The organism is Escherichia sp. MAL-1, assembly GCF_052948035.1.
Window position 1 is genome coordinate 2127360 of the sequence record NZ_CM129609.1, and the last position, 114891, is coordinate 2242250.

114 protein-coding genes, 1 other RNA gene, 5 pseudogenes and 1 other annotated feature (2 of these 121 running past the window's edge) are annotated in these 114891 nt (G+C 49.5%); of the genes and pseudogenes, 63 read left to right on the top strand and 57 right to left on the bottom strand.

Annotated features, from left to right (window positions below):
* On the bottom strand, positions 1-97 hold the start of the coding sequence (gene dmlA / locus ACU8XX_RS10335) for a multifunctional D-malate/3-isopropylmalate/tartarate dehydrogenase (protein ID WP_032174071.1). It extends 989 nt beyond the left edge of the window; the window shows 97 of its 1086 coding nt (coding positions 1-97); it begins with the start codon at positions 95-97; the stop codon falls past the left edge of the window.
* Positions 98-199: 102 nt separating this feature from the next.
* Here dmlA and dmlR point away from each other — a divergent pair, with 102 nt between their 5' ends.
* The 5 genes from dmlR (at position 200) to ACU8XX_RS10360 (ending at position 3002) form a co-directional block, all read left to right on the top strand.
* Entirely contained in the window at positions 200-1123 is a 924-nt protein-coding gene (dmlR, locus tag ACU8XX_RS10340) for a DNA-binding transcriptional regulator DmlR (protein ID WP_001300522.1), read from the top strand.
* Between the two features lie 126 nt (positions 1124-1249).
* Positions 1250-1888, top strand: a complete 639-nt coding sequence (leuE, locus tag ACU8XX_RS10345; protein ID WP_000457206.1) for a leucine efflux protein LeuE — start codon at positions 1250-1252, stop codon at positions 1886-1888.
* 172 nt (positions 1889-2060) lie between these two features.
* Complete coding sequence (gene yeaR, locus ACU8XX_RS10350; protein ID WP_000939317.1) at positions 2061-2420, top strand: DUF1971 domain-containing protein YeaR; 360 nt, start codon at positions 2061-2063, stop codon at positions 2418-2420.
* 3 nt (positions 2421-2423) lie between these two features.
* Positions 2424-2606 (top strand): DUF1869 domain-containing protein, encoded by a 183-nt coding sequence (locus tag ACU8XX_RS10355; RefSeq protein WP_000513737.1) that lies wholly within the window; start codon positions 2424-2426, stop codon positions 2604-2606.
* 147 nt (positions 2607-2753) lie between these two features.
* The gene (locus ACU8XX_RS10360) at positions 2754-3002 is read left to right on the top strand and encodes a GlsB/YeaQ/YmgE family stress response membrane protein (protein ID WP_000512153.1); all 249 of its coding nucleotides are present in this window, start codon (positions 2754-2756) and stop codon (positions 3000-3002) included.
* A gap of 58 nt (positions 3003-3060) precedes the next feature.
* Here ACU8XX_RS10360 and yoaJ read toward each other — a convergent pair whose 3' ends face one another.
* Genes yoaJ through dgcP form a run of 3 tightly spaced genes read right to left on the bottom strand, consistent with a single transcriptional unit; the run spans position 3061 to position 4294 of the window.
* Complete coding sequence (gene yoaJ, locus ACU8XX_RS10365; protein WP_001386836.1) at positions 3061-3135, bottom strand: protein YoaJ; 75 nt, start codon at positions 3133-3135, stop codon at positions 3061-3063.
* A gap of 2 nt (positions 3136-3137) precedes the next feature.
* Positions 3138-3236: a YoaK family small membrane protein gene (locus ACU8XX_RS10370; RefSeq protein ID WP_001219350.1), complete on the bottom strand. Its 99-nt coding sequence runs from the start codon at positions 3234-3236 to the stop codon at positions 3138-3140.
* A gap of 32 nt (positions 3237-3268) precedes the next feature.
* A complete protein-coding gene (gene dgcP / locus ACU8XX_RS10375; RefSeq protein WP_001306169.1) occupies positions 3269-4294 on the bottom strand; it encodes a diguanylate cyclase DgcP in 1026 nt (341 codons plus the stop codon).
* 182 nt (positions 4295-4476) lie between these two features.
* On the opposite strand from dgcP, the gene yoaF reads away from it, so the two are divergent.
* Complete coding sequence (gene yoaF, locus ACU8XX_RS10380; RefSeq protein ID WP_000691930.1) at positions 4477-4731, top strand: DUF333 domain-containing lipoprotein YoaF; 255 nt, start codon at positions 4477-4479, stop codon at positions 4729-4731.
* A gap of 21 nt (positions 4732-4752) precedes the next feature.
* Here yoaF and ACU8XX_RS10385 read toward each other — a convergent pair whose 3' ends face one another.
* Positions 4753-5100 carry a DUF488 domain-containing protein gene (locus ACU8XX_RS10385; protein WP_001338156.1) on the bottom strand — a complete coding sequence of 116 codons (348 nt, stop codon included), beginning with the start codon at positions 5098-5100 and terminating at the stop codon, positions 4753-4755.
* A 54-nt stretch (positions 5101-5154) separates the two neighbouring features.
* Positions 5155-6336 (bottom strand): 2-nitroimidazole transporter, encoded by a 1182-nt coding sequence (gene nimT / locus ACU8XX_RS10390; protein WP_240765487.1) that lies wholly within the window; start codon positions 6334-6336, stop codon positions 5155-5157.
* 96 nt (positions 6337-6432) lie between these two features.
* On the opposite strand from nimT, the gene nimR reads away from it, so the two are divergent.
* On the top strand, positions 6433-7254 hold the full coding sequence (gene nimR, locus ACU8XX_RS10395; protein ID WP_000972265.1) for a DNA-binding transcriptional regulator NimR: 822 nt from the start codon (positions 6433-6435) through the stop codon (positions 7252-7254).
* On the opposite strand, the gene ACU8XX_RS10400 is transcribed toward nimR, so the two are convergent.
* Complete coding sequence (locus ACU8XX_RS10400) at positions 7211-7657, bottom strand: DUF441 domain-containing protein (protein ID WP_000460691.1); 447 nt, start codon at positions 7655-7657, stop codon at positions 7211-7213. The two genes, nimR and ACU8XX_RS10400, sit on opposite strands and share 44 nt — an antisense overlap.
* A 169-nt stretch (positions 7658-7826) precedes the next feature.
* On the opposite strand from ACU8XX_RS10400, the gene yoaI reads away from it, so the two are divergent.
* Positions 7827-7931 carry a small membrane protein YoaI gene (gene yoaI, locus ACU8XX_RS10405; protein WP_000999630.1) on the top strand — a complete coding sequence of 35 codons (105 nt, stop codon included), beginning with the start codon at positions 7827-7829 and terminating at the stop codon, positions 7929-7931.
* Here yoaI and yeaK read toward each other — a convergent pair whose 3' ends face one another.
* The 5 genes from yeaK to yeaG form a co-directional block, all read right to left on the bottom strand.
* A complete protein-coding gene (gene yeaK, locus ACU8XX_RS10410; RefSeq protein WP_000138052.1) occupies positions 7932-8435 on the bottom strand; it encodes a mischarged aminoacyl-tRNA deacylase in 504 nt (167 codons plus the stop codon).
* A gap of 42 nt (positions 8436-8477) precedes the next feature.
* Entirely contained in the window at positions 8478-9968 is a 1491-nt protein-coding gene (gene dgcJ, locus ACU8XX_RS10415) for a diguanylate cyclase DgcJ (RefSeq protein WP_001295489.1), read from the bottom strand.
* A 180-nt stretch (positions 9969-10148) separates the two neighbouring features.
* Positions 10149-11624: a sensor domain-containing diguanylate cyclase gene (locus tag ACU8XX_RS10420; protein WP_001543827.1), complete on the bottom strand. Its 1476-nt coding sequence runs from the start codon at positions 11622-11624 to the stop codon at positions 10149-10151.
* 146 nt (positions 11625-11770) lie between these two features.
* A complete protein-coding gene (locus ACU8XX_RS10425) occupies positions 11771-13054 on the bottom strand; it encodes a YeaH/YhbH family protein (RefSeq protein WP_000219687.1) in 1284 nt (427 codons plus the stop codon).
* A gap of 112 nt (positions 13055-13166) precedes the next feature.
* Positions 13167-15101, bottom strand: coding sequence for a protein kinase YeaG (yeaG, locus tag ACU8XX_RS10430; protein ID WP_016242185.1), 1935 nt, complete (start codon positions 15099-15101; stop codon positions 13167-13169).
* 435 nt (positions 15102-15536) lie between these two features.
* Here yeaG and mipA point away from each other — a divergent pair, with 435 nt between their 5' ends.
* Together mipA and yeaE are read left to right on the top strand one after the other, a co-directional pair.
* Positions 15537-16283, top strand: a complete 747-nt coding sequence (mipA, locus tag ACU8XX_RS10435) for a scaffolding protein MipA (protein ID WP_000163771.1) — start codon at positions 15537-15539, stop codon at positions 16281-16283.
* Between the two features lie 89 nt (positions 16284-16372).
* Positions 16373-17227: a methylglyoxal reductase YeaE gene (gene yeaE, locus ACU8XX_RS10440; RefSeq protein ID WP_001186371.1), complete on the top strand. Its 855-nt coding sequence runs from the start codon at positions 16373-16375 to the stop codon at positions 17225-17227.
* A 47-nt stretch (positions 17228-17274) separates the two neighbouring features.
* Here the strand turns inward: yeaE and ACU8XX_RS10445 are convergent, their stop codons facing one another.
* A complete protein-coding gene (locus ACU8XX_RS10445; protein ID WP_001335909.1) occupies positions 17275-18159 on the bottom strand; it encodes a D-hexose-6-phosphate mutarotase in 885 nt (294 codons plus the stop codon).
* Positions 18160-18242: 83 nt separating this feature from the next.
* A complete protein-coding gene (gapA, locus tag ACU8XX_RS10450) occupies positions 18243-19238 on the bottom strand; it encodes a glyceraldehyde-3-phosphate dehydrogenase (protein WP_000153502.1) in 996 nt (331 codons plus the stop codon).
* A gap of 341 nt (positions 19239-19579) precedes the next feature.
* Here gapA and msrB point away from each other — a divergent pair, with 341 nt between their 5' ends.
* The 10 genes from msrB to ACU8XX_RS10500 all read left to right on the top strand — a co-directional run bounded on the left by msrB (position 19580) and on the right by ACU8XX_RS10500 (position 29389).
* Entirely contained in the window at positions 19580-19993 is a 414-nt protein-coding gene (msrB, locus tag ACU8XX_RS10455; protein WP_001284613.1) for a peptide-methionine (R)-S-oxide reductase MsrB, read from the top strand.
* A gap of 41 nt (positions 19994-20034) precedes the next feature.
* The gene (locus ACU8XX_RS10460) at positions 20035-20307 is read left to right on the top strand and encodes a YeaC family protein (protein WP_001046790.1); all 273 of its coding nucleotides are present in this window, start codon (positions 20035-20037) and stop codon (positions 20305-20307) included.
* A gap of 369 nt (positions 20308-20676) precedes the next feature.
* Positions 20677-21753, top strand: a complete 1077-nt coding sequence (locus ACU8XX_RS10465) for a zinc-binding dehydrogenase (RefSeq protein ID WP_000645203.1) — start codon at positions 20677-20679, stop codon at positions 21751-21753.
* A 26-nt stretch (positions 21754-21779) separates the two neighbouring features.
* Positions 21780-23159, top strand: coding sequence for an MFS transporter (locus tag ACU8XX_RS10470; protein WP_000435295.1), 1380 nt, complete (start codon positions 21780-21782; stop codon positions 23157-23159).
* Positions 23160-23175: 16 nt separating this feature from the next.
* Entirely contained in the window at positions 23176-24219 is a 1044-nt protein-coding gene (locus ACU8XX_RS10475) for an NAD(P)-dependent alcohol dehydrogenase (protein WP_000798113.1), read from the top strand.
* A gap of 20 nt (positions 24220-24239) precedes the next feature.
* Complete coding sequence (locus tag ACU8XX_RS10480; protein ID WP_000878893.1) at positions 24240-25076, top strand: ketose-bisphosphate aldolase; 837 nt, start codon at positions 24240-24242, stop codon at positions 25074-25076.
* A 4-nt stretch (positions 25077-25080) separates the two neighbouring features.
* Entirely contained in the window at positions 25081-26028 is a 948-nt protein-coding gene (locus ACU8XX_RS10485) for a sugar kinase (RefSeq protein WP_001338146.1), read from the top strand.
* A 9-nt stretch (positions 26029-26037) separates the two neighbouring features.
* Positions 26038-27018 (top strand): NADH-dependent methylglyoxal reductase, encoded by a 981-nt coding sequence (gene ydjG / locus ACU8XX_RS10490; RefSeq protein WP_000723723.1) that lies wholly within the window; start codon positions 26038-26040, stop codon positions 27016-27018.
* 136 nt (positions 27019-27154) lie between these two features.
* The gene (locus ACU8XX_RS10495; RefSeq protein ID WP_240765489.1) at positions 27155-27913 is read left to right on the top strand and encodes a DeoR/GlpR family DNA-binding transcription regulator; all 759 of its coding nucleotides are present in this window, start codon (positions 27155-27157) and stop codon (positions 27911-27913) included.
* Between the two features lie 117 nt (positions 27914-28030).
* Complete coding sequence (locus ACU8XX_RS10500) at positions 28031-29389, top strand: MFS transporter (protein ID WP_016242184.1); 1359 nt, start codon at positions 28031-28033, stop codon at positions 29387-29389.
* Between the two features lie 92 nt (positions 29390-29481).
* On the opposite strand, the gene pncA is transcribed toward ACU8XX_RS10500, so the two are convergent.
* The 3 genes from pncA to sppA form a co-directional block, all read right to left on the bottom strand.
* Entirely contained in the window at positions 29482-30123 is a 642-nt protein-coding gene (gene pncA / locus ACU8XX_RS10505; RefSeq protein WP_001135075.1) for a bifunctional nicotinamidase/pyrazinamidase, read from the bottom strand.
* A 10-nt stretch (positions 30124-30133) separates the two neighbouring features.
* Positions 30134-31150: an asparaginase gene (gene ansA, locus ACU8XX_RS10510; protein WP_001170162.1), complete on the bottom strand. Its 1017-nt coding sequence runs from the start codon at positions 31148-31150 to the stop codon at positions 30134-30136.
* 166 nt (positions 31151-31316) lie between these two features.
* Positions 31317-33173, bottom strand: a complete 1857-nt coding sequence (gene sppA / locus ACU8XX_RS10515) for a signal peptide peptidase SppA (protein WP_001259811.1) — start codon at positions 33171-33173, stop codon at positions 31317-31319.
* A gap of 160 nt (positions 33174-33333) precedes the next feature.
* On the opposite strand from sppA, the gene ACU8XX_RS10520 reads away from it, so the two are divergent.
* From ACU8XX_RS10520 to ACU8XX_RS10545, 6 genes and pseudogenes are all read left to right on the top strand, one after another.
* Entirely contained in the window at positions 33334-33885 is a 552-nt protein-coding gene (locus tag ACU8XX_RS10520) for an NAD(P)H nitroreductase (RefSeq protein WP_000339283.1), read from the top strand.
* A 116-nt stretch (positions 33886-34001) separates the two neighbouring features.
* Positions 34002-35045 carry a selenide, water dikinase SelD gene (gene selD / locus ACU8XX_RS10525; RefSeq protein WP_001295485.1) on the top strand — a complete coding sequence of 348 codons (1044 nt, stop codon included), beginning with the start codon at positions 34002-34004 and terminating at the stop codon, positions 35043-35045.
* 4 nt (positions 35046-35049) lie between these two features.
* On the top strand, positions 35050-37011 hold the full coding sequence (topB, locus tag ACU8XX_RS10530; protein ID WP_001235800.1) for a DNA topoisomerase III: 1962 nt from the start codon (positions 35050-35052) through the stop codon (positions 37009-37011).
* A gap of 127 nt (positions 37012-37138) precedes the next feature.
* A pseudogene (locus ACU8XX_RS10535) lies at positions 37139-37369 on the top strand (DUF1266 domain-containing protein); the annotation flags it as partial.
* A gap of 55 nt (positions 37370-37424) precedes the next feature.
* A protein-coding gene (locus ACU8XX_RS10540; RefSeq protein WP_103215986.1) for an IS1-like element IS1A family transposase occupies positions 37425-38122 on the top strand; the annotation gives its coding sequence in 2 pieces (ribosomal slippage) (positions 37425-37674 and positions 37674-38122; 699 coding nt in all).
* Positions 38123-38139: 17 nt separating this feature from the next.
* Positions 38140-38955 (top strand): annotated as a pseudogene (locus ACU8XX_RS10545) (DUF1266 domain-containing protein); the annotation flags it as partial.
* A gap of 116 nt (positions 38956-39071) precedes the next feature.
* Here ACU8XX_RS10545 and gdhA read toward each other — a convergent pair.
* Positions 39072-40415 carry an NADP-specific glutamate dehydrogenase gene (gdhA, locus tag ACU8XX_RS10550; RefSeq protein WP_000373043.1) on the bottom strand — a complete coding sequence of 448 codons (1344 nt, stop codon included), beginning with the start codon at positions 40413-40415 and terminating at the stop codon, positions 39072-39074.
* Positions 40416-40650: 235 nt separating this feature from the next.
* On the opposite strand from gdhA, the gene ACU8XX_RS10555 reads away from it, so the two are divergent.
* Positions 40651-40923 (top strand): YnjH family protein, encoded by a 273-nt coding sequence (locus ACU8XX_RS10555; RefSeq protein ID WP_000085233.1) that lies wholly within the window; start codon positions 40651-40653, stop codon positions 40921-40923.
* Here the strand turns inward: ACU8XX_RS10555 and nudG are convergent.
* The gene (gene nudG, locus ACU8XX_RS10560) at positions 40889-41296 is read right to left on the bottom strand and encodes a CTP pyrophosphohydrolase (protein WP_000781868.1); all 408 of its coding nucleotides are present in this window, start codon (positions 41294-41296) and stop codon (positions 40889-40891) included. The two genes, ACU8XX_RS10555 and nudG, sit on opposite strands and share 35 nt — an antisense overlap.
* A gap of 86 nt (positions 41297-41382) precedes the next feature.
* Between nudG and ACU8XX_RS10565 the strand changes: the two genes are divergently transcribed.
* A complete protein-coding gene (locus ACU8XX_RS10565) occupies positions 41383-42003 on the top strand; it encodes a CDP-alcohol phosphatidyltransferase family protein (RefSeq protein ID WP_001300428.1) in 621 nt (206 codons plus the stop codon).
* 8 nt (positions 42004-42011) lie between these two features.
* Here the strand turns inward: ACU8XX_RS10565 and ynjE are convergent, their stop codons facing one another.
* From ynjE to xthA, 9 genes are all read right to left on the bottom strand, one after another.
* Positions 42012-43319, bottom strand: coding sequence for a thiosulfate sulfurtransferase YnjE (gene ynjE, locus ACU8XX_RS10570; protein ID WP_001300586.1), 1308 nt, complete (start codon positions 43317-43319; stop codon positions 42012-42014).
* A gap of 66 nt (positions 43320-43385) precedes the next feature.
* Positions 43386-44039 (bottom strand): ATP-binding cassette domain-containing protein, encoded by a 654-nt coding sequence (locus ACU8XX_RS10575; RefSeq protein ID WP_001300558.1) that lies wholly within the window; start codon positions 44037-44039, stop codon positions 43386-43388.
* On the bottom strand, positions 44039-45574 hold the full coding sequence (locus ACU8XX_RS10580; RefSeq protein WP_000224959.1) for an ABC transporter permease subunit: 1536 nt from the start codon (positions 45572-45574) through the stop codon (positions 44039-44041). Before ACU8XX_RS10580 ends, ACU8XX_RS10575 begins: the two co-directional genes overlap by 1 nt.
* Entirely contained in the window at positions 45547-46713 is a 1167-nt protein-coding gene (locus tag ACU8XX_RS10585; RefSeq protein WP_001215339.1) for an ABC transporter substrate-binding protein, read from the bottom strand. Before ACU8XX_RS10585 ends, ACU8XX_RS10580 begins: the two co-directional genes overlap by 28 nt.
* A 9-nt stretch (positions 46714-46722) precedes the next feature.
* The gene (locus tag ACU8XX_RS10590) at positions 46723-47271 is read right to left on the bottom strand and encodes a carboxymuconolactone decarboxylase family protein (protein WP_000524097.1); all 549 of its coding nucleotides are present in this window, start codon (positions 47269-47271) and stop codon (positions 46723-46725) included.
* Positions 47271-47978 carry a TVP38/TMEM64 family protein gene (locus ACU8XX_RS10595; protein WP_000980098.1) on the bottom strand — a complete coding sequence of 236 codons (708 nt, stop codon included), beginning with the start codon at positions 47976-47978 and terminating at the stop codon, positions 47271-47273. The genes ACU8XX_RS10590 and ACU8XX_RS10595 overlap by 1 nt, the downstream gene beginning before the upstream one ends.
* A 14-nt stretch (positions 47979-47992) precedes the next feature.
* On the bottom strand, positions 47993-48670 hold the full coding sequence (gene ydjY / locus ACU8XX_RS10600) for a lipoprotein YdjY (RefSeq protein WP_000939212.1): 678 nt from the start codon (positions 48668-48670) through the stop codon (positions 47993-47995).
* A 4-nt stretch (positions 48671-48674) separates the two neighbouring features.
* On the bottom strand, positions 48675-49385 hold the full coding sequence (locus ACU8XX_RS10605) for a TVP38/TMEM64 family protein (protein ID WP_001300395.1): 711 nt from the start codon (positions 49383-49385) through the stop codon (positions 48675-48677).
* 166 nt (positions 49386-49551) lie between these two features.
* Positions 49552-50358 carry an exodeoxyribonuclease III gene (xthA, locus tag ACU8XX_RS10610; RefSeq protein WP_000673918.1) on the bottom strand — a complete coding sequence of 269 codons (807 nt, stop codon included), beginning with the start codon at positions 50356-50358 and terminating at the stop codon, positions 49552-49554.
* A 445-nt stretch (positions 50359-50803) separates the two neighbouring features.
* On the opposite strand from xthA, the gene astC reads away from it, so the two are divergent.
* The 7 genes from astC (at position 50804) to ves (ending at position 58424) form a co-directional block, all read left to right on the top strand.
* Complete coding sequence (gene astC / locus ACU8XX_RS10615; RefSeq protein WP_240765491.1) at positions 50804-52024, top strand: succinylornithine/acetylornithine transaminase; 1221 nt, start codon at positions 50804-50806, stop codon at positions 52022-52024.
* Positions 52021-53055 (top strand): arginine N-succinyltransferase, encoded by a 1035-nt coding sequence (gene astA / locus ACU8XX_RS10620; protein WP_000989419.1) that lies wholly within the window; start codon positions 52021-52023, stop codon positions 53053-53055. Before astC ends, astA begins: the two co-directional genes overlap by 4 nt.
* A complete protein-coding gene (astD, locus tag ACU8XX_RS10625; protein ID WP_097466633.1) occupies positions 53052-54530 on the top strand; it encodes a succinylglutamate-semialdehyde dehydrogenase in 1479 nt (492 codons plus the stop codon). Before astA ends, astD begins: the two co-directional genes overlap by 4 nt.
* A complete protein-coding gene (astB, locus tag ACU8XX_RS10630; protein ID WP_000995016.1) occupies positions 54527-55870 on the top strand; it encodes an N-succinylarginine dihydrolase in 1344 nt (447 codons plus the stop codon). Before astD ends, astB begins: the two co-directional genes overlap by 4 nt.
* On the top strand, positions 55863-56831 hold the full coding sequence (gene astE, locus ACU8XX_RS10635) for a succinylglutamate desuccinylase (RefSeq protein ID WP_000368506.1): 969 nt from the start codon (positions 55863-55865) through the stop codon (positions 56829-56831). The genes astB and astE overlap by 8 nt, the downstream gene beginning before the upstream one ends.
* Positions 56832-57160: 329 nt before the next feature.
* Positions 57161-57646 carry an ATP-independent periplasmic protein-refolding chaperone Spy gene (gene spy, locus ACU8XX_RS10640; RefSeq protein WP_001228984.1) on the top strand — a complete coding sequence of 162 codons (486 nt, stop codon included), beginning with the start codon at positions 57161-57163 and terminating at the stop codon, positions 57644-57646.
* A gap of 202 nt (positions 57647-57848) precedes the next feature.
* Entirely contained in the window at positions 57849-58424 is a 576-nt protein-coding gene (ves, locus tag ACU8XX_RS10645) for an environmental stress-induced protein Ves (protein WP_240765493.1), read from the top strand.
* On the opposite strand, the gene cho is transcribed toward ves, so the two are convergent.
* The gene (gene cho, locus ACU8XX_RS10650) at positions 58384-59271 is read right to left on the bottom strand and encodes an excinuclease Cho (RefSeq protein ID WP_000252397.1); all 888 of its coding nucleotides are present in this window, start codon (positions 59269-59271) and stop codon (positions 58384-58386) included. The genes ves and cho overlap by 41 nt on opposite strands.
* A gap of 229 nt (positions 59272-59500) precedes the next feature.
* Positions 59501-60328 carry an ammonia-dependent NAD(+) synthetase gene (gene nadE / locus ACU8XX_RS10655; protein WP_000175026.1) on the bottom strand — a complete coding sequence of 276 codons (828 nt, stop codon included), beginning with the start codon at positions 60326-60328 and terminating at the stop codon, positions 59501-59503.
* A gap of 201 nt (positions 60329-60529) precedes the next feature.
* Between nadE and osmE the strand changes: the two genes are divergently transcribed.
* The 7 genes from osmE to chbG all read left to right on the top strand — a co-directional run bounded on the left by osmE (position 60530) and on the right by chbG (position 66400).
* Positions 60530-60868 (top strand): osmotically-inducible lipoprotein OsmE, encoded by a 339-nt coding sequence (gene osmE / locus ACU8XX_RS10660; RefSeq protein WP_001039044.1) that lies wholly within the window; start codon positions 60530-60532, stop codon positions 60866-60868.
* Between the two features lie 298 nt (positions 60869-61166).
* The gene (gene chbB, locus ACU8XX_RS10665; protein WP_000412169.1) at positions 61167-61487 is read left to right on the top strand and encodes a PTS N,N'-diacetylchitobiose transporter subunit IIB; all 321 of its coding nucleotides are present in this window, start codon (positions 61167-61169) and stop codon (positions 61485-61487) included.
* 84 nt (positions 61488-61571) lie between these two features.
* Positions 61572-62930, top strand: coding sequence for a PTS N,N'-diacetylchitobiose transporter subunit IIC (chbC, locus tag ACU8XX_RS10670; protein ID WP_000073041.1), 1359 nt, complete (start codon positions 61572-61574; stop codon positions 62928-62930).
* A gap of 50 nt (positions 62931-62980) precedes the next feature.
* Positions 62981-63331 (top strand): PTS N,N'-diacetylchitobiose transporter subunit IIA, encoded by a 351-nt coding sequence (chbA, locus tag ACU8XX_RS10675; protein WP_000968919.1) that lies wholly within the window; start codon positions 62981-62983, stop codon positions 63329-63331.
* A 7-nt stretch (positions 63332-63338) separates the two neighbouring features.
* Positions 63339-64181 carry a transcriptional regulator ChbR gene (chbR, locus tag ACU8XX_RS10680; RefSeq protein ID WP_000983653.1) on the top strand — a complete coding sequence of 281 codons (843 nt, stop codon included), beginning with the start codon at positions 63339-63341 and terminating at the stop codon, positions 64179-64181.
* Positions 64182-64285: 104 nt separating this feature from the next.
* Entirely contained in the window at positions 64286-65638 is a 1353-nt protein-coding gene (gene celF, locus ACU8XX_RS10685; RefSeq protein ID WP_000078754.1) for a 6-phospho-beta-glucosidase, read from the top strand.
* Between the two features lie 12 nt (positions 65639-65650).
* Positions 65651-66400, top strand: a complete 750-nt coding sequence (gene chbG, locus ACU8XX_RS10690; RefSeq protein ID WP_000440458.1) for a chitin disaccharide deacetylase — start codon at positions 65651-65653, stop codon at positions 66398-66400.
* Between the two features lie 257 nt (positions 66401-66657).
* Here the strand turns inward: chbG and katE are convergent, their stop codons facing one another.
* Positions 66658-68919: a catalase HPII gene (gene katE / locus ACU8XX_RS10695; RefSeq protein WP_000082738.1), complete on the bottom strand. Its 2262-nt coding sequence runs from the start codon at positions 68917-68919 to the stop codon at positions 66658-66660.
* A 182-nt stretch (positions 68920-69101) separates the two neighbouring features.
* Here katE and cedA point away from each other — a divergent pair, with 182 nt between their 5' ends.
* Positions 69102-69365 carry a cell division activator CedA gene (cedA, locus tag ACU8XX_RS10700; protein WP_001241561.1) on the top strand — a complete coding sequence of 88 codons (264 nt, stop codon included), beginning with the start codon at positions 69102-69104 and terminating at the stop codon, positions 69363-69365.
* Between the two features lie 288 nt (positions 69366-69653).
* Positions 69654-70436, top strand: coding sequence for a protein YdjO (gene ydjO / locus ACU8XX_RS10705; RefSeq protein WP_016242180.1), 783 nt, complete (start codon positions 69654-69656; stop codon positions 70434-70436).
* Between the two features lie 24 nt (positions 70437-70460).
* Here the strand turns inward: ydjO and tcyP are convergent, their stop codons facing one another.
* From tcyP to hxpB, 3 genes are all read right to left on the bottom strand, one after another.
* Positions 70461-71852 (bottom strand): cystine/sulfocysteine:cation symporter, encoded by a 1392-nt coding sequence (gene tcyP, locus ACU8XX_RS10710; RefSeq protein ID WP_001010696.1) that lies wholly within the window; start codon positions 71850-71852, stop codon positions 70461-70463.
* Positions 71853-71984: 132 nt separating this feature from the next.
* Complete coding sequence (locus tag ACU8XX_RS10715) at positions 71985-72575, bottom strand: metal-dependent hydrolase (protein WP_001297653.1); 591 nt, start codon at positions 72573-72575, stop codon at positions 71985-71987.
* 162 nt (positions 72576-72737) lie between these two features.
* Positions 72738-73406 carry a hexitol phosphatase HxpB gene (gene hxpB, locus ACU8XX_RS10720; protein WP_240765495.1) on the bottom strand — a complete coding sequence of 223 codons (669 nt, stop codon included), beginning with the start codon at positions 73404-73406 and terminating at the stop codon, positions 72738-72740.
* A gap of 146 nt (positions 73407-73552) precedes the next feature.
* On the opposite strand from hxpB, the gene ACU8XX_RS10725 reads away from it, so the two are divergent.
* Positions 73553-74089, top strand: coding sequence for a YniB family protein (locus ACU8XX_RS10725; protein WP_000222172.1), 537 nt, complete (start codon positions 73553-73555; stop codon positions 74087-74089).
* A 40-nt stretch (positions 74090-74129) separates the two neighbouring features.
* On the opposite strand, the gene ACU8XX_RS10730 is transcribed toward ACU8XX_RS10725, so the two are convergent.
* The 3 genes from ACU8XX_RS10730 to pfkB form a co-directional block, all read right to left on the bottom strand.
* Entirely contained in the window at positions 74130-74990 is an 861-nt protein-coding gene (locus ACU8XX_RS10730) for a fructosamine kinase family protein (RefSeq protein ID WP_240765497.1), read from the bottom strand.
* Positions 74991-75095: 105 nt separating this feature from the next.
* On the bottom strand, positions 75096-75386 hold the full coding sequence (gene ghoS, locus ACU8XX_RS10735) for a type V toxin-antitoxin system endoribonuclease antitoxin GhoS (RefSeq protein WP_000146159.1): 291 nt from the start codon (positions 75384-75386) through the stop codon (positions 75096-75098).
* Between the two features lie 100 nt (positions 75387-75486).
* Positions 75487-76416, bottom strand: coding sequence for a 6-phosphofructokinase II (gene pfkB / locus ACU8XX_RS10740; RefSeq protein WP_000251723.1), 930 nt, complete (start codon positions 76414-76416; stop codon positions 75487-75489).
* Positions 76417-76702: 286 nt separating this feature from the next.
* Between pfkB and ACU8XX_RS10745 the strand changes: the two genes are divergently transcribed.
* Positions 76703-77461 carry a DUF481 domain-containing protein gene (locus ACU8XX_RS10745; protein WP_000771396.1) on the top strand — a complete coding sequence of 253 codons (759 nt, stop codon included), beginning with the start codon at positions 76703-76705 and terminating at the stop codon, positions 77459-77461.
* A gap of 52 nt (positions 77462-77513) precedes the next feature.
* Here the strand turns inward: ACU8XX_RS10745 and yniD are convergent, their stop codons facing one another.
* Together yniD and espL1 are read right to left on the bottom strand one after the other, a co-directional pair.
* On the bottom strand, positions 77514-77621 hold the full coding sequence (gene yniD / locus ACU8XX_RS10750; protein ID WP_001142445.1) for a small membrane protein YniD: 108 nt from the start codon (positions 77619-77621) through the stop codon (positions 77514-77516).
* A 170-nt stretch (positions 77622-77791) separates the two neighbouring features.
* Positions 77792-79692: pseudogene (espL1, locus tag ACU8XX_RS10755) on the bottom strand (type III secretion system effector EspL1).
* Positions 79693-80215: 523 nt separating this feature from the next.
* On the opposite strand from espL1, the gene thrS reads away from it, so the two are divergent.
* The 14 genes from thrS (at position 80216) to selO (ending at position 92978) form a co-directional block, all read left to right on the top strand.
* Positions 80216-82144 (top strand): threonine--tRNA ligase, encoded by a 1929-nt coding sequence (gene thrS / locus ACU8XX_RS10760; RefSeq protein WP_001144190.1) that lies wholly within the window; start codon positions 80216-80218, stop codon positions 82142-82144.
* A 3-nt stretch (positions 82145-82147) separates the two neighbouring features.
* On the top strand, positions 82148-82690 hold the full coding sequence (gene infC / locus ACU8XX_RS10765) for a translation initiation factor IF-3 (protein ID WP_001700733.1): 543 nt from the start codon (positions 82148-82150) through the stop codon (positions 82688-82690).
* A gap of 96 nt (positions 82691-82786) precedes the next feature.
* The gene (gene rpmI, locus ACU8XX_RS10770) at positions 82787-82984 is read left to right on the top strand and encodes a 50S ribosomal protein L35 (protein WP_001124225.1); all 198 of its coding nucleotides are present in this window, start codon (positions 82787-82789) and stop codon (positions 82982-82984) included.
* A gap of 52 nt (positions 82985-83036) precedes the next feature.
* The gene (gene rplT / locus ACU8XX_RS10775) at positions 83037-83393 is read left to right on the top strand and encodes a 50S ribosomal protein L20 (RefSeq protein WP_000124850.1); all 357 of its coding nucleotides are present in this window, start codon (positions 83037-83039) and stop codon (positions 83391-83393) included.
* 116 nt (positions 83394-83509) lie between these two features.
* Positions 83510-83634: a sequence feature (Phe leader region), on the top strand.
* Positions 83516-83560: a pheST operon leader peptide PheM gene (pheM, locus tag ACU8XX_RS10780; protein ID WP_001386830.1), complete on the top strand. Its 45-nt coding sequence runs from the start codon at positions 83516-83518 to the stop codon at positions 83558-83560. (Overlaps the previous feature by 45 nt.)
* A gap of 209 nt (positions 83635-83843) precedes the next feature.
* Positions 83844-84827, top strand: a complete 984-nt coding sequence (pheS, locus tag ACU8XX_RS10785; RefSeq protein ID WP_000018596.1) for a phenylalanine--tRNA ligase subunit alpha — start codon at positions 83844-83846, stop codon at positions 84825-84827.
* A gap of 14 nt (positions 84828-84841) precedes the next feature.
* Positions 84842-87229, top strand: coding sequence for a phenylalanine--tRNA ligase subunit beta (gene pheT / locus ACU8XX_RS10790; RefSeq protein ID WP_000672380.1), 2388 nt, complete (start codon positions 84842-84844; stop codon positions 87227-87229).
* Between the two features lie 4 nt (positions 87230-87233).
* Positions 87234-87533: an integration host factor subunit alpha gene (gene ihfA / locus ACU8XX_RS10795; protein WP_001229265.1), complete on the top strand. Its 300-nt coding sequence runs from the start codon at positions 87234-87236 to the stop codon at positions 87531-87533.
* Positions 87534-87633: 100 nt separating this feature from the next.
* Entirely contained in the window at positions 87634-88614 is a 981-nt protein-coding gene (btuC, locus tag ACU8XX_RS10800; protein ID WP_000956529.1) for a vitamin B12 ABC transporter permease BtuC, read from the top strand.
* A 62-nt stretch (positions 88615-88676) separates the two neighbouring features.
* A complete protein-coding gene (gene btuE / locus ACU8XX_RS10805; RefSeq protein WP_001154183.1) occupies positions 88677-89228 on the top strand; it encodes a bifunctional thioredoxin/glutathione peroxidase in 552 nt (183 codons plus the stop codon).
* Entirely contained in the window at positions 89228-89977 is a 750-nt protein-coding gene (gene btuD, locus ACU8XX_RS10810; protein ID WP_000029466.1) for a vitamin B12 ABC transporter ATP-binding protein BtuD, read from the top strand. Before btuE ends, btuD begins: the two co-directional genes overlap by 1 nt.
* Before the next feature lie 77 nt (positions 89978-90054).
* Complete coding sequence (locus ACU8XX_RS10815) at positions 90055-90519, top strand: C40 family peptidase (RefSeq protein WP_001209795.1); 465 nt, start codon at positions 90055-90057, stop codon at positions 90517-90519.
* 246 nt (positions 90520-90765) lie between these two features.
* The gene (gene ydiV, locus ACU8XX_RS10820; RefSeq protein WP_016242177.1) at positions 90766-91479 is read left to right on the top strand and encodes an anti-FlhDC factor; all 714 of its coding nucleotides are present in this window, start codon (positions 90766-90768) and stop codon (positions 91477-91479) included.
* Positions 91480-91541: 62 nt separating this feature from the next.
* Positions 91542-92978, top strand: a complete 1437-nt coding sequence (gene selO / locus ACU8XX_RS10825) for a protein adenylyltransferase SelO (RefSeq protein WP_000175708.1) — start codon at positions 91542-91544, stop codon at positions 92976-92978.
* 3 nt (positions 92979-92981) lie between these two features.
* Here selO and hemP read toward each other — a convergent pair whose 3' ends face one another.
* The 3 genes from hemP to ppsR all read right to left on the bottom strand — a co-directional run bounded on the left by hemP (position 92982) and on the right by ppsR (position 95341).
* Entirely contained in the window at positions 92982-93173 is a 192-nt protein-coding gene (hemP, locus tag ACU8XX_RS10830) for a hemin uptake protein HemP (RefSeq protein WP_001270810.1), read from the bottom strand.
* Positions 93174-93304: 131 nt separating this feature from the next.
* Entirely contained in the window at positions 93305-94351 is a 1047-nt protein-coding gene (gene aroH, locus ACU8XX_RS10835; RefSeq protein WP_001082226.1) for a 3-deoxy-7-phosphoheptulonate synthase AroH, read from the bottom strand.
* Between the two features lie 156 nt (positions 94352-94507).
* The gene (gene ppsR, locus ACU8XX_RS10840) at positions 94508-95341 is read right to left on the bottom strand and encodes a posphoenolpyruvate synthetase regulatory kinase/phosphorylase PpsR (RefSeq protein WP_000368046.1); all 834 of its coding nucleotides are present in this window, start codon (positions 95339-95341) and stop codon (positions 94508-94510) included.
* A gap of 332 nt (positions 95342-95673) precedes the next feature.
* On the opposite strand from ppsR, the gene ppsA reads away from it, so the two are divergent.
* Positions 95674-98052: a phosphoenolpyruvate synthase gene (gene ppsA / locus ACU8XX_RS10845; protein ID WP_000069369.1), complete on the top strand. Its 2379-nt coding sequence runs from the start codon at positions 95674-95676 to the stop codon at positions 98050-98052.
* Between the two features lie 56 nt (positions 98053-98108).
* On the opposite strand, the gene fadK is transcribed toward ppsA, so the two are convergent.
* The 12 genes and pseudogenes from fadK to ACU8XX_RS10905 all read right to left on the bottom strand — a co-directional run.
* Positions 98109-99755: a medium-chain fatty-acid--CoA ligase gene (gene fadK / locus ACU8XX_RS10850; RefSeq protein WP_240765499.1), complete on the bottom strand. Its 1647-nt coding sequence runs from the start codon at positions 99753-99755 to the stop codon at positions 98109-98111.
* Between the two features lie 56 nt (positions 99756-99811).
* Positions 99812-100105 carry a ferredoxin family protein gene (locus ACU8XX_RS10855; protein ID WP_000081081.1) on the bottom strand — a complete coding sequence of 98 codons (294 nt, stop codon included), beginning with the start codon at positions 100103-100105 and terminating at the stop codon, positions 99812-99814.
* Positions 100102-101391: an FAD-dependent oxidoreductase gene (locus ACU8XX_RS10860; protein ID WP_001278525.1), complete on the bottom strand. Its 1290-nt coding sequence runs from the start codon at positions 101389-101391 to the stop codon at positions 100102-100104. Before ACU8XX_RS10860 ends, ACU8XX_RS10855 begins: the two co-directional genes overlap by 4 nt.
* 55 nt (positions 101392-101446) lie before the next feature.
* Positions 101447-102385: an electron transfer flavoprotein subunit alpha gene (locus ACU8XX_RS10865; RefSeq protein WP_112034051.1), complete on the bottom strand. Its 939-nt coding sequence runs from the start codon at positions 102383-102385 to the stop codon at positions 101447-101449.
* A gap of 19 nt (positions 102386-102404) precedes the next feature.
* Positions 102405-103124 (bottom strand): electron transfer flavoprotein, encoded by a 720-nt coding sequence (locus ACU8XX_RS10870; protein ID WP_225389212.1) that lies wholly within the window; start codon positions 103122-103124, stop codon positions 102405-102407.
* Between the two features lie 391 nt (positions 103125-103515).
* A protein-coding gene (locus ACU8XX_RS10875; RefSeq protein WP_103215986.1) for an IS1-like element IS1A family transposase occupies positions 103516-104213 on the bottom strand; the annotation gives its coding sequence in 2 pieces (ribosomal slippage) (positions 103516-103964 and positions 103964-104213; 699 coding nt in all).
* Positions 104214-104267: 54 nt separating this feature from the next.
* A pseudogene (locus ACU8XX_RS10880) lies at positions 104268-104678 on the bottom strand (acyl-CoA dehydrogenase family protein); the annotation flags it as partial.
* A 13-nt stretch (positions 104679-104691) separates the two neighbouring features.
* The gene (locus tag ACU8XX_RS10885) at positions 104692-106287 is read right to left on the bottom strand and encodes an acyl CoA:acetate/3-ketoacid CoA transferase (protein WP_000805691.1); all 1596 of its coding nucleotides are present in this window, start codon (positions 106285-106287) and stop codon (positions 104692-104694) included.
* A 142-nt stretch (positions 106288-106429) separates the two neighbouring features.
* A complete protein-coding gene (gene aroD / locus ACU8XX_RS10890) occupies positions 106430-107188 on the bottom strand; it encodes a type I 3-dehydroquinate dehydratase (RefSeq protein WP_016242173.1) in 759 nt (252 codons plus the stop codon).
* A 30-nt stretch (positions 107189-107218) separates the two neighbouring features.
* A complete protein-coding gene (gene ydiB / locus ACU8XX_RS10895) occupies positions 107219-108085 on the bottom strand; it encodes a quinate/shikimate dehydrogenase (protein ID WP_000383474.1) in 867 nt (288 codons plus the stop codon).
* 11 nt (positions 108086-108096) lie between these two features.
* A complete protein-coding gene (locus ACU8XX_RS10900; protein WP_001297389.1) occupies positions 108097-109362 on the bottom strand; it encodes an MFS transporter in 1266 nt (421 codons plus the stop codon).
* Positions 109363-109588: 226 nt separating this feature from the next.
* Positions 109589-109816: pseudogene (locus ACU8XX_RS10905) on the bottom strand (MFS transporter); the annotation flags it as partial.
* Positions 109817-109870: 54 nt separating this feature from the next.
* Between ACU8XX_RS10905 and ACU8XX_RS10910 the strand changes: the two are divergent.
* A protein-coding gene (locus ACU8XX_RS10910) for an IS1-like element IS1A family transposase (RefSeq protein ID WP_103215986.1) occupies positions 109871-110568 on the top strand; the annotation gives its coding sequence in 2 pieces (ribosomal slippage) (positions 109871-110120 and positions 110120-110568; 699 coding nt in all).
* A gap of 90 nt (positions 110569-110658) precedes the next feature.
* Here the strand turns inward: ACU8XX_RS10910 and ACU8XX_RS10915 are convergent.
* From ACU8XX_RS10915 to ydiK, 3 genes are all read right to left on the bottom strand, one after another.
* Positions 110659-111015 (bottom strand): YdiL family protein, encoded by a 357-nt coding sequence (locus ACU8XX_RS10915; RefSeq protein WP_016242171.1) that lies wholly within the window; start codon positions 111013-111015, stop codon positions 110659-110661.
* 135 nt (positions 111016-111150) lie between these two features.
* An RNA gene (gene rprA / locus ACU8XX_RS10920) (antisense sRNA RprA) lies at positions 111151-111258 on the bottom strand.
* A 185-nt stretch (positions 111259-111443) separates the two neighbouring features.
* Entirely contained in the window at positions 111444-112556 is a 1113-nt protein-coding gene (gene ydiK, locus ACU8XX_RS10925; protein ID WP_000248636.1) for an AI-2E family transporter YdiK, read from the bottom strand.
* A 213-nt stretch (positions 112557-112769) separates the two neighbouring features.
* Between ydiK and ydiJ the strand changes: the two genes are divergently transcribed.
* Positions 112770-114891 carry the 5' portion of a D-2-hydroxyglutarate dehydrogenase YdiJ gene (ydiJ, locus tag ACU8XX_RS10930; protein ID WP_001543807.1) on the top strand. 935 nt of this gene lie beyond the right edge of the window, so only the first 2122 of its 3057 coding nucleotides appear in the window; it begins with the start codon at positions 112770-112772; its stop codon lies off the right edge, out of view.

Sequence of the window (114891 nt, forward strand, 5' to 3'; positions counted from 1 at the left end):
GCTCAGCGGCAGCCTGTAACACGCGAATCCCTTCAGGAAGGACTTCTTTGCCAATCCCGTCTCCCGGGATCGCAGCAATACGCATCGTTTTCATCATTGGGTTCTCACTTCCTGACCATCAAAATTGACAACATCACCATCCTATAATTGACTGAAAAGGAATTAATCCCCGTAACTAGTGAAACATAAAACACGAATCATGAATAATTTACCGCTGCTGAATGATTTGCGCGTCTTTATGCTGGTGGCTCGCCGGGCTGGTTTTGCCGCCGTGGCGGAAGAACTGGGCGTTTCACCGGCGTTCGTCAGCAAGCGCATCGCCTTGCTGGAGCAAACGCTAAACGTGGTGTTGTTACACCGCACCACCCGCCGCGTCACCATTACCGAAGAAGGAGAGCGGATTTATGAATGGGCGCAGCGGATTTTGCAGGATGTCGGTCAGATGATGGACGAACTTTCTGACGTGCGTCAGGTGCCGCAGGGGATGCTGCGTATTATCAGCAGCTTTGGTTTTGGACGACAGGTGGTGGCTCCGGCGTTATCAGCGCTGGCGAAGGCGTATCCGCAACTGGAATTACGTTTTGATGTGGAAGACCGACTGGTCGATTTGGTCAATGAAGGTGTCGATCTCGATATTCGCATTGGCGATGACATCGCCCCTAATTTAATCGCCCGCAAACTGGCGACCAATTACCGTATTCTCTGCGCGTCGCCGGAATTTATTGCGCAACATGGCGCGCCGAAACATTTAACCGATCTTTCTGCATTGCCGTGCCTGGTCATTAAAGAGCGCGATCATCCTTTTGGTGTCTGGCAATTACGCAATAAAGAAGGCCCCCATGCGATTAAAGTCACCGGCCCACTGTCGTCTAATCATGGAGAAATTGTCCATCAGTGGTGTCTCGATGGGCAGGGGATTGCTCTGCGTTCCTGGTGGGATGTTAGCGAAAACATTGCCAGTGGTCATTTAGTGCAAGTGCTACCGGAATATTACCAGCCAGCGAACGTCTGGGCCGTTTATGTTTCAAGGCTGGCGACGTCAGCGAAAGTGCGGATAACGGTAGAATTTTTACGCCAGTATTTTGCCGAGCACTACCCGAATTTTTCACTGGAGCATGCCTGATTAATGATTCAATTATCGGGTTGATATCAGGTTAAAACCTGATTTTCTCCTTTCTAAGCCGCTACAGATTGGTTAGCATATTCACCTTTAATCGCGCATGATCGAAAGATAATTAAAGAGGTTAATGTGTTCGCTGAATACGGGGTTCTGAATTACTGGACCTATCTGGTTGGGGCCATTTTTATTGTGTTGGTGCCAGGGCCAAATACCCTGTTTGTACTCAAAAATAGCGTCAGTAGCGGTATGAAAGGCGGTTATCTTGCGGCCTGCGGTGTATTTATTGGCGATGCGGTATTGATGTTTCTGGCATGGGCTGGAGTGGCGACATTAATTAAGACCACCCCGATATTATTCAACATTGTACGTTATCTTGGTGCGTTTTATTTGCTCTATCTGGGGAGTAAAATTCTTTACGCGACCCTGAAGGGTAAAAATAGCGAGGCCAAATCCGATGAGCCCCAATACGGTGCTATTTTTAAACGCGCGTTAATTTTGAGCCTGACTAATCCGAAAGCCATTTTGTTCTATGTGTCGTTTTTCGTACAGTTTATCGATGTTAATGCCCCACATACGGGAATTTCATTCTTTATTCTGGCGGCGACGCTGGAACTGGTGAGTTTCTGCTATTTGAGCTTCCTGATTATATCTGGTGCTTTTGTCACGCAGTACATACGTACCAAAAAGAAACTGGCTAAAGTTGGCAACTCACTGATTGGTTTGATGTTCGTGGGTTTCGCTGCCCGACTGGCGACGCTGCAATCCTGATGCTTTCAGCCCGCGTTGTCGCGGGCTTCCCATCTATAATCCTCCCTGATTCTTCGCTGATATGGTGCTAAAAAGTAACCAATAAATGGTATTTAAAATGCAAATTATCAGGCGTACCCTGAAACGGCTGGAATAAACCGTTTTCAGCGCATTCACCGAAGGAGGGAAAAGGATGCTTCAAATCCCACAGAATTATATTCATACGCGCTCAACGCCTTTCTGGAATAAACAAACTGCACCTGCCGGAATATTCGAACGTCATCTTGATAAAGGAACGCGCCCGGGGGTTTACCCACGCCTTTCCGTTATGCATGGGGCGGTCAAATATCTCGGCTACGCTGATGAACACAGTGCAGAGCCTGATCAGGTGATCCTTATCGAAGCGGGGCAGTTTGCGGTGTTCCCTCCAGAAAAGTGGCACAACATTGAAGCCATGACTGACGATACTTATTTCAACATTGACTTCTTCGTGGCTCCTGAAGTCCTGATGGAAGGTGCGCAACAACGGAAAGTCATTCATAACGGGAAATGAATCATGGGCAAAGCAACGTATACCGTGACCGTCACCAATAACAGCAATGGCGTTTCTGTCGATTATGAAACAGAGACGCCGATGACTTTGCTGGTGCCAGAAGTGGCGGCTGAAGTGATAAAAGATCTGGTGAATACCGTACGTTCTTATGACACGGAAAACGAACATGATGTTTGTGGTTGGTAATTATCACTGATCGTTGATGGCGCAATTTCTGCGCCATCGCAAAAAAAACCTCCGTGATGCTCGTCACAAATCTTGCCCTCCCGATGTTGTGCTATGCTTTTTATCAGCGACTAACCCGCTAATGCAAAACAGATAAGTGAGGAAACAATGGGCATTCTGTCATGGATTATTTTTGGGCTTATTGCCGGTATTCTGGCGAAGTGGATCATGCCAGGTAAAGATGGAGGTGGATTCTTTATGACTATCCTGCTGGGGATAGTCGGTGCCGTAGTCGGCGGATGGATCAGCACGCTGTTTGGCTTTGGTAAAGTCGATGGCTTCAATTTTGGCAGCTTCGTGGTTGCCGTTATTGGTGCGATTGTCGTGCTATTTATCTACAGGAAGATTAAAAGTTAACGCTTAAATTGCACAAAGGCTGCACACAGGCAGCCTTTGCTATTTTTTAGAGGTGACGTTACCACCATCCCAGCTCAGTGCCGAGTACGACAATAATCGCCACACCCATCATAATAATCGTTGTTTTTTTCATCTTTATGCTCCCGGGGCAGCATAGCCGCCAATAAAAAACCATGCTAAAAATACGACCGCTGTAATGAAGATTACAACCGGAAAAATAATACCGATTCGCATGTTATCACCAATCAAAAGGATGTGAATACGCCTCAGGAATGTAGCGCTGGATGCGCGACAAAAGGTGTTTTCTGTTTGTGTTTTTTCTCCTGATACATCGCAATATCGGCAGCATGCAGGGCACTGTCTGCATCGGTTGTTTCAGGATCGACTTCTACTATGCCAAGACTGGCACCGGGATAATACAAATCAACATCACCTAAGTGATATTCTCCACGTATTTGCTGCTGAATGCGTTCTCGCAGCGACGAAATATCCGCATTCTCGTTGTTTAGTGAAACAACTAAAAACTCATCACCGCCGAGACGACCAATAACTTCGCCATTTTGCTGGAGCGTATTAAGGCGCTCGCCAACCTGAATGAGAAACAGATCGCCACTATTATGACCAAAACGATCATTGATTAATTTGAAGTTATCCAGATCGATAAACGCGATCATTATCTTATGGTTAAGATGCCGGGCGAGGGAAAACAGTGTCGTCAGATTTTCAAAAATCGCCCGCCGATTCGGTAGCCCGGTTAACGAGTCGGTATACGATTGCGCAATCAGCGCAGCATTGGCTTCGCGCAGCTGTTCAACCAGTGCCTCTTTTTGAATATATTGTGCAATCAGTCCGGCGAATAACTGTAAAACCTGTTCCGCGCGTTCACTCCACTGGCGCTTCTCACTGCTGGCGGCGCAAAGCGTGCCATAGAATGATCCATCCGGTAAGTGAATTGGCGTGCTCAGAAATGTGGTGATGCCAAGATTGCGTGCCGCAATACAGTCACCCCAACGGTCGGGGACTTCATCGCTGAAAAAGCAGTTTTCATCAATGGCGCGTTTGCATAACGAGTAATCCCACGAGACGGTAAAATTCTCCGGGATGTGCATTTTCTGGCTGTTACGGGCAAACATAATATGCTGCAGGCGCGCTTCGACATCCACTTTGGTCAGGTAGGTTGATTCCATATCAGTGACCATTTCCAGCATCTCCAGAAGCTGTCGGACCAGACTTTCCAGTGACTGTTCTTTGGCAAGGGATTGCGAGACGCGGGCGATAATCTGATCTGACACGGAACAACTCCAGGATACGGCGGGTAAATGCTGATTATTTAATCTTTGCAGGCATGATAAAACATCATCAACAAAGATGAAACAAGACGTAATATGTTTTGAGTGAATGTAATAAAAATAGTGCTGCAAAACAAAACGATACCGCGATACTCTAATCTTGGATAAATATGTGAGATCAATAAATGAAAATTATCAGTTTTGTTCTGCCTTGCTTGCTGGTCCTGGCTGGTTGTTCAACCCCTTCTCAGCCAGAAGCACCTAAACCGCCGCAGATTGGTATGGCAAATCCGGCGTCGGTCTATTGCCAGCAGAAGGGCGGGACGCTCATTCCAGTGCAGACAGCGCAAGGGGTCAGCAACAATTGCAAATTACCGGGCGGTGAAACGATTGATGAATGGGCATTGTGGCGGCGTGACCATCCGGCTGGTGAAAAATAACCGCCGGATGCTGTACTAAAATCACAAGCTACGTAGCCAGTCGGCCAGCACCAGCGCATGGTTCTGCGTGGTGTTTTTTGCTGAGTAGAGCAGGGTCAGCGGCTGTTTTTTGGCGATGTCCGCCAGCCGCTTTCCTTCTTGCTCGTGTTGCGCCAGTTCTGCAAGATATTGCTCGCGAAAGGTTGCAAAATCGACGACTTCGCCGTGAAAGGCTTTGCGCAGTTCCGTTGACGGCGTGATTTCTTTATCCCACTCATCAAGGGCTAAATCGGTTTTTTTGATACCGCGCGGCCAGAGGCGGTCGACCAGTATGCGATAACCATCGCTCTGTTCAGCCGGATCATAAACGCGTTTGCACTGAATATTCATCGTGTTTGTTCTCCCTTTCACGCATGATTTGTTACGTCACTATAGCACCGGATATTAGCGAATTTCTTTGTCTCTCCCGGCGCAAAGTCCGAAAATCGCCATCAGTAGTGAAAGTATGGCAACACCCATAAGTGGTACAGACCAGTTACCGTTAGCATCGTGTATTTTACCCATCAGCGGCGGCCCACAGGCTGCCAACAAATACCCGACGGATTGTGCCATCCCCGAGAGTGCCGCCGCCTGATGCGCAGAACTTGCCCGAAGACCAATGAACGTCAACCCCAGTATCATTGTTGCGCCGGAACCAAAACCGAAAAGCAGAGTCCAGGTGATCGCGTGCGCTGGCATAAAGCAGAGCCCAACAGCGCCCACTGCGCACATCAAGGCAACGAACGCTGCAATACCACGCTGATCTTTCACATGATGTAAGAAAAGAGGGATCAGCAAACCGGGAGCTGCTGTGGCTAGTTGCAGCAAACCATGCAGTGAACCCGCCTGTGCTTCGCTATAGCCGTGACTGATGAGGATCGCCGGAAGCCAGCCAATAATCACGTAATAGACCAGTGAGTTGATCCCAAGAAACAATGTGACCTGCCAGGCAAGCGGCGAACGCCAGATACCCCGAGTATGTAAGGCGCGCGAGGTACTCAAATTTGCATGTTGTTGGCTTCGCCACTGTGGCAGCCATAAAGAAAGAGCCAGCAGAGGAAAACACATCAGCATGAGCAACGCGCCTTGCCAGCCAAAACCGTTCAAAGCCAGCGGCACGACCATAGCCGATCCAAGTGCCGCCGCAGCTCCCATTGTCAGGGAATATGCGCCGGTAAGTCTGGCGACGGAATGAGGGAAATCGCGTTTAATTAATCCTGGCAGTAAGACATTGCCTAATGCAATCCCACCGCCAATGACCGCTGTACCGCCAAATAATAAGTAAGGCGAAGGGAGAGAGCGAATTGCGATACCAGCACAGATCAAAAGTAACGCGGCAAACAGGCTACGTTCCATACCAAAACGTCGCGCTACCGGGGCGGCCAAAGGTGAGATTAGCGCAAAGGCCAATAATGGCAGGGTGGTCAATAAGCCGGTTTGCGCTGTCGTCAGCGAGTAAGCGGAACGAATCGTATCGAGTAACGGTGCTGCGCCGGTGAAGGTGACGCGTAATGTTGTGGCAATCATCAGAATGCCAGCGATAAGGACAATCCTGTTTTTGCCGCTTAATGAAGTTGAACAGGTCATATGCTTCTCATTGTTACAAACGAGGCTGTACCTTACCGTTTTTATTGTTATGTTGAATCAAGCTAAAATGACAAATTATCGCTAAATTCGGACAAAATGATGCACAGGTTGAATCTCAATGGCTATGAACCCGACCGACACCATGAAGCCGCGGTCGCATTTTGTATTCACGCCGGAACGGATGAGTTAACCAGTCCTGTACATCAGCACCGCAAAGGACAGCTGATACTGGCGCTACATGGTGCAATTACCTGTACGGTGGAAAATGCTTTGTGGATGGTGCCGCCACAATATGCGGTTTGGATACCGGGCGGGGTGAAGCATAGCAATCAAGTGACAGCTAACGCTGAACTCTGTTTTCTGTTTATCGAACCCAGCGCAGTGACAATGCCGACAACATGTTGCACATTGAAAATATCGCCCTTATGCCGGGAATTGATTTTAACCCTGGCAAACAGGACGACGACTCAGCGTGCTGAGCCGATGACCCGCAGATTAATTCAGGTCCTGTTTGATGAACTCCCTCAGCAGCCACAACAACAGCTGCACCTGCCCGTTTCTTCTCATCCTAAAATCCGCACGATGGTGGAGATGATGGCGAAAGGGCCCGTCGAGTGGGGGTCATTGGGGCAATGGGCTGGCTTTTTTGCGATGAGTGAACGCAATCTTGCCCGACTGATAGTAAAAGAGACGGGGTTGAGTTTTCGCCAGTGGCGTCAGCAGTTACAGCTGATTATGGCGCTTCAGGGATTAGTGAAAGGCGATACTGTACAGAAAGTTGCTCATACGCTGGGGTATGATTCAACAACGGCCTTTATTACTATGTTTAAGAAAGGCCTGGGGCAAACGCCAGGCCGATATATTGCGGGATTAACTACTGTTTCCCCACAATCAGCGAAACCAGACCCGCGGCAATAAGCGGGCCAACCGGTACGCCGCGAAACAGCGCCACGCCTAAAACAGTGCCTACCAGCAGTCCGGCGACCAGTTGCGGCTGGCTGCCCATTAACGTCACGCCGCGCCCACCCAGCCAGGAGACAATAACGCCTACTGCAATTGCCACCAGTGATTTCCAGTTCAGAAACGAGTGAATCAGGGTTGAGGGCGGTAGCGTCCCGCTGGCGATGGGGGCCATAACGCCAATCGTCAGAATGATTATCCCGATACTTAGCCCCTGTTTTTCAATCCACGGGAAAAAAGTGCTTAACGGTGTGACGCGGACAATGATTAACACCAGAATTGAAACGGCGACAGTGTTGTTATGACTGATAAAGCCCAGCGCAGCTAACCCGAGCAGGATCAGCAAAGTGACATCAAACATCGTGGTTTCCTTGCCAAAAAATAATAAGCCTGCTTACTTTACGCTTGCTGCAGGAAGGAAGTAGAAAATCTTTACGTTTTTTGCATAAAAAATCAGGCGAACTGTCATCAAACTGCCATTTGTGCACGCTAACAATAACGTGAAAACAGCTATCTCCCGGGGGCATGCTATGAACGATCAAATGTTCGTCGAGACACTGATTATCACGTCATCGTTTTTTGCCATTGCTGTTGTGCTGGTTTTGTCCGTTCTGCTTATTGAACGGACAGGCTAGTTACGCAGTGCGGCGGAAATTGAGCAGTTCTGGTTGCGCAATGCGCAAATAATCCGTGGTTTTCAAAATAACGGATTTATCCAGCATCCCTGCATTGAAGGCGATTTCATCAAATCGTTCGAAGAGTAGAGGGTCGGCAACCAGTTTGAGTTTTGGATGGAAGCTGAAAGGGGGGATCGCGCCGAAGACACAGCCTGTGAGTTCATCGACTTCAGCAGGGCTGGCTAACGAAGCGCGTAATCCGCCTATATGGCTGGCAAGTTGGCTCAGATCGGCCTGTTGATCGGCAGCGAGGATCGCCAGAACATGTTGATTTACGCCATTGCCTTTGACTTTACATACCAGTGCCTTAGCTCCCTGGCCTAAAGCGGTGCCACGAATTTCTGACACCGCTTCACATTTACCTACCGCTTCATGGGTAACGACGCGGAAGTTAGCACCTTCTTGTGATAATAAAGCGATTAACCGCTGATGCGTCACGCTTCCTTTAGCCATTTCAGTCATTTCACGCTCCTGAGATTACAAGCAAACAACCACAGAAGGTTATCATGAACGGCTGTTTTTGTTCTGCTTATTGACATATAAACGCTCATCGGAAGCTTTATACGCATCATGTAACGTATCGTTTTCTTTCATCGCGTAAATACCGGAAGAGAAGCCGATCTCTTTCTGCGGCGCGATATGTTGCAGACGTTTTTCGATACGTTCAGGCAGTTGTGCTGCAATTTGCGGCGTCGAATCGACAAGAATGATGCAGAATTCATCGCCACCGAGTCGGATGGCATAATCACTTTTACGAATCGATTGTTTAATCGCCTGAGCTAACAACGTAATCGCTAAATCCCCTTCCTGATGACCGAGGGTGTCATTTATTAGCTTTAACTTGTCCATGTCAATTGCAATAAACATCACCGAAGAACCGGATTGCACCAGTTTCTGCAACCGCTGCTCCAGTTCAGGGGTTAAAATTTTGCGATTATACAGTCCAGTCATCGCATCACTAATATTTTCTCGCGACACATTTTGGTATAAGCGGAAGTGCATCCGCACCATATTCAGCAAAATTAACGCCGTCAAAATCCAGAACAGAACGCTTTTCCACGAAGACGTGATAAAGTAAAGAATATCAATGGATAACGAGACACGAATGCCGCCCGGTAAGTCATGGACGTAACTGACATACTGGAACAGATTATCTTCGCTCTGGTTGATGATAATGTCGCGCCCCGAATCGGTATCGGTTAGCGTGACATTGAGAAAACGCCAGAGGAGAGGGCGGTCATGAGTGTAAAAGATATTCCGCAAATTGTTTTTGTTAATATCCAGCAGCACAATCCCTTTTAGCTGCCCTGCGACATATACCGGCGTCAGCAAACTCATCACGTTCTGTTTAGTACGCTGATCCTGGTAAATGCTCGACAATACGGTACGCCCGGTAAATACCTTTTCAATATCTTTGCGATCGATGCCAATACTTCCTGACTGCAGGAAGGACCAGTTATTCATCGCAAAGTATTCAACATTAACCGGCTCATAAAAATAGACATAGCGGTCATTGAGATCGAGATAATAGTGAAATTTCTCTTCGGCCATCCCAAGACCTGAACCGTAATCATCCTGGTGGCGGTTGCCTTCCACTGCCTGATCAAAAGCGGGTAATAGTGCTGCAGCTTCCACAATTGTGTCGCAGTCAGTGGATGCGGTTTGTAGTGTGCCGCGTAAGCCCGGGTATTTATGGGCAGTCAGGTTTAAGCCATGGGTATTATTGGCAGACTCAAAAGCCTCGCAGATGGCGCGCCGCTGTTCTGGCGACACTTCCGACTGCTCAGCAGCGAGAGCGCGCATCACATGCGCGGCAATACTCTGATTCTGATACTTATCATAAAGAAAGGAGGAGTCTGCTTTCTGCACGATATAGCGCAGATAGGCACTCATTGCTCTGTCGCTGGCGACAAGTTCAAAAATAAGGAAGGAAGATGTCAGCACAATGACACTTGCGGCGATAAAATGCCGGAGCATTCTATGGTGCAATTTCATGATAAATGGCACTCCTTCGGTTAGTGAAACGAGAAAACCAGATAAAGTTCGATTGCGGCCTGGCACAGGGGCGCTAATTATACTCATCTCTGCGCCGCTGGGGAGGGGAAATTTAGGGGTAATAGTAATAAATTGTATGCAAAAGCCACGCAAAAAGCATGGCTCTGAATATTTTTGCACTTAAATATGATGAATAATCACTTTGTTGCCCCCCTCGCTTTTCGCTTCGCGTAAGGCTTTATCTGCTTCCGTCATGACAAGCGAGATATTACGCGTGTCACCCGTTGAAAAAACCGTGCCAATACTGATGGTCATTTGTTCAGGAACATCATATCTGTTACTAAAGCCGGTCAGGAGTTCGACATTTTTACGCATACGTTCCGCAATGATTTTTGCCTGGGCACTATTGAGTTCGGTAAATAGCATGCCAAACACCTCACCCTCCAGTCGCGCTAAAATATCATCGGGGCGGATGCTTTGCTGGATAATATCGACAATTGAAACCAGCACTTTATCACCCACACGATGTCCCCATTGGGCATTGATGCGTTTGAACTGATTAATATCAACCAGCATGACACAGAAGTCCTTAACAACAGGTCGCGACAATAATGACTCTACGCTGTTGAAAAAGTAGCGCCGATTATAAATATTGGTCAGCACATCATGAACTGCCAGTTTGCTGGAGAGTTGCAGTTCCTGAAAAATGTTATAAATCAGAAAAGACACAACAAACAGTTTACTGGAGACTTCAATCCCGCGACTGATGTACCAGATGGTGTAATTATACTCATCCAGAGTCAGTAGAAGTAAGTTGCAGCATAGCGATGCCAGACATAATAATGCTATTAATGGCCATAGTTCGCTGGCTAATCGTGTACGCATGATAATAAAGAACAGTAAAAATGCCCACAGACAAACCAATATTTTTGTATAGTTGATTCCCCAGGTCGCAGTATGGTTGTCAGGACAGTAGTCGACGACATACAAAGAATAGTCAGCGTTATAACTGCTCAGATTGTGTGCCAGAAGGGGAAAAACTAAAAAAGGAATCAGCGCCAGCAACAGGATTCCCGTTTTTTTCTTATTGTTGTCAAGGATGTTGTCTTTTCCATAACAAAAGAGTGCCAGCGAGGTTAAACAAATAAAACTGAGTTGGCGGAAAATATAGAAAATAGAAACATCATTCGACTTTGTCTGGATCAGTGTACTGCCGTTAATTGGTTTATGGATAATTACAATGGTTTCAACTAAATAGATAAGGCCACTTAAAAATGCAAGGCTTAAAATGAGTGTTGGTAAAATTTGTTTGTTAGTGAAATATTTCATTAACATGAAAAGAAAAATGACGGCGTTAAGGAAAAACAAAGCCACAACAACCATCAGGTAATTCATCTGTGGGATGAGTTTTACATTTGTGTTTTCGTTATATAAGGTAGTAATGCAAAATAAAATTAACGTCAGCAATAAACTGAAAATAAAAAAGCTTTGAGCTTTTAATTTTTGTGTACCCATAGAAACCATAAAAAGGAGAGCAATGTGAGTGCTGGATTTTATTGATGGCAGAGATATATAGTTTTGACCAGGATCAATTTTCGTTAACGATAAAAAATATTTAAAGAATAACCCCATGGAAATACGTGTTGACTGAATCATTTTTCCGAATGATTGTTTTCTGGAACTAAATTATGTAAAGGTTATGCTGTCATATTTAAAGCGATTGTAAGCTAATGTATGTAATAAATGAGATAATTTACAGTAAGCTAAAAATCAGCCAGGCGATAATGACCTGGCTGATAGTTTTAGCCTTTAGCTGTTGCATTTTGTTTATGAAACAGTTCACGGAACACCGGATAAATATCATCCTGGTCGCGGATGTGCTGCATCGCAAAGTTGTCGAAAGTAGATTGCAGATGCTCATATTCTCGCCACAATGTCTGATGTGCACGACGGGTAATTTCGATATAGCTGTAATAACGAACAACAGGTAATAATTTTTTCGCCAGGATTTCATGGCAAAGCGGAGAGTCATCGGCCCAGTTATCGCCGTCCGATGCTTGTGCAGCGTAAATATTCCACTGTGCCGGGTTATAACGCTCTTTCACTACCTCATCCATCAGTTTCAGGGCGCTGGAAACAATGGTGCCGCCTGTTTCCTGCGAGTAGAAAAACTCATGTTCATCGACTTCTTTCGCCTGGGTATGATGGCGGATGTATACGACTTCCACGTTCTTATACGTTCTGCTGAGGAACAGATACAGCAGAATATAAAAACGCTTAGCCATATCTTTAGTGGATTGATCCATTGAACCGGAAACGTCCATCAGGCAAAACATCACTGCCTGGCTGGAGGGATCGGGCCGCTTCTCGTAGTTCTTGTAACGTAAATCGAAGGTGTCAATAAAAGGGACGCGTTCAATTTTGGCACGTAATTCTGCAATTTCTTTGCGCAGACGTTCCTCTTCCAGCAGTTGCGCAGGTTCACTGTTGCTGATGATGGCCAAATTCTCTTCCAGTGCATGAAGTTCCCGCCGCTTGCCTGCCGTCATGGCTGTGCGTCGCGCCAGTGAGTTCTGCAATGAACGCACAACGCTGATATTGGCCGGAACGCCGTTAGCGGTATAACCCGCCCGATGCGTTTTATATTCGGTCAGCTGGCGTTGTTGGTTTTGTTTCAGATTCGGTAAGGCCAAATCTTCAAAGAGCAGATCAAGATACTCATCTTTCGAAATCTGAAAGACAAATTCATCCTGACCTTCACCATCCTGGCTGGCCTGGCCCTGACCACTGCCGGAACCTCCGCCGCCACCCTGGGGACGTTCAATTCGGTCGTTCTGGACGAAATGGTCATTGCCCGGATGCACGCGGTGGCGCAGACCGCCACGCCCCTGATGAAACATCGGTTCGCTAATATCTTCCGTGGGAATGGATACGGATTCGCCGCTGTCGACGTCAGTCACCGAACGCTTATTAATGGCCTCGGAGATCGACTGTTTAATTTGCGCTTTATAACGGCGTAAAAAACGCTGGCGATTCACCATGCTTTTGTTTTTGCCGTTCAGACGCCGGTCAATAAACCAGGTCATATGCCCCCCGTACTACATTTGCCAACTGTATGCTACGCCTGTGTTGCCGCTTCTCAGGCCCACGGTTCGCTGTCGTTGTAGGCCCGGTAACATGTGTACCGGGCCAGGGTTGTTAAGACGATTTACGTACGCGCAAATACCATTCGCACAGTAAACGCACCTGTTTACGGGTGTAGCCTTTTTCCATCATACGGTCGACAAAGTCGTCGTGTTTCTTCTGCTCGTCGGTTGACGTTTTGGCGTTAAACGAGATAACCGGCAACAGCTCCTCGGTATTGGAGAACATTTTCTTCTCGATGACCGTGCGCAGTTTTTCATAGCTGGTCCAGTTCGGATTGCGTCCGCTGTTATTCGCTCTGGCGCGCAGTACGAAGTTAACAATCTCGTTGCGGAAATCTTTTGGATTACTGATCCCCGCCGGTTTCTCGATTTTCTCCAGCTCGGCGTTAAGAGACTCGCGGTCAAACAGCTGCCCGGTATCCGGATCGCGATACTCCTGATCCTGAATCCAGAAATCCGCGTAGGTAACATAACGGTCGAAAATGTTTTGCCCATATTCGGAATAGGATTCAAGGTAGGCCGTCTGGATCTCTTTGCCGATAAACTCGGCATATTTCGGGATCAGATAACCTTTCAGGAACTCCAGATAGCGTTCTGCCTGCTCTTGTGGGAACTGCTCGCGCTCAATCTGCTGTTCCAGGACGTAGAACAGATGGACCGGGTTTGCTGCCACTTCTACATGATCGAAGTTGAACACGCGGGAGAGGATCTTAAACGCAAAACGCGTCGACAGACCGTTCATCCCTTCATCGACACCGGCGTAGTCACGATATTCCTGATACGACTTGGCTTTGGGATCGGTGTCTTTCAGACTTTCGCCATCATAAACCCGCATCTTTGAATAAATGCTGGAGTTTTCTGGCTCTTTCAGGCGCGAAAGAATGGAAAAACGTGACAGTGTTTCGAGCGTGCCAGGGGCGCATGGGGCGTGAGTCAATTCACTGTGATTAAGCAATTTCTCGTAGATTTTGATCTCTTCGGAAATGCGCAAGCAATACGGCACCTTCACGATGTAAACACGATCGAGGAAGGCTTCGTTGTTTTTGTTATTACGGAAAGTGACCCATTCGGACTCGTTCGAGTGTGCGAGAATAATCCCGTTGAACGGCAGGGCGGAGATACCTTCCGTCCCGTTGTAGTTACCTTCCTGAGTGGCGGTTAACAAGGGATGCAGCACTTTAATCGGTGCTTTAAACATCTCAACGAATTCCATGATCCCCTGATTGGCGCGGCACAGCGCACCGGAATAGCCGTAGGCGTCCGGGTCATTCTGCGCGTAGTGTTCGAGTTTACGAATATCGACTTTCCCAACCAGCGCGGAGATGTCCTGGTTGTTCTCATCGCCGGGTTCCGTTTTGGCGATAGCAATTTGTTGCAGAATTGACGGCCAGACCTTCACTACCCGGAACTTAGTGATATCGCCACCAAATTCATGCAGGCGTTTTGCCGCCCACGGCGACATGATGGTGCCGAGATAACGGCGAGGAATGCCATACTCTTTTTCCAGAATCCGCGCATCTTCCTGCGGATTGAAAAGACAGAACGGATGATCGTTGACCGGGCTACGCTCACCGTTCGCGCTCAATACATAAATCGGTACGAGCTGCATTAATGATTTCAGTCGCTCAGCAAGCGATGATTTACCCCCACCCACAGGCCCCAGCAGATACAGGATTTGTTTCTTCTCTTCCAGCCCCTGAGCCGCGTGTTTCAGATAAGAGACAATCTGTTCAATCGCGTCTTCCATGCCGTAAAACTCTTCAAACGCCGGATAACGTGCAATGACCCGGTTAGAAAAGAGTCGAGAAAGTCTGGGTTCCTGGGCTGTATCGACCATGACAGGCTCACCGATAGCCATCAATAGCCGCTCAGCCGCGTTGGCATAAGCACTGCGATCTTGCCGACAAGTGGTAAGAAACTCCTGCAGTGTGAACTCTTCGTCCTTGGCAGCTTCATATCGCTGGCGATAGTGATCGAATATATTCATGGTATGCCGTCCTTTCGTTTTTTAGCACAGGTTAAGAGCCGTTCATATGAATAGTAGAGGCTCCCGGAAGAGGTAAACTGAACGACGTCTCTTGCTAAAACACAGCAACTCTCATGCCATTTTATCGACGATGAGAACAACGTGCCCGGTGATACACCTTCAAAATTAAGCGTAGATGGCAAATGGAAAACTTGCCTGCACGGCTTTCTTAATTTCAATGGCATATCAACAACTCATCCATAAATTTTGCATAATTAATGTAAAGACCAGGCTCGCCAGTAACGCTAAATTCATTTGGCTGTAAGCGCGGTGTCATCCGCGTCAGGAAAATTAAACAGTTACTTTAAAAAATGAAAACGTAAAAAGGTTGGGTTTCGATGTATTGACGGGTAAACTTTGTCGCCCGCTAAACATTTGTTTAAGGAATGATTAATTGTGACCAAACTCAAACTTCTGGCACTTGGAGTGCTTATCGCAACGTCTGCAGGCGTAGCGCACGCTGAAGGTAAATTTTCCCTGGGCGCAGGCGTAGGTGTCGTTGAACACCCATATAAAGATTACGATACCGATGTTTACCCAGTACCGGTAATCAACTATGAAGGCGATAACTTCTGGTTCCGTGGCTTAGGTGGTGGTTACTACCTGTGGAATGACGCAACGGATAAACTTTCAATTACCGCTTACTGGTCGCCGCTTTACTTCAAAGCGAAAGACAGTGGCGATCACCAAATGCGTCACCTGGATGACCGTAAGAGCACCATGATGGCTGGTCTGTCTTATGCTCACTTTACCCAGTACGGTTACCTGCGTACCACCCTGGCTGGCGATACCCTGGATAACAGCAACGGCATCGTCTGGGATATGGCCTGGTTGTATCGTTACACCAACGGTGGCCTGACCGTGACTCCGGGTATTGGTGTGCAGTGGAACAGCGAAAACCAGAACGAATACTATTATGGCGTATCGCGCAAAGAGTCCGCTCGCAGCGGTCTGCGTGGCTATAACCCGAACGACAGCTGGAGCCCTTACCTGGAGCTGAGCGCCAGCTACAACTTCCTCGGCGACTGGAGTGTTTACGGTACCGCACGCTACACCCGTCTGTCTGATGAAGTTACTGACAGCCCGATGGTGGATAAATCCTGGACTGGCCTGATTTCTACCGGGATCACCTACAAATTCTGATAATGCATCTTTCCAGGGCATTTTGTGCATAAAAACAGGGCGTCACGCCCTGTTTTGCATTACGGTGGTGCAATACCTGGGAGGAAACAATGCAACAAAAAATGATTCAATTTAGTGGCGATGTCTCACTGCCAGCCGTAGGGCAGGGAACATGGTATATGGGCGAAGATGCCAGTCAGCGCAAAACAGAAGTTGCTGCACTACGCGCGGGCATTGAACTCGGTTTAACCCTCATTGATACCGCCGAAATGTATGCCGATGGCGGTGCCGAAAAGGTGGTTGGGGAAGCATTAACCGGTCTGCGAGAGAAGGTCTTTCTCGTCTCTAAAGTCTATCCGTGGAATGCTGGCGGGCAAAAAGCGATAAATGCATGCGAAGCCAGTTTACGCCGTCTCAATACTGATTATCTCGATCTTTACTTATTACACTGGTCTGGCAGTTTCGCTTTTGAAGAGACTGTCGCAGCGATGGAAAAATTGATCGCCCAGGGAAAAATCCGCCGCTGGGGCGTTTCTAACCTTGATTATGCTGATATGCAGGAACTCTGGCAGCTGCCGGGGGGAAATCAGTGTGCCACTAATCAGGTGCTTTACCATCTCGGTTCACGAGGAATTGAGTACGATCTACTCCCCTGGTGCCAGCAACAGCAGATGCCGGTGATGGCTTACAGTCCGTTAGCCCAGGCCGGGCGGTTGCGCAATGGACTGTTAAAAAACGCGGTAGTCAACGAAATTGCACATGCTCACAATATCAGCGCGGCACAAGTATTGTTGGCGTGGGTGATCAGTCATCAGGGTGTGATGGCGATTCCAAAAGCGGCCACGATTGCCCATGTCCAACAAAATGCGGCTGTGCTTGAGGTCGAACTTTCTTCAGCGGAATTAGCTATGCTGGATAAGGCATATCCGGCACCAAAAGGAAAAACTGCGCTGGATATGGTGTGATGTTGTGTGCCGGATGCATCGCACCCGGCACACAACATTAACGTAAATTAACGTTTCGCAACGCGAATGGATTGCGCCAGATGTGCAGGTTTCTCTTTGGTCACTTTTTGCGTTTCTGAAGCGTAAGCCGTTTCTACACAAACAAATGTTTTGTAGCCATCATCCGGCATATCGCCCATGCTAATTGAAAGCGCCGGTCCCGGGTTCCAGCCGACAACGTTCAGATGATGCTGGTGGCCTACGGCGATAATACGATTCAGCGCTTCATCATTAATCACGCTGCAATCTTGTGGATTCAGATACACGCGATCGGTACGGTCAGGGAAGGTCTGAATACCATCGGTCAGTACATTTTCTTTCGCGTCATTCACTTTATCAATGAAGCGATCGCCCAGCCCACTGACGCTTACCTTAGCGATATCACCCACGTTAAAGTAGGTATGCAGGGCAGAGGTGGTTTCAAATTCGCCATGTGATTCAAGATCGATTTCACAAGTTTTACCCACGCGGAAATGTGCTAACAGCGTAAAGTCGTGCGGCCAGAATTTTTTCGTCTCTTCGCTTTGCGTCAATTCAAAAGTCAGCGCTACGCCATCAGCATCTTCATGATGTGATTTCAGCGTCCACGGCAGGTTGCGGGCAAAACCGTGCGCAGGCAGACCTTGTTGTGCCGCCGGACCAAACCACGGCCAGCAAACCGGTACGCCACCGCGAATAGCGACGCCATTTTTGAACGGTGTGTTGTTGCTCAACCACAGAACTTCTTCTTCACCCGCAGGTTTCCACGAGAGAAGGTGTGCGCCCTGTAATGCAAAAGAGGCTTTTACCTGGGGATGATCGACCACAATGAGGTCCAGTTCATCCAGTTTACGACGGGAGAGGACAGGGGAGATTTGTTCGATGACCGGAAGGGCAAAAATTTTCTTAATCATGACGCAGTCCTTTAACTTCATTTTATCAGGTAAAAAAAAGAGCGACCGAAGTCGCTCTTTTTAGATCACAGTGTCATCTCAACTTATTTGGAGATGTGAGCGATCAGGTCCAGAACTTTGTTGGAGTAACCGGTTTCGTTGTCGTACCAGGATACCAGTTTCACGAAGTTGTCGTTCAGAGCGATACCAGCTTTAGCATCGAACACGGAAGTGCAAACTTCGCCGTTGAAATCGGTAGATACTACGTCATCTTCGGTGTAGCCCAGAACGCCTTTCATTTCGCCTTCAGCAGCAGCTTTAACGGCAGCTTTGATCTGCTCGTAAGTTGCAGCTTTTTCCAGACGAACGGTCAGGTCAACTACGGATACGTTCGGGGTCGGAACGCGGAACGCCATACCAGTCAGTTTGCCATTCAGTTCTGGCAGTACTTTACCTACAGCTTTAGCAGCACCGGTAGAGGACGGGATGATGTTCTGGGAAGCGCCGCGGCCGCCGCGCCAGTCTTTGTGAGACGGGCCATCAACGGTTTTCTGAGTAGCGGTAGTAGCGTGAACGGTGGTCATCAGACCTTCGATGATGCCGAAGTTATCGTTGATAACTTTAGCCAGCGGAGCCAGGCAGTTGGTGGTGCAGGAAGCGTTGGAAACGATGTCCTGGCCAGCATATTTGTCGAAGTTAGCGCCTTTAACGAACATCGGAGTGTTGTCTTTAGACGGACCAGTCATAACCACTTTCTTCGCACCAGCGGTGATGTGTTTACGAGCAGTTTCGTCAGTCAGGAACAGACCAGTTGCTTCAGCGACAACGTCAACACCAACTTCGTCCCATTTCAGGTTAGCCGGATCACGTTCAGCGGTAACACGGATTTTTTTACCGTTAACGATCAGATGACCGTCTTTCACTTCAACGGTACCGTCGAAACGGCCGTGAGTGGAGTCATATTTCAGCATGTATGCCATGTAATCAGCGTCTAACAGGTCGTTGATTGCAACGATCTCGATGTCAGAACGTTTCTGAGCAGCACGGAAAACAATGCGACCGATACGGCCAAAACCGTTGATACCTACTTTGATAGTCATATATTCCACCAGCTATTTGTTAGTGAATAAAAGGTTGCCTGTAAAATTACAAAAACCTTACGCAGCGTCAAGCGGAATCGTGTCAATCATTGCGACAAATCAATCCTGTGCCTAAGCATTACGCGACTGACTCGCCTCACTCTTCCTTTGGGCTTGAGACCACATGGGGTCGGCGCCCCGAATTTTAAAGGGCAATTACGATAAAAATGTGATTTTCATCACGATTTAGGTGCAGCCATTTCGTCGAGATCAAGTTTAGGACAAAATTTTGCCAGTTGGTGTTAATGTTTTGTTAGAATCAGTCACGTAATGTGAGCACGATTAAAGTGAGATGTGAGCAAATGGCTAATAAACCTTCGGCAGAAGAACTGAAAAAAAATTTGTCCGAGATGCAGTTTTACGTGACGCAGAATCATGGGACAGAACCGCCATTTACGGGTCGTTTACTGCATAACAAGCGTGACGGCGTATATCACTGTTTGATCTGCGATGCCCCGCTATTTCATTCCGAAACCAAGTATGATTCCGGCTGTGGCTGGCCCAGTTTCTACGAACCGGTGAGTGAAGAATCCATTCGTTATATCAAAGACTTGTCACATGGAATGCAGCGCATAGAAATTCGTTGCGGTAACTGTGATGCTCATCTGGGGCATGTCTTTCCCGACGGGCCGCAACCAACAGGCGAACGTTATTGTGTTAACTCTGCTTCTTTACGCTTCACTGATGGCGAAAACGGCGAAGAAATCAACGGTTGAAAAAACGATTCAGCAACTTATTCCACAGGAGCGGAAAAATTATGAATCTTGATGACATTATCAACAGCATGACGCCTGAGGTATACCAGCGTTTGTCGACCGCCGTTGAACTGGGGAAATGGCCTGATGGCGTTGCGTTGACCGAGGAACAAAAAGAGAATTGCCTGCAACTGGTGATGCTGTGGCAAGCCCGCCATAATACCGAAGCACAGCATATGACAATTGACACAAATGGTCAGATGGTCATGAAGAGCAAACAGCAGTTAAAAGAAGATTTTGGTATCTCAGCAAAGCCTATTGCTATGTTTAAGTAAGTGGTTTATCCCCTTTTTGCCGCGGCTATGAAGGGGATAGCCAACAATGACCCCACGACTCGTCTCAATTATCTCGCCCCGACCTGGCTAAGTCCCAGTCCGATCTCTTGCCGTCGCGTTCACGCCTGAATGACTTCTCCTGAACTTAAGTCTCAGACCTATTTGGCCGGTAATCCCTCTCGAATTTGCTCTTTTTGCGTCCCGCCTTCCATCAACCTGTAACAGACCGAGCCATTTTCTGCGTAATTGTGATCTAAGTTGTAAAACGCAGATCATTATCTGTGTTTTACAGATTTAATGTTGACCTCAAAAATCATGTGGGTAAGTATGATGGCCATCTAAGCAAAACAAAACACAGAGGATGACGCAATGAAAGCACTGGCTCGGTTTGGCAAGGCCTTTGGCGGCTACAAGATGATTGATGTCCCACAACCCATTTGTGGCCCGGAAGACGTAGTGATTGAAATTAAAGCCGCGGCAATCTGCGGCGCAGACATGAAGCACTACAATGTCGATAGCGGTTCTGATGAGTTTAACTCTATCCGCGGCCATGAGTTCGCAGGTTGTATTGCGCAGGTTGGTGAAAAAGTCAAAGACTGGAAAGTGGGGCAACGCGTCGTGTCGGATAACAGCGGTCACGTTTGCGGCGTTTGTCCGGCCTGTGAACAGGGTGATTTTCTGTGTTGTACAGAAAAGGTAAACCTTGGTCTGGATAACAATACCTGGGGCGGTGGTTTTTCCAAATATTGTCTGGTTCCTGGTGAAATTCTCAAAATTCATCGTCATGCGTTGTGGGAAATCCCTGATGGTGTTGATTATGAGGACGCAGCCGTACTTGACCCTATCTGTAATGCCTATAAATCCATCGCGCAGCAATCGAAATTCCTTCCTGGTCAGGATGTTGTCGTCATCGGCACTGGCCCACTCGGGCTGTTTTCCGTACAAATGGCGCGGATTATGGGGGCGGTAAATATCGTCGTCGTTGGTCTGCAAGAAGATGTGGCGGTCCGCTTCCCGGTTGCAAAAGAACTGGGGGCGACGGCAGTAGTAAATGGTTCTACCGAAGATGTGGTGGCGCGCTGCCAGCAAATTTGTGGCAAAGATAATCTGGGACTGGTGATTGAATGCTCCGGTGCCAATATCGCACTGAAACAAGCCATCGAAATGCTCCGCCCGAATGGGGAAGTGGTACGCGTTGGAATGGGCTTCAAACCTCTTGATTTCTCGATTAATGACATTACCGCCTGGAATAAAAGCATCATTGGGCATATGGCCTATGACTCCACCTCATGGCGTAACGCTATCAGGCTATTAGCCAGCGGCGCTATCAAAGTCAAACCGATGATCACGCATCGTATCGGCCTGTCGCAATGGCGCGAAGGGTTTGATGCGATGGTCGATAAAACCGCAATCAAAGTGATCATGACTTACGACTTTGATGAATAACCACTCTCCTGAAGGAACGTTATCGCATGGAACAGATAACAAAACCGCATTGTGGTGCACGGCTGGATCGCTTACCTGATTGCCGCTGGCATTCGTCAATGTTTGCCATCGTCGCGTTTGGCTTGCTTGTCTGCTGGAGTAATGCCGTTGGTGGCTTGATCCTCGCGCAGCTGAAAGCGTTGGGCTGGACAGATAATTCCACCACAGCCACATTCTCAGCAATCACGACCGCCGGAATGTTTCTCGGTGCGCTGGTGGGCGGCATCATTGGCGACAAAACCGGTCGTAGAAATGCGTTCATCCTCTATGAGGCCATTCATATTGCCTCGATGGTTGTCGGTGCTTTCTCACCGAATATGGATTTTCTTATTGCCTGCCGTTTTGTGATGGGCGTTGGGCTGGGAGCTTTACTGGTTACGCTGTTTGCTGGTTTCACCGAATATATGCCCGGTAGAAATCGCGGAACGTGGTCCAGTCGGGTTTCCTTTATTGGCAACTGGTCATATCCGCTCTGTTCATTGATTGCGATGGGACTCACGCCGCTGATTAGTGCTGAGTGGAACTGGCGGGTACAACTGCTTATCCCTGCAATATTGTCGCTTATCGCTACGGCGCTGGCCTGGCGCTACTTTCCTGAATCCCCGCGCTGGCTGGAATCGCGCGGACGGTATCAGGAAGCCGAGAAAGTCATGCGGAGTATAGAAGAAGGCGTCATACGCCAGACGGGTAAACCTTTGCCGCCTGTGGTTATTGCTGATGACGGTAAAGCGCCACAAGCGGTGCCGTATTCAGCCTTACTGACAGGAGTATTACTGAAACGCGTGATATTAGGCTCTTGTGTGCTGATTGCCATGAACGTTGTGCAGTACACACTAATTAACTGGTTGCCAACAATATTCATGACCCAGGGGATTAATTTAAAAGACTCGATTGTTTTAAATACCATGAGTATGTTTGGCGCGCCATTTGGTATTTTTATTGCCATGCTGGTGATGGATAAAATTCCGCGTAAAACAATGGGTGTGGGGCTATTAATCCTGATTGCGGTGCTCGGATATATCTATTCACTGCAAACCAGTATGTTGCTCATAACGTTGATTGGTTTCTTCCTGATTACTTTCGTCTATATGTACGTTTGCTATGCCTCGGCAGTGTATGTCCCTGAAATCTGGCCGACAGAGGCCAAACTCCGTGGCTCCGGTCTGGCGAATGCGGTAGGGCGAATCAGTGGTATTGCCGCACCTTATGCCGTTGCAGTGCTGCTCAGTAGTTATGGCGTAACGGGAGTCTTTATTCTTCTGGGGGCTGTTTCAATTGTTGTCGCAATTGCTATCGCCACCATTGGAATTGAAACCAAAGGTGTCTCCGTTGAAAGTTTAAGTATTGATGCAGTAGCCAATAAATGATACGGGTGGATTCAAAATGAAAAATTCAAAAGCAATATTGCAGGTGCCGGGCACAATGAAAATTATTTCAGCAGAAATACCAGTGCCTAAAGAAGATGAAGTTTTGATTAAAGTAGAATATGTCGGTATTTGTGGTTCAGATGTACATGGTTTTGAATCAGGCCCGTTTATTCCGCCTAAAGACCCAAATCAAGAAATTGGCCTGGGTCATGAATGCGCCGGGACGGTTGTGGCTGTGGGAAGCCGCGTGCGCAAATTTAAACCGGGGGATCGGGTAAATATCGAACCTGGCGTTCCTTGCGGTCACTGTCGTTACTGTCTGGAAGGCAAATATAACATCTGCCCGGACGTTGATTTTATGGCGACACAACCCAACTACCGCGGCGCATTAACGCACTATCTGTGTCATCCGGAGAGCTTTACTTACAAACTGCCAGACAATATGGACACGATGGAAGGGGCGCTGGTGGAGCCTGCCGCAGTCGGGATGCATGCCGCGATGCTGGCAGATGTTAAACCGGGTAAGAAGATAATTATTCTGGGAGCAGGTTGTATTGGTTTGATGACGTTGCAAGCGTGCAAATGCCTGGGAGCAACGGAAATTGCCGTCGTTGATGTGCTGGAAAAACGTCTGATAATGGCGGAACAACTTGGTGCGACAGTGGTTATTAACGGCGCAAAAGAAGACACTATTGCACGCTGTCAGCAATTTACCGAAGACATGGGCGCAGATATTGTTTTCGAAACAGCGGGTTCTGCGGTCACCGTTAAACAGGCACCTTATCTGGTAATGCGCGGCGGTAAAATTATGATTGTTGGTACTGTACCGGGCGATTCGGCAATCAATTTCCTCAAAATCAATCGCGAAGTCACTATCCAGACGGTATTCCGCTATGCCAATCGTTATCCGGTCACGATTGAAGCTATTTCTTCAGGGCGATTCGATGTGAAATCGATGGTGACGCATATTTACGATTATCGGGATGTACAACAGGCATTTGAAGAGTCAGTTAACAACAAACGCGACATTATTAAAGGCGTTATTAAAATTAGCGATTAATTAATACGGGAGAACAGAATATGCTCGCAGATATCAGATATTGGGAAAACGATGCCACAAATAAACATTATGCAATTGCCCATTTTAACGTATGGAATGCAGAAATGTTGATGGGCGTTATCGACGCAGCCGAAGAAGCGAAATCACCGGTTATTATTTCTTTTGGTACAGGTTTTGTCGGTAACACCTCATTTGAAGATTTCTCTCACATGATGGTATCAATGGCACAAAAAGCAACGGTGCCGGTAATAACTCATTGGGATCATGGTCGGAGTATGGAGATTATTCATAACGCCTGGACTCATGGTATGAATTCATTAATGCGTGATGCTTCTGCATTTGATTTCGAAGAAAATATTCGTTTAACCAAAGAGGCTGTCGATTTCTTCCATCCGCTGGGTATTCCGGTAGAGGCGGAATTAGGGCATGTCGGTAATGAAACCGTTTATGAGGAAGCGCTGGCGGGCTATCACTATACCGATCCTGACCAGGCGGCTGAATTTGTTGAACGTACGGGCTGTGACTCATTGGCTGTCGCCATCGGCAACCAGCATGGGGTTTATACGTCAGAGCCGCAATTGAACTTTGAGGTCGTCAAACGCGTACGCGATGCTGTTTCTGTTCCGCTGGTTTTGCATGGCGCATCGGGGATCAGTGATGCCGACATTAAAACTGCAATTTCGTTGGGTATTGCGAAAATCAACATTCATACGGAGCTCTGTCAGGCCGCAATGGTAGCAGTGAAAGAAAACCAGGATCAGCCTTTCCTGCATTTAGAACGTGAAGTACGTAAAGCTGTAAAAGAACGGGCATTGGAAAAAATTAAACTGTTCGGTTCTGATGGCAAAGCGGAATAATGATATGGATAATCTCGACGTTATTTGTATAGGTGCCGCTATTGTTGATATTCCATTGCAACCGGTCAGTAAAAATATCTTTGATGTGGACTCTTATCCTCTTGAAAGAATCGCAATGACCACCGGGGGTGATGCAATAAATGAAGCAACAATTATTTCTCGTCTGGGCCATCGCACAGCATTAATGAGTCGTGTAGGTAAAGATGCCGCAGGGCAGTTTATTCTCGACCATTGCCGCAAAGAGAATATTGATATTCAAAGCGTGAAGCAGGACGTCAGCATAGATACCTCTATTAACGTTGGACTGGTGACGGAGGATGGCGAGCGGACGTTTGTCACAAACCGTAATGGCAGTCTGTGGAAATTGAATATTGACGATGTTGATTTTGCGCGGTTTTCTCAGGCGAAATTATTATCACTGGCCAGTATTTTCAACAGTCCACTATTGGATGGTAAAGCGCTAACAGAAATTTTTACGCAAGCTAAAGCCCGGCAGATGATTATCTGTGCCGATATGATCAAACCGCGGTTGAATGAAACGCTGGATGATATTTGCGAAGCATTGAGTTATGTCGATTATCTGTTTCCTAATTATGCCGAGGCAAAATTACTCACCGGGAAAGAGACACTGGATGAAATTGCTGACTGCTTTCTTGCGTGCGGCGTAAAAACGGTGGTGATTAAAACGGGTAAAGACGGCTGCTTTATCAAGCGTGGTGACATGACGATGAAGGTGCCGGCGGTCGCAGGAATAACCGCCATCGACACCATTGGCGCGGGCGATAACTTTGCTTCAGGTTTTATTGCGGCACTGTTAGAAGGCAAAAATCTGCGTGAATGCGCACGCTTTGCCAATGCAACGGCGGCTATCTCGGTTCTAAGCGTCGGTGCCACCACCGGCGTAAAAAACAGAAAGCTGGTCGAACAATTGCTGGAAGAATACGAAGGATAATGAAGGCAAATGAAAAAGATACCTTTAGGCACAACGGATATTACGCTTTCGCGAATGGGGTTGGGGACATGGGCCATTGGCGGCGGTCCTGCATGGAATGGCGATCTCGATCGGCAAATATGTATTGATACGATTCTTGAAGCCCATCGTTGTGGCATTAATCTGATTGATACTGCGCCAGGATATAACTTTGGCAATAGTGAAGTTATCGTCGGTCAGGCGTTAAAAAAACTGCCCCGTGAACAGGTTGTAGTAGAAACCAAATGCGGCATTGTCTGGGAACGAAAAGGAAGTTTATTCAACAAAGTTGGCGATCGGCAGTTGTATAAAAACCTTTCCCCGGAATCTATCCGCGAAGAGGTAGAAGCCAGCTTGCAACGTCTGGGTATTGATTACATCGATATCTACATGACGCACTGGCAGTCGGTGCCGCCATTTTTTACGCCGATAGCTGAAACTGTCGCAGTGCTTAATGAGTTAAAAGCCGAAGGGAAAATTCGCGCGATAGGCGCTGCTAACGTCGATGCTGACCATATCCGCGAGTATCTGCAATATGGTGAACTGGATATTATTCAGGCGAAATACAGTATCCTCGACCGGGCAATGGAAAACGAACTGCTGCCGCTATGTCGTGATAATGGCATTGTGGTTCAGGTTTATTCCCCGCTAGAGCAGGGATTGTTGACCGGCACCATCACTCGTGATTACGTTCCGGGCGGCGCTCGGGCAAATAAAGTCTGGTTCCAGCGTGAAAACATGCTGAAAGTGATTGATATGCTTGAACAGTGGCAGCCACTTTGTGCTCGTTATCAGTGCACAATTCCCACTCTGGCACTGGCGTGGATATTAAAACAGAGTGATTTAATCTCCATTCTTAGTGGGGCTACTGCACCGGAACAGGTACGCGAAAATGTCGCGGCACTGATTATCAACTTATCGGATGCAGACGCAACATTGATGAGGGAAATGGCAGAGGCCCTGGAGCGTTAAATACTCAACACGATTCACCTCTGTTTCTGTGAAAACTGTGATGAAAATCTGTGATTCAAACAGGTTATTTTGAAAGTAAACATCGGTTATGCGATAATCGCGCTAATGTGATGTAAAAAGATACAGGGGTGTAATCGTGGCGGCAAAAGACAGGATTCAGGCAATTAAGCAAATGGTTGCCAACGATAAAAAGGTGACAGTCTCAAATTTGAGTGGGATTTTTCAGGTAACCGAAGAAACCATTCGCCGCGATCTTGAGAAGCTGGAAGATGAAGGCTTTTTGACCAGAACCTATGGTGGTGCTGTTTTAAATACAGCGATGTTGACGGAGAATATCCATTTTTATAAGCGCGCTTCATCGTTTTATGAAGAGAAGCAGCTTATTGCACGCAAGGCACTACCCTTTATCGACAATAAAACCACCATGGCAGCCGATTCCAGTAGTACCGTAATGGAATTGCTCAAATTGTTACAGGAGCGTAGTGACCTGACGTTGCTAACCAACTCGGCGGAAGCGATTCATGTTCTGGCTCAGTCAGAAATTAAAGTCGTTTCAACGGGTGGGGAACTAAACAAAAATACACTTTCCCTGCAAGGAAGAATTACTAAAGAGATCATCAGCCGCTACCATGTCGATATCATGGTAATGAGTTGTAAAGGTCTTGATATTAACAGCGGCGCGCTGGACTCTAATGAAGCGGAAGCTGAAATCAAAAAGACAATGATCCGTCAGGCGACAGAAGTTGTGTTATTGGTTGATCACTCTAAGTTTGATCGTAAAGCTTTTGTCCAGTTAGCTGACTTTAGTCATATTAATTACATAATAACTGATAAATCACCGGGTGCAGAGTGGATAGCATTTTGCAAAGACAATAATATCCAGCTGGTGTGGTAATTTAAGCACACGTTGTCAATATTATTTGTTCCTGCGCCTGGAAATAAAATGATGATAAAGATGCGGCAAGTGAATTTGCCGCAATTGCTACCTTTTTTAGCAAATCCGAGGCACCCAATGGAACAATATGATCAAATTGGCGCAAGACTGGACCGCTTGCCTTTGGCCCGGTTTCATTATCGTATATTTGGTATAATAAGCTTTAGTCTGTTATTAACGGGGTTTTTGAGTTACTCAGGTAATGTCGTCTTAGCAAAGCTGGTAAGCAATGGATGGTCAAATAATTTCCTCAATGCCGCCTTTACCTCGGCATTAATGTTTGGTTATTTCATCGGCTCACTTACTGGTGGGTTTATTGGTGACTACTTTGGGCGGCGCAGGGCGTTTCGCATAAATCTTCTCATCGTCGGAATTGCTGCAACAGGGGCCGCTTTTGTCCCTGATATGTACTGGCTCATTTTCTTTCGCTTCCTCATGGGAACAGGAATGGGGGCGCTGATTATGGTTGGCTATGCCTCATTTACGGAGTTTATCCCCGCGACGGTGCGTGGAAAATGGTCCGCGCGGCTCTCATTTGTTGGTAACTGGTCGCCCATGCTATCTGCGGCGATAGGCGTGGTGGTTATCGCTTTTTTTAGTTGGCGGATAATGTTTCTGTTGGGGGGTATTGGCATACTGTTAGCCTGGCTTCTCTCAGGTAAATACTTTATTGAGTCGCCACGATGGCTGGCAGGGAAAGGGCAAATCGCCGGTGCAGAAAGCCAACTTCGTGAAGTAGAGCAGCAAATTGAAAGAGAGAAGAGTATTCGTTTACCCCAGCTTACTTTGAACCAGAGCAACAGCAAGGTTAAGGTAATCAAGGGTACCTTCTGGCTCCTGTTTAAAGGGGAAATGTTACGACGTACATTAGTCGCGATTACTGTTTTAATTGCAATGAACATTTCGCTTTATACCATCACCGTATGGATACCGACTATATTTGTTAACTCCGGCATTGATGTCGATAAATCAATATTAATGACCGCTGTTATTATGATTGGCGCTCCGGTAGGAATATTTATTGCGGCATTAATTATTGATCATTTTCCTCGTCGATTATTTGGCTCCGCCTTACTTATTATTATTGCCGTGTTAGGCTATATCTATTCAATTCAGACTACAGAGTGGGCGATTTTAATCTATGGTCTGGTGATGATCTTCTTTTTATACATGTATGTTTGCTTCGCGTCGGCGGTTTATATCCCGGAGCTTTGGCCAACGCATTTACGCCTGCGCGGTTCGGGTTTCGTTAATGCCGTCGGACGGGTCGTCGCAGTTTTCACGCCCTATGGCGTTGCGGCATTATTAACACATTATGGGTCGATCACGGTGTTTATGGTGCTTGGTGTCATGTTATTGCTCTGTGCGCTGGTTCTCTCCATTTTTGGCATCGAAACGCGGAAGGTGTCGTTGGAAGAGATTTCTGAGGTGAATTAAATCTTTCGTTGATGGCATCAATTGCCAGATGTACCACTGACGTGTTTTATTTGGCCTACAATGCCAGTACAGAATTGTAGGCCAGCGTAAAATTACCCCTGCGTCTCTTCCCAGTCTGCCAGCGTATATAGCGTTGCCCCAGCTGCTGACATCTCCATAAACGCGTGCGCACTGTCCTGGGGCTGGATATTCACGCCACGACAACCATCGGTAATCACGTTCACCTTATAACCTAACTGTAACGCGTCCAGCACGGTAAACTTCACGCAATAGTCAGTAGCCAGGCCCATAACGATCAATTCATCGATTTCATGATCGCGCAACCAGTCATCGAGCGAGGTTTTCTGCCGACGGCCGTTATCAAAAAAGGCACTGTAACTGTCAACTAAAGGATTTTCGCCTTTATGGAACACCGCTGCGATCGCTTTTTGGTTCAGTAACGGATGTAATTGTGCGCCTTCACTGTTCTGCACACAGTGATCTGGCCAGAAGGTTTGTGGCAAACCGTCGAGTTGGCCTGGCGTATAAGGCTCGACACCGTGCTGACTGGCAAAACTGCCGTGATTCGCCGGGTGCCAGTCCTGACTGGCGATAACCGCTTCACCGCGCGACTGGCACCAGTCAATCAGGCGGTTAGCGACATCCACCGTACTGTCACCTTCCGGCACGGCGAGCGCGCCACCAGCACAGAAATCATTTTGTAAATCGACCAGTAACAGGGCGCGAGGGGGCATTGCAGTCTCCTTAATCATCCGGCGTCAGTTCGCCGCGCAGGTTTTGGCTCATGGCCTTGCGAATGGTTTCAGTATCCAGTTCCTGGCTCAGCAGGTAATGCAGTTTGGTTAGCGTGGCTTCTACAGTCATATCTGCACCGCCAATAACGCCGGCATGGGCGAGGGCGTTACCGGTGGCATAACCACCCATGTTCACTTTACCGGACATACATTGTGTCAGGTTGACCACCACAATACCGCGATCGCTGGCTTCTTGTAATTCCTGCAGGAAGGCTTTGTTTTGTGGCGCATTACCCACGCCATATGAGCGCAGAATCAATGCTTTCACCGGTTGGCGCAGAAAATTGCGCACGACGTCAGCAGAAATCCCCGGATAAATCGTCACTACGCCAATTGGTTGTGGCGTGATTGGATGAACGATCAATTCCCCTTCACCGTGCGGGGCGGGTGGCGTATTCAAACGACGTATATGGATACCTGCTTCCAGTAACGGAGGAAGGTTTGGAGAGGCAAACGCATCAAAACCATCGGCATGGGCTTTGGTGGTGCGGTTGCCGCGATACAGTCGATTATTAAAAAAGAGCGTTACTTCGTTGATCGGATAATTCGCCGCAACGTACAACGCATTCAGCAGATTAATTTGTCCGTCAGAGCGTAACTCAGCCAGCGGGATTTGTGACCCTGTCACAATGACCGGTTTACCGAGATTTTCGAGCATGAACGACAGCGCAGAGGCGGTATACGCCATCGTGTCGGTGCCGTGCAGAATGACAAAACCATCATAGTCGTCATAGTGCGCTTTAATATCTTCAGCAATATGCTGCCAGTCTTCTGGCGTCATATCAGAAGAATCCATCAGCGGCGTATATTCATGAATGGTGAAATCTGGCATCTCCGGGCGATGGAATTCCGGCATCAGCGCCAGTTGGCGTTGTAGATGACCTGACACCGGTATATAACCCTGCTCGGAACGCTGCATCCCGATGGTCCCGCCCGTGTAGGCAACGTAAATTGATTTCTTTTGCATGATATTGATATGAATGATATCGAAAGAGCAAAAGTATATACGTGAGGCAGGAGGAGCGCACCTGATACTATGCGGATAAGGAAATATGGGGCGAGACAGCGGGAAGAGGATTCGTCGAGGTAAAAAATAATGTGGCCGACGATCTGTCGGCCACTCAGTACAAGACTTAACGCACGTTGGCGCAGGTCAGGCAAAACGCATAACGGTTTTGTGGGTCGTTAAACGCGGCCAGCTTGTCGCTTTCACTTTTAACGGTAGAGGCTACCGAGGCAAGCGGTGCAGGTAACATGGCCTGGAACGCATCTGGCAACATTGCCCGGACAGAACCAGACATGTTGTCCATCACTTTGTCGAAGAAGGTCGGTTCATCAACGTAGTATTCCAGATGCCACTGTTTCACTTTTGCGAGCTCTGCTGCTTTGGCAACCGCATCATCGAAATCCCCGAGACTATCGACCAGCCCGTTAGCTTTTGCATCCTGACCGGTCCAGACGTGGCCCTGGGCGATTTTATCAATTTGCTCCGGCGTCGAATGACGCGCATCAGCAACCAGCGTGATAAAGCGTTTATAGCCATTCTCAATGCTTAATTGCATCATCTGCTGCGCTTCCGGCGGCAGTGCCCTGGTGATAGAAACATCCGCCAGCGGTGAAGTTGAGACACCATCAGTATGAACACCAATCGAATCCAGACTATTTTCTACGGTGGTGATCACGCCGAAGATACCGATAGAACCGGTCAGGGTGCTGGGGTTAGCCACAATGTAATTAGCTGGCGTGGAAATCCAGTAACCACCAGATGCCGCCATGCCGCCCATCGATACAACCACAGGCTTACCCGCTGCCCGGGCTGCTGCCAGTTCAGCGCGAATCACTTCAGACGCGGTAACGCTGCCGCCTGGGCTATTAACACGCAGGACAATCGCTTTCACTTTCGGGTCAAGGCGAGCGTCGCGGATTTGTGCCGCAGTGGTATCACCGCCAACATTCCCCTGAGTTTCCTCGCCATCCATAATTGCGCCATTAGCAAAGACGACACCGATGCTGTCACCGGTATCTGCCGGCGTTTTCAATGCGTAATCGTAATAACTGATGGCGCGATAATTTTTATCAGTCTTACTCCAGCCGAATTCTTTGGTCAGTGCTTTTTCGATTTCCGCACTCGATGCCAGTGCATCGACCAGCTTGTTTTCCAGTGCATATTTCGCGGTATCGCCACCGGTTTTGGTTAAACCCTCAAGCAACCCTTGCGCGCCAGGGAATACCTGCTCAGCAGGGATCTGCCGGTTAGCGGCAACAGTATTCAGATAGTTTTGCCACAGCTCACCAATCCAGCGGCTGTCAGCTTCGCGGGCTGCCGGTGACATATCATCACGAATAAACGGTTCAACGGCAGATTTATACGTACCCACGCGGAACACATGGGTGGAAACTTTCAGCTTATCCAGCAACGATTTGTAGTACAGACCGTTGGTGGCAAAGCCGTGCAGATCAACCACGCCTTGCGGAGACAGCCAAATTTTATTGGCGAAACTGGCGAGATAATATTGCCCCTGGCTGTAGTTCTCGCCAACGGCATAAACCGGTTTCCCGCTGTCACGAAACTCTTTCAGAGCTTTGCCGATGTACTGCATAGACGGTTGGTCGCCGCCTGCGAAGTTTTTCAGATCCATCACAATACCGGTGATATTGCGGTCGTCCTTCGCCTGGCGAATAGTGTTGACGATATCAAACAGTGAGTTTTCCTGCAGACGATCGGAACTGGCACCAAGCAGCTGGCGGCTTAATTTACTAAACCGCTGAGAACTGTCGGGTTTATCGACGATCACACCAGAAATGTCCAGCAGCAGTGCGCCACGACTGGCCGTTTCTTTCGAATCACCACCACTGACCTGCATCCAAATCCCCACACCAACCAGTACGAGGAAAATAAAGAACAGGTTAAGTACCATTTCACGGACGAAATTCAGCAGACGCCACGTCCATTTAAAAAATCCGGCAATAAATCGCCAAAGGGTTCGCATGTATTCTCCCAACTTAAGGTCACACCTGTCACAGGCGCAATAGATGTGGTTATCGTAATGACCCAACCGGTACTTGTCAGCAGGAATTGCGGACTGTGCTGTAACAAAATCCACTCTCGTGTTAATTTTGTGAATAAATATCACGACAGGAGTTAATCAAATGGATGCACTCGAACTATTGATCAATCGCCGTAGCGCCTCCCGCTTGGCTGAACCCGCGCCAACGGGTGAACAACTGCAAAACATCCTGCGTGCGGGTATGCGTGCGCCGGACCATAAGTCCATGCAACCGTGGCATTTTTTTGTGATTGAAGGGGAAGGGCGCGAGCGTTTCAGCGCCGTACTGGAACAGGGGGCGATTGCTGCCGGTAGTGATGACAAAGCTATCGACAAAGCCCGTAATGCGCCGTTCCGCGCACCGCTCATCATCACGGTGGTGGCGAAATGCGAAGAGAATCATAAAGTCCCGCGCTGGGAACAGGAAATGTCTGCCGGATGCGCGGTCATGGCGATGCAAATGGCAGCAGTTGCCCAGGGGTTTGGCGGCATCTGGCGCAGTGGCGCATTAACTGAAAGTCCGGTAGTGCGTGAAGCATTCGGTTGCCGTGAGCAGGATAAAATTGTCGGTTTTCTCTACCTCGGTACGCCGCAGCTGAAAGCATCTACGTCGATTAACGTCCCGGACCCGACGCCGTTTGTAACTTATTTCTGATAATTGTCGCGAAACTGTCTGGATTGTGAGCAAAGGCGCAGGAATTCAGACACTCTCACTTATCACTTCACGGAATGAGGGTTACCATACCCGGATTGCATTGACAGGAGATGTCCATGAGCGAGAACTCGATTCGTTTGACCCAATACAGCCACGGAGCTGGTTGCGGCTGTAAAATTTCCCCAAAAGTGTTGGAAACCATCCTGCACAGTGAGCAGGCGAAGTTTGTTGATCCGAATTTGCTTGTGGGTAATGAAACCCGCGACGATGCGGCGGTGTACGATCTGGGCAATGGCACCAGCGTTATCAGTACCACCGACTTCTTTATGCCGATCGTTGATAATCCTTTCGATTTTGGCCGCATTGCGGCGACTAACGCCATCAGCGATATCTTCGCGATGGGGGGCAAACCGATTATGGCGATTGCGATCCTCGGCTGGCCGATTAACAAACTTTCCCCGGAAATTGCCCGCGAAGTGACCGAAGGTGGACGCTATGCATGTCGTCAGGCGGGTATTGCGCTGGCTGGCGGTCACTCCATCGATGCGCCGGAGCCGATTTTTGGTCTGGCGGTAACGGGGATCGTACCGACCGAGCGGGTGAAGAAAAACAGTACCGCACAAGCCGGATGCAAACTGTTCCTGACGAAACCGCTGGGGATCGGCGTTCTTACCACGGCTGAGAAAAAATCACTGTTGAAACCAGAACATCAGGGACTGGCGACGGAAGTGATGTGCCGGATGAACATCGCAGGCGCGTCCTTTGCCAACATCGAAGGCGTAAAAGCGATGACCGACGTTACGGGCTTTGGTCTGCTGGGCCACTTGAGCGAAATGTGTCAGGGGGCTGGTGTGCAGGCACGCGTCGACTATGAAGCGATCCCGAAACTCCCCGGTGTTGAAGAGTACATTAAGTTGGGCGCAGTACCTGGCGGCACTGAACGTAACTTTGCCAGCTACGGTCATCTGATGGGTGAAATGCCGCGTGAAGTGCGCGATCTGCTGTGCGATCCGCAAACTTCTGGCGGTTTGCTGCTGGCGGTCATGCCGGAAGCAGAAAATGAGGTCAAAGCTACAGCCGCCGAGTTTGGCATTGAACTGACGGCAATTGGCGAACTGGTGCCAGCGCGCGGCGGTCGTGCCATGGTTGAGATTCGTTAATTCAATGCGGTTGTTTATTGCCGAAAAACCGAGTCTGGCGCGCGCCATTGCTGATGTCCTGCCCAAACCGCACCGGAAAGGCGATGGCTTTATCGAGTGCGGTAATGGTCAGGTGGTGACCTGGTGTATCGGTCACCTGCTTGAGCAGGCGCAGCCAGACGCCTACGACAGCCGCTATGCGCGCTGGAATCTTGCGGATTTGCCGATTGTCCCGGAAAAGTGGCAATTACAGCCCCGACCCTCCGTGACCAAACAACTTAACGTCATCAAACGCTTCCTGCATGAAGCCAGCGAAATCGTTCACGCCGGGGACCCGGATCGTGAAGGGCAATTGCTGGTGGATGAAGTGCTGGACTATCTGCAACTGGCACCGGAAAAGCGCCAGCAGGTGCAGCGTTGCTTGATAAACGACCTGAACCCGCAGGCGGTTGAGCGGGCGATCGACCGTCTTCGTTCCAACAGTGAGTTTGTACCGCTGTGCGTTTCTGCGCTGGCGCGAGCGCGTGCCGACTGGCTGTACGGCATCAATATGACCCGTGCTTACACCATTCTCGGTCGCAATGCTGGTTATCAGGGCGTGCTTTCCGTGGGGCGCGTGCAGACACCCGTGCTCGGGCTGGTGGTGCGCCGCGATGAAGAGATTGAAAACTTCGTGGCGAAAGACTTCTTTGAAGTCAAAGCGCATATCGTGACACCTGCCGATGAGCGGTTTACCGCTATCTGGCAACCGAGCGAAGCGTGTGAACCGTACCAGGATGAAGAAGGGCGCTTGTTACATCGTCCACTGGCGGAGCATGTGGTTAACCGCATTAGTGGTCAACCGGCTATTGTCACCAGCTATAACGATAAACGGGAATCAGAATCCGCGCCGCTGCCGTTTTCGCTTTCGGCGTTGCAGATTGAAGCGGCAAAACGCTTTGGTCTGAGCGCGCAGAACGTGCTTGATATCTGCCAGAAACTGTACGAAACGCACAAGCTAATCACTTATCCGCGTTCTGATTGTCGCTATTTGCCAGAAGAACATTTTGCCGGACGCCACGCGGTGATGAATGCCATCAGTGTTCATGCACCGGATCTGTTGCCGCAGCCAGTGGTAGATCCAGATATACGCAACCGCTGTTGGGATGACAAAAAGGTCGATGCGCACCACGCCATCATTCCGACCGCACGGAGTTCTGCGATCAACCTGACGGAGAACGAAGCGAAGGTCTATAACCTGATTGCCCGTCAGTATCTGATGCAATTCTGCCCGGATGCGGTGTTCCGCAAGTGTGTTATCGAACTGGACATTGCCAAAGGCAAATTTGTCGCTAAAGCGCGTTTTCTTGCTGAAGCAGGCTGGCGCACGCTGTTAGGCAGCAAAGAGCGCGATGAAGAAAACGACGGCACGCCACTGCCTGTGGTGGCGAAAGGCGATGAGTTGCTGTGTGAAAAAGGTGAAGTGGTAGAGCGGCAAACCCAGCCGCCGCGCCATTTTACCGATGCAACACTGCTTTCGGCGATGACCGGGATCGCGCGCTTTGTGCAGGATAAAGATCTGAAAAAGATCCTCCGTGCGACCGATGGTCTGGGGACAGAGGCAACGCGTGCCGGGATTATTGAACTGTTGTTCAAGCGTGGTTTCCTGACCAAAAAAGGGCGCTATATCCACTCCACCGACGCCGGAAAAGCGCTATTCCATTCGCTGCCGGAGATGGCGACGCGACCGGACATGACCGCGCACTGGGAATCGGTGCTGACGCAAATCAGCGAAAAGCAGTGTCGCTATCAGGACTTTATGCAGCCGCTGGTGGGGACGCTATATCAGCTTATTGATCAAGCCAAACGTACGCCGGTGCGGCAGTTTCGCGGCATTGTGGCTCCGGGCAGTGGTGGCAGTGCTGATAAGAAAAAGGCTGCACCGCGTAAACGTAGTGCGAAAAAAAGTCCGCCAGCAGATGAAGTCGGAAGCGGGGCGATAGCGTAAGCGAGTGAATCTTTCGTGCTATTCGAGTCATATTCTGAAATATCCAGCGGATCAAGAAAATTCGTTGGATATTTTTTTTGCATGGATAAAATTATCGCCTCTAAAGTATGTAATAACAGGGAATGTGATGAAAAAAGTTTTATTACAAAACCATCCTGGGAGCGAGAAGTATTCTTTTAATGGCTGGGAAATATTTAATAGTAATTTTGAACGGATGATTAAAGAAAATAAGGCCATGCTGCTTTGTAAGTGGGGGTTTTATTTAACATGTGTTGTCGCTGTAATGTTTGTGTTCGCAGCGATAACATCCAACGGTTTGAATGAAAGAGGCCTGATTACCGCGGGATGCTCTTTTCTTGGTGATGCTGCCAACTTACTGATTTAGTGTATGATGGTGTTTTTGAGGTGCTCCAGTGGCTTCTGTTTCTATCAGCTGTCCCTCCTGTTCAGCTACTGACGGGGTGGTGCGTAACGGCAAAAGCACCGCCGGACATCAGCGCTATCTCTGCTCTCACTGCCGTAAAACATGGCAACTGCAGTTCACTTACACCGCTTCTCAACCCGGTACGCACCAGAAAATCATTGATATGGCCATGAATGGCGTTGGATGCCGGGCAACAGCCCGCATTATGGGCGTTGGCCTCAACACGATTTTACGTCACTTAAAAAACTCAGGCCGCAGTCGGTAACCTCGCGCATACAGCCGGGCAGTGACGTCATCGTCTGCGCGGAAATGGACGAACAGTGGGGCTATGTCGGGGCTAAATCGCGCCAGCGCTGGCTGTTTTACGCGTATGACAGGCTCCGGAAGACGGTTGTTGCGCACGTATTCGGTGAACGCACTATGGCGACGCTGGGGCGTCTTATGAGCCTGCTGTCACCCTTTGACGTGGTGATATGGATGACGGATGGCTGGCCGCTGTATGAATCCCGCCTGAAGGGAAAGCTGCACGTAATCAGCAAGCGATATACGCAGCGAATTGAGCGGCATAACCTGAATCTGAGGCAGCACCTGGCACGGCTGGGACGGAAGTCGCTGTCGTTCTCAAAATCGGTGGAGCTGCATGACAAAGTCATCGGGCATTATCTGAACATAAAACACTATCAATAAGTTGGAGTCATTACCCTTTTCTTTATCTATTAATTATGATGGGGCTTATTGTTCGGGCCGGTTTTAAAGCAAAAAAAGAACAACTGCATTATTATCAGGCTAAAGGTATTGAGCCGCTCAGTATCGAGAAGTTACAGGCGCTACAATTGATCGCACCTTATCGATTCTATCATAAGCAATGGTCTGAAACGCTGGAGTTCTGGCCGCGAAAGCCTGAACCTGGCAAAGATACCTTCCAATATCATGTGCTTCCTTTTGACTCGATCGATATCATAAGTAAAAGACGCGAGTCTTTAGAGGATCAATGGGGTATCGAAGATAGCGAAAGTTATTGTGCCTTAATGGAGCATTTTCTTTCTGGCGACCATGGAGCCAATACCTTTAAAGCAAACATGGAGGAAGCCCCAGAGCAGGTTATCGCCTTGTTGAATAAATTTGCTGTTTTTCCCTCAGACTATATCTCTGATTGCGCTAATCATAGCTCCGGTAAATCCTCGGCGAAGCTAATATGGGCGGCGGAATTATCATGGATGATCTCGATATCAAGCACAGCTTTTCAAAACGGGACAATTGAAGAAGAACTGGCCTGGCATTATATAATGCTTGCTTCTCGAAAGGCGCACGAGTTGTTCGAAAGCGAAGAAGATTATCAAAAAAATAGTCAAATGGGATTTCTTTACTGGCATATCTGCTGCTATCGCAGAAAGTTAACGGATGCTGAACTTGAAGCGTGTTATCGTTACGACAAGCAGTTTTGGGAGCACTACAGTAAGAAATGCCGTTGGCCCATAAGAAATGTTCCGTGGGGAGCATCATCCGTTAAATACTCATAAACGCCTGAAATTTTGCCGGGGGCGCTGCGCTTGCCCGGCCTACATTAGAGCGTAACTGCAATGAATTGTGCCCATTTGTAGGCCTGATAAGCGTAGCGCCATCAGGCATTTACAACTTAAATCACACCCTGCGCCAGCATCGCATCGGCAACCTTCACAAAACCGGCAATGTTCGCGCCCTGCACGTAGTTGGTTTGCTCACCTTCACCACCATGCTCAACACAGGCATGGTGGATATCCAGCATGATGTGATGCAAACGTGCGTCAACTTTCTCGGCTTTCCAGCCCAGGCGCGCAGCGTTTTGCGCCATTTCAAGGCCTGACGTTGCTACACCGCCAGCATTAGCCGCTTTACCCGGTGCAAACAGTACGCCTGCCTGCTGGAACAGTTCAGTCGCTTCGATGGTGGTCGGCATATTTGCCCCTTCGGCGACGGCTTTAACGCCATTGGCGATAAGCTGATGCGCGGCGTCAACATCCAGTTCGTTCTGGGTGGCGCAAGGCAGGGCGATATCAACCGGTACAGACCACGGCTGTTGGCCTTCGAGATAGACCAGACCAAATTCTTTGGCGTAATCTGCCACTCGACCATCGCGGCTGGCTTTGATTTCGATAAGACGTGCCAGTTTCTCTTTCGTGAATCCGCTTTCATCAACTACAGTGCCGCTGGAGTCTGACGCAGTGATCACACGAGCACCAAATTCCATCGCTTTTTCGATAGCGTACTGGGCGACGTTGCCGGAGCCAGAAACGGAAACTCGCATCCCTTCAAAACCCATACCGTGGCGTTTTAGCATTGCTTCTGTGAAATAAACCAGACCGTAGCCGGTAGCTTCCGGGCGAATAAGACTGCCGCCAAATGAAAGGCCCTTACCGGTGAAGACGCAGGCGGTATTGTTGGAGAGCTTTTTCATCATCCCCGCCATAAAGCCGACTTCACGACCACCAACCCCGATATCACCTGCCGGAACGTCGGTATCCGCGCCCAGGTGGCGATACAGTTCAGTCATCAGCGCCTGGCAAAAACGCATCACTTCACCTTCGCTTTTTCCTTTCGGATCGAAATCGCTGCCGCCTTTACCACCGCCCATCGGCAGAGTAGTCAGGGCATTTTTGAAGGTTTGTTCAAAGCCGAGGAATTTGAGAATGGAAAGGTTAACTGACGGATGGAAGCGCATACCGCCTTTGTACGGGCCGATGGCAGAGCTGAACTGCACACGCCATGCACGGTTGACCTGTACCTGGTTGCGATCATCAACCCATACCACGCGAAACTGGATCACGCGCTCCGGTTCAACCAGACGCTCCAGTAATGACATCTGGCGATATTTTGGATTTTGTTCAAGAAAAGGCCAGAGTGTGGTCATTACTTCACGAACGGCTTGCGCGAACTCGGTTTGATTCGGGTCGCGCTTTTGGACATGGTTGAGGAATGACTCCAGAGAATATGTCTGATCCATAGATATAAAACCCTTATATATTAATACGATTGTGCTTATGTTGTTTATGTCATGTGCTTTTGCAGTTTTCGACTATACCATCAAGAATGTGACGGTAAGCAAGAAAAAAATGACCCAGGAAAGCAAATTAATAACGAGAGTAATCTCATAACCAAATGCGATAACTCAGACGCTAAAGTTTTGCCGCCCGGCTACCGTTATCAGTAGCAGAGACAATAACGTTAAGGAGCTCCCTGTGAGTCGAGCATTGTTCGCCGTAGTATTAGCATTTCCATTAATTGCACTGGCTAACCCGCATTATCGTCCGGACGTGGAGGTAAACGTACCGCCAGAAGTGTTCAGTTCAGGCGGGCAGTCAGCGCAGCCCTGTACTCAGTGCTGCGTTTATCAGGATAAAAATTATTCTGAAGGAGCGGTAATTAAAGCCGAGGGAATACTGCTGCAATGCCAGCGTGATGACAAAACCCTTAGCACTAATCCGCTGGTCTGGCGGCGCGTAAAGCCATAAACGCCTCTAATAGTGGAATGTCAGCAGGGGCCAGCGGATATTGCAGCGCCTCTTCAGGTGAGCACCAGACCAGCGCCTGATGTTCATGTGCCTGTAACGTCCCGTGGAAGTCGGGTACGTGCCAGGCATGAAGATGGATAATCCGCCCCGAAACTTCTCGCTGATGGCTGGCAACATACTCACCCACAGTTGCTTCGATGCCCAATTCTTCGTTTAACTCACGCACCAGCGCCTGCTGCTGGCTTTCATCCAGCTCGACTTTACCACCGGCAAACTCCCATAATCCCGCCTGATCGCGCTGGGCGGGGCGTTGCGCGAGTAAAATTTTGCCATCACGTTCAATGATGGCGGCAACAACTTCAATCATTTTCATAAATTACACACGGGCAGATAAGCGAAAAATGCCATAATATCCGCACTGTTGCTCAATCAGAAAGGCTTTATATTTAAGGAGTGCCTGTGCTAGACCGCCATCTTCATCCCCGGATTAAACCGTTGTTGCATCAGTGCGTGCGGGTTCTTGATAAACCGGGCATTACGCCAGATGGTTTAACATTAGTGGGATTTGCCATCGGCGTGCTGGCTCTGCCGTTTCTGGCGCTGGGCTGGTATCTGGCGGCGCTAGTCGTCATTTTGTTGAACAGGCTGCTTGATGGTCTGGACGGTGCGCTGGCGCGGCGCAGAGGGCTTACCGACGCGGGCGGCTTTCTTGATATTTCTCTCGATTTTCTTTTTTACGCGCTGGTGCCTTTTGGGTTTATCCTCGCCGCACCGCAGCAAAACGCCCTGGCAGGCGGCTGGCTGCTGTTTGCGTTTATCGGCACGGGTAGCAGTTTTCTCGCTTTTGCTGCGCTGGCGGCGAAACATCAGATTGATAATCCCGGTTATGCGCATAAATCGTTTTATTATTTGGGCGGGTTAACCGAAGGCAGCGAGACGATTTTGCTGTTTGTTCTGAGTTGCCTCTTTCCGACCTGTTTTCCGTGGTTTGCGTGGGTATTTGGTGCGTTGTGCTGGATGACGACCTTTACGCGGGTGTGGAGTGGGTATCTGACGCTGAAGTCGCTCCAGCGTCAGTAATTGCAATGTTATTTGCTGCTGTCCGGGCCGCGTTCACCGGTTGCTACCGAATTTTTTGGATCGCTGCTCCATTCGTACCAGCCGCCGTCGTAAACGGAGACGTTATTCCAGCCCATTGCTCGTGCGTACATAAAGGTTTCGGACGCGCGCCAGCCGGTGCCGCAGTAGAATGAAACTTGCTGATCTGGTTTGATATTCCATGCTTTCCACATAGCGGTAATATCATCGGCGCTACGCATGGTGCCATCCGGGTTATGGAAATCTTCCATATGCGTCGAGTCGCTACCAGCGTGTCCCCAACGTGCTCCGGCTATTTCACCTTTTGGTTTAATATAGCTGTAACCGCTGGTCGTACCGATAAATTCTGGCCACGAACGAATGCTCACCAGCGATGCATCCTGGCGATGCAGCAGTCCACGCGCCTGTTCCATATCAAGCATCAGTTGCGGTTGTGCCGGGATCTTCACGCCGAAATCCGGTTCCGCTTTCACTTTCGGTGGCGTTCCGCGCTCAACAGGCAGTCCCGCGTCGGACCAGGTTTGCCAGCCGCCATCCAGCAGGCGCACATCTTTCACGCCAGCATAAAGCATAATCTGCGCCACACGCGCTGCAGCGTATACGTCACGCCCATACAGAATGACCGTGGTGTCATGGCGAATGCCGTGTTTTGCCAGCATCGCTTTTAGTTGTTCATCAGAAACTTTGTTCCACAGCGGTTCACTTTCCACTTCGTTGGTATCGATGTAGTCAGCGCCGGGAATATGGCTGATAAGGTAAAGCTTAGGAGCGCCCCAGGCCGCTTCAATGACTTTCCAGTCACCGGCAGGTTTCGCCGTAACCTCTTTACCTTGTTGCAGGTCGTGCAGCCATTGCGGATAAACCAGCTGCTCAAAATGCGGCAGTTTTTGCAGACGGGAAGGTTCGCTTAGCGCGTCACTCAGGATGGAGATATGCGTTAAACCTGCTTTTTGCAGTCGCGTTTTGACGGCGTCGACATCTTTGTCATTACCGTACAGCGCCACCGGAGCATCGGTTTTCAGGTTATGTTGCTTGATCCACGCGTTGAGCTGTTCGGTGCTCATTTTGTCAAGCCAGCTGGCAGAGAGGTTTAAGGCGGCAGGTTCATGACCAGAAGGGCCATTTAAGGTTTGTGGCCAGCCGTTATAAAACGCGCTGGGGCGAGTATCTATCGCTTTGCCATTTTGTTGTTGAAGCTGGTCAAGTGTAAGAGGCTTCGCCAGTTCAGCGGCCCACGAAGAAGCGCAAGCCAGCCCTAAAGCCATTGCCAGCGCGGTCATTTGAGAAACACGTTTCATCGAAAATCCCGACATTGTAGTTTTGAGTGCGCCATTCTGAACTGACGCATTGAGAAAAACTTTGCGTTATCGCAGTTTGTTGTAATTTTCTGACCACTGCGCCATATCCAGAACAGAACTATCAGCAGGAACATCCTGGAGATCGTGCGTTACCTGAACGACGGGGATCGCCAGGGCGCGAACTTCGCTGAACACCCACTGGCGAAAATTATCGCGCAGAGCCACATCAAGACGGCTGAATGGCTCATCCAGGAGTAACGCTTTTGGTTGGGCGAGAAGGGCGCGTAGTAGAGCAACGCGCGCTCGCTGACCGCCAGACAAAGTGGCAGGATCCTGATGGAAAGCTCCCTCAAGGCCTGAACGCTCAAGTGCATCATTCACGGCATTACGTCGGGCATTCCCTTTAAGTGTCGCCGGTAGCGCCAGCAGTAAATTTTGCCCGACACTGAACTGGTCAAATAACAGTGCATCCTGAAAAAGAATGCCAATCTGACGCTGTGCGGTGGGTAGGATGTCAATCCGTTGCTCATTGAGCCATAGCTCACCTGTACAAGAAAACTGTTCGGCCAGTGCACCAATCATCCATGAAAACAGAGTGGATTTTCCACAGCCAGACGGCCCCATTAACGTGACAATGTCACCTTTATCCACCGTAAAGTTAACGTTTGTCAGCAAGCGGCTTTCTGGTAAACGTAGCGAAACATTTTTCACGCAGAGCATTAGCGGAGTCCTTGTCTGACATAACCTACCCATTTTGCGACTAACGCGGTCAGGGCAAAAATAATAAGCGGTAATAGCAGTTGCCATAAAGCCTGGGCGGCGAGAATACCGTTGCTGCCGCCGCTGCTTAATGCCACCGCCTCAGTGGTGAGCGTCGGAAAACGCCCCGCGCCCAGCCACAGCGTTGGCATATACTGCGCAATACCGACTGCAAATCCCACCGCGAAGGCAATCAGCGTAGGGCGTAGCATAAGCGGACATTTCACGTAAAAGAAGATTTTGGCCCGCGACCAGCCCAGTGTTTGCGCAATCAAAATTAACCGTGAATCAATGCGCTGCCAGGCGGGTTGCAGGATAAACAGCATCCATGGCATTACCCACAGCAGATGCCCCCAGACCACCGCCGTCCAGCTTCCATCCAGGTTCAGCCATAGCGCCAGCGTGTACTGGCCCGCCACCAGTGGCAGAGCGGGTAATAAAATGGGCAACCATAGCCACAACTGGCGACGCTGTGGCCCCCATTCCAGCCACAGCAGTAACAGGAGCAAAGCGATGAATGTCGCCACCAGCCCCATTGTCAGGCTGTTGATGAGCGCTTCACTATTGATCGTCGACTGATCCGCGAGGATCGCCAGCAGAACCACACACAGCACACCGGTTAAGGGTAAAAAAATCGCCAGCGTATTGCCCGGCAATAAAGGCGTGGCAGGCTTGCGAACGCCATCTACGCGGGGAATAGTGCGCCGCCAGCTGCGCCATAGCAGATAGCTCAGCAAAACGTAGGCGGCGAGTAACAGCATCAACAGCAGGCTGGCAAGCGCGCCTTTTGTTTGTTGGTCAATGTCGCCCTGGGTTAACCACTGCCAGCTAATTACCGCCAGCGTCGGGGGATTACCTGGCCCGAGAATAATTGCCACATCCACGACCGACAGCGACCAGGCAACAATCGCCAGCATCGCCATTGCCAGCGCAGGCGCGACGGAGGGCAACAGCAGCCAGTTCAGGCATTGCCAGCGGCTGTAGCCCAGCGAATCCAGCACAATGACCTGCTGCAACAGCCATTTTTCGCTCAATACTGCTGCTAAGATCCACAGCAGAAATGCGCTTTCTTTCACTGCAAGGGTGAGGCCCAGACCGATGCCAAATCGGTCCATTGGCGGAGTGAAATACGGGAAATAGTCATAAAGCAGCCCTCCGTCAGCAAAGAGCAGAAGGGCGCTGGTGGCAAAAGCCACATGGGGAATGGCGAGCAGCCACGGCAGACGGGCGCACATACGCTGCCATTTCGGCCCAGGCCACAGCGCCACAATCACCAGCAGGGCAATCAACAATGCCCCGACCGCCGCGATGGTTGTCGACACCAGCGTTGCCAGTAATGCCTGCGGTAACTGTGGATCGGCAAATAACGCCTGCCAGTGTGTCAACGACAAAGCAGGCGATATCAGCGTGAGAGCTGCCGGGATCAGCGGTGCATAAATCACCGCCACCATCGCCCACAGCAAAAAGATTAATGCGTACCGTAACGGTGTAGCCATTCTTGTTCCAGCGCATTTACCCAACCTGCGTGCGGTTCAGCCAGTACCGGCGGCAGATCCTGCGGCATTCTTGATTGCAATGATTCGCGCTGCCCGTCAGGCAGTTTTTGCGGATCGAGAACAGAAGGATCGCCCCAGACAGCGGGATCTGCTTTACGCAGTTGCGCATCGGGTGAGAGCAGGAAATTGGCAACTACCTTCGCCGCAGCACTGGCATTCGCGTTGGCAGGAATGGTGACGAAATGCACGTTGCCAATCATCCCCTCGCGAAAGCCAAAACTGTAACTGCTTGCAGGCAAATCGCCGCTGGCGATTTTTTGCTGCGCATGCGCGGGGTTAAAGGTCAGCGACAGGCGCAATGTGCCGGCTTTCAGCAGAGCATCCATCCGCGCGGGTGAAGGCGGGAAATCCTTTCCTTCGCGCCACAAATACGGATGCAGCACATCAAGATATTGCCACAAGGGAGCAGTGACACGGGCGAAAGTCGCATCGTCCGGCGCTTCTTTTAATGCGGCGGGATCGGGCGTCAGCATAATCAGCAACTGTTCAAGAAACGCCGTGCCGGTAAAGTCCGGTGGGCGCGGATAGGTAACCGTGCCGGGATTGGCTTTAGCAAACTCCAGTAAGGCTTGCGGCGTTTGTGGTGGCTGTGGCGTAACATCGCGGCGGGCGATAAACGTCAGTTGTGCGCCGCCCCAGGGCGATTCCGCACCTTGTGTCGGCACAGAAAAATCTTCCCGCACCGGCAGCTGTGTGTCGACATAGCGCCAGTTGGGCAGAGTCTCCGCCCAGCCCGTTTGTAATAAATTGGCCTCTTTTAAGGTGCGGAAGTTTTCGCCGTTCACCCAGAGCAGATCCACCGAGCCGCCCGTTTTACGTCCGGCTGCGGCTTCGGTCTGAATGCGCTTCACCGCGTCTGCGGCATCCGCCAGACGGACAATCTTCAGGTTTATAGCGTAATGGGTTTTCATCTCGCCGCTCACCCAGTCGAGATAGCGGTTAATTGCGGTATCGCCGCCCCAGGCGTTAAACCAGACGGTTTGCCCTTTGGCCTCATTTTTAATTTCTTGCCAGTCACTGGCATGTGTTGCCAGAGAAAACAGCGATAACAATCCCAGCAACCACCCACAATGGCGCATCATCTCTCCTTAAGAACGTTTTTCAGGAATACGGCACAGCCCCTGAGCGGGAATGTCCATGGCAGAATTAAAACGGGCTGACAGATTTTGCAGGCCGATCAATGCCGTCAGTTCGGTGAGCGCCTGAGCGTCAAAATGCGCAGCCAGTCGGGTACGCAGGGCATCATCGACCGTTGGCGGCGTTACGCTTGCGGCTTCGGCGTACTCCAGCGCCAGCCGTTCTTCATCGCTAAAGAGCGGGCTTTGCCGCCAGTCAGCCACTGCCAGCAGTTTATCGCTGCTGCCGGTGCGCTCGGCGACTTTCATACTGGTGATATCCACACAAAACTCACACAGGCACATTTGCGCAATGCGCGCGCTGACAAGCGATCGTACTACCGGATCGAGCGGTGAGCGTTTGCGCTCCAGCCAGCCAACAAACATCGACACCAGATAAAAGATAAACGGGATCCGCCCCCACCAGCGAATGGGGCTTAGCACCTCGCCGTAATGGCGACGATGCAGCCACGCCTGTGGACGTAAAATTAAAGGAATTTTGCTAAGCGGCGGTAAACCCATCAGGCATTCCTCTTCTGGCGTTCAAGCCATATTTTCTTCGCCATAAAAATCACCACGGTCAGGGCAAACAGAATAAACAGTCCGGTGACAAACCAGAAAGTACCGCCTGTTAACATGCTGCCCGCCCAGGAATAAACAATAGTTGCCGGTAACTGACCAAGCCCGGTGGCGATAAAAAACGAGCGAAAACGTATTGAAGTCAAACCGGCAGCATAGCTGATTGGATCGAAAGGGACAAAAGGCAATAACCGACAGACCAGAATGGTGTGTTTGCCGTAGCGAGTGAAAAAGCCGTCCATACTGTCAAGCACGGTTTTGCCGGTTAATTTTTCCACCACTTCGCGGCCCATCACTCTGGCGATAAAAAAGCACAGCGCCGCGCCGGCCATCGAACTGGTCCACGACAGCAAGCCGCCCCAGAACGCGCCAAACAGCGACGCATTGGCAAAGGTGATCAAAAACGCAGGTAGCGGTGCAGCAATGGCCTGCAAAATCATCAACAAGAACGAGACAACTGCCGCCAGTGCGCCGTAAGACTGAATAAAGCGTTCTATACCCTGTTGGTCCACGGCGGCAAACGCCGCAACGCTGCGATTGATAAACTCATGGACGCCGGGAAGCAGCGCCCATGCCAGCAGCATAGCGAACAACAGGATGATGAGGGTTATACGGTAGTACCAGATTTTTCGCGATTGCATCATCATCATCCTTTATCCTGGCTTTATTCGGCGATTTTAAAGGTAACCGTTGCCAGCGTGTTATCCGCCGGGAGAACTGAGGCATTGCCTTTGAATTTAACTTCACCACGTTTTTCAACCGCACCATAAGTGTATGTTGCATTGCTGACGATGCCGACCGGGCAGCTATCCAGACACACCAGGCAACCCGTTTTCTTCTCTTCTGCTGCCGTTAAATTACCGCCAAAGCGCATGTCCAGTTTCTTGCCATTACTGTCAACAATCACTTCATCGAAGGAATACGCTTTTGCCGCCCCTTGCCAGTTGACCGAAATATCCAGTTTGCTGCCTGTGACATGAGTCGTTTCTTTATTATCCATCGTCATGTTTTCGCCCGGCGTACCACCTGCCTCTTTCAGGGCTTCATAAAATGCTTTCGGGGTCGCATAACCCATAAACAGCGATTTATGTCCGTTGGAGCCATCTTTAAACACAATACCGTGACGAGTGTCGTCGGTGAGGAAACGACCATTAATTTGCACCAGCATGGTTACCGTATGGTTATTGGCATCGACACGCAGCGGTTGGCTGTTCGAAAGTCCGTCGTATTCCACTTTTGCCGCCGCATTCTCTTGTTGATCGCAGCCGCTAAGCCCAGCAACAGCCAGTAAACAGAGTGCAGCCAGTCCTTTTTTCCATGACACTGAATAATGTTGCAACATCGTTCTATCCTTCATTTTTTGGGTGAGTAAGTGGGCTGCGGCGCGAAGCAGACAGATCCACATGTTTGTGTCGGGCGTAGAGTTTTGCGAGCTGGACGAGAATAAACAGCGCCAGGCCCGCCAGACAGAGTTGTAAAATAAAGCGCAGCGTAATGCCTTCATTGGCGAGATCGCTTGCCATCACGGTATAAATAACAATACCGGGTAGGGTCGTGAGTGCCGAAATAAGGGTATAAGGCCAGAAGGCGATTGTGGTTAATCCGTAAGCGTAATTTTGAATATTGTAAGGAAACAACGGGATTAAGCGGGTCAGAATAAGAAAATCAATACCGTTACGCGCAATGCCTTTTTCAATGGCCTGGAAGGTATTGCTATGGCCAACGTATTTCAGCAGTAAATCACGTCCCAGCCAGCGCGCCAGCAGGAATGAGCACGAGGAGGCCAGCGTGGCGGCAATTAATGAGAGTAGTGTCCCTAAGAGCGGGCCAAAAACTATTCCTCCCGCGATCACCAGTATGCTTCCTGGTAACAGCAAGAGGGTGGCAATGATGAATAACAGAATATAGAGGCTATAGCCGAAAAATCCGCTCTGGCGGATGAGTGTCTGTAAGTGGGGTAAATCGGTGAGTAGATCGAATAAACCGAAAGCGTGGATAGCGTAAATGACCAGCGCAAAAATAAGACAGGCAAAAAGAAATTTACGCTCAGCGTTCATCGTGGAGTTTCCTATATCAAACTTGATAATAGAGAAGTGGTCAGACAACTAAAAACGCAGAGACGGTATAACAAAGGACGGCAGGCAACAAATCATTACTGACAGTTTGTTGATTTTTCTCAAGGTTAATTCTCCTGACCCAGTTTGAGCCAGGAGAGCTGCTAAATTAGCGGCGGAAGGTCGCCCAGACGGGGGCGTGATCGGACGGTTTTTCCATGCTGCGGATTTCATAGTCGATGCCGGTTTCTACGCAACATTCTGCCAGCGGTTGGCTGGCGAGCAGCAGGTCGATGCGCAGACCACGGTTATCGTCAAAACCTTTTGAGCGGTAATCAAACCATGAGAAACGATCTGCTGTTTGCGGATTCGCATGGCGGAAGGTATCGACCAACCCCCAGCTCATCAGCCTGTCCATCCATTCGCGCTCTTCCGGCAGGAAAGAGCATTTACCGGTACGCAGCCAGCGCTTACGGTTTTCTTCGCCAATGCCGATATCCAGATCTGTAGGGCTGATATTCATATCGCCCATAATCAGTACCGGATTATCACGTTTGAGTTCGGTTTCCAGGTAGTTTTGCAGATTCTGATAAAACTGCGCTTTTGCCGGGAATTTTATCGGATGGTCGCGGCTTTCACCCTGCGGGAAGTAACCGTTGATCACGGTGACATTACCCAGCAGTGAGGGGATTTCCGCCATAATAATCCGCCGCTGCGCCTCTTCGTCGTCACCGGGAAAGCCGCGACGCACGGCAATCGGCGTCTCTTTGGTCAGCAGCGCCACGCCATAATGGCCTTTCTGCCCGTGATAAAACACGTTGTAGCCGAGCTTCGCCACCTCTTCGAGCGGAAACATATCGTCATGAACTTTTGTCTCCTGCAGGCCAATCACATCCGGTTGGTGCTTTTCGACGATGGCTTCAAGCTGGTGAGGTCTGGCGCGCAGGCCGTTGATATTAAAAGAGACAAATTTCATAGTCGCTGCCATTTATTCAGATAAAGAGTGCGTGGATGGTAGCAGAATTTCGCGTTGCTTACCGCCTGTTGTTAAGTGATTTGATCGATGGTTGTTAATGATGTCAACGATGGCGCAAAAAATGCCCGCTTTTGGTGCGCGCTGCGTCAGAATGGCGCAGTAATTTCCAGTAAATTTCGTCAATGATCACAATTCCAGAATTATATTTTACTTCTGCATAACATTGCGTTTTTTATTCTTTTTATTCACCCACATCGCAAACGTATTCACTTTATATGCACTTTAAATGCATATGGTTTGGTTATAACTCCTTGATTTCCAGTTAGCCTCCGCCGTTTATGCACTTTTATCACTGGCTGGCACGAACCCTGCAATCTACATTTACAGCGCAAACATTACTTATTATTAACATATAAATAACGAATTATTTACTGTAGAGGTCGCTATGTCTCAGCCAATTACGCGTGAAAACTTTGATGAATGGATGATACCTGTTTACGCTCCGGCACCCTTTATACCGGTACGTGGCGAAGGTTCGCGCTTGTGGGATCAGCAGGGGAAAGAGTATATCGACTTCGCGGGTGGCATTGCGGTGAACGCGCTGGGCCATGCGCATCCGGAACTGCGTGAAGCGCTGAACGAACAGGCGAGTAAGTTCTGGCATACCGGCAACGGTTACACCAACGAGCCGGTACTGCGACTGGCGAAAAAATTGATCGACGCCACGTTTGCCGATCGCGTCTTCTTTTGTAACTCCGGTGCGGAAGCCAACGAAGCGGCGCTAAAACTGGCGCGTAAATTCGCTCACGACCGCTACGGCAGCCATAAGAGCGGCATCGTGGCGTTCAAAAATGCGTTTCATGGTCGCACGCTGTTTACTGTCAGTGCGGGTGGGCAGCCAGCCTATTCACAGGATTTTGCGCCACTGCCGGCGGATATTCGTCATGCTGCATATAACGATATTAACTCTGCCAGCGCGCTGATTGACGACTCTACCTGTGTGGTGATTGTCGAACCCATCCAGGGGGAAGGCGGTGTGGTGCCAGCCAGCAACGCGTTTTTACAAGGTCTGCGTGAATTGTGTAACCGCCACAATGCGCTGTTGATTTTTGATGAAGTACAAACCGGCGTCGGGCGCACCGGGGAACTGTATGCCTATATGCACTACGGCGTGACGCCTGATCTGTTAACTACCGCCAAAGCGCTGGGCGGCGGTTTCCCGGTCGGTGCGTTGTTGGCAACCGAAGAGTGCGCCCGCGTGATGACCGTTGGCACTCATGGCACCACCTATGGCGGTAATCCGCTGGCCTCGGCGGTGGCAGGCAAAGTGCTGGAGCTCATCAACACACCAGAGATGCTTAATGGCGTTAAACAGCGTCACGACTGGTTTGTTGAGCGTCTTAATACCCTTAATCACCGCTACGGTTTGTTCAGCGAAATTCGCGGCTTAGGTTTGTTGATTGGCTGTGTGCTGAATGCCGATTACGCCGGGCAAGCGAAACAGATCTCTCAGGAAGCGGCGAAAGCAGGCGTGATGGTACTGATTGCAGGTGGCAACGTGGTGCGTTTTGCGCCTGCGCTCAATGTCAGCGAAGAAGAGGTGACGACCGGACTGGATCGCTTTGCAGCTGCTTGCGAACACTTTGTTAGCCGAGGTTCATCATGATGGTCATCCGTCCCGTTGAGCGATCAGATGTCTCGGCGCTGATGCAGCTTGCCAGCAAAACGGGCGGCGGCCTGACGTCGCTTCCCGCCAATGAAGCCACGCTTTCGGCGCGTATCGAAAGGGCAATCAAAACCTGGCAAGGCGAACTGCCCAAAAGTGAGCAGGGCTATGTGTTCGTGCTGGAAGATAGCGAGACAGGCACCGTGGCGGGGATTTGTGCCATTGAGGTGGCGGTTGGGCTGAACGATCCCTGGTACAACTATCGCGTCGGCACGTTGGTTCACGCCTCAAAAGAGCTGAATGTCTATAACGCATTGCCGACGCTGTTTCTCAGTAACGATCACACCGGCAGCAGCGAGCTGTGCACGCTGTTTCTCGACCCGGACTGGCGCAAAGAGGGCAACGGCTATTTGCTGTCGAAATCGCGCTTTATGTTTATGGCGGCTTTTCGCGACAAGTTTAATGACAAAGTGGTTGCTGAAATGCGCGGGGTGATTGACGAACACGGCTATTCACCGTTCTGGCAAAGCCTCGGTAAACGCTTCTTTTCGATGGATTTTAGCCGCGCCGATTTTCTCTGCGGCACCGGGCAAAAGGCATTTATTGCAGAACTGATGCCGAAACATCCGATCTATACCCACTTTTTATCCCAGGAAGCCCAGGACGTCATCGGTCAGGTACATCCGCAAACCGCGCCTGCCCGCGCGGTGCTGGAGAAAGAAGGTTTTCGTTACCGCAACTATATCGACATCTTCGACGGCGGGCCAACGCTTGAGTGTGACATCGACCGCGTGCGCGCCATCCGTAAAAGTCGGCTTGTGGAAGTGGCAGAAGGGCAGCCTGCGCAGGGCGATTTTCCGGCCTGCCTGGTCGCCAATGAAAATTATCACCATTTCCGCGTGGTGCTGGTGCGTACCGATCCGGCAACCGAGCGTTTGATTTTAACCGCCGCACAACTGGATGCCCTCAAATGCCACGCAGGGGATCGCGTTCGTCTGGTGCGCCTGTGCGCAGAGGAGAAAACAGCATGACTTTATGGATTAACGGTGACTGGATAACGGGCCAGGGCGCATCGCGTGTGAAGCGTAATCCGGTATCGGGCGAGGTGTTATGGCAAGGCAATGATGCCGGTGCCGCTCAGGTCGAACAGGCTTGTCGGGCAGCCCGTGCGGCGTTTCCGCGCTGGGCGCGGCTCTCATTGGCTGAACGTCAGGTCGTTGTCGAACGCTTTGCCGGATTGCTGGAAAGCAATAAAGCCGAATTAACCGCGATTATTGCCAGAGAAACGGGTAAGCCGCGCTGGGAAGCGGCAACCGAAGTGACGGCGATGATCAATAAAATCGCGATATCAATTAAGGCGTATCACGTTCGTACCGGCGAGCAGCGTAGTGAAATGCCGGACGGTGCGGCGAGCCTGCGACATCGCCCGCACGGCGTGCTGGCGGTGTTTGGGCCGTATAATTTCCCTGGTCATTTGCCGAACGGACATATCGTTCCGGCATTGCTGGCAGGTAACACCATTATCTTTAAACCCAGCGAACTGACACCGTGGAGTGGCGAAGCGGTAATGCGTTTATGGCAGCAGGCTGGCTTGCCGCCGGGCGTACTGAACCTGGTGCAGGGCGGGCGTGAAACGGGTCAGGCGCTGAGTGCGCTGGAGGATCTCGACGGTTTGCTGTTTACCGGTAGCGCCAATACCGGCTACCAGCTGCATCGCCAGCTCTCCGGTCAGCCGGAGAAAATTCTCGCCCTTGAGATGGGCGGTAATAATCCGCTAATTATCGATGAGGTGGCGGATATCGACGCGGCTGTCCATCTGACCATTCAGTCGGCGTTTGTCACAGCCGGGCAACGCTGCACCTGCGCCCGCCGTTTATTGCTCAAAAGCGGAGCGCAGGGCGATGTGTTTCTTGCTCGTCTGGTTGCCGTCAGCCAGCGATTAACGCCGGGCAACTGGGATGACGAACCGCAGCCGTTTATTGGCGGGCTGATTTCTGAACAGGCCGCACAGCAGGTGGTTACTGCCTGGCAGAAACTGGAAGCGATGGGCGGACGAACCCTGCTTGCGCCGCGCTTATTACAATCAGAGACATCGTTGCTGACGCCGGGGATCATTGAAATGACAGGCGTTGCTGGCGTACCAGATGAAGAGGTGTTCGGGCCGCTTTTGCGCGTCTGGCGTTATGATTCTTTCGAGGAAGCGATTCTAATGGCGAATAACACTCGCTTCGGACTCTCTTGCGGTCTGGTTTCCCCCGAGCGGGAAAAATTCGATCAACTGTTGCTGGAGGCGCGGGCGGGGATTGTTAACTGGAACAAACCGCTTACTGGTGCTGCCAGTACCGCGCCATTCGGCGGCATTGGTGCATCCGGTAACCATCGCCCCAGCGCCTGGTATGCCGCAGATTACTGCGCATGGCCTATGGCGAGCCTGGAGTCGGACTCGTTAACTTTGCCCGCAACGCTTAACCCCGGGCTGGATTTTTCCGATGAGGTGGTGCGATGAACGCCTGGGAAGTTAATTTCGACGGGCTGGTAGGGCTGACGCATCATTACGCTGGCCTGTCGTTTGGTAATGAAGCCTCTACCCGTCACCGTTTTCAGGTGTCTAACCCGCGACAGGCGGCAAAACAGGGCTTACTGAAAATGAAAGCCCTTGCCGATGCGGGATTCCCCCAGGCCGTGATCCCGCCGCACGAGCGTCCGTTTATTCCGGTGCTGCGTCAGTTGGGATTCAGTGGTAGCGATGAGCAGGTACTGGAAAAAGTTGCACGCCAGGCACCGCACTGGCTTTCCAGCGTCAGTTCCGCTTCGCCAATGTGGGTAGCCAATGCGGCAACGATCGCGCCATCTGCCGATACGCTGGATGGCAAAGTGCATCTCACCGTTGCCAACCTGAACAATAAATTTCACCGTTCGCTGGAAGCGCCCGTCACTGAATCGCTGTTAAAAGCGATTTTTAACGACGAAGAGAAATTTAGCGTCCATTCGGCGTTGCCACAGGTAGCGTTGCTCGGTGATGAGGGGGCGGCAAACCACAATCGTCTCGGCGGTCATTACGGTGAACCGGGTATGCAACTTTTTGTCTACGGGCGAGAAGAAGGCAATGATACCCGGCCTTCCCGTTATCCGGCGCGACAGACTCGCGAAGCCAGCGAGGCGGTGGCAAGGCTGAATCAGGTGAATCCCCAACAGGTGATTTTCGCCCAGCAAAACCCGGACGTTATCGACCAGGGCGTTTTTCATAATGACGTGATTGCCGTGAGTAACCGCCAGGTGCTGTTTTGCCACCAACAGGCGTTCGCTCGCCAGTCACAGTTACTGGCAAACCTGCGTGCGCGGGTCAATGGTTTTATGGCGATAGAAGTTCCGGCAACTCAGGTTTCCGTGTCTGATACGGTGTCTACCTATCTGTTTAACAGCCAACTGCTGAGCCGCGATGATGGTTCCATGATGTTGGTGCTGCCTCAGGAGTGTCGGGAACACGCCGGAGTATGGGGTTATCTCAATGAACTCCTTGCCGCTGACAACCCGATTAGCGAACTAAAAGTCTTTGATTTACGTGAAAGCATGGCGAATGGCGGCGGCCCGGCGTGCCTGCGGTTGCGGGTGGTATTGACAGAAGAAGAACGCCGGGCGGTGAATCCGGCGGTGATGATGAACGATACGCTGTTTAATGCGCTCAATGACTGGGTGGATCGTTACTACCGCGATCGCCTTACTGCTGCCGATCTGGCCGACCCGCAATTGCTGCGCGAAGGGCGGGAAGCACTGGATGTATTGAGCCAATTACTGAATCTCGGTTCGGTTTATCCGTTCCAGCGCGAGGGAGGGGGCAATGGATAATTTTCTTGCTCTGACCTTAACGGGTAAAAAACCGGTTATCACCGAGCGAGAAATCAACGGCGTTCGCTGGCGCTGGCTGGGCGATGGTGTGCTGGAACTGACGCCATTAACGCCACCGCAAGGCGCACTGGTGATTTCAGCGGGAATACACGGTAATGAGACGGCACCTGTGGAGATGCTGGACGCGTTGCTTGGCGCGATATCTCACGGCGAGATCCCGTTACGTTGGCGGTTGCTGGTGATCCTCGGGAATCCTCCTGCGCTGAAGCAAGGGAAACGTTATTGCCATAGCGATATGAATCGAATGTTTGGCGGTCGTTGGCAGCTATTTGCTGAAAGCGGAGAAACCTGTCGGGCGCGCGAACTGGAACAGTGCCTGGAAGATTTTTATGACCAGGGCAAAGAATCTGTGCGCTGGCACCTTGATCTACATACCGCAATTCGTGGCTCCTTGCATCCGCAGTTCGGTGTATTACCGCAACGCGACATTCCCTGGGACGAGAAATTTCTGACGTGGCTGGGTGCGGCGGGGCTGGAGGCGCTGGTGTTCCATCAGGAACCTGGTGGTACGTTTACCCATTTCAGCGCCAGACATTTTGGCGCGCTGGCCTGTACGCTGGAACTTGGCAAAGCGTTGCCCTTTGGGCAAAACGATCTTCGCCAGTTTGCAGTAACTGCCAGCGCAATTGCTGCGCTGCTATCTGGTGAGAGTGTCGGTATCGTGAGAACACCGCCGCTCCGTTATCGGGTGGTTTCGCAAATTACTCGCCACTCGCCGTCCTTCGAAATGCATATGGCAAGTGACACGCTGAATTTTATGCCGTTTGAGAAAGGAACATTGCTGGCGCAGGACGGAGAGGAACGTTTTACCGTAACCCATGATGTAGAGTATGTGTTATTCCCTAATCCGTTGGTAGCGTTGGGATTACGCGCGGGATTAATGCTCGAAAAAATAAGCTAATACTTACCCGCAGAAATCATTCTGCGGGTATTAAGTTGCTTTCTTATAAATTAATACAGATTAATCCTGGTTATTTGCTTTATTTATCACCAGTCATCCGGTATAGTTCTTCATAATCTCTGCAAAATCATCGTGTTGTAATATTCTCTCATCACTCTCCATCAAATTTTCTTTTTTTCTCCATAATTGGCGCAAAAGTGTTTTTTACACTTTCATTGTTTTACCGTTGCTCTGATTAATTGACGCTAAAGTCAGTAAAGTTAATCTCGTCAACACGGCACGCTACTTAAGAAAGCCGTAATAAATAACTGAAAGGAAGGATATAGAATATGCGTAAATTAACTGCACTGTTTGTTGCCTCTACCCTGGCTCTTGGCGCGGCTAACCTGGCCCATGCCGCAGACACCACTACCGCAGCACCGGCTGACGCGAAGCCGATGATGCACCACAAAGGCAAGTTCGGTCCGCATCAGGACATGATGTTCAAAGACCTGAACCTGACCGACGCGCAGAAACAGCAGATCCGCGAAATCATGAAAGGCCAGCGTGACCAGATGAAACGTCCGCCGCTGGAAGAACGCCGCGCAATGCATGACATCATTGCCAGCGATACCTTCGATAAAGTAAAAGCTGAAGCGCAGATCGCAAAAATGGAAGAACAGCGCAAAGCTAACATGCTGGCGCACATGGAAACCCAGAACAAAATTTACAACATCCTGACGCCGGAACAGAAAAAGCAATTTAATGCTAATTTTGAGAAGCGTCTGACAGAACGTCCAGCGGCAAAAGGTAAAATGCCTGCAACTGCTGAATAATCTTTCAGCCAAAAAACTTAAGACCGCCGGTCTTGTCCACTACCTTGCAGTAATGCGGTGGACAGGATCGGCGGTTTTCTTTTCTCTTCTCAAACAGTTGTAAAAAAAGCCTGATCACCACTAACGTAAATCACCCGAGTTTCCGATAACCATCCACGGTTACCTGAACGATAACAATGAAAAGAACGGGCCGGGAGCGAGTATGGAATACTTTGATATGCGTAAAATGTCGGTGAATCTGTGGCGAAATGCTGCCGGTGAAACGCGCGAAATTTGCACGTTCCCACCGGCAAAACGTGATTTTTACTGGCGTGCCAGCATTGCATCCATCGCGGCGAATGGGGAGTTTTCTTTGTTTCCCGGCATGGAAAGGATAGTGACGTTGCTGGAAGGCGGCGAGATGCTCCTTGAAAGCGCAGACCGCTTTAACCATACCTTAAAACCGTTCCAGCCTTTTGCCTTTGCAGCGGACCAGGTGGTAAAAGCGAAACTGACGGCAGGGCAGATGTCGATGGATTTCAACATCATGATACGCCTGGATGTCTGTAAGGCGAAAGTCAGAATTGCCGAACGTACGTTTACTACCTTTGGCTCACGCGGCGGGGTGGTGTTTGTGATTAACGGGGCGTGGCAACTGGGCGATAAATTGCTCACTACCGACCAGGGCGCGTGCTGGTTCGATGGCAGGCACACCCTGCGGCTTTTACAACCGCAAGGTAAACTGTTGTTCAGTGAAATCAACTGGCTCGCTGGTCATTCGCCGGATCAAGTTCAGTAATTTCATAGTTACCGGAAAGCAGCGGCTTACAAAGAATTTTATAACCGTCGTGATCAAACCCGGCGGGTGTCCGAATTAACGTTGTCGCTTCTTCCAGCGAATTAACCGCCCCCAGCCACAGCCAGTTTTGAATAATATGATATTGAGTCATTTCCGGGTGCTGTTCTTTCAGCGCCACCGCCCCTTGCCAAGGCCAACACACCACCCGCAAACGCTCCAGAGACTGGCGCAAGCGTAGCGCATGTTCCTCATGGCTCTCTTTACCGCAGCATGCTCCGGCGCAACGTTTTAGCGCTGAACGAAAACATGCACGACCGCGACTTAACGGTTCCAGTCCCAGCAGGCCATAACAAAGTTTTTGTTCATCAGCGATGGTCTGCAATGCTTGCAAAGCTGCGCGCCTATTGGCAAACAGGCCAAACAGGTTGGGGGCTCGTGAAAAATCCACCTCTTTGGCATACACCACATCGACGCGCTTTTCATTTAATTGCAGGGCACAGAGCTGGCGATTGCGGCGCAACCGTTTATTAAACAGCGGCTGTTGTTCTTTGATTAATCGCGCTTCAAGGAGCAGAGCGCCGATTTCACCGGCGGTACATATCCAGCTGATCCGTCGGGATTGCCGTAGCATGGCGGCTTCATCCGGGGTACGTAAATGAGAAAGGACGCGGCTGCGGATGTTAACGCTTTTGCCGATATAGAGCGGCATGGTGTCACTTTCACCATGAAACAGATACACCCCTGGTCGGGTGGGTAAGTCATTAAGGAATGAACGTAAATGTTCGGGATATTCATAAATTGCCGCAGCTTCAAATTCGAGCCGCGGAGAAGTTAAACGCCGTACCACTGTTGACTCCGAATGCTGGTTATCTATCCAGTGTAACAGGCGGGAAGCGATTAAAAAAGAGGCGGGTCGATGACAAAGGTTACACCGTCTGACGTGCTACGCCTGTCAGGCCTATTCGACTCCTGCAATGTATTGAATTTGCATAGTTTTATAGGTCGAATAAGGCGTTCACGCCGCATCCGGCGTGAACAAATTACTCTTTTTCGCACAATCCAATATGTGCAAATTATTACTTTTTCCAGAAATCATCGAAAACGGTAATTGGCGGACGGCGTTTATGTTCGGTTTTCAGATACCAGTTCTCTATTGTTCTGGCGACCTGTTGAGGTACGTTTTTCCCTTCCAGATAGTCGTCGATATTGTCATAGGTCACGCCGAGTGCCACTTCATCTGGCAGAGAAGGGCGATCATCTTCCAGATCGGCCGTTGGCGCTTTCTTATAAAGGTGTTCCGGGCAAGCTAATGCCGCCAGTAACTGTTTACCCTGACGTTTGTTGAGACGATACAGCGGATTAATGTCCGTACCGCCGTCACCATATTTAGTGAAGAATCCGGTAATGGCTTCTGCTGCATGATCGGTGCCCACCACGACACCGCTGGTCATACCCGCAATGCTATATTGTGCTTTCATCCGCTCACGCGCTTTTTCATTGCCACGGACAAAATCGCTCAGTTCAATGCCTGCTTCCCGCAATGCCTGTTCGCTGGCCAATACCGCGCCCTTGATATTAACGGTTAATACGCGATCCGGTTGAATAAAGGCAATGGCATCCTGGCAATCTTGTTCGTCGGCCTGAACACCATAGGGCAGGCGTACGGCAATAAATTGCAGTGATTCGTTGCCGGTTTCCAGGCGCAGCTCATTAATCGCCATCTGGCACAGCTTTCCGGCAAGCGTGGAGTCCTGACCGCCGCTGATCCCGAGCACCAGTGATTTAATGAACGGATAAGTTTGCAGGTAGCTTTTCAGAAAATCGACACTACGACGAATTTCCTCTTCAGCATTAATCTGCGGTTTTGCGCCCAGCGCCTTTATTATTTGTTGTTGCAATGTCATTGAACCCCTCCAGACAGAAAAGACAAAACTTCCTTAAAGCTAACCCGTTGCTACTGAAACGACAAGCGACAGCGGGCTGAATGGTGGTTAAAACGTCATACAGGAATCCTCTGAAAGCGGAGCCGTTTCGTTCACGGGCTTGAAAAAGCGCCCAATGTATTCCAGGCTTATCTAACACGCTGATAAACAAGAGGACGGAATATGAACAAGAATATGGCAGGAATTCTGAGTGCAGCGGCGGTATTAACCATGCTGGCGGGTTGTACGGCTTATGATCGTACCAAAGACCAGTTTGTACAGCCTGTGGTGAAAGACGTCAAAAAAGGCATGAGCCGGGCGCAGGTTGCACAAATTGCGGGTAAACCTTCGTCTGAAGTGAGCATGATCCATGCTCGCGGTACTTGCCAGACCTACATCCTGGGTCAACGTGATGGTAAAGCAGAAACCTACTTTGTCGCGTTAGATGATACCGGACATGTCATCAACTCCGGTTATCAGACCTGTGCTGAATACGACACTGATCCACAGGCTGCGAAGTAATCAATTCGTCTGAAAGCTTGAGTAACAACGGAAACCGGCCATTGCGCCGGTTTTTTTTGGCCTGAGTTCTTAATTATCTTCGCGAATTATTTGCCCGAAATGTGAAGAGGGTCATAACCACAGGTCAAGGAGAAACAATTTATAAGGTCAAAGAAATACTATTGCTCAGGTCTATACCGTATACTCCTTTCAGCCACAAAAAAAGTCATGTTGGTTTCGCAAGTTACCCAGAGCATGGAAGCAGGTTAAGGCTTGCGGAGTGTCTGGCTGACAGATAATCGTCGATGAGGGCAGTTTTATGGAAAAGAAACACATTTATCTGTTTTGTTCTGCGGGCATGTCTACCTCTTTACTGGTATCAAAAATGCGCGCACAGGCAGAAAAATATGAAGTTCCGGTCATTATTGAAGCATTTCCGGAAACACTGGCTGGTGAAAAAGGTCAGAATGCCGATGTCGTGTTATTAGGGCCGCAGATTGCTTATATGTTGCCCGAAATCCAGCGTTTGTTACCCAACAAACCGGTTGAAGTAATTGACTCGCTGCTTTATGGCAAAGTCGATGGTTTAGGCGTGCTTAAGGCTGCGGTTGCAGCGATTAAAAAAGCCGCAGCAAATTAATTTATTTTAAATTTTCCCGTCAAAGAGTTATTTCATAAATCAATACCGCAATATTTAAATTGCGGTTTTTAAGGGTATTTTTCTATGAGTAATGTTATTGCATCGCTTGAAAAGGTACTCCTCCCTTTTGCAGTTAAAATAGGAAAGCAGCCACACGTTAATGCAATCAAAAATGGCTTTATTCGCTTAATGCCGTTAACCCTTGCGGGGGCCATGTTTGTATTAATTAACAACGTTTTTCTAAGCTTTGGGGAGGGGTCGTTTTTTTATTCCTTAGGTATTCGCCTCGACGCCTCAACCATTGAAACACTTAATGGTCTGAAAGGTATTGGCGGCAACGTATATAACGGAACATTAGGAATAATGTCTTTAATGGCACCGTTCTTTATTGGCATGGCGCTGGCAGAAGAGCGTAAAGTCGATGCGCTGGCGGCTGGGTTGTTATCCGTTGCAGCATTTATGACCGTCACCCCATATAGTGTCGGTGAGGCCTATGCGGTTGGTGCAAACTGGTTAGGTGGGGCGAATATCATCTCCGGGATTATTATTGGCCTGGTGGTGGCAGAAATGTTTACCTTTATTGTCCGCCGCAATTGGGTCATTAAACTGCCCGACAGCGTACCTGCTTCAGTATCGCGTTCCTTCTCGGCATTAATTCCCGGCTTTATTATTCTTTCCGTGATGGGGATTATTGCCTGGGCGTTGAATACCTGGGGCACCAACTTCCATCAGATCATTATGGATACCATCTCAACCCCACTGGCATCGTTGGGTAGCGTGGTGGGCTGGGCCTATGTGATCTTTGTTCCACTGCTCTGGTTCTTCGGTATTCATGGCGCGCTGGCGCTGACCGCACTGGACAACGGCATTATGACGCCGTGGGCACTGGAAAATATCGCGACCTATCAGCAATATGGTTCCGTCGAAGCGGCGCTGGCAGCCGGTAAGACCTTCCATATCTGGGCCAAGCCGATGCTGGACTCCTTTATTTTCCTTGGGGGCAGTGGTGCGACTTTAGGCCTGATCCTGGCTATCTTTATCGCCTCTCGCCGTGCTGATTATCGTCAGGTGGCAAAACTGGCGCTGCCGTCCGGCATCTTCCAGATTAACGAACCGATTCTGTTTGGTCTGCCAATTATCATGAACCCGGTGATGTTTATCCCGTTTGTACTGGTACAACCGATTCTGGCGGCAATCACCCTCGCAGCGTACTACATGGGCATTATTCCTCCGGTGACCAATATTGCACCGTGGACCATGCCAACCGGTCTGGGAGCCTTCTTTAACACCAACGGTAGCGTCGCCGCATTGCTGGTCGCACTCTTCAACCTTGGCATCGCAACGTTAATTTATCTGCCCTTTGTTGTGGTGGCTAACAAAGCACAAAATGCGATTGATAAAGAAGAGAGCGAAGAAGATATCGCTAACGCCCTGAAATTTTAATCGATGCCGGTACGGGTAATCGTGCCGGTAAGAAAAGAGAGGAACGATGTATGATGGATCTCGATAACATTCCCGATACGCAAACGGAAGCTGAAGAGCTGGAAGAAGTGGTGATGGGGCTGATCATCAACTCCGGACAAGCGCGCAGCCTGGCGTATGCGGCACTGAAACAGGCGAAGCAGGGCGATTTTGCCGCAGCAAAAGCCATGATGGATCAGTCACGGATGGCATTGAATGAAGCGCATCTGGTACAGACGAAACTGATTGAAGGCGATGCGGGCGAAGGTAAGATGAAAGTGAGTCTGGTGCTGGTCCACGCTCAGGATCATTTAATGACGTCCATGCTTGCGCGTGAACTGATTACTGAATTAATTGAGCTTCATGAAAAACTGAAGGCATAAGGAGTCGATGATGCAGCCAGTGATTAACGCGCCGGAAATTGCCACTGCCCGAGAACAGCAGTTGTTTAATGGCAAAAACTTCCATGTGTTTATCTATAACAAAACTGAGAGTATCAGCGGACTGCATCAGCACGACTATTATGAATTTACTCTGGTATTAACCGGGCGTTATTTCCAGGAGATTAACGGTAAGCGCGTGTTACTGGAACGGGGCGATTTTGTTTTTATTCCGTTAGGTTCGCACCATCAAAGTTTTTATGAGTTTGGTGCCACGCGCATATTGAACGTTGGGATCAGTAAACGCTTTTTTGAGCAGCATTACCTGCCATTGTTGCCTTATTGCTTTGTCGCTTCGCAGGTATACCGGACCAATAACGCTTTTCTCACCTATGTGGAAACAGTGATTTCTTCATTGAATTTCCGCGAAACAGGGCTGGAAGAGTTTGTTGAGATGGTTACTTTTTATGTCATTAACCGTTTACGTCATTACCGCGAAGAACAGGTGATTGATGATGTACCGCAGTGGCTGAAAAGTACGGTAGAAAAGATGCATGATAAAGAGCAGTTTAGTGAATCGGCGCTGGAGAATATGGTGACGTTGTCAGCCAAATCACAGGAATATTTGACGCGAGCGACTCAACGATATTATGGCAAAACGCCAATGCAGATTATTAATGAAATCCGTATTAATTTTGCCAAAAAACAACTGGAAATGACCAACTATTCAGTGACGGATATTGCGTTTGAGGCCGGTTATAGTAGCCCGAGTTTGTTTATTAAAACGTTTAAGAAATTAACGTCCTTTACGCCTAAGAGCTATCGTAAGAAATTGACTGAATTTAATCAGTAAGTCGTTATACCTGACAATTCACATATCTGTCCTGTTGCTGGATTATTTATGTCCGGGGGGGCAGATATGCCAGATATCAGTATTCTGTACTGAAGGGAGAAATTATGAGCCAGAAATTAAAAGTCGTCACTATTGGTGGCGGGAGCAGCTATACCCCGGAGTTACTGGAAGGATTTATTAAGCGTTATCACGAATTGCCGGTCAGCGAATTATGGCTGGTGGATGTCGAAGGTGGTAAAGCGAAACTGGATATTATTTTCGATCTCTGCCAACGGATGATTGATAACGCTGGCGTCCCGATGAAGCTTTATAAAACGCTGGATCGCCGCGAAGCATTGAAAGATGCTGATTTCGTTACTACCCAACTGCGCGTTGGCCAATTACCGGCGCGTGAACTGGATGAACGTATTCCATTAAGTCATGGTTATCTTGGTCAGGAAACCAACGGCGCGGGCGGTTTGTTTAAAGGTCTGCGTACCATTCCGGTGATTTTTGACATCGTAAAAGATGTCGAAGAACTTTGTCCGAATGCATGGGTGATTAACTTCACTAACCCGGCGGGAATGGTCACTGAAGCCGTTTATCGTCATACCGGATTTAAACGCTTTATCGGCGTGTGTAATATTCCGATCGGCATGAAGATGTTTATTCGCGATGTTCTGATGCTGAAAGACAGCGATGATTTATCTATCGATTTGTTCGGCCTCAACCATATGGTGTTCATTAAGGATGTGCTGGTAAATGGCAAGTCGCGCTTTGCCGAATTGCTTGATGGTGTGGCGTCAGGACAGTTAAAAGCGTCCTCTGTAAAAAATATTTTCGATCTGCCATTTAGTGAGGGCTTAATTCGTTCGTTGAATCTGCTGCCATGTTCTTATCTGCTGTATTACTTCAAGCAGAAAGAGATGCTGGCTATTGAAATGGGCGAATACTACAAAGGCGGCGCACGAGCGCAGGTAGTACAGAAAGTCGAGAAACAACTTTTTGAGCTGTATAAAAACCCGGAGTTGAAAGTTAAGCCGAAAGAACTGGAACAGCGCGGTGGGGCTTATTACTCTGATGCAGCGTGCGAAGTGATCAACGCTATCTACAACGACAAGCAAGCAGAACATTACGTTAATATCCCGCATCATGGGCATATTGATAATATTCCGGCAGACTGGGCGGTAGAAATGACCTGTAAGCTGGGGCGCGATGGCGCGACGCCACATCCGCGCATTACGCATTTCGATGATAAAGTGATGGGGCTGATTCACACCATTAAAGGCTTCGAGATTGCTGCCAGCAACGCCGCACTTAGCGGAGAATTTAACGATGTGTTACTGGCGCTAAACCTTAGTCCGTTGGTGCATTCCGATCGCGATGCTGAGCTGCTGGCACGCGAGATGATTCTGGCGCACGAGAAATGGCTGCCAAACTTTGCCGACTGCATCGCAGAGCTTAAAAAAGCACATTAACCGAGGCTGATTATGGAACGCTTACTGATTGTTAATGCCGATGATTTTGGCTTAAGCAAAGGTCAGAACTACGGCATTATCGAGGCCTGTCGCAATGGGATTGTCACGTCGACGACGGCGCTGGTGAATGGGCAGGCTATTGACCATGCGGTGCAGTTGAGTCGTGATGAACCGAGTCTGGCCATAGGGATGCACTTTGTCCTTACTATGGGTAAGCCACTGACAGCTATGCCGGGGTTAACCCGCGATGGTGTGCTGGGAAAATGGATCTGGCAGTTGGCAGAAGAAGATGCTTTACCGCTGGAAGAAATTACTCAGGAGCTTGCCAGTCAGTATTTGCGTTTCATTGAGCTATTTGGACGCAAACCTACGCATCTTGATAGCCATCATCATGTGCATATGTTCCCGCAGATTTTCCCGATTGTTGCCAGGTTTGCGGCAGAGCAGGGCATTGCGTTGCGGGCGGATCGTCAGATGGCGTTTGATTTGCCGGTCAACCTGCGCACTACCCAGGGATTCAGCAGTGCATTCTACGGTGAAGAGATCAGTGAGTCGCTGTTCCTGCAAGTGCTGGATGACGCAGGCCATCGGGGTGATCGTTCGCTGGAGGTGATGTGTCATCCGGCGTTTATCGATAATACTATCCGTCAGAGTGCTTACTGTTTTCCACGCTTAACGGAGCTGGATGTGTTGACATCAGCGTCGTTGAAAGGTGCTATCGCTCAGCGTGGTTATCGGTTGGGGAGTTATCGGGATGTGTAAGTGAGGATGTTTGCCAGATGCGGCGTGAACCTTGCATCCGGCGATTAATTCCTACAAAGGCGGCGTAACTGCGCCGCTTGAGACTGCTGACAAACGCAAAACTGCCTGATGCGCTTCGCTTATCAGGCCTACGCGTTTCCTGCAATATATTGAATTTGCACAGTTTTGTAGGCCGGATAAGGCGTTCACGCCGCATCCGGCATAAACAAAGCGCACTATGTAAATCATTTGAGGCGGCGCAATTGCGCCGCCTCCCATCAGGCAGGAATTTTGTCAATCTTAGGAATGCGTGACCACACGCGGTGTGCTGCCATCAGCGTTAGCAGTTCATCCATAAAACTACCGTCAGCGCTGTCAGCTTCCACAATCCCTTCTTCACCCTGGTCAGCGACCTTGATTGTTGCTTTAAACTTGCGCGCGTCACCCGCCAGCGCAATCGGTTTAAGGTGTTTGTAGGCTTCCATCAGGTAGTAGTTGGCATCGCCGTTGTCAGCGATATCCGCGATATTGCCGCAAGGGACAATGACCGCATCGACCGTCAGCGAAGGTGCACCGGCAAAGGTAGCGGCTATAGGCAACACCGTACCGTCATCCGCAGTCACTTCACCCATTCGGGAGTAGAGCAGTTTGGCATGAACGCCTTTGGCCTTCAGCGCCTTGAGAATGGCCAGAAGGTCTGCCGATCTCACTTCATCATTAAGTAAAATCGCTACCACGCGACCTTTCACATCACCGTCAGGAATGGCGTACAAACTTAAGGATGGATCCTTTTTCAGACCGTTGACGTCCGGAGGTGGGGTGATATTCAGCTGGTCGTCAGTCAGTTCGATACCGAGATTTTTCGCCACCGCCTGGGCCAGAGTGAGATCAATATGCGCCAGCTGGTCAACAACGCGCTCACGAATATACGGACGAACGACTTTGCTTAACTCAAAACTGAAACCATCGACAATATGGCGCTGCTCAAATGGCGTCTGACTTAGCCAGAACAGACGCGGATGGGAATAATATTCGCCAAACGATGGGCTGCGCTCGCGAACTTTATTGCCTTCCACGCGCTCCTGGTATGATTCAAAACCGCCGCGTTTCGGCCCCGGCGGTGTTTCGCGCGGCCAGTTATCGTTAATCGAGTTCGGTTCGTAATTAGCCGGGTTAGTGTCGATCCCCATGCGATGCATGCCGTCACGCTGGAAATTATGGTAAGGGCAGGTCGGACGGTTAATCGGAATCTCATGGAAATTTGGCCCGCCAAGACGACTGATTTGTGTATCGGTATAGGAGAATAAACGCCCCTGCAACAGCGGATCGTTGGTGAAGTCCAGACCAGGAACAATATGACCTGGATGGAATGCTGCTTGTTCGTTTTCGGCAAAGAAGTTATCCGGGTTGCGATTGAGCACCATTTTGCCGACACGCTGAACGGGCACCAGTTCTTCCGGGATAAGTTTGGTTGGATCGAGAAGATCGAAGTCGAACTTGAATTCATCTTCTTCAGGAATCAACTGGAAGCCCAGTTCGTATTCCGGAAAATCGCCTGCTTCAATGGCTTCCCACAACTCGCGGCGGTGGAAGTCCGGGTCACGTCCGGTGAGTTTTTGTGCTTCATCCCAAACGAGTGAGGCTTTACCTGCCAGTGGTTTCCAGTGGAAACGTACAAACGTTGCCTTCCCTTCGGCATTAATCAGGCGGAAGGTGTGAATACCGAAGCCTTCCATGGTGCGGTAACTGCGGGGGATGCCGCGATCCGACATCGCCCACATCACGTTGTGCAGAGTTTCAGGTTGCAGAGAAACATAATCCCAGAAAGTATCGTGGGCACTTTGCCCTTGTGGAATTGCCCAGTGCGGTTCTGGTTTTACCGCATGAACAAAATCGGGGAATTTATGCGCATCCTGGATAAAGAAGATTGGCGTGTTATTGCCAACGAGGTCAAAAATACCCTCTTCAGTATAGAACTTGGTGGCAAAACCACGGATATCACGCACGGTATCGGCAGAGCCAGCGCCACCCTGAACGGTAGAGAACCTAACAAATACTGGGGTGATTTTGTTCGGATCTGAGAGGAAATCCGCTTTGGTGATATCGCTTAAGCTTTTATATGGCTGGAAATAACCGTGAGCTGCTGATCCGCGTGCATGAACAATACGTTCCGGGATGCGCTCATGGTCAAAGTGGGTGATTTTCTCGCGCAGAATAAAATCTTCCAGCAGCGTTGGACCACGGTTACCGGCACGCAGTGAGTTTTGATCATCGGCGATGCGCACGCCCTGATTAGTGGTCAGCGCATAATTTTCACTGCCTTTGCGTACGTCTTCCAGAGAATTAAGTTTTTCGTTACGTGTATCAGGGGCTTTCAGGCTCCCAGGGGCGGTAGGTTGTGCACCTGGCGGTGTTGGTTCAGCCGCTGGACGATGAGATCCGTCCTCAGGTGCCAGTGAGTCCATCCCCGGTTTCGCTTCGCTGGAATCGTGTAGTGGTGACTGGTGCTGATGTGGGTTCTTTTCGTTTTGTTGCGACATTGAACTCGTCTCCTTAATTTATTACTGAAAGGGCCGCTGTTTTGGTCAAAAAACTCTCTAACTATAGACCACCAGCCAGACCCCGCTTCGGAGACTATTCTGGAAACGGTGTTATGAAATACACGCAAAGCGGGACGTACAGGGGCTAAATCGGCTAAACTACAGTTTTTCTGATTTTTAATATGCGTTTAGTGAAGCCAGTAATGAAGAAACCGCTCCGCCAGCAAAACCGCCAGATTATTAGCTATGTCCCACGCACGGAACCCGCGCCGCCAGAACATGCGATAAAGATGGATTCGTTTCGTGATGTCTGGATGCTGCGTGGCAAATATGTTGCGTTTGTACTGATGGGAGAGTCATTTCTGCGCTCACCGGCGTTTACTGTGCCTGAATCCGCCCAGCGTTGGGCAAATCAGATCCGCCAGGAAGGGGAAGTGACTGAGTAAGGATTACGTACCTCCCGGTTTTGCCGGGAGTTACATGGCCTGAAATTTTGTATTTCATTGCTACATTCATTCAAACCACCTGTAACAAAAAGCTGCCTTTGACGATCTATTGCTATAAATAAGTGATCTTTTTTCTTTAATTGTTTATTTATTTTAAAATGGTTAAGTTTTGCTAATCATGATGAGCTATTTTTGATAGTTCATCCTGTGGCGTCGCTCTTAAACTTATATTGTAAATGACTTAGATTTAAATGAGATAATAATTTTGTTAACAATATGAGGCGGGAGATGTTTTCTACAAACTTAATACAGAGTAATTATGGTGATTTAAATATTAAAAGCCTGGCTTTCGACTCTTTTAAAGAAAGGCTGCAGTCTACTATGACAGCACTCACTTTCTTTATATCAACGGGTCAATGTGACTGCGATGAAATAGCAGAATCAAACTTTAATTATATGATTGCCTATATGTCTAACATTAACTATGATGCCTCAAAGCCAGGAGCGCCAGCACTTAGTTTTGATACATATCTGCAGGACAATGTTAAATATAAAGTAATAATTAATAATCTTTATGGTAGTGAAATTCGGATAAGAGGTATAAATAAAGATTTTATTGGAATGGATGTCACTTCTGTGTTTCGCCCAGAAAAAATGACGAATTTGATCAATATAAAAAACAGGTTGGTTATTCATTATTTAAGGACTATATACTATGAACAAAATTATATACATCCTGTCGGGAGCATTTTTGCTGCGATTCAAAAAAATGAGAGTCTCCTAAAGTTTCCTTCGATAATATCAATGCTTAATATCAATCTTCTTTTTAATCCACTAAATCTTCCGGGAATGGGAAGTGGTATACTTGAAGATATTATGAGTATTCCAGATAGTTCACTTAGAAAACGTCTCGGGTATGAGGTTTTAAGCTTCTCGCTACAGGCACATTCATTGAGCCAGGAATGTATTGATAAGTTGGACATTTTTTTCGCTGACGATCTGTTTAAATATGAGTCAGTATGCATCGCCGCGATGGAACATTTAAAAAGTAAGGCAACGGCCCCTATATGAAACGGACCGTTGCCAGCATAAGAATTAATGGTGTGCCAGTTCGGCGTCGTCTTCGCTATCCAGAATGGCTTTATCGGTTTGCTTCAGCCACTGGCTGGTCAGCGTGCCAGCTGTCATCGAGCCACTAACGTTTAGCGCCGTACGGCCCATGTCGATAAGCGGTTCAACGGAGATTAACAGCGCCACCAGGGTTACTGGCAGGCCCATCGCAGGCAGCACAATCAGTGCGGCGAAAGTTGCACCACCACCGACACCGGCAACGCCTGCGGAGCTAACGGTAACAATACCGACCAGCGTCGCAATCCACATCGGGTCCAGCGGGTTAATGCCAACCGTAGGCGCAACCATCACCGCCAGCATTGCCGGATACAAACCGGCGCAGCCGTTCTGACCAATGGTTGCACCGAAAGAGGCGGCGAAACTGGCGATGGATTCAGGAACGCCCAGACGACGCGTTTGTGCTTCCACATTCAGTGGGATAGACGCAGCACTGGAACGGCTGGTAAAGGCAAACGTCAGCACAGGCCATACCTTACGGAAGTACTTCAGCGGACTCACGCCATTAATGCCCAGCAGAATGCCATGCACTGCAAACATAATCAGCAGACCGAGGTAGGACGCGACAACGAAACTTCCCAGTTTGATGATGTCTTGCAAGTTAGAACCTGCAACCACTTTGGTCATTAGAGCCAGAACGCCGTAAGGGGTCAACTGCATGACCAGGCGAACCAGTTTCATCACCCAGCTTTGTAGGGTATCGATAGCGGCTAAGACGCGTTCACCTTTCGGCGCATCATCCTTCAGCAGTTTCAATGCAGCTACGCCGAGGAATGCGGCAAAAATTACCACGCTGATAATTGACGTCGGATTGGCTCCGGTAAGATCGGCAAACGGGTTTTTCGGGATAAAGGACAAGACCAGCTGCGGAACGCTCAGATCAGAGACTTTACCAACATAGTTACTTTCAATGGCGTTCAGACGTGCAGTTTCTGCACCACCCTGAACCAGACCTTCAGCCGTCAAACCAAACAGGTTGGTGACCAGCACACCGACCAGCGCCGCAATCAGCGTGGTAAACAAAAGCGTACCGATGGTCAGAAAACTGATTTTGCCTAACTGAGATGCGTTATGCAGACGGGCAACCGCGCTCAGAATAGAGGCGAAGACTAACGGCATAACGATCATTTGCAGCAGTTGAACATAGCCGTTACCAACGATGTTAAACCACTGTACAGAATCTTTAAGTACCTGGCTGTCAGAACCATAAATGGTATGCAGGGCAAGGCCAAAAACCACACCCATCACCAGACCCACCAGCACTTTTTTCGCCAGACTCCACTGTTTATGGCGGGTCTGAGCCAGCGCAAACAGCAGTACAACGAACACCACGATGTTCGCAATTAATGGAAAGTTCATCCCCGTTCTCCTGATCTTATTATTTCTATCACTGCGTAGCAGTCATAGTGTTGGCGCAAGATTAACAGAACTGTGAGCTGGCTCTTATATTCAAATGGAATTGCTTATTCCAGAAAGGTGATTTTTGCCTTTTTAGTATTCAACCTGATGCTTAATAAGCCGATGAAACTGGATCTGCAAGGTATTGATCATTTGCGATGACCAACGAACAGCGCTGTTCTCGGGTAATGAATGGGGCATCCATACCGACCAGACAAATAATGCCATGCAGATAAAACGTTCCAGTTGGTTGCCCTTTTGGGGAACCAGGATAGGCAAGCGGAAACGCCAGCGGCATGGCCAGAGCAGGGGAACACCGGCGGGTGTCAGCATATCGGCAAGTATGTGGCTCAAATAACCCAGCACCATTCCTTGTAGCGCATCAGCCGGAATGAACCAGCCTTCCGGAACCTTAAGGTAAAAGGTTGCCAGCAGCGCAAATACCGCCAGCAGACTGTGGGTAAAACCACGATGCCCAAAAGCGCGGGCGATCGGTTTTGATATCCATTTTAATCGCTGCCCAAGAAACGACTTTGGGTGATCGATGTCCGGTAACAAACACGTCAGGATTGCGGAAGGGACAATATGCCACCAGTCACCCTGTGCCAGCACGGGCGTCAGCTCGGCATTTTTGGCAAATACCGCACAAGCAATAGAAAAGAGAAGGTGACCTTCCGCCGTCATGATAAAACTCACTAAACTGTCGATACGTACAGTATAGGATTTTTATACAGTGCACGGAAGTGGTGACGGTGTAACTCTTTCTCTTAAATTGACGATTAATCCGTCAGTTGAATGCAATTTCAGATAAAGAACCAGGGGCAGCGAGATCACTGCCCCTGGTCATTAACCGAGAAGGTCTTTTGCGGTGAGTTCTGTCAGCGATGAGAGTTTGACGTCTGCTAATACAAAACGTGGATCATTTTGCGCTTCTGGCGCAGGAACGACGATGGAACGCATGCGGGCTGCTTTAGAGGCGATCATGCCATTTACCGAATCTTCCAGCGCTACGCAGGTCAGAGGGTCAACGCCCAGTTTTGCTGCGCAGTCGAGATATACTTGCGGATGCGGCTTGCTGTAAGGCAGTTTTTCGGCCGAGGCGAGGGCATCGAAACTGTCGCGTAAGTCAAACATGGTCAACACTTTTTTCAGCATATGTAGTGGTGACGCGGAGGCCAGTCCCACCAATAAACCTTGTTCTTTGCATAACGCAACGGCTTCGCGCACGCCTGGTAATAATGGACGTGTCTCTTCAACCAGTGAAATGGCACGGGCAATAACCCGTTCTACTACTTCCTGACGGCTTGGCCCATTCCACGGTTGCCGGGCGTACCAAAGATCGACCACCATATCGATGCGTAAACCTAAGGTGTCCGGCAGCTCGTTACGACGGGAGATATCCACCCCCAGGCTTGCCATCACATCCAGTTCGGCTCGATCCCATAAAGGTTCTGAGTCGATAAGTAATCCATCCATATCAAAAATTGCAGCAAGAATCTGACGCGGGGTTGACATTACAACCTCTCCTTTAGAGCATTATGTGTAAGGTATTAAGCCGTGCTTATGATTAAGCGCCTATCATATCGCCTTTAAAGAATGGGCGAAAACAGATATCTACAGGTAAACTAAGTGAAACGACGCGTCTTAATCAAGGAGAACTCATGACGTATCAACAAGCTGGACGCATTGCTGTTTTGAAAAGGATTTTGGGTTGGGTGATTTTTATACCTGCATTGATCTCTACATTGATTTCTTTGCTGAAATTTATGAATACCCGACAGGAAAACCAGGAAGGCATTAATGCGGTCATGCTCGACTTTACTCATGTCATGATCGATATGATGCAGGCGAATACGCCTTTTTTGAATCTATTCTGGTATAACTCCCCGACGCCCAATTTTAATGGTGGCGTGAACGTTATGTTCTGGGTGATTTTCATCCTGATTTTTGTCGGACTGGCGTTGCAGGATTCCGGTGCCCGGATGAGTCGCCAGGCGCGCTTCTTGCGGGAAGGTGTTGAAGATCAACTCATTCTGGAAAAAGCCAAAGGGGAAGAGGGGCTAACGCGTGAACAAATTGAGTCCCGTATTGTTGTTCCGCACCATACTATTTTCCTGCAGTTTTTCTCACTGTATATCCTGCCGGTTATTTGTATTGCTGCAGGTTATGTATTCTTTTCTCTGCTTGGGTTTATTTAATCAAAAGGCCGCACGGAGCGGCCATTATCCTCAACCCATATCATGCTGCTAATAATCTATCCAATGACTGCTGAGCAATAACCAAATGCTGACCGCCAAATAATCTTGCACGATTTAACAGCGTGTAGAGTTGGTAAACCGGTTGACGTTCAAGGAAATCGGCAGGTAGCGGGGATACTGACTGATAGCCGTCATAGATTTGTGGCGGCTGTTCAGTATGCAGCGGTAACATCGCCAGGTCGCACTCTCGGTCACCCCAGTAGCAGGCAGGGTCGAAAATGTACGGGCCATCCGGACCCAGCGCACAGTTGCTGGACCATAAATCGCCGTGCAACAGAGAAGGCTGCGGTTGATGCGAGGCCAGACGCTGCTGAATATGCTCGACGATGGCGTCGATATTGCCGAAAGCGATCCCTTTCTCTGCTGCCAGTTCCAACTGCCAGCCAATCCGTTGTTCAGCAAAAAACGTTGACCAGCGACGTTGCCAGGTGTTGGGCTGTGGAGTTGTGGAGAGCGAGTTATCAAAATCGAGGCCAAATTGTGGTTGGTCACTCCATTGATGTAAACGCGCAATTTGCTGACCAAGAATAAATGCGCTATGCGCATCCAGCGGACGAGGTGGGAGATAATCCATCACCAGAAAACTGTAGTCACGGTCAGCGCCAACTGCCCAAACCTTAGGCACGGTGACGGTTTTACTACGCGACAGTAACTCCAGTTGGTCGGCTTCGGCGGTAAAACCGGGAAGCAGTTCCCTTTCATCACATTTGACGAAAAAGTCATGTCCTGTATAGCGCAAATGCCATGCGGCATGGACTTCTCCGCCAGGCAGTTCATTACGCAGTTCGATTTCGCCTTCACCTAACTGCTCGCTCAAAAGACGACTGATTGCCTGCCACATGATGTCTCTCCCATGTTGTCTGCCAGATCATAAGGTTAGCGCAAGAATGCGGTGTAAAAACACGAGCTAACGCACACCACAGACTGATTATTGCCCAAAAACCATTTATTTTCTGTTACTATTCCATTCCTCCCAGGTCGTGATGGTGATTTCAGGATCTTTGCCGGTTGCACTTTGGGTAAGCCCCGAAACCAGTTCTCTAATTTCTTCTTCACTTTGGGTACTGATAAGTCCAAAAGTGTTAGTCCCCAGCTCATGGATATTTCCCTCATCATCCGTCATGGTGAGCAAAAAACCGTCGCGAGTCAGGTAATTATTCAACTCGTTAATTTCAGTCAATGTATCCTCATGCAACATGACGGTTATGACATAACGGACAAGATCGCCACTGGCCATAGTTCACCCCTTTGTTATCACATGACTTTTGAGCATAGTCGGAGAAACGCGTTGCCGACAGGTTGGTGATGATTCCCCCAATGCTGGGGGAATGTTTTTGTTAGCGGGAAAGGTAAGCGTAAATTTTTTGCGTATCGTCATGGGAGCACAGACGTGTACCCTGATTGAGTGTGGCTGCACTCCCCGCAGCTACGCCAAAACGAACCATCTCTTCAAGAGAGGCATTTTCTGCCAGTTTCAGTGTCATCGCGCCGACCATGCTGTCACCAGCGCCAACGGTACTCTGGCTTTTCACCGGTGGTGGCACCACCTGAATGCAGTTTTCACTATCAACACCCAGCGCTCCTTGTGGACCAAGGGAAACGACAACCCGTTTGGCCTTGCCGCTATTAACGATTTCCTGCGCGGCTTTGCGGACATCGTCTGGCTGGGTGAGTTCGCGATTCACCAGCGTACTGAGTTCTTTTTGGTTAGGCTTAACCAACTCGATGTTACCAATCGCCAGTGCTGCACTTAACGCTTCGCCAGAACTGTCGATGATGCAGCGGATCCCTTGTTTTTGCGCAGCGGAAATCAGTTGGGTTAATTTTTCCAGCTTCACACCTGGCGGCAGGCTTCCGCTTATGACCAGGATGGCCCCGGATTCAATTTCCAGAACTTGCTCTTCAAGCTGGCGAAACTCATCTTCATTTAATGCCGCGCCTGGCATAACAAAACGATACTGCTCACCGCTTGCTTCCACATGTACGTGTAAATTCTGCCGGGTCCAGTCTTTGGCTTCTACAGTAGCAACGGGGACATTTTCATCCGCCAACAGTGAAACCAGGTGTTCGCCGGTCGCGCCACCCGCCGGGAAGATCGCTGTGGCACTGCCTCCAAGATGGGCAATGGCGCGGGCGACGTTGATGCCGCCGCCCCCGGGTTCGAACACCGGTGCGGTACAGCGCAGTTTTCCTTCGGGATAAATTTGCGGGGTAATTGTTGCGCTATCGAGAGAGGGCGCAAGTGTCAACGTATAGATACGTACCATCATTTCCTCCTATAGGCTGATTTCAGTCTGGCACCGAATCAGCGGAAAGTGAAGAAATTAACAATATGATTTATTGGAGCTTTATTTAAAATTTTGTAGATAAATATATATAAATAAAAATCTGTTTTCGCCACATGCTTATTCAAAAAATGAAATAAGAATACATTGCTAAGTTATTCGCGCCTTTTTATAATTCGTTACCTTTCCAGGGACGCTAATCTTTGATCCTTAAGAAAGTTTCCGGGACCGCGATGGTCTCTTTTTTTGTTGTACGGACTCTTGATAAATGAAGCTTTTGAAGACAGTTCCTGCCATCGTTATGTTGGCGGGGGGCATGTTTGCGTCACTGAATGCAGCTGCCGATGATTCCGTTTTTACTGTCATGGACGATCCTGCCAGCGCTAAAAAACCTTTCGAAGGTAATCTGAACGCAGGATATCTTGCACAATCAGGCAATACGAAAAGCTCCTCACTTACGGCTGACACCACCATGACCTGGTATGGACAAACCACTGCCTGGTCGCTGTGGGGGAACGCCAGTAATACTTCTTCTAATGATGAGCGTTCTTCAGAAAAATATGCGGCGGGCGGGCGTAGCCGTTTTAATTTAACTGATTATGACTATTTATTTGGTCAGGCAAGCTGGCTGACAGACCGTTATAACGGCTATCGAGAGCGCGATGTGTTGACCGCGGGTTATGGTCGTCAGTTTTTGAATGGCCCGGTACACAGTTTCCGCTTTGAATTCGGTCCAGGTGTGCGTTACGACAAATATACCGACAATGCCAGTGAAACCCAGCCGCTGGGCTATGCCTCCGGGGCTTATGCATGGCAGTTGACTGACAACGCTAAATTTACGCAGGGTGTTTCGGTCTTTGGCGCGGAAGACACAACGCTGAACTCCGAAAGCGCATTAAATGTTGCTATTAATGAACATTTTGGACTGAAGGTGGCTTACAACGTCACATGGAACTCTGAACCTCCAGAGTCTGCACCGGAACATACCGATCGTCGGACAACTTTATCGCTGGGTTACAGCATGTAAAATTATCTGCCGGACCGTGTTATGCGGTCTGGCTGTCTTCGTTTGTCACTGCTCAGCCCCAAATCATTGCTGCCCAACGGAGCAACAACATAGCGCCACAGATTGCCAGTAGCACCACCACCATCTTCCAGTGTTTTTTATCAAAGCGTTTAGTCGGCATACCAGTGTCCTGCATATCTCTTGTGCGTGATAACGGAGTGTAAAAAAAGGGACAGGCATCAAGGGATTTTTTGTTATTACAGCCGTCGGGTGGCGTTGTACACCTGCTCACTGTTTCTGCGTTTTATGAAAAAATAAAATTATGTATCGATATATATCGTAAATAGCTGGTTATAAATACGTCTTTATTTCATCAGCACTAAAACTCAGGCTTTGGCTGATTGCATTAATAGCAGCATAATATGTTTCTACAGTTTTATAATGCTTATGATGAATGGCTATATGAACAGCTGACATGTTGTCATGATTTTTAGCGGTCAATAGTGTAAATAACTGATGTTGACTAAAAGAATGTTTTTTTTGCAAAAGCACCCAGCGTCGATATATAAGATAACACGACGTCTTCATTACCCTTGCTCATGGCGATGTATAATGCAGGGGTTCCCTGTGCTGTAGCTCCTTTTAATAAATCCATGATGTTAGCTTTGCTCAACTTGTATTTAAAGGCGATGCCATTAATTTTAGAGAGGAACCGTGTGACACACAAAGGGTGATTATTTTCCATTGCGGCGTATAATCCTGGCTCACCATCATGTATTTTCATGGCTAAAATACTCATCACCAGTTTTTTGTTTAAAAGCTCTTGTGCTATTGGAGTGGTTAATGCATTCAGAAAGATATCGATTATTTCATCGAATCCATACAACATGGAGATATAAAGTCCAGGTGTTTCGTTAGCACTTTTAGTTTGCAGTAATTTAACCAGATTATCTTCATGAATGATGTGATTATCTACCAGTGACTGAATTTCTTGCATAAATATTTTCACGTTGTCAGTATGTCCGTTCATCATAGCCAAAAATAAAGCAGGTGTACCAACGCTATTCTGCGCGGTTATTATTTCAATGATTTCTTTTTCAGGGAGTATGGGCAACTGTTTGAATAATGTAATAAGCTGTTGAGTCTGGCCTGTAGCCATTATTAACAACATTGCCGATGGATGTATAGGGGCAAATGGCATTCGTGATGCAATACCCGCGAAAATAGCCCCTGGAACTCCCACAGGTAATAGGGGCAGAATAGCAATTGCACAGTTGCGAACATATCTATCAGCCCAGGTCTGAGCATCGGGACCTGAACTGATGAACTTATCAAGCGAAAGAAAGCCCCGTGCTGTCCTGTGGGTGTCTCTGACGGCAACGTTGGTATCGTTCGGGTCGTAAACGGACACAACATAATTTAATTGTCCATACACTGACTGCTTTATTCGTAGCCTTACTGACAAAGTATGATTGTCTATATATAAAATCGCGGACATATGACTGACATTGTTTGCCATCATTCGACAAAAGAAAATATCTAAAGCGAAGCCAAAATCCTTACTCGCGATAACGCGACTCCCTGCAGGAGGATGGCGAAGTAATGCTCTGAACTCCGCGTCCCGGACTAAGGGGACATGCTGCTGTATGGATTCAACGGAGGAGTAATGTTTAATCAGGTTGACTTTGCCTTTTCCATTTCTCAATGAATCAAGGGCGTATTGCAATGACAGATGGCGACAAAAAATAGCGTCAGAAGGAGATTGCAAAAAACATGCACTACCATTGAGATTTACTGTTGGGTGTATAGTTTTTTTCTCTATGGATTTTTTTAGACAGTTTCATACAATGGTTACGATCTTCAGCAGTTAACTGTTCCTGTTCAATATAATCCAGTATGCTTCGCAAATGGTTAGCTTTAATAGGCGTGGTTTCCAGTAATAAGGAAATGATTTCTTTTTTATAGTGTAATGTAATGAGTATATTTTCTGCATGGATGGGTGAAGTGGCAAAGTTAATGGTAAAAAGGGCAGTGGAATAACAATTTTGTGATATTTTTCGACAGTTTGCGGTAAATTCCTGAGTAACACAGTATGACAGCATCGAACTTAAGTCAGAGGTATCAAGTAGGGTGATGAGCTGGCGCGCAAATTGATTAATAGGCTCTGATGAAGGTGTTGGTATGTCGCTATCGATGTGCAAGCTATGAGGAGACTTATAATGAGTTCTGATAATGATATCGTTTTGACTCATAATCTGTTCGCCTTATATATATCTGGAGGTTTTGAGGATGATGATTAATTATTATCGCCAGAACGAAATGTGCACGAAAAATTGTTATAAGAATTGTGTCACTTTTATCATTGTGATATGACCACTTCGTCATTAATCTCATGAGCGTTTAAAATACTACCGCCAAATCACGCAACGAACTTTGCTGGATTCAGTTTATGCTGCTGTAAATCCGCTCGCAGTAAACCTTTCAGACGCACCGTGATGTTATCAGTTGTTCTTTAAGCGTTTTGCTGGTGTACTCACTACAAACGAATTGCGAATCGAATCAATGTGAAACGGAAAGGTACAATCTCCCTTTTTTTAGTGTTAACATCGCTCAACCGGGTGGAAGGTGAGAGGTTAATGTCTTTCATTTGTGTACCTGATTGCGAACCAATTTAGCATTTGTTGGCTAGATGGTTTCGCAATGAACTGTTAATAAACAAATTTTTCTTTGTATGTGATCTTTCGTGTGGGTCACCACTGCAAATAAGGATATAAAATGCCTGTTATAACTCTTCCTGATGGCAGCCAACGCCATTACGACCACGCTGTAAGCCCCATGGATGTTGCGCTGGACATTGGTCCAGGTCTGGCGAAAGCCTGTATCGCAGGGCGCGTTAATGGCGAACTGGTTGATGCTTGCGATCTGATTGAAAACGACGCACAACTGTCCATCATTACCGCCAAAGACGAAGACGGTCTGGAGATCATTCGTCACTCCTGTGCGCACCTGTTAGGGCACGCGATTAAACAACTTTGGCCGCATACCAAAATGGCAATCGGCCCGGTTATTGACAACGGTTTTTATTACGACGTTGATCTTGACCGCACGTTAACCCAGGAAGATGTCGAAGCACTCGAGAAGCGGATGCATGAGCTTGCTGAGAAAAACTACGACGTCATTAAGAAGAAAGTCAGCTGGCACGAAGCGCGTGAAACTTTCGCCAACCGTGGGGAGAGCTACAAAGTCTCCATTCTTGACGAAAACATCGCCCATGATGACAAGCCAGGTCTGTACTTCCATGAAGAATATGTCGATATGTGCCGCGGTCCGCACGTACCGAACATGCGTTTCTGCCATCATTTCAAACTAATGAAAACGGCAGGGGCTTACTGGCGTGGCGACAGCAACAACAAAATGTTGCAACGTATTTACGGTACGGCGTGGGCAGACAAAAAAGCACTTAACGCTTACCTGCAGCGCCTGGAAGAAGCCGCGAAACGCGACCACCGTAAAATCGGTAAACAGCTCGACCTGTACCATATGCAGGAAGAAGCGCCGGGTATGGTATTCTGGCACAACGACGGCTGGACCATCTTCCGTGAACTGGAAGTGTTTGTTCGTTCTAAACTGAAAGAGTACCAGTATCAGGAAGTTAAAGGTCCGTTCATGATGGACCGTGTCCTGTGGGAAAAAACCGGTCACTGGGACAACTACAAAGATGCAATGTTCACCACGTCTTCTGAGAACCGTGAATACTGCATTAAGCCGATGAACTGCCCGGGTCACGTACAAATTTTTAACCAGGGGCTGAAGTCTTATCGCGATCTGCCGCTGCGTATGGCCGAGTTTGGTAGCTGCCACCGTAACGAGCCGTCAGGTTCGCTGCATGGCCTGATGCGCGTGCGTGGATTTACCCAGGATGACGCGCATATCTTCTGTACTGAAGAACAAATTCGCGATGAAGTTAACGGATGTATCCGTTTAGTCTATGATATGTACAGCACTTTTGGCTTCGAGAAGATCGTCGTCAAACTCTCCACTCGTCCTGAAAAACGTATTGGCAGCGACGAAATGTGGGATCGTGCTGAGGCGGACCTGGCGGTTGCGCTGGAAGAAAACAACATCCCGTTTGAATATCAACTGGGTGAAGGCGCTTTCTACGGTCCGAAAATTGAATTTACCCTGTATGACTGCCTCGATCGTGCATGGCAGTGCGGTACAGTACAGCTGGACTTCTCCTTGCCGTCTCGTCTGAGCGCCTCCTATGTGGGCGAAGACAACGAGCGTAAGGTACCGGTAATGATTCACCGCGCAATTCTTGGGTCGATGGAACGTTTCATCGGTATCCTGACCGAAGAATTCGCTGGTTTCTTCCCGACCTGGCTTGCGCCGGTTCAGGTTGTTATCATGAATATTACCGATTCACAGTCTGATTACGTTAACGAATTGACGCAAAAACTATCAAATGCGGGCATTCGTGTTAAAGCAGACTTGAGAAATGAGAAGATTGGCTTTAAAATCCGCGAGCACACTTTGCGTCGCGTCCCATATATGCTGGTCTGTGGTGATAAAGAGGTGGAATCTGGCAAAGTTGCCGTTCGCACCCGCCGTGGTAAAGACCTGGGAAGCATGGACGTAAATGAAGTGATCGAGAAGCTGCAACAAGAGATTCGCAGCCGCAGTCTTAAACAATTGGAGGAATAAGGTATTAAAGGCGGAAAACGAGTTCAAACGGCGCGCCCTAACCGTATCAATGGCGAAATTCGCGCCCAGGAAGTTCGCTTAACAGGTCTGGAAGGCGAGCAGCTTGGTATTGTGAGTCTGAGAGAAGCTCTGGAGAAAGCAGAAGAAGCCGGAGTAGACTTAGTCGAGATCAGCCCTAACGCCGAGCCGCCGGTTTGTCGTATAATGGATTACGGCAAATTCCTCTATGAAAAGAGCAAGTCTTCTAAGGAACAGAAGAAAAAGCAAAAAGTTATCCAGGTTAAGGAAATTAAATTCCGTCCTGGTACAGATGAAGGCGACTATCAGGTAAAACTCCGCAGCCTGATTCGCTTTCTCGAAGAGGGTGATAAAGCCAAAATCACGCTGCGTTTCCGCGGTCGTGAGATGGCGCACCAGCAAATCGGTATGGAAGTGCTTAATCGCGTGAAAGACGATTTGCAAGAACTGGCAGTGGTCGAATCCTTCCCAACGAAGATCGAAGGCCGCCAGATGATCATGGTGCTCGCTCCTAAGAAGAAACAGTAAGGCCTTCAAGTAGCACTGTCTGTGGAGCCTTCGGGCTTCACAGGCTTTGTTCGCCTTTGTTTCGTTTATTAACAATGCGAAGTGGAAGTTATTAAAATGCCAAAAATTAAGACCGTACGCGGTGCTGCTAAGCGCTTCAAAAAAACCGGTAAAGGTGGTTTTAAGCACAAGCACGCTAACCTGCGTCACATTCTGACCAAAAAAGCGACCAAACGTAAACGTCACCTGCGTCCGAAAGCCATGGTTTCCAAAGGCGATCTGGGCCTGGTAATCGCGTGCCTGCCGTACGCATAAGCCGTTAACGTTTTTAACTTTTTAATTAGAATATAGATACAGGAGAGCACATATGGCTCGCGTAAAACGTGGTGTTATTGCACGCGCACGTCACAAGAAAATTTTGAAACAAGCTAAAGGCTACTACGGTGCGCGTTCTCGCGTATACCGCGTTGCCTTCCAGGCTGTTATCAAAGCTGGTCAGTATGCTTACCGTGACCGTCGTCAACGTAAGCGTCAGTTCCGTCAACTGTGGATTGCGCGTATCAACGCAGCAGCACGTCAGAACGGTATTTCTTACAGCAAATTCATCAATGGCCTGAAAAAAGCCTCTGTTGAAATCGACCGTAAGATCCTGGCTGATATCGCAGTATTCGACAAAGTAGCGTTCACCGCTCTGGTTGAAAAAGCGAAAGCAGCTCTGGCATAAGCCAGTTGAAAGAGGGAGCTAGTCTCCCTCTTTTCGTTTCAACGCCATCAAAACATTGACTTTTATCGCCGTAGCCTTTTCAATAAAGGTCTTTTGAAGAGTACCAAAAGGTAACGCAAGCAATGAATGCTGCTATTTTCCGCTTCTTTTTTTACTTTAGCACCTGAATCCAGGAGGCTAGCGCGTGAGAAGAGAAACGGAAAACAGCGCCTGAAAGCCTCCCAGTGGAGGCTTTTTTTGTATGCGCGTTTTGAAAAATAAAAAGCCTGTCTCATCAGGTGTAATTGTCGCAGCCAGACTGGACACGGCCAGCGCGGAGAAACCGGAGCGTATTTAAGTACGTGAGAATTTCGAGCACAGCCCGGGACCAAAATGGCAAGTAAAATAGCCTGATGGGATAGGCTCTAAGTCCAACGAACCAGTGTCACCACTGACACAATGAGGAAAACCATGTCACATCTCGCAGAACTGGTTGCCAGTGCGAAGGCGGCCATTAGCCAGGCGTCAGATGTTGCCGCGTTAGATAATGTGCGCGTCGAATATTTGGGTAAAAAAGGGCACTTAACCCTTCAGATGACGACCCTGCGTGAGCTGCCGCCAGAAGAGCGTCCGGCAGCTGGTGCGGTTATCAACGAAGCGAAAGAGCAGGTTCAGCAGGCGCTGAATGCGCGTAAAGCGGAACTGGAAAGCGCTGCACTGAATGCGCGTCTGGCGGCGGAAACGATTGATGTCTCTCTGCCAGGTCGTCGCATTGAAAACGGCGGTCTGCATCCGGTTACCCGTACCATCGACCGTATCGAAAGTTTCTTCGGTGAGCTTGGCTTTACCGTGGCAACCGGGCCGGAAATCGAAGACGATTATCATAACTTCGATGCTCTGAACATTCCTGGTCACCACCCGGCGCGCGCTGACCACGACACTTTCTGGTTTGACACTACCCGCCTGCTGCGTACCCAGACCTCTGGCGTACAGATCCGCACCATGAAAGCCCAGCAGCCACCGATTCGTATCATCGCGCCTGGCCGTGTTTATCGTAACGACTACGACCAGACTCACACGCCGATGTTCCATCAGATGGAAGGTCTGATTGTTGATACCAACATCAGCTTTACCAACCTGAAAGGCACGCTGCACGACTTCCTGCGTAACTTCTTTGAGGAAGATTTGCAGATTCGCTTCCGTCCTTCCTACTTCCCGTTTACCGAACCTTCTGCAGAAGTGGACGTCATGGGTAAAAACGGTAAATGGCTGGAAGTGCTGGGCTGCGGGATGGTGCATCCGAACGTGTTGCGTAACGTTGGCATCGACCCGGAAGTTTACTCTGGTTTCGCCTTCGGGATGGGGATGGAGCGTCTGACTATGTTGCGTTACGGCGTCACCGACCTGCGTTCATTCTTCGAAAACGATCTGCGTTTCCTCAAACAGTTTAAATAAGGCAGGAATAGATTATGAAATTCAGTGAACTGTGGTTACGCGAATGGGTGAACCCGGCGATTGATAGCGATGCGCTGGCAAATCAAATCACTATGGCGGGCCTGGAAGTTGACGGTGTAGAACCGGTTGCCGGCAGCTTCCACGGCGTGGTCGTTGGTGAAGTGGTTGAGTGTGCGCAGCATCCGAACGCTGACAAACTGCGTGTGACAAAAGTGAATGTCGGCGGCGATCGCCTGCTGGACATCGTCTGCGGTGCGCCAAACTGCCGTCAGGGCCTGCGTGTGGCGGTAGCGACCATTGGTGCTGTTCTGCCGGGTGATTTCAAAATTAAAGCGGCGAAACTGCGTGGCGAACCGTCTGAAGGGATGCTGTGCTCCTTCTCTGAACTGGGCATTTCTGACGATCACAGCGGCATTATCGAACTGCCTGCGGATGCGCCGATTGGCACCGATATCCGTGAATACCTGAAACTTGATGACAACACCATCGAAATCAGCGTGACGCCAAACCGTGCCGACTGCTTAGGCATCATTGGTGTTGCGCGTGACGTTGCCGTGCTGAACCAGCTGCCGCTGGTTCAACCGGAAATCGTTCCGGTTGGTGCGACCATCGACGACACGCTGCCGATTACAGTCGAAGCGCCGGAAGCCTGCCCGCGTTATCTTGGCCGTGTGGTAAAAGGCATTAACGTTAAAGCGCCAACTCCGCTGTGGATGAAAGAAAAACTGCGTCGTTGCGGGATCCGTTCTATCGATGCAGTTGTTGACGTCACCAACTATGTGCTGCTCGAACTGGGCCAGCCGATGCACGCTTTCGATAAAGATCGCATTGAAGGCGGCATTGTGGTGCGGATGGCGAAAGAGGGCGAAACGCTGGTGCTGCTCGACGGTACTGAAGCGAAGCTGAATGCTGACACTCTGGTCATCGCCGACCACAACAAGGCGCTGGCGATGGGCGGCATCTTCGGTGGCGAACACTCTGGCGTGAATGACGAAACACAAAACGTGCTGCTGGAATGCGCGTTCTTTAGCCCGCTGTCTATCACCGGTCGTGCTCGTCGTCATGGCCTGCATACCGATGCGTCTCACCGTTATGAGCGTGGCGTTGATCCGGCACTGCAGCACAAAGCGATGGAACGTGCGACCCGTCTGCTGATCGACATCTGCGGTGGTGAGGCTGGCCCGGTAATTGATATCACCAACGAAGCAACGCTGCCGAAGCGTGCAACCATCACTCTACGTCGTAGCAAACTGGATCGCCTGATCGGCCATCATATTGCGGATGAGCAGGTAACTGACATTCTGCGTCGTCTCGGCTGCGAAGTGACCGAAGGCAAAGACGAATGGCAGGCAGTTGCGCCGAGCTGGCGTTTCGATATGGAGATTGAAGAAGATCTGGTTGAAGAAGTCGCGCGTGTTTACGGCTACAACAACATCCCGGATGAGCCGGTACAGGCAAGCCTGATTATGGGTACTCACCGTGAAGCTGACCTGTCGCTCAAGCGCGTGAAAACGCTGCTCAACGACAAAGGCTATCAGGAAGTGATCACCTACAGCTTCGTTGATCCGAAAGTGCAGCAGATGATCCATCCAGGCGTTGAAGCCTTACTGCTGCCAAGCCCGATCTCTGTTGAAATGTCAGCAATGCGTCTTTCTCTGTGGACTGGCCTGCTGGCAACCGTGGTGTACAACCAGAACCGTCAGCAGAACCGTGTGCGCATTTTCGAAAGCGGTCTGCGTTTCGTACCAGATACTCAGGCACCGTTGGGCATTCGTCAGGATCTGATGTTAGCCGGTGTGATTTGCGGTAACCGTTACGAAGAGCACTGGAACCTGGCAAAAGAGACCGTTGATTTCTATGATTTGAAAGGCGATCTTGAATCCGTTCTCGACCTGACCGGTAAACTGAATGAGGTTGAGTTCCGTGCAGAAGCGAATCCGGCACTGCATCCGGGGCAATCCGCAGCGATTTATCTGAAAGGTGAACGTATTGGTTTTGTTGGGGTTGTTCATCCTGAACTGGAACGTAAACTGGATCTTAACGGTCGCACTCTGGTGTTCGAACTGGAGTGGAACAAGCTCGCAGACCGCGTGGTGCCTCAGGCGCGCGAGATTTCTCGCTTCCCGGCGAACCGTCGTGACATCGCGGTGGTGGTCGCAGAAAACGTTCCCGCAGCGGATATTTTATCCGAATGTAAGAAAGTTGGCGTAAATCAGGTAGTTGGCGTAAACTTATTTGACGTGTACCGCGGTAAGGGTGTTGCGGAGGGGTATAAGAGCCTCGCCATAAGCCTGATCCTGCAAGATACCAGCCGTACACTCGAAGAAGAGGAGATTGCCGCTACCGTCGCCAAATGTGTAGAGGCATTAAAAGAGCGATTCCAGGCATCATTGAGGGATTGAACCTATGGCGCTTACAAAAGCTGAAATGTCAGAATATCTGTTTGATAAGCTTGGGCTTAGCAAGCGGGATGCCAAAGAACTGGTTGAACTGTTTTTCGAAGAGATCCGTCGCGCTCTGGAAAACGGCGAACAGGTGAAACTCTCTGGTTTTGGTAACTTCGATCTGCGTGATAAGAATCAACGCCCGGGACGTAACCCGAAAACGGGCGAGGATATTCCCATTACAGCACGGCGCGTGGTGACCTTCAGACCCGGGCAGAAGTTAAAAAGCCGGGTCGAAAACGCTTCGCCCAAAGACGAGTAATCTGATCTAACTAAAAAGGCCGCTCTGCGGCCTTTTTTCTTTTCACTGTCGAAGAGTCACCGTAAAATTAACGCCATGACACTTCAGCAGAACGGATACCATGCTGACACTTGCCCGCCAACAACAGCGACAAAATATTCGCTGGTTATTATGCCTGTCAGTTTTGATGCTGCTGGCGCTTCTCTTAAGCCTTTGCGCCGGTGAACAATGGATCTCGCCAGGTGACTGGTTTACTCCTCGTGGCGAACTGTTCGTCTGGCAAATTCGCCTGCCACGTACGCTGGCTGTATTGCTGGTTGGTGCGGCGCTGGCTATATCCGGCGCTGTAATGCAGGCGTTGTTTGAAAATCCTCTGGCAGAACCTGGACTACTTGGCGTCTCTAACGGCGCAGGCGTGGGGCTTATCGCCGCGGTATTGCTTGGGCAAGGGCAACTCCCCAACTGGGCGCTAGGGCTGTGTGCGATTGCTGGCGCGCTTATCATCACTTTAATACTCTTACGTTTCGCCCGTCGTCATCTTTCGACCAGTCGGTTATTGCTGGCTGGCGTTGCATTAGGGATTATCTGTAGCGCACTAATGACGTGGGCTATCTACTTTTCCACCTCTGTTGATTTACGTCAGCTGATGTACTGGATGATGGGCGGTTTTGGCGGCGTAGACTGGCGGCAAAGCTGGCTGATGCTGGCATTGATCCCCGTGTTGTTGTGGATCTGTTGTCAGTCCAGGCCGATGAATATGTTAGCACTTGGCGAGATCTCGGCGCGGCAACTGGGTTTACCCCTGTGGTTCTGGCGCAATGTGCTGGTGGCCGCGACCGGCTGGATGGTTGGCGTCAGTGTGGCGCTGGCGGGTGCTATCGGCTTTATTGGTCTGGTGATCCCACATATTCTTCGGTTGTGTGGTTTAACCGATCATCGCGTATTACTTCCCGGCTGCGCGCTGGCAGGGGCGAGCGCATTGCTGCTGGCCGATATTGTAGCGCGCTTGGCATTAGCTGCCGCAGAGCTGCCTATTGGAGTGGTCACCGCAACGTTGGGTGCGCCGGTGTTTATCTGGTTATTGTTAAAAGCAAGACGTTAGCCGCAAAAAGACGGTCTATGATTAAAAGCTAAGATTTTTACTGACCACACCCAGGAGAAACGATGCAAGATTCCATTCTGACGACCGTAGTGAAAGATATCGACGGTGAAGTGACCACGCTGGAGAAGTACGCCGGTAATGTGCTGTTGATTGTCAATGTCGCCTCAAAGTGTGGCTTAACGCCGCAATATGAGCAGTTGGAGAATATTCAGAAAGCCTGGGCCGATCGAGGTTTTGTGGTGCTGGGATTCCCGTGCAACCAGTTTCTGGAACAAGAACCGGGCAGCGATGAAGAGATTAAAACTTACTGTACCACCACATGGGGGGTGACGTTCCCGATGTTCAGTAAGATTGAAGTTAATGGCGAAGGACGCCATCCGCTGTATCAAAAATTGATTGCCGCAGCGCCGACCGCAGTCGCGCCGGAAGAGAGCGGATTCTATGCCCGTATGGTCAGCAAAGGCCGTGCACCGCTGTACCCGGATGATATTTTATGGAATTTTGAAAAATTCCTGGTTGGCAGGGACGGAAAAGTCATCCAGCGTTTTTCCCCGGATATGACGCCGGAAGATCCCATTGTGATGGAAAGCATTAAACTGGCGTTGGCAAAATAATGTCTATTGTGATGCAGTTACAAGATGTTGCGGAATCTACCCGCCTGGGGCCGCTTTCTGGCGAGGTTCGGGCTGGGGAGATCCTGCACCTGGTGGGGCCGAATGGCGCGGGTAAGAGTACCTTACTGGCGCGAATGGCCGGAATGACCAGCGGTAAGGGAAGCATTCAGTTCGCGGGGCAACCACTGGAAGCATGGTCCGCAACAAAACTCGCGCTGCATCGCGCCTATCTTTCACAACAGCAGACGCCGCCGTTTGCAATGCCGGTCTGGCACTACCTGACACTGCATCAGCACGATAAAACGCGTACCGAACTACTGAATGATGTCGCAGGGGCGCTGGCTCTTGATGACAAACTCGGACGTAGCACCAATCAACTTTCCGGCGGTGAATGGCAACGCGTACGTCTTGCTGCGGTGGTGTTGCAAATCACACCACAAGCCAATCCCGCAGGCCAATTGCTGCTTCTTGATGAGCCGATGAACAGTCTTGATGTTGCGCAACAAAGTGCGTTAGACAAAATTCTGAGCGCGCTGTGTCAGCAAGGACTGGCGATTGTGATGAGCAGTCACGATCTCAACCACACATTGCGTCATGCGCATCGGGCGTGGTTGCTAAAAGGTGGAAAAATGCTGGCCAGTGGACGCAGGGAAGAGGTGCTCACGCCGCCAAATCTGGCGCAGGCCTATGGGATGAATTTTCGCCGTCTGGATATCGAAGGTCACAGAATGCTGATTTCGACCATCTGATTTCATTAGTATCTTGAAAATCGGGTAATTACGACGCTAAATTAATGCAAGAATAAAAAACAGAGGAACCGTACGGAATGCGTTTCTGCCTTATTTTGATCACAGCACTGCTTCTGGCCGGGTGTAGCCACCATAAAGCACCGCCGCCAAATGCCAGACTTTCTGATTCGATTACCGTTATTGCCGGTTTGAACGACCAGCTACAAAGCTGGCATGGCACGCCGTATCGTTATGGTGGCATGACGCGGCGCGGTGTGGACTGTTCGGGATTTGTGGTTGTGACGATGCGCGATCGTTTCGATTTGCAGCTGCCCCGTGAAACCAAACAACAAGCCTCTATTGGCACGCAAATTGATAAAGACGAGTTGCTGCCAGGTGACCTGGTCTTTTTCAAAACGGGGTCCGGACAAAATGGTTTGCATGTAGGTATTTACGATACCAACAACCAATTTATCCACGCCTCTACCAGCAAGGGAGTGATGCGTTCCTCACTTGATAATGTCTATTGGCAGAAAAATTTCTGGCAGGCGAGACGAATCTAGTATGTCGAAAAATGGACGGCGATGATACATCGCCGTCCATTTACTCCTGAATACAGTAGTATTTTGCAGACAAAAATTCCGTAAATGGATTATTCGTTTATAATCAGGATAATCTAAAAAAAGGACCCCTGAAAAAGTGGTTAACATGGAACAAATGAAAGTTACTCCTTCTGTAATTGTTATGTCTTATGGCCTCATCCCTTTTAGCCGGATACTGAAAAACATCCTTCGAGAGGGACGGTTACCATGAAGATTTTTTTGGAGAATCTTTATCATTCTGATTGCTATTTCCTGCCGATAAGAGACAACCAGCAAGTCCTTGTCGGCGTTGAGTTAATTACCCATTTCTCCAGTGAAGATGGCACGGTGCGTATCCCGACGAGTCGGGTTATAGCGCAACTTACCGAGGAGCAACATTGGCAATTATTTTCAGAGCAGTTGGAATTACTAAAATCATGCCAACATTTTTTTATTCAACATAAACTCTTTGCCTGGCTTAATTTAACGCCACAAGTGGCTACATTATTATTAGAGAGGGATAATTACGCAGGCGAACTATTAAAATATCCGTTTATTGAACTGTTGATTAATGAGAATTACCCGCATCTCAATGAAGGAAAAGATAATCGCGGTCTTTTATCCTTATCGCAAGTGTATCCCCTTGCGTTAGGTAATTTGGGAGCAGGCAATAGCACAATGAAAGCGGTTTTTGATGGTCTTTTCACCCGCGTCATGCTGGATAAAAGTTTTATTCAGCAACAAATCACGCACCGCTCCTTCGAACCGTTTATTCGTGCGATCCAGGCGCAAATTTCCCCTTGTTGCAATTGCATCATTGCGGGAGGCATTGATACGGCAGAAATATTGGCACAGATTACCCCCTTCGATTTCCATGCTCTCCAGGGATGCCTGTGGCCTGCCGTTCCCATAAATCAGATAACGACGTTGGTTCAGCGATAACCCTTCTGTTTGCTGGTGTTTAAGACGAGAGTAACCGTCTACACTATCAAACAGGAGGATCTATGACCCTGTCTTTTGTTACCCGCTGGCGCGATGAATTGCCAGAAACCTATACAGCACTTTCCCCTACGCCTTTAAATAATGCCCGGCTGATTTGGCATAATACCGAACTGGCTAACACGCTGAGTATTCCATCGTCGCTGTTTAAAAATGGCGCAGGTGTCTGGGGCGGCGAAGCCCTACTGCCTGGTATGTCACCACTGGCGCAGGTTTACAGTGGTCATCAGTTCGGCGTCTGGGCGGGCCAACTGGGTGATGGGCGCGGCATTTTACTCGGCGAACAACTGCTTGCTGATGGCACTACAATGGACTGGCATCTGAAAGGTGCTGGCCTGACGCCTTATTCGCGAATGGGTGATGGACGGGCGGTTTTACGTTCGACGATACGAGAAAGTCTCGCCAGTGAGGCGATGCATTATCTGGGCATTCCGACGACCCGCGCGTTAAGTATCGTCACCAGCGATTCGCCAGTGTATCGGGAAACGGCGGAGCCAGGCGCGATGCTGATGCGTGTGGCACCAAGTCATCTGCGCTTTGGTCATTTCGAACATTTTTACTACCGCCGCGAGTCGGAAAAGGTTCGTCAGTTAGCTGACTTTGCTATTCGTCATTACTGGTCACATCTTGAAGATGATGAGGACAAATACCGTCTCTGGTTTAGCGATGTTGTCGCACGTACCGCGTCGTTAATTGCCCAATGGCAGACGGTCGGCTTTGCACATGGGGTGATGAATACCGACAACATGTCGCTGCTGGGACTGACGCTTGATTACGGGCCGTTTGGTTTTCTTGATGATTACGAACCCGGTTTTATTTGTAATCACTCGGATCATCAAGGGCGTTATAGCTTTGATAATCAACCTGCTGTCGCGTTGTGGAATTTACAGCGTCTGGCGCAGACATTGTCACCATTTGTTGCCGTAGATGCCCTGAATGAGGCCCTGGACAGCTATCAGCAGGTTTTGTTGACGCATTATGGACAACGGATGCGGCAGAAACTGGGCTTCATGACGGAGCAAAAAGAGGATAACGCGCTACTGAATGAATTATTCAGTCTGATGGCGCGAGAGCGCAGCGATTATACCCGCACATTCCGCATGCTGAGTCTGACCGAGCAGCACAGCGCGGCGTCACCGCTACGTGATGAGTTTATTGATCGTGCGGCATTTGATGACTGGTTTGCCCGTTATCGGGGGCGTTTGCAACAAGACGAGGTTAGCGATAGTGAGCGTCAGCAACTGATGCAAAGCGTTAACCCAGCTCTGGTATTGCGCAACTGGTTGGCGCAACGGGCGATTGAAGCGGCAGAAAAGGGTGATATGATGGAATTGCACCGCCTGCATGAGGCGTTGCGAAATCCTTTCAGCGACAGAGATGATGACTATGTCAGTCGTCCACCTGACTGGGGTAAACGGCTGGAAGTCAGCTGCTCGAGTTAAAGGCTACTTAGTTAACAGCAGCTTGCCAGCCTGAGTTTTACGGAGCAGATATTCTTGCCCGTCATGATCGATAATCAGTTTGCCATCCGGACCTAACAGTGTCTGGCTGGTAATTCGCCGGATGGGCTGCGGGGAAGCGGTCTTGTGATTGGCATCCGTTTCAGGCGTGAGTTTTCTGCTATCCGTATAACGCATAAAAATTAATAATAATTGATATAACAATGATTCTTATTATCAATATTATGGCAGGCCAGAGCAAGCAGTAATGTGTTGAGAAGACAACAAGTTGCGCAGAAATGCCCATCCCATCAGGAATGGGCACGCATTCAGAAGCGGGTATCTACCGCAGAGGCGAGTTTTTCGACCAGGCGTTCGGTATCTTCCCAGCCCAGACACGGGTCGGTAATGGATTGACCGTAAGTGAGCGGCTGACCGCCGACGATTTTTTGCGTTCCTTCGCGCAGGAAACTTTCCGCCATAATTCCAGCAATCGCCGTAGAGCCATTGCGGATTTGCTGACAAATATCCTCACAAACTTCTAACTGGCGACGGTGCTGCTTCTGGCAGTTACCGTGGCTGAAATCCACCACCAGATGTTCAGGTAAATCAAACTCGTGCAGCGTATCGCAGGCTGCGGCGATATCATCGGCATGATAATTCGGTTTTTTGCCGCCACGCATAATAATGTGGCCATACGGGTTGCCGCTGGTCTGATAGATGGTCATCTGACCATTTTTGTCTGGCGAGAGGAACATATGGCTGGCGCGGGCTGCGCGGATAGCATCCACGGCAATCCGCGTGTTGCCATCGGTACCATTTTTAAAACCTACCGGACAGGAGAGTGCTGAAGCCATTTCGCGGTGGATCTGACTTTCGGTAGTACGTGCGCCAATCGCGCCCCAACTGATTAAATCAGCAATAAACTGACCGGTCACCATATCGAGAAACTCAGTCGCGGTAGGGACACCCAGCTCATTTACCTGTAAAAGTAATTTGCGCGCCAGCTCCAGACCGTGATTTACCCGATAGCTGCCGTTTAAATCCGGATCGGAGATTAGCCCTTTCCAGCCGACAACAGTTCGTGGTTTTTCAAAATAGGTGCGCATTACGATTTCCAGCCGTGACTGGTACTGGTTGCGCAGCGACTGCAGACGGGTGGCGTACTCCATTGCAGCGGTGAGATCGTGGATCGAGCAGGGGCCAATAATGACCAACAGTCGCTTATCTTCACCATTCAGTATTTTTTCAATTCTGCGGCGGGAGTCGGTGACATGGGTGGCGACGCCAGGCGTTACGGGATACCGTAGCGCGAGTTCGGCGGGCGTTACCAGGCTCTCAATACGCGCAGTACGGAGTTCGTCAGTTCTGTTCATTACAAGTCTCAGAAATTTGTTGCTTCTACGGCAGGACTACCGGGAAGTGATGCGCATCACGATAAACCAATCGCAGCTGATTTCAAGTGCGAGGTGTGTCACACCTCGCCGGGTGGTTAGCATGATAACAAAAAAATAAGCTAATGCACTAGTTCTCTAGTACATTCGGCGGCTAAGCCCCATGATATCGAGGATCTTGGTGGCAATCTCTTCTACCGAATAATTGGTACTGTTAATCCACGGGATCTGATTTTTACGGTACAACGCTTCTACTTCCGCGACTTCCATCCTGCACTGACGAAGCGAGGCATAGCGGCTGTTCTCCCGACGTTCCTCGCGAATCGCCGCCAGACGCTCCGGGTCGATAGTCAGGCCGAACAATTTATGCTGAAGCGGTTTGAGCGACGCGGGTAGCACCAGATTATCCATATCGTCGGCAATAAAGGGGTAGTTTGCCGCGCGGATACCAAATTGCATTGCCAGATACAGACTGGTGGGGGTTTTACCACAGCGAGAAACACCGAGCAGGATCACCTGAGCCTGATCCAGATTGCGCAACGAAATGCCGTCATCGTGGGCAAGGGTGTAATCAATCGCCGCAATGCGCGCATCATATTTATTGAGATTATTAGGGTTAAGGCCATGGGTACGATGAGCAATCGGCGTTGGATCCAGTTTCATCTCTTGTTGTAGCGGGGCAACCAGCGCCTGAACGATATCCTGGCAAAAGCCTTCACTTTGCAAGATGATGGCGCGAATCTCCGGCAACACGATGGAGTAGAAGACCAGCGGGCGCACGCCTGTCTGGTGATAAATTGCGTCAATCTGATCCTTCACTGCCCGTGCACGGCTCTCATTTTCGACAAACGGCAGCGTAATGCTGCTGATAGTGACGGGAAATTGTGACATTACTGCGTGTCCTAATACCTCCGCAGTTATTGCCGTACCATCAGAAATATAAAAAACGTGGCGATCAACAGCATTATCCATTTTGTTCTTCCCGTGATGCAGACATAATTCTATGAAAGCATAAATTAAAAACGCACAGAAGCGTAGGACGTTATGTCTGGTTTATAAAATGAACCTTCAATTTTATTTTTTATGAAAACAGCATTTCATTTTTATGGTTTCGTTTATACCGATGGTTTATGTGGAAATTGTCGAAGAGAGCAGATTTGCGCAACGCTGGGATCAGTCTTAAAAAGTAAAAAAATATATTTGCTTGAACGATTCACCGTTTTTTTCATCCGGTTAAATATGCAAAGATAAATGCGCAGAAATGTGTTTCTCAAACCGTTCATTTATCACAAAAGGATTGTTCGATGTCCAACAATGGCTCGTCACCGCTGGTGCTTTGGTATAACCAACTCGGCATGAATGATGTAGACAGGGTTGGGGGCAAAAATGCCTCCCTGGGTGAAATGATTACTAACCTTTCCGGAATGGGTGTTTCCGTTCCGAATGGTTTCGCCACAACCGCCGACGCGTTTAACCAGTTTCTGGACCAAAGCGGCGTAAACCAGCGCATTTATGAACTGCTGGATAAAACGGATATTGACGATGTTACCCAGCTTGCGAAAGCGGGCGCGCAAATCCGCCAGTGGATTATCGACACTCCCTTCCAGCCTGAGCTGGAAAATGCCATCCGCGAAGCTTATGCACAGCTTTCCGCCGATGACGAAAACGCCTCTTTTGCGGTGCGCTCCTCCGCTACTGCAGAAGATATGCCGGACGCTTCCTTTGCCGGTCAGCAGGAAACCTTCCTCAACGTTCAGGGTTTTGACGCCGTTCTCGTGGCAGTGAAACATGTATTTGCTTCTCTGTTTAACGATCGCGCCATCTCTTATCGTGTGCACCAGGGTTACGATCACCGTGGTGTGGCGCTCTCCGCCGGTGTTCAACGGATGGTGCGCTCTGACCTCGCATCTTCTGGCGTGATGTTCTCCATTGATACCGAATCCGGCTTTGACCAGGTGGTGTTTATCACTTCCGCATGGGGCCTTGGTGAAATGGTCGTGCAGGGCGCGGTTAACCCGGATGAGTTTTACGTCCATAAACCGACACTTGCAGCGAATCGCCCGGCTATCGTGCGCCGCACCATGGGGTCGAAAAAAATCCGCATGGTTTACGCGCCGACCCAGGAGCACGGCAAGCAGGTTAAAATCGAAGACGTACCGCAGGAACAGCGTGACATCTTCTCGCTGACCAACGAAGAAGTGCAGGAACTGGCAAAACAGGCCGTACAAATTGAGAAACACTACGGTCGCCCGATGGATATTGAGTGGGCGAAAGATGGCCACACCGGCAAACTGTTCATTGTGCAGGCGCGTCCGGAAACCGTGCGCTCACGCGGTCAGGTCATGGAGCGTTATACGCTGCATTCACAGGGTAAGATTATCGCCGAAGGCCGTGCTATCGGTCATCGCATCGGCGCGGGTCCGGTGAAAGTCATCCATGACATCAGCGAAATGAACCGCATCGAACCTGGCGACGTGCTGGTTACTGACATGACCGACCCGGACTGGGAACCGATCATGAAGAAAGCATCTGCCATTGTCACCAACCGTGGCGGTCGTACCTGTCACGCGGCGATCATCGCTCGTGAACTGGGCATTCCGGCGGTAGTGGGCTGTGGTGATGCAACAGAACGGATGAAAGACGGTGAGAACGTCACTGTTTCTTGTGCCGAAGGTGATACCGGTTACGTCTATGCGGAGTTGCTGGAATTTAGCGTGAAAAGCTCCAGCGTAGAAACGATGCCGGATCTGCCGTTGAAAGTGATGATGAACGTCGGTAACCCGGACCGAGCTTTCGACTTCGCCTGTCTGCCGAACGAAGGCGTGGGACTTGCGCGTCTGGAATTTATCATCAACCGTATGATTGGCGTCCACCCACGCGCACTGCTTGAGTTTGACGATCAGGAACCGCAGTTGCAAAACGAAATCCGCGAGATGATGAAAGGTTTTGATTCTCCGCGTGAATTTTACGTTGGTCGTCTGACTGAAGGGATCGCGACGCTGGGTGCCGCGTTTTATCCGAAGCGCGTCATTGTCCGTCTCTCTGATTTTAAATCGAACGAATATGCCAACCTGGTCGGTGGTGAGCGTTACGAGCCAGATGAAGAGAACCCGATGCTCGGCTTCCGTGGCGCGGGACGCTATATTTCCGACAGCTTCCGCGACTGTTTCGCGCTGGAGTGCGAAGCAGTGAAACGTGTGCGCAACGACATGGGGCTGACCAACGTTGAGATCATGATCCCGTTCGTGCGTACCGTAGATCAGGCGAAAGCGGTGGTTGAGGAACTGGCGCGTCAGGGGCTGAAACGTGGTGAGAACGGGCTGAAAATCATCATGATGTGTGAAATCCCGTCCAACGCCTTGCTGGCCGAGCAGTTCCTCGAATATTTCGACGGCTTCTCAATTGGCTCAAACGATATGACGCAGCTGGCGCTCGGTCTGGACCGTGACTCCGGCGTGGTGTCTGAATTGTTCGATGAGCGCAACGATGCGGTGAAAGCATTGCTGTCGATGGCTATCCGTGCCGCGAAGAAACAGGGCAAATATGTCGGGATTTGCGGTCAGGGTCCGTCCGACCACGAAGATTTTGCCGCATGGTTGATGGAAGAGGGGATCGATAGCCTGTCTCTGAATCCGGACACCGTGGTGCAAACCTGGTTAAGCCTGGCTGAACTGAAGAAATAAAATAAATCCCCGGCGGCGTTCAGTCGCTGGGGTTATGTGATCCCCGAAGATGAAACTTATTCAATCTCTTCACAGACATCCTGCGTTAATCGCCGCATAATATCTTTTCTTAACAAAAACTTTTGTATTTTACCTGAGGCAGTGCGCGGTAGTTTTTCGATTACCACGATATGTTCAGGATATTTATATTTTGCGACCCGTTTACGGCTAAAAAAAGCCACCACCTCTTCCAGCGATAATGAATGATGCGGCGCTTTCAGCACGACATAAGCGCATGATCGTTCACCTAAACGTTCATCGGGCATTGCAACCACACAGGCATCGTGAATTTTAGGATGCTGCAATAAAATATCTTCCACTTCACGGCTGCTAATATTTTCGCCGCCGCGGACAATAATATCTTTTTTGCGTCCGGTAATTTTTATATAGCCAGCCTCATCCATACGGCAGAGATCGCCGCTGTAATACCAGCCTTCTTCATCCAGGGCACGGGCGGTTAATTCAGGTTCATCAAAATACCCCATAAACAAATTGGGGCCACGCGAGGCTTCTTCACCTTCGCAACCTGGCGGTAAGGTCTTGCGTGCGTCATCGACCACTTTAATCTCTACACCTGCGGCAGCGTAACCATCGGTGTGCATAAAGCGCGACAAAGGATCATCGAGATTCACCACCGCATGCGGCGAACTTTCTGTGGAACCATAAACACTTAATAATTTAATGCCGCGCTGCTGGCATTCACGCGCCACTTTTTTGGGGATTGTGGTTCCGCCGCAAAGAAAGAAACGCAGCGCTGAAAGGTCCGCGGGTTGTTTCTCTAGTACATTCAAAAGATCATAGACAAACGGCGTTGCGCCGAGCATACAGGTGCAACGCTGCTGCTCAAGCAGCGCGAGACACGCATCAGGAGTGAAAATATCTAACAACACGCTGCGAGCGCCAATTAAGAATGGTGCCGTTACGCCATGCAGAAAGCCCGTTGCGTGACCAAGTGGCGCAGGCATCATAAAGACATCCTGCCAGGTCAGATTCAGTCGCGCGCAATAAGCCCGCTCACTGGCGAGAATATTGTTATGCGTTAGCATCACGCCCTTTGGCAGACCCTCGGTTCCGGAGGTAAACAGCACCGCAGCTAATTCATCGCCGTGGGTCGTTATCGCCGTGGTCAGTGAGGTATTGTCGGCGATAATCTGACTTAATGAGAGGGAAGAGGTGGCGGGAGCCAGTTTGTCCACGCCGACAATTTGTTGTAGTTGTGGAAGCTGATTTTGCAGCGGCAGGATTAAATCTACCGGACGCGTTTGTTTAAACAACGTCGGTGCAAAGAACATTTTTGCCTGACACTTATTGAGCACCCACACCAGTTCTGCTTCCCGCCAGGAAGGCAACAGCGGCACGGAAACTGCACCGATTTTCAGGCAGGCAAGATAGATAACGGTAAATTCACACCAGCCAGGCAGTTGAAATGCGATGCGATCGCCTGATTCAATACCCTTCGCTAACATCCAGTTTGCCAGACAGCTCGCGGCGTGATCGAGCGCGCTATAGGTGTACGATGCACCATGATTATCGACCACGGCAATTTTGTCTGGCATCGCACGAGCGGTCTGCTGCCAGTAATCGGCCAGCGAAGCATCGCCCCATAACCCTTGCTGACGATACGCCGCACGACGTTGTTCGTTAAACGTTAATGTCACTTTCATGTTGGACTCTCGAAACAGAACATCAGGCCCGAGATGCGGGCCTGTGGGATGCATGATTAGCCGTAGCGAAAATCAATACCGAAGGTGCCTGCGGGATATTGCCACTGTTCGAGAATAGTGTTACCGCACAGCACCCGACAGGTGCCGCACTCCAGACAACCGGCGGAATCAAAATGAATGTTTCCTGCGTCATCCTGCTTATAAAGTCCGGCAGGGCAGGCTTTCATTAATTTATGGAATTCATTGATATCGGGATTTTCCGCCAGAATGATATGCGGGTGGCCCTCATCAACATGGAATTTATTGACGCCTAATTTGATGTCGACGTTAACCGTAGCGTTCTGGCTCATAGCGCGGTTGCTCCCTTAATGCCATCTTTCAGCAAGTTGATCAGCCCAATTTTCTTCGCATGTCCCATGATCATTTTTCGTACCGGCTGGTTTGGTTTGCCGTCGATGGTGAACATCTCGTTCATGATGTCGGCTACCATTCGTGGGTATTGGCTAAACAGGCGCGGGTTTTCCATCAGCGCCGGGATCTTGCGAAAATGCTGCATATCACGCATGACGCAGCTTTGTTCCAGCTCACGTTTGTATTGCGCCAGACTGCTGGCGGAGAAATCCGCGCGTTCTTTGGCGGCGATCACCGTTGTGGCGGCAGCCTGAGCCGATGCAATGGCTAAATCCATGCCGCGGACCGTAAAACCCAAATTCAGGCAGAAGCCTGCGGCGTCACCAACGATCATCACGCCCTCGTTAACCAGTTGCGGCACCATTGCCAGACCGCCTTCCGGCACCATATGCGCGGAATATTCAAGCAGTTTGCCGCCGCTAATCAGCGGGCGAATGGCGGGGTGTTGTTTAAAATCTTCCAGCATTTGCGGCACGCTTTTTTGCGCATGGGCGATATCACCCAATCCACAAACCAGCCCCAAGGATATGGAATCCTTGTTGGTATAGAGAAATCCCCCGCCCATCAGGCCGTCAGAAGGGGAACCGGCAAACAGCCAGGCGGCACCTTCCTCGCCCGTAATATTAAAGCGATCGTTGATCTGTTCTGGTGTGAGGCCAATAACCTCTTTAACACCAACAGCGTAATGATGCGGATCGGAAGCGGGAACCATTCCCAGCGAGCGGCCAAGCATCGAGTTAACGCCATCAGCCAGAATCACCACATTCGCTTCGAGAATATCATCCCCAGCCTGCACGCCAGTGACCTTGTTTCCTTCACGAACCAGCGCGTCGACGCGAACGCCTGGGATAAACTGCGCGCCCGCCTGCTCGGCTTGTTCCATCAACCACGGGTCCAGACGATTACGCAATACGGTATAAGATGCGTGTTGCGGAACATCTGGCTGCTCGCGGTGAAAATCGAGGGTAACGGCGCTTTCTTCGGTTAAGAAGGAGATTTTCTCGCGTGTGACCTTGCGTTCTACCGGCGCTGATACTGCAAAGCCTGGAATGATTGCTTCAAGTGTGTGGGCATAAAGACGCCCGCCGGTCATGTTTTTACATCCGGCACTGTCGCCGCGTTCTATCACCAGGACATCCAGCCCGGCTCGTGCCATGACCAGTGCGGCAACGCTACCAGCAACGCCCGCACCGACCACAATGGCATCAAATTTGTCATCCGACATGCGTTATGCTCCCTTCCCGCTGCGTTTACAGCGGGAGATGTGGTTGAAAGGGGAATTAGCGGCTCAACTGGCTAATCAGGGCAGGGACGACTTTGTAGATATCGCCCACCAGACCGTAGTCGGCATAGTTGAAGATTGGCGCATTTTTATCTTTATTGATGGCGACAATCACTTTTGCGCCGTTGCCGCCAACCATATGCTGGATCTGCCCGGAGATCCCCAGCGTCAGGTAGAGATCGGATTTCAGCAACACGCCGGAGACACCGATATAACGTTCACGCTCCATCCAGTTCTCGCCTTCGGCAATTGGACGTGAACAGCCGACTTCAGCATTCAGCACCGCCGCCAGTTCGTGGACCATTTTTAGGTCATCCTGCGCCGCCAGTCCACGACCGACGCCAACCACACGTTTTGCTTTGCTCAGGTCCACGCTGCTTGCGGCTTTCGCACGGCGTTCGCGACAGAGAATTTCATGACGCGGAGCAACATAAGGTACCGTTTCTGTCGGGCACTGATGAGAGGTATCACTGGTGCACGGTTCCTGAATACCGGGTGCAAGGGTAATGATCGCCAGCGGGCTGTTGATCTTTTCCTGAGCGAACGCTAACCCGCCATACATCCGGTGTTCGGCGCAAATGTGACCATCGACAATATCCACCGCCGTGGCATCGTTCACCAGCGCCGCATTCAGTTGCACACTTAACCGTGCTGCCAGCGCTTTACCACGTTTCGTCGCGGCCAACAGCAACATAGCGGGGTGTTTATCTTTCAGCAGGGCAGCAATGCTTTCGGCGTAATTTTCAGTGCGTTGCAGCGCGTCGTTTTGCGCAAGAACATAAAGACATTTTGGACCATAAGGCATAACTGCCTGCGCCTGGTCGGTATTTTGTACAATGGCATACACCTGTTGGCCCCATTGCTGAGCGCCGCCAAACAGTTCAGCATAACGTTCAGGATTATCGCTAAAGACCCAGACGCTGTTTAATTGACTCATCGTTTCTTCTCCGTAGGCTTCAGTTCAGGGCTTTCTTCAGATGTTCCGCCAGCTCGGCAATGGCCTCCGGCGAATCGTTATCGATAATGATGTGCTTACGTTCTGTTTGCGGCGGTACGCGAATGCCGACCAGTTCAGCAAGTGGCGCGCTCTGGCTCCAGTCAATATCACTTGCCTGCCACTGATTTACCGGTTTTTTACCCGCGCCGAGAATGGCTTTCATCGAAGGAATGCGTGGCACGTTAATATCGGAGGTGACGCAGAGCACGGCTGGAACAGAGAGTTCAATAACTTCAACATCATCTTCAAGCGTGCGTTCAATCACCAGTGTATTGCCCTGACGCTGAATAGCACTCACTGCATTAATCACCGGAAGTTGCAGAATTTCTCCGACCAGCAAGCCAACCTGCTGGGCATAAAGGTCGCCGGAACCTTCACCAAAGATCAGTAAATCGAAGCCGATCTTTTCAATTGCTGCCGCCAGCGCTTTTGCGGTATCGAGAGGCAGTGCATGTTCAAGTTGCGCATCCTGCACCAAATACAGGCTGTGCGGCCCGCGGGATAGCACGTCTTTGCGCACTTTCGAGTTCTGCAACAATGAGCCGCCAACGGTCAGCGCGGCTATCTCATCGTCATCTGTTGCGAGCTGGCTTGCAGCTTCAATGGCATTGAGATCGAACTGGCTGATTTTGGCGTCGGCATTGTCGAAATTCAGGGTGTATTCTGGAGTGACAACAATGTCCTATTCTTCAGGCACCAGCTTAAAGCAGGTTATTATTTTCATGATTTCTCCTGTGAGTCGCATACGGAACCATCTCCGATGGAAGGTAAAAATGGCCTGAAAATAGTGTGCGATAGCGGTGCGGGGTTTTCGACGGAGCAAGCTGTTTTCCTTGCCAACAATCTTGCAAAAAAAATGCGATCGCTAAAACAAAAGTGCAATTTGCGGCAATATAGTTATTCCATGACCGTACAATCTTGCATTCAGTGTAAATAATCTTGTTTAGCTCTCGCTAAACGCGGTTGTATAACCGCAATACACGCCGTATTTTATCCGGCATATATTGTTTTTGCTTGCTCATGGAATAGGGAGGTTGTCATGTATCAACGCTGTTGGTAATGACTCCAACTTATTGATAGTGTTTTATGTTCAGATAATGCCCGATGACTTTGTCATGCAGCTCCACCGATTTTGAGAACGACAGCGACTTCCGTCCCAGCCGTGCCAGGTGCTGCCTCAGATTCAGGTTATGCCGCTCAATTCGCTGCGTATATCGCTTGCTGATTACGTGCAGCTTTCCCTTCAGGCGGGATTCATACAGCGGCCAGCCATCCGTCATCCATATCACCACGTCAAAGGGTGACAGCAGGCTCATAAGACGCCCCAGCGTCGCCATAGTGCGTTCACCGAATACGTGCGCAACAACCGTCTTCCGGAGCCTGTCATACGCGTAAAACAGCCAGCGCTGGCGCGATTTAGCCCCGACATAGCCCCACTGTTCGTCCATTTCCGCGCAGACGATGACGTCACTGCCCGGCTGTATGCGCGAGGTTACCGACTGCGGCCTGAGTTTTTTAAGTGACGTAAAATCGTGTTGAGGCCAACGCCCATAATGCGGGCTGTTGCCCGGCATCCAACGCCATTCATGGCCATATCAATGATTTTCTGGTGCGTACCGGGTTGAGAAGCGGTGTAAGTGAACTGCAGTTGCCATGTTTTACGGCAGTGAGAGCAGAGATAGCGCTGATGTCCGGCGGTGCTTTTGCCGTTACGCACCACCCCGTCAGTAGCTGAACAGGAGGGACAGCTGATAGAAACAGAAGCCACTGGAGCACCTCAAAAACACCATCATACACTAAATCAGTAAGTTGGCAGCATCACCGTGGCACTGTTGTTATCTGAGCCACCACCTGGTTCCGTCAACGCCAGGGCATAGGCGGGATCACCCGTTTCCAGGGTGCTCTCTGCCGTTTTACGTAGCTGCTCTGCAGAACCGAAACGGCGCATACTGTGAATACATTGACCGTTGGTAATTAAAAATGCCGGAGCACCGCATTTTGACACTTCCATCAGCGCCAGCATTTGGGTGACGTAATCCGCAGGGATACCACCAAATTCTTCCGGCACGCCAAGCATGGAAATACCGTTATCCGCCAGCGCCCGCATAAACTCACGCGGATATGTCCCGTTTTGATCGCAGGTGCGGAAATACTCTTCCGGAAAGTTAGTCGTAATCAGTTCGCGAATACTGGCCAGCAGCAGTTCTTGTTCTTCAGTTAAAGAAAAATCCATCATTATACTCCTGTTAATGAGCCGCTTCAGGCAGGACAAAACCCATCGCCGCATCGATAAATAATCTTTCGTCCATCAGTTTGAGTTCTGGCGAAATCACTGGGGTGAAGTCCATTTTGTCGAGAATATCTTTTTGTAAATCGACGCCAGGGGCGATTTCGATTAAATGCAGGCCGTCTTCTTTCAGCGTGAATACAGCACGTTCGGTGATGTAACGAACATCCAGTCCCCGTTCGAGCGCGATTTTTCCGCTAAAAGTAATTTCCGGTAGTTCCCGAATAAATTTATTTACCCGTCCTTCCTGGACGATATGCAATTTGCCATCGGCAATTTCTGTTTTTAAACTGCCCGCAGTTAACGTGCCGCAGAAAATAATTTTCTTCGAGGTGGCACTGATATCAATAAATCCACCGGTACCCATGATTTTGCCATTGAATTTATGCACGCCGACGTTACCGTGCTGGTCGACTTCAGCAAAACTCAAATAACAAACATCCAGACCACCACCGTGATAAAAATCAAACTGGGACGTCATATCCAGAATGGCGCGGGTATTCACGTTCGCGCCAAAGGCGATACCCTGTGAAGTAATTCCGCCAATCGGACCTGTTTCTACCGTCAGAATAAAGTCATCAGCACAACCTTCTTCCCGAGCGACCAGGCCAATGCCGTCAGCAATACCGACGCCGACATTCCCCACCGCGCCTTTACGCATTTCGAATAATGCACGCCGCGCAACTAATTTACGTTGGTTTAGGGGCAGGCTGAGTTTGGTGCTGTCATCAAGGGTGAAGTCACCAGAAATAAAGCGGTTAACCGGCGCACCGCCATACAGTTGGCTTTGATCCGGATCGACCACCACAATATCCACCAGATAACCCGGAATACGGACAGATTTAGGATGCAGCGTGGCTTTCTTAACCATTTTCTGCACCTGCATCATCACAATACCGCCGTTATTGTGCACCGCCTGGGCAATAACCAATGCGTCGAGATACATCACCTCATCTTCAAAAGTGGCGTAGCCTTCACTGTCGCAGGTGGTAGCGCGAATGAAGGCGATATCTGGCGCAATCGCTTTGTAATAGAGATATTCTTTGTTATCAAACTCGACCAGTTTAATCAGGTCTTCTTTAGTGACTTCATTCAATTTGCCGCCTTGCTGGCGTGGATCGACAAATGTCCCGATGCCAATATCACTAATAATACCAGGCTGGTGGGCTGCGGCAGCGCGTAAGGTTTGTGTAAGTACACCTTGTGGGTAGTTATAAGCAATAATTTTATTTTGTTCTGCGAGTTCAGAAATACGCGGCGATTGTCCCCAATGACCACATAATGCCCATTTCACCAGACCTTCTTGCGCCAGAGGACTAATACCACGGTCGGCGCGATCGCCAAGCCCTGTCGGACTAATAATCGATAAATTACGTGGCGTTTGAGTCTGTTTATATTTATCAGCAAGAGCTGTAATTAACGTGGTGGCTTCCAGAATACCGCCGCCAGCGCCTAACACACAAAGTGTTGCTTCGTCGGGAATATAATTCACCGCTTCCTGTGCCGACAGGACCGGCACTCGTCCATTAATACGAGGTGGTTTTACAGGTTTCATTGTTAATTCCTGATTCAGATGTGATTTTCCCTACGCCAGATGGAGAATTAGCGCACAGAGACTCACGAAATATTTTATTAAATACGGTTAAATATATTTTTTAAGTTCGGCGGGGAGGGTGTTCCCGCCGAAATATTATTGCTTATGCCTGGTGTAAAATAGTTAATACCGTGCGCAAATCATTTACCGAGATTTGCCCTGGCGCAGAGGCTTTTTTTACCGCACCAAAAGTTGCCGCCGAGCCAAATACTTCACCAGCCAGACGAGAAATTACGCCAGTTTTTGCCATCGACATCGTGATGATTGGACGATCAGCATACTGCTCCTGCATCTCCAGGGTCGCGGCAAGCAACGTCAGCACATCACTGGTACTTTGCGGCATCAGCGCAATCTTAGGAATATCGGCGTCGAAGGATTGCATTTTGCGCAGACGGGCAATGATTTCTTCGGCTTCCGGCGTTTTATGGAAGTCATGGTTGGACATGACAACTTTCACATCATGCGCGTGGGCGTAGGCCACGGTTTCTTTAACCTGATCATCGCCGGTAAATAACTCCAGATCGATCATATCAACCAAGCCGCTGTCGATGGCTGCACGATTGAGAGCAATATAAGCCTCGGTGGAAATCGCCTGCTCGCCGCCTTCTTTGGCACTGCGGAAGGTAAACAGCAGCGGTTTTTCTGGCATGGTTTCACGGAGAATTTTTGCCGCCGCCATGACAGACTCCACATTGGAGAGGTCGGCAAAGTGGTCCACACGCCATTCCAGAATATCAAAGTCCGCTTCACTATAGGCGAGAGCTTCGGATTTCACGCTGGCGATATCTTTCGCCATCAGCGAGACGATGATTTTAGGTGCGCCCGTACCAATGACGAGATCTTTTACAGTTACGGTTTTCATTTTTTACCCTTTCTGCACGCGGTCAGCCTGTCAGGCACCGAACCCCATGACCTGTTTAACATATTCCAGAGGGAAATCTTTGCCAGTCCATAACGTGAACTGTTCAGCCCCTTGCCACAACAACATGCCGTATCCATCAATCGTTTTGCAACCAGCTTGTTGTGCCTGCTGCAATAACTTCGTCATATGCGGGTTATACACGCATTCAGTGACCAGCAGTCCCGGATGTAACAGACTGATATCATAAACCAATGATTCATTCTCAAGGGGTTTCATACCCACTTTTGTGCCATTGGTTAAAATGTCGGCGGAAGCCAGTGCTTCAGCAAAGGCTTGCTGATCGGCGAGATCGGTAACCGTGACGACACAATCGGTGTTTTCGTTAACCCGCTGCGCGAAGGCGAGGGCTTTATCGAAGAACTCATCCCGACGGTTAAAGAGTTTAATTTCTTTTAAACCTTCAATTGCCCCCTGCGCGCCAATCGCCGTTGAGGCACCTCCGGCCCCTAACAGCACCATCGTTTTGCCTTTGATATCAAAACCGCTCTCTTTAATGGCGCGAATATGGCCCGTGCCGTCGGTGTTATAGCCGCGCAGGTAGCCATCATCATTAACGATGGTGTTGATGGCACCCACCAGTTTGGCTGCTGGCGTTAATTCATCAACATATTCACACGCCAGTTGTTTGTTCGGCATCGACACACCAGTTCCGCGCATTTTGAGGGCTTTTAATCCTTCAATTGCTCCGGGAAAACTATCGTTATCCACTTCAAAGGCCATATAGGTAAATGGCAATCCCGCTTTTTCTAAGGCTTTATTCTGCATTTCAGGCGATAAACTGTGGCGGATAGGATAGGCCATCAGCCCAATCAATTCGTATTTTGCGGTAACATCCATAATTAACTCCTTTAACCTCTATGCTTAATTGTGTTTAACCGGGTGCTAAATTTACGCTCGCCAAAACGCACATCATTCTCAGGAATAATAAAAACGCGGTAATAGCGGATAAAAACAATAATTGCGGTAATCAGGGCCAGCAGCGCGAAAGTAAAATCGAGAACAATGATATATTGAAGGCCGATGTTCGACAGATAACCGGTAATCAGCGGAATAACAAAGTTAGCCAGTCCACCCATCATCATATAAATACTGGTGACTTTGGCTTTGCTTTTTGGGAAAAACTCTGACATGACCGAAACACCGAGCTGTAAAATGCCGCCAGCTGCTGAGAAACCGATAACAAAGGCGCCGGCATTACACACCAGTGGAGAAGGGTACAGATAGATAATGGCTGCTGTTATTGTTGCCAATGCAGAGTTAAATACATTAGCCCAGATGGGCCGGACCATTTTTTTCAGTAGTGCGGCAAAAATAAAGACACAGACCAACGAGCCCATACTGTAATAAGAGATGGTTTTTAATGCCTCAGCTTCTGACATACCAGCAAAAGCCATCGCATATTTGGGCATCCACACCACAATCACATAAAAGGTCGAGAATGCAGCTACACCGAACAGTACCGATGAAACACCTTCCAGCCAGACTAACGGTTTGCTGTTCATTTGCGGTAATTCATTAGCTACGCTGGCGTCCACCAACTGGCTGGGGAATTTGCTTTTCAACAGCATCAGCGTGATCAGTACAAACAGAATACCCGGAATAATCAGCCCATAGCCGTACCAGATATTATTGAGCAACATATAGCTCACCAGCATTGGGTAGAACATTTGCCCGAATGACACCATCGCTTTAACCAGTATGACCGCCGAACCAGAGGCTTTCGGAAAGCATTCCATGAGCGCGGGGTAGCCACCCGTATCCAGCGCTGAGTTAGCGATACCTACGCACACTGCCAGACCGTAGGCGAGAGTTAAATTCGGGCAAGCGGGAATACCAAAGAAGAATAGCAGATACATTATTACTGCCATTAATATTACCGCCCGACGACCAAACTTATCGGAGATCACACCGAAGAATAAAATACTGATCAATCGCCCCAAACCGATACCGGAAATTAAGTAGGCAATGCCCGCGTTGTCAGTGGAAAACTTTTCCGCCAGAGATGACATATTTTGGGCAAGCGTAATAACACTAATGCCGTGCAGGAAGTAGCTGAAGTAAATACAAAGAACAGCCAGGATAAATGGCGTGCTGAAAGCCTTATTTTGAGACATTTTCACAGCTCCTTGCTGAAAGATTATTTCGTTACCGTACGTATTGTTCTCCGACGGTTTACATAATTACTATACTGAAGATGATTATCCCTGGGTACATGGCATAAAGTTTATGTTTCCAGGAATATTGCATGTCATAGTTTGTTTTTGATCGCGATTTTCCTTAGTTAGCGCAGAAAGAGTTATTTATCCGTAAGATCTTGCATGACATGAAAAGAATATTGCATTACCCACCCGGAGCGACATTTTCCTTTAGCGAGTGATGCCGCGTTTTTTTGCGGCTGCGTAAGCCGATAAACAGTGCCAGTAAAAAACCGATGGCAGCGATGGCGGTATCGAACCACATAATATCGGCAATACTTCTTTGGGACAGATGAGCCGTAATCAACGGAATAGTAAAGGTCGCAATACTGCCCGCACTGTAATAGATCCCTGTAGCTTTACCTTTAGCGTGGTGATGCTGCCAACTTACTGATTTAGTGTATGATGGTGTTTTTGAGGTGCTCCAGTGGCTTCTGTTTCTATCAGCTGTCCCTCCTGTTCAGCTACTGACGGGGTGGTGCGTAACGGCAAAAGCACCGCCGGACATCAGCGCTATCTCTGCTCTCACTGCCGTAAAACATGGCAACTGCAGTTCACTTACACCGCTTCTCAACCCGGTACGCACCAGAAAATCATTGATATGGCCATGAATGGCGTTGGATGCCGGGCAACAGCCCGCATTATGGGCGTTGGCCTCAACACGATTTTACGTCACTTAAAAAACTCAGGCCGCAGTCGGTAACCTCGCGCATACAGCCGGGCAGTGACGTCATCGTCTGCGCGGAAATGGACGAACAGTGGGGCTATGTCGGGGCTAAATCGCGCCAGCGCTGGCTGTTTTACGCGTATGACAGGCTCCGGAAGACGGTTGTTGCGCACGTATTCGGTGAACGCACTATGGCGACGCTGGGGCGTCTTATGAGCCTGCTGTCACCCTTTGACGTGGTGATATGGATGACGGATGGCTGGCCGCTGTATGAATCCCGCCTGAAGGGAAAGCTGCACGTAATCAGCAAGCGATATACGCAGCGAATTGAGCGGCATAACCTGAATCTGAGGCAGCACCTGGCACGGCTGGGACGGAAGTCGCTGTCGTTCTCAAAATCGGTGGAGCTGCATGACAAAGTCATCGGGCATTATCTGAACATAAAACACTATCAATAAGTTGGAGTCATTACCTAAATAGTGTAGCGATGTTGTGTCAGTATCCATTCATTATTGTTGTAACAACGACAATTCCTTTCTGTGGAAAAATTAACAAAGCCGCTCCAGATCGTGTGCATATAATTCAGCGGCTACCGATTGATAGATCTTCCAGTCAATAAAATTGCCATCAGGATAGACTCGTTGAAATGCGGTTAAGTCGGGGAAAAAACGCATGGTGTTGTTGCCGATGCGGTTATTTATTTTCTCTATGATGGCATGAAGATGTTTTTTTCTTTGCTGACGCATAGCCAACAGTTGCTCGACTACACAATCAGGAATGGCACACTTGTCATTTTCCCATTGACGCCAGCTTTCACTGTCACCGGTCTGGGCAATCCAGGTCGCGCATTCATCAATAGTCATGGCAAAAATATGGCGGAGTGCCTGGAGTTCATAAGCGTTCATCGTGTAATGGCTGCATGAAATAAACAATAAAATATAAATAACATTATCAGCCTGCTGACGGCTTGAAGAGAGTCACAGTATCTTGTGCAACATTATTGGAAAGAGTGAGGGGCGAGGTAGCGAAGCGGAAAAATGTTAAAAAAAAGCCCATCGTGGGAGATGGGCAAAGACTACACACAGCAATTCGTTGTTTCACTCAGGGGATTTCCATGCTTATAAATCAATATGTTGATTTATAACCGTGAGCTAATAGTAGGCATACGGACTTTTTGCGTCGATCAGATTCGTCTCATTAGTTTAAAAACTGTAAAGAATTTGCGACAGGTACTACCAGCTGAATGGCGGTAAGCAGGAAAATATGGGGAAGAGCAAGCAAATATCAATTAGCGGTGGTTAACAATCAGGCGGCAGAGCCGCCTGATGAGAAATTACTTATTCGGTTTCTCGATTTCGCCAAGTTCTTCGAGAATTTCTTCCGGTTGGTCCGTCGGCGGTGGGACCTCTTCCACCCACGCGGCAAACAGACGCCAGGAAACGGCTAACAGAACCGGACCAATAAACAGACCGATCATCCCGAAAGCAATCAAACCACCAATAACGCCAGAGAGGATCAGGATCAGCGGTAAATCGGCACCCATGCGAATTAACATTGGGCGGATGACGTTATCCAGCGTGCCAACCACACCGCTCCACACTAACAATACCGTTCCCCAGGTGGTATCGCCGGTCCAGTAGAGCCAGATAATCGCCGGAATCAGTACCGGTAACGGTCCAAGCTGGACAAGGCAGGAGAGGATCATTAACACCGTTAGCAAAGTTGCATAAGGTACGCCGGATACGGCGAGGCCGATACCGCCAAGCACTGCCTGTACTAACGCCGTCACCACCACACCCAGCGCCACCGCGCGGATAGCCTGTGCCGCCAGCAGTACGGCGGCATCTCCGCGAACGCCTGCCAGACGGGTTGCAAAATGGCGAATGCCTTGTGCCACCTGTTCACCGCGCCAGTACAGCAGGGCACTGAAGAGAAGCATCAGCGCACAATGCACCATAAAGCGCCCGATATGCGCCGCCTGCCCAACGAACCAGGTGGTGGTGGTGCCAATATAAGGGCGGACCTTCGCCATGATCGCCGTACCCCCCATATCCAGCAAGTTGTGCCAGCCTGCATACAGCTTCGCGCCAATCACCGGAATGGTATTAAGCCACGCCAGATCGGGTAACGTCATGTCACCGCTGGAAATGGCTTTAATTAGCGGGCCGCTGCCGTCGACGATACTGTTAACCAGCAAAGCAATAGGGATGATAAACACCATCACTAATAACAGCGTCATCACCAGAACGGCGAGAGAGCGGCGGCCAAACATGATCTTTTGCAAACGTAACAATACCGGCCAGGTGGCGATAACCACCGTACCGGCCCATGCAAAGCCGAGAATAAAGGGTTGAACAATCCACAGACATGCCACAATCATGATGGCTAAAAACAGCACCGAAAGCAGAATTTGTGCGACATCCCTGGGCTGACGAACATTTACCATAACTACTTTTCACCTTTTTTGTGCGTCAAATCGTCGACGCGACGTGAACACGCGAAACTCACCTACATAATGATGAGCAATTTCAGCGGTTTTTAACAGGCCGATTCTGCCCTTAATTCTGATGGGCGTGTTAGAAAAAAATGTGGTACAACAACTCAGGCAACACGCAAACGATTAATCTCTCATCACAGACCGCAGGAAAGGGTCAATATAATGATTCCACAGATTTCCCAGGCACCCGGCGTCGTTCAACTGGTGCTTAATTTTTTGCAAGAGCTGGAGCAACAAGGTTTTACCGGCGATACGGCGACAAGTTATGCCGATCGTCTGACAATGTCGACCGACAACAGTATTTACCAACTTCTCCCCGATGCGGTGGTATTTCCGCGTTCAACCGCAGATGTGGCGCTGATCGCCCGTCTTGCCGCGCAGGAACGCTATTCATCGCTGATCTTTACCCCCCGCGGCGGCGGCACCGGCACTAACGGTCAGGCGCTCAACCAGGGGATTATTGTTGATATGTCCCGCCATATGAACCGCATCATCGAAATTAACCCTGAAGAGGGCTGGGTGCGCGTTGAGGCCGGGGTGATAAAAGATCAACTCAATCAGTACCTGAAACCGTTCGGCTACTTTTTTGCGCCGGAACTTTCGACCAGCAACCGGGCAACGCTCGGTGGGATGATCAATACCGATGCATCCGGTCAGGGATCGCTGGTCTATGGCAAAACGTCAGATCACGTACTTGGCGTACGCGCGGTGTTGTTGGGGGGCGATATTCTCGATACGCAACCTTTACCCGTCGAATTGTCGGAAACGCTGGGTAAATCCAATACCACAATCGGGCGAATTTATAACACGGTTTATCAACGTTGCCGTCAGCAACGCCAGTTAATTATCGACAACTTCCCCAAACTTAACCGCTTTCTTACCGGTTACGATCTGCGTCATGTCTTTAACGATGAGATGACCGAGTTCGACCTGACGCGCATTCTGACGGGTTCAGAAGGGACGCTGGCCTTTATTACCGAAGCGCGGCTGGATATTACGCGCTTGCCTAAAGTGCGCCGTCTGGTGAACGTCAAATATGACTCTTTTGACTCTGCGCTGCGTAACGCGCCGTTTATGGTTGAGGCGCGGGCGCTTTCGGTAGAGACGGTGGACTCAAAAGTGCTGAATCTGGCGCGGGAAGATATTGTCTGGCATTCCGTCAGCGAGTTGATTACCGATGTGCCTGACCAAGAGATGCTCGGGCTGAACATTGTGGAATTTGCTGGTGATGATGAGGCGCTGATTGATGAGCGGGTAAATGCACTCTGTGCGCGGTTGGATGAGCTGATCGCCAGTCATCAAGCAGGTGTCATCGGCTGGCAGGTGTGCCGTGAGCTGGCGGGGGTTGAACGTATCTATGCAATGCGCAAAAAAGCCGTTGGTCTGCTTGGCAATGCCAAAGGTGCCGCTAAGCCAATTCCGTTTGCTGAGGATACCTGCGTACCGCCGGAACACCTGGCGGATTATATTGCTGAATTTCGCGCGCTGCTCGACAGCCACGGCTTAAGCTACGGTATGTTCGGTCACGTCGACGCAGGTGTCTTGCACGTCCGTCCAGCGCTGGATATGTGCGATCCTCAACAAGAGATTTTGATGAAGCAAATCTCTGATGACGTGGTGGCGCTGACTGCGAAATACGGTGGTTTGTTGTGGGGCGAGCACGGCAAAGGTTTTCGCGCTGAATACAGCCCGGCGTTTTTCGGTGAGGAACTTTTTGCAGAACTGCGCAAAGTGAAAGCGGCATTTGACCCGCATAACCGACTCAACCCAGGGAAGATTTGCCCGCCAGAAGGTCTCGATGCGCCGATGATGAAAGTGGACGCGGTGAAGCGCGGTACATTCGATCGGCAGATCCCCATTGCGGTACGCCAGCAGTGGCGCGGTGCGATGGAGTGTAACGGCAACGGTTTATGCTTCAACTTTGATGCCCGTAGTCCGATGTGTCCGTCGATGAAGATCACCCAGAACCGGATTCATTCACCGAAAGGGCGCGCAACGCTGGTGCGTGAATGGCTGCGTTTGTTGGCGGATCGCGGCGTTGATCCACTCAAACTGGAACAAGAACTGCCTGAATCCGGCGTCAGTTTGCGGACGTTAATTGCCCGCACGCGCAATAGCTGGCATGCGAATAAAGGCGAATATGACTTCTCACACGAAGTCAAAGAGGCGATGTCGGGCTGTCTGGCCTGTAAAGCGTGTTCGACCCAGTGCCCCATCAAAATTGATGTGCCGGAGTTTCGCTCTCGTTTTCTGCAGCTCTATCACACCCGTTATTTACGCCCGC

What these genes read in the sequence shown, in the direction of transcription:
- dmlR (WP_001300522.1), top strand. Translation starts at nt 200, where the DNA reads ATGAATAATTTACCGCTGCTGAATGATTTGCGCGTCTTTATGCTGGTG.
- yeaR (WP_000939317.1), top strand. Translation starts at nt 2,061, where the DNA reads ATGCTTCAAATCCCACAGAATTATATTCATACGCGCTCAACGCCTTTC.
- ACU8XX_RS10355 (WP_000513737.1), top strand. Translation starts at nt 2,424, where the DNA reads ATGGGCAAAGCAACGTATACCGTGACCGTCACCAATAACAGCAATGGC.
- ACU8XX_RS10360 (WP_000512153.1), top strand. Translation starts at nt 2,754, where the DNA reads ATGGGCATTCTGTCATGGATTATTTTTGGGCTTATTGCCGGTATTCTG.
- ACU8XX_RS10370 (WP_001219350.1), bottom strand. Translation starts at nt 3,236, where the DNA reads ATGCGAATCGGTATTATTTTTCCGGTTGTAATCTTCATTACAGCGGTC.
- yoaF (WP_000691930.1), top strand. Translation starts at nt 4,477, where the DNA reads ATGAAAATTATCAGTTTTGTTCTGCCTTGCTTGCTGGTCCTGGCTGGT.
- ACU8XX_RS10385 (WP_001338156.1), bottom strand. Translation starts at nt 5,100, where the DNA reads ATGAATATTCAGTGCAAACGCGTTTATGATCCGGCTGAACAGAGCGAT.
- nimT (WP_240765487.1), bottom strand. Translation starts at nt 6,336, where the DNA reads ATGACCTGTTCAACTTCATTAAGCGGCAAAAACAGGATTGTCCTTATC.
- nimR (WP_000972265.1), top strand. Translation starts at nt 6,433, where the DNA reads ATGATGCACAGGTTGAATCTCAATGGCTATGAACCCGACCGACACCAT.
- ACU8XX_RS10400 (WP_000460691.1), bottom strand. Translation starts at nt 7,657, where the DNA reads ATGTTTGATGTCACTTTGCTGATCCTGCTCGGGTTAGCTGCGCTGGGC.
- yoaI (WP_000999630.1), top strand. Translation starts at nt 7,827, where the DNA reads ATGAACGATCAAATGTTCGTCGAGACACTGATTATCACGTCATCGTTT.
- yeaK (WP_000138052.1), bottom strand. Translation starts at nt 8,435, where the DNA reads ATGACTGAAATGGCTAAAGGAAGCGTGACGCATCAGCGGTTAATCGCT.
- dgcJ (WP_001295489.1), bottom strand. Translation starts at nt 9,968, where the DNA reads ATGAAATTGCACCATAGAATGCTCCGGCATTTTATCGCCGCAAGTGTC.
- ACU8XX_RS10420 (WP_001543827.1), bottom strand. Translation starts at nt 11,624, where the DNA reads ATGATTCAGTCAACACGTATTTCCATGGGGTTATTCTTTAAATATTTT.
- ACU8XX_RS10425 (WP_000219687.1), bottom strand. Translation starts at nt 13,054, where the DNA reads ATGACCTGGTTTATTGACCGGCGTCTGAACGGCAAAAACAAAAGCATG.
- yeaG (WP_016242185.1), bottom strand. Translation starts at nt 15,101, where the DNA reads ATGAATATATTCGATCACTATCGCCAGCGATATGAAGCTGCCAAGGAC.
- yeaE (WP_001186371.1), top strand. Translation starts at nt 16,373, where the DNA reads ATGCAACAAAAAATGATTCAATTTAGTGGCGATGTCTCACTGCCAGCC.
- ACU8XX_RS10445 (WP_001335909.1), bottom strand. Translation starts at nt 18,159, where the DNA reads ATGATTAAGAAAATTTTTGCCCTTCCGGTCATCGAACAAATCTCCCCT.
- gapA (WP_000153502.1), bottom strand. Translation starts at nt 19,238, where the DNA reads ATGACTATCAAAGTAGGTATCAACGGTTTTGGCCGTATCGGTCGCATT.
- msrB (WP_001284613.1), top strand. Translation starts at nt 19,580, where the DNA reads ATGGCTAATAAACCTTCGGCAGAAGAACTGAAAAAAAATTTGTCCGAG.
- ACU8XX_RS10460 (WP_001046790.1), top strand. Translation starts at nt 20,035, where the DNA reads ATGAATCTTGATGACATTATCAACAGCATGACGCCTGAGGTATACCAG.
- ACU8XX_RS10465 (WP_000645203.1), top strand. Translation starts at nt 20,677, where the DNA reads ATGAAAGCACTGGCTCGGTTTGGCAAGGCCTTTGGCGGCTACAAGATG.
- ACU8XX_RS10470 (WP_000435295.1), top strand. Translation starts at nt 21,780, where the DNA reads ATGGAACAGATAACAAAACCGCATTGTGGTGCACGGCTGGATCGCTTA.
- ACU8XX_RS10475 (WP_000798113.1), top strand. Translation starts at nt 23,176, where the DNA reads ATGAAAAATTCAAAAGCAATATTGCAGGTGCCGGGCACAATGAAAATT.
- ACU8XX_RS10480 (WP_000878893.1), top strand. Translation starts at nt 24,240, where the DNA reads ATGCTCGCAGATATCAGATATTGGGAAAACGATGCCACAAATAAACAT.
- ACU8XX_RS10485 (WP_001338146.1), top strand. Translation starts at nt 25,081, where the DNA reads ATGGATAATCTCGACGTTATTTGTATAGGTGCCGCTATTGTTGATATT.
- ydjG (WP_000723723.1), top strand. Translation starts at nt 26,038, where the DNA reads ATGAAAAAGATACCTTTAGGCACAACGGATATTACGCTTTCGCGAATG.
- ACU8XX_RS10500 (WP_016242184.1), top strand. Translation starts at nt 28,031, where the DNA reads ATGGAACAATATGATCAAATTGGCGCAAGACTGGACCGCTTGCCTTTG.
- pncA (WP_001135075.1), bottom strand. Translation starts at nt 30,123, where the DNA reads ATGCCCCCTCGCGCCCTGTTACTGGTCGATTTACAAAATGATTTCTGT.
- ansA (WP_001170162.1), bottom strand. Translation starts at nt 31,150, where the DNA reads ATGCAAAAGAAATCAATTTACGTTGCCTACACGGGCGGGACCATCGGG.
- sppA (WP_001259811.1), bottom strand. Translation starts at nt 33,173, where the DNA reads ATGCGAACCCTTTGGCGATTTATTGCCGGATTTTTTAAATGGACGTGG.
- ACU8XX_RS10520 (WP_000339283.1), top strand. Translation starts at nt 33,334, where the DNA reads ATGGATGCACTCGAACTATTGATCAATCGCCGTAGCGCCTCCCGCTTG.
- selD (WP_001295485.1), top strand. Translation starts at nt 34,002, where the DNA reads ATGAGCGAGAACTCGATTCGTTTGACCCAATACAGCCACGGAGCTGGT.
- topB (WP_001235800.1), top strand. Translation starts at nt 35,050, where the DNA reads ATGCGGTTGTTTATTGCCGAAAAACCGAGTCTGGCGCGCGCCATTGCT.
- gdhA (WP_000373043.1), bottom strand. Translation starts at nt 40,415, where the DNA reads ATGGATCAGACATATTCTCTGGAGTCATTCCTCAACCATGTCCAAAAG.
- nudG (WP_000781868.1), bottom strand. Translation starts at nt 41,296, where the DNA reads ATGAAAATGATTGAAGTTGTTGCCGCCATCATTGAACGTGATGGCAAA.
- ynjE (WP_001300586.1), bottom strand. Translation starts at nt 43,319, where the DNA reads ATGAAACGTGTTTCTCAAATGACCGCGCTGGCAATGGCTTTAGGGCTG.
- ACU8XX_RS10575 (WP_001300558.1), bottom strand. Translation starts at nt 44,039, where the DNA reads ATGCTCTGCGTGAAAAATGTTTCGCTACGTTTACCAGAAAGCCGCTTG.
- ACU8XX_RS10580 (WP_000224959.1), bottom strand. Translation starts at nt 45,574, where the DNA reads ATGGCTACACCGTTACGGTACGCATTAATCTTTTTGCTGTGGGCGATG.
- ACU8XX_RS10585 (WP_001215339.1), bottom strand. Translation starts at nt 46,713, where the DNA reads ATGCGCCATTGTGGGTGGTTGCTGGGATTGTTATCGCTGTTTTCTCTG.
- ACU8XX_RS10590 (WP_000524097.1), bottom strand. Translation starts at nt 47,271, where the DNA reads ATGGGTTTACCGCCGCTTAGCAAAATTCCTTTAATTTTACGTCCACAG.
- ACU8XX_RS10595 (WP_000980098.1), bottom strand. Translation starts at nt 47,978, where the DNA reads ATGATGATGATGCAATCGCGAAAAATCTGGTACTACCGTATAACCCTC.
- ydjY (WP_000939212.1), bottom strand. Translation starts at nt 48,670, where the DNA reads ATGTTGCAACATTATTCAGTGTCATGGAAAAAAGGACTGGCTGCACTC.
- ACU8XX_RS10605 (WP_001300395.1), bottom strand. Translation starts at nt 49,385, where the DNA reads ATGAACGCTGAGCGTAAATTTCTTTTTGCCTGTCTTATTTTTGCGCTG.
- xthA (WP_000673918.1), bottom strand. Translation starts at nt 50,358, where the DNA reads ATGAAATTTGTCTCTTTTAATATCAACGGCCTGCGCGCCAGACCTCAC.
- astC (WP_240765491.1), top strand. Translation starts at nt 50,804, where the DNA reads ATGTCTCAGCCAATTACGCGTGAAAACTTTGATGAATGGATGATACCT.
- astA (WP_000989419.1), top strand. Translation starts at nt 52,021, where the DNA reads ATGATGGTCATCCGTCCCGTTGAGCGATCAGATGTCTCGGCGCTGATG.
- astD (WP_097466633.1), top strand. Translation starts at nt 53,052, where the DNA reads ATGACTTTATGGATTAACGGTGACTGGATAACGGGCCAGGGCGCATCG.
- astB (WP_000995016.1), top strand. Translation starts at nt 54,527, where the DNA reads ATGAACGCCTGGGAAGTTAATTTCGACGGGCTGGTAGGGCTGACGCAT.
- astE (WP_000368506.1), top strand. Translation starts at nt 55,863, where the DNA reads ATGGATAATTTTCTTGCTCTGACCTTAACGGGTAAAAAACCGGTTATC.
- spy (WP_001228984.1), top strand. Translation starts at nt 57,161, where the DNA reads ATGCGTAAATTAACTGCACTGTTTGTTGCCTCTACCCTGGCTCTTGGC.
- ves (WP_240765493.1), top strand. Translation starts at nt 57,849, where the DNA reads ATGGAATACTTTGATATGCGTAAAATGTCGGTGAATCTGTGGCGAAAT.
- nadE (WP_000175026.1), bottom strand. Translation starts at nt 60,328, where the DNA reads ATGACATTGCAACAACAAATAATAAAGGCGCTGGGCGCAAAACCGCAG.
- osmE (WP_001039044.1), top strand. Translation starts at nt 60,530, where the DNA reads ATGAACAAGAATATGGCAGGAATTCTGAGTGCAGCGGCGGTATTAACC.
- chbB (WP_000412169.1), top strand. Translation starts at nt 61,167, where the DNA reads ATGGAAAAGAAACACATTTATCTGTTTTGTTCTGCGGGCATGTCTACC.
- chbC (WP_000073041.1), top strand. Translation starts at nt 61,572, where the DNA reads ATGAGTAATGTTATTGCATCGCTTGAAAAGGTACTCCTCCCTTTTGCA.
- chbA (WP_000968919.1), top strand. Translation starts at nt 62,981, where the DNA reads ATGATGGATCTCGATAACATTCCCGATACGCAAACGGAAGCTGAAGAG.
- chbR (WP_000983653.1), top strand. Translation starts at nt 63,339, where the DNA reads ATGATGCAGCCAGTGATTAACGCGCCGGAAATTGCCACTGCCCGAGAA.
- celF (WP_000078754.1), top strand. Translation starts at nt 64,286, where the DNA reads ATGAGCCAGAAATTAAAAGTCGTCACTATTGGTGGCGGGAGCAGCTAT.
- chbG (WP_000440458.1), top strand. Translation starts at nt 65,651, where the DNA reads ATGGAACGCTTACTGATTGTTAATGCCGATGATTTTGGCTTAAGCAAA.
- katE (WP_000082738.1), bottom strand. Translation starts at nt 68,919, where the DNA reads ATGTCGCAACAAAACGAAAAGAACCCACATCAGCACCAGTCACCACTA.
- cedA (WP_001241561.1), top strand. Translation starts at nt 69,102, where the DNA reads ATGCGTTTAGTGAAGCCAGTAATGAAGAAACCGCTCCGCCAGCAAAAC.
- ydjO (WP_016242180.1), top strand. Translation starts at nt 69,654, where the DNA reads ATGTTTTCTACAAACTTAATACAGAGTAATTATGGTGATTTAAATATT.
- tcyP (WP_001010696.1), bottom strand. Translation starts at nt 71,852, where the DNA reads ATGAACTTTCCATTAATTGCGAACATCGTGGTGTTCGTTGTACTGCTG.
- ACU8XX_RS10715 (WP_001297653.1), bottom strand. Translation starts at nt 72,575, where the DNA reads ATGACGGCGGAAGGTCACCTTCTCTTTTCTATTGCTTGTGCGGTATTT.
- hxpB (WP_240765495.1), bottom strand. Translation starts at nt 73,406, where the DNA reads ATGTCAACCCCGCGTCAGATTCTTGCTGCAATTTTTGATATGGATGGA.
- ACU8XX_RS10725 (WP_000222172.1), top strand. Translation starts at nt 73,553, where the DNA reads ATGACGTATCAACAAGCTGGACGCATTGCTGTTTTGAAAAGGATTTTG.
- ACU8XX_RS10730 (WP_240765497.1), bottom strand. Translation starts at nt 74,990, where the DNA reads ATGTGGCAGGCAATCAGTCGTCTTTTGAGCGAGCAGTTAGGTGAAGGC.
- ghoS (WP_000146159.1), bottom strand. Translation starts at nt 75,386, where the DNA reads ATGGCCAGTGGCGATCTTGTCCGTTATGTCATAACCGTCATGTTGCAT.
- pfkB (WP_000251723.1), bottom strand. Translation starts at nt 76,416, where the DNA reads ATGGTACGTATCTATACGTTGACACTTGCGCCCTCTCTCGATAGCGCA.
- ACU8XX_RS10745 (WP_000771396.1), top strand. Translation starts at nt 76,703, where the DNA reads ATGAAGCTTTTGAAGACAGTTCCTGCCATCGTTATGTTGGCGGGGGGC.
- yniD (WP_001142445.1), bottom strand. Translation starts at nt 77,621, where the DNA reads ATGCCGACTAAACGCTTTGATAAAAAACACTGGAAGATGGTGGTGGTG.
- thrS (WP_001144190.1), top strand. Translation starts at nt 80,216, where the DNA reads ATGCCTGTTATAACTCTTCCTGATGGCAGCCAACGCCATTACGACCAC.
- rpmI (WP_001124225.1), top strand. Translation starts at nt 82,787, where the DNA reads ATGCCAAAAATTAAGACCGTACGCGGTGCTGCTAAGCGCTTCAAAAAA.
- rplT (WP_000124850.1), top strand. Translation starts at nt 83,037, where the DNA reads ATGGCTCGCGTAAAACGTGGTGTTATTGCACGCGCACGTCACAAGAAA.
- pheS (WP_000018596.1), top strand. Translation starts at nt 83,844, where the DNA reads ATGTCACATCTCGCAGAACTGGTTGCCAGTGCGAAGGCGGCCATTAGC.
- pheT (WP_000672380.1), top strand. Translation starts at nt 84,842, where the DNA reads ATGAAATTCAGTGAACTGTGGTTACGCGAATGGGTGAACCCGGCGATT.
- ihfA (WP_001229265.1), top strand. Translation starts at nt 87,234, where the DNA reads ATGGCGCTTACAAAAGCTGAAATGTCAGAATATCTGTTTGATAAGCTT.
- btuC (WP_000956529.1), top strand. Translation starts at nt 87,634, where the DNA reads ATGCTGACACTTGCCCGCCAACAACAGCGACAAAATATTCGCTGGTTA.
- btuE (WP_001154183.1), top strand. Translation starts at nt 88,677, where the DNA reads ATGCAAGATTCCATTCTGACGACCGTAGTGAAAGATATCGACGGTGAA.
- btuD (WP_000029466.1), top strand. Translation starts at nt 89,228, where the DNA reads ATGTCTATTGTGATGCAGTTACAAGATGTTGCGGAATCTACCCGCCTG.
- ACU8XX_RS10815 (WP_001209795.1), top strand. Translation starts at nt 90,055, where the DNA reads ATGCGTTTCTGCCTTATTTTGATCACAGCACTGCTTCTGGCCGGGTGT.
- ydiV (WP_016242177.1), top strand. Translation starts at nt 90,766, where the DNA reads ATGAAGATTTTTTTGGAGAATCTTTATCATTCTGATTGCTATTTCCTG.
- selO (WP_000175708.1), top strand. Translation starts at nt 91,542, where the DNA reads ATGACCCTGTCTTTTGTTACCCGCTGGCGCGATGAATTGCCAGAAACC.
- hemP (WP_001270810.1), bottom strand. Translation starts at nt 93,173, where the DNA reads ATGCGTTATACGGATAGCAGAAAACTCACGCCTGAAACGGATGCCAAT.
- aroH (WP_001082226.1), bottom strand. Translation starts at nt 94,351, where the DNA reads ATGAACAGAACTGACGAACTCCGTACTGCGCGTATTGAGAGCCTGGTA.
- ppsR (WP_000368046.1), bottom strand. Translation starts at nt 95,341, where the DNA reads ATGGATAATGCTGTTGATCGCCACGTTTTTTATATTTCTGATGGTACG.
- ppsA (WP_000069369.1), top strand. Translation starts at nt 95,674, where the DNA reads ATGTCCAACAATGGCTCGTCACCGCTGGTGCTTTGGTATAACCAACTC.
- fadK (WP_240765499.1), bottom strand. Translation starts at nt 99,755, where the DNA reads ATGAAAGTGACATTAACGTTTAACGAACAACGTCGTGCGGCGTATCGT.
- ACU8XX_RS10855 (WP_000081081.1), bottom strand. Translation starts at nt 100,105, where the DNA reads ATGAGCCAGAACGCTACGGTTAACGTCGACATCAAATTAGGCGTCAAT.
- ACU8XX_RS10860 (WP_001278525.1), bottom strand. Translation starts at nt 101,391, where the DNA reads ATGTCGGATGACAAATTTGATGCCATTGTGGTCGGTGCGGGCGTTGCT.
- ACU8XX_RS10865 (WP_112034051.1), bottom strand. Translation starts at nt 102,385, where the DNA reads ATGAGTCAATTAAACAGCGTCTGGGTCTTTAGCGATAATCCTGAACGT.
- ACU8XX_RS10885 (WP_000805691.1), bottom strand. Translation starts at nt 106,287, where the DNA reads ATGAAACCTGTAAAACCACCTCGTATTAATGGACGAGTGCCGGTCCTG.
- aroD (WP_016242173.1), bottom strand. Translation starts at nt 107,188, where the DNA reads ATGAAAACCGTAACTGTAAAAGATCTCGTCATTGGTACGGGCGCACCT.
- ydiB (WP_000383474.1), bottom strand. Translation starts at nt 108,085, where the DNA reads ATGGATGTTACCGCAAAATACGAATTGATTGGGCTGATGGCCTATCCT.
- ACU8XX_RS10900 (WP_001297389.1), bottom strand. Translation starts at nt 109,362, where the DNA reads ATGTCTCAAAATAAGGCTTTCAGCACGCCATTTATCCTGGCTGTTCTT.
- ACU8XX_RS10915 (WP_016242171.1), bottom strand. Translation starts at nt 111,015, where the DNA reads ATGAACGCTTATGAACTCCAGGCACTCCGCCATATTTTTGCCATGACT.
- ydiK (WP_000248636.1), bottom strand. Translation starts at nt 112,556, where the DNA reads ATGGTAAATGTTCGTCAGCCCAGGGATGTCGCACAAATTCTGCTTTCG.